This is a genomic window from Lentzea sokolovensis (assembly GCF_033949975.1).
Taxonomy (GTDB): Bacteria; Actinomycetota; Actinomycetes; order Mycobacteriales; family Pseudonocardiaceae; genus Lentzea; species Lentzea sokolovensis.
Genome location: NZ_JAXAVU010000013.1, coordinates 344,315 through 459,136, shown reverse-complemented (window position 1 = coordinate 459,136; position 114,822 = coordinate 344,315). Strand labels below are relative to the sequence as shown.

General features: G+C 68.2%; 110 protein-coding genes and 6 tRNA genes (2 of these 116 only partly in view). 50 read left to right on the top strand and 66 right to left on the bottom strand.

Annotated features, from left to right (window positions below):
* Positions 1 to 858, bottom strand: partial view of a glutamine synthetase family protein gene (locus tag SK854_RS33355; protein WP_319979102.1) — the 5' portion only. 483 nt of this gene lie to the left of the window's left edge; the window shows 858 of its 1,341 coding nt (coding positions 1-858); it begins with the start codon at positions 856 to 858; its stop codon lies off the left edge, out of view.
* 111 nt (positions 859 to 969) lie between these two features.
* On the opposite strand from SK854_RS33355, the gene eat reads away from it, so the two are divergent.
* From eat to SK854_RS33330, 5 genes are all read left to right on the top strand, one after another.
* Positions 970 to 2,394, top strand: coding sequence for an ethanolamine permease (gene eat, locus SK854_RS33350; RefSeq protein WP_319979101.1), 1,425 nt, complete (start codon positions 970 to 972; stop codon positions 2,392 to 2,394).
* Between the two features lie 218 nt (positions 2,395 to 2,612).
* Positions 2,613 to 3,488 carry an IniB N-terminal domain-containing protein gene (locus SK854_RS33345; RefSeq protein ID WP_319979100.1) on the top strand — a complete coding sequence of 292 codons (876 nt, stop codon included), beginning with the start codon at positions 2,613 to 2,615 and terminating at the stop codon, positions 3,486 to 3,488.
* A gap of 13 nt (positions 3,489 to 3,501) precedes the next feature.
* The gene (locus tag SK854_RS33340; protein WP_319979099.1) at positions 3,502 to 4,395 is read left to right on the top strand and encodes an NAD-dependent epimerase/dehydratase family protein; all 894 of its coding nucleotides are present in this window, start codon (positions 3,502 to 3,504) and stop codon (positions 4,393 to 4,395) included.
* On the top strand, positions 4,388 to 5,251 hold the full coding sequence (locus SK854_RS33335; RefSeq protein WP_319979098.1) for a 3-hydroxybutyryl-CoA dehydrogenase: 864 nt from the start codon (positions 4,388 to 4,390) through the stop codon (positions 5,249 to 5,251). Before SK854_RS33340 ends, SK854_RS33335 begins: the two co-directional genes overlap by 8 nt.
* Positions 5,251 to 5,619, top strand: coding sequence for a hypothetical protein (locus SK854_RS33330; RefSeq protein WP_319979097.1), 369 nt, complete (start codon positions 5,251 to 5,253; stop codon positions 5,617 to 5,619). The genes SK854_RS33335 and SK854_RS33330 overlap by 1 nt, the downstream gene beginning before the upstream one ends.
* On the opposite strand, the gene SK854_RS33325 is transcribed toward SK854_RS33330, so the two are convergent.
* The 8 genes from SK854_RS33325 to SK854_RS33290 form a co-directional block, all read right to left on the bottom strand.
* Entirely contained in the window at positions 5,616 to 6,197 is a 582-nt protein-coding gene (locus tag SK854_RS33325) for a GTP-binding protein (protein ID WP_319979096.1), read from the bottom strand. The two genes, SK854_RS33330 and SK854_RS33325, sit on opposite strands and share 4 nt — an antisense overlap.
* Positions 6,178 to 6,543 carry a DUF742 domain-containing protein gene (locus SK854_RS33320; RefSeq protein WP_319979095.1) on the bottom strand — a complete coding sequence of 122 codons (366 nt, stop codon included), beginning with the start codon at positions 6,541 to 6,543 and terminating at the stop codon, positions 6,178 to 6,180. The genes SK854_RS33325 and SK854_RS33320 overlap by 20 nt, the downstream gene beginning before the upstream one ends.
* Complete coding sequence (locus SK854_RS33315) at positions 6,543 to 6,977, bottom strand: roadblock/LC7 domain-containing protein (protein ID WP_093601109.1); 435 nt, start codon at positions 6,975 to 6,977, stop codon at positions 6,543 to 6,545. Before SK854_RS33315 ends, SK854_RS33320 begins: the two co-directional genes overlap by 1 nt.
* Entirely contained in the window at positions 6,974 to 9,343 is a 2,370-nt protein-coding gene (locus SK854_RS33310) for a sensor histidine kinase (protein WP_319979094.1), read from the bottom strand. The genes SK854_RS33315 and SK854_RS33310 overlap by 4 nt, the downstream gene beginning before the upstream one ends.
* A 222-nt stretch (positions 9,344 to 9,565) precedes the next feature.
* Positions 9,566 to 10,465 (bottom strand): NHL repeat-containing protein, encoded by a 900-nt coding sequence (locus SK854_RS33305; RefSeq protein ID WP_319979093.1) that lies wholly within the window; start codon positions 10,463 to 10,465, stop codon positions 9,566 to 9,568.
* An 84-nt stretch (positions 10,466 to 10,549) separates the two neighbouring features.
* Positions 10,550 to 11,392 (bottom strand): helix-turn-helix domain-containing protein, encoded by an 843-nt coding sequence (locus tag SK854_RS33300; protein WP_319979092.1) that lies wholly within the window; start codon positions 11,390 to 11,392, stop codon positions 10,550 to 10,552.
* A gap of 119 nt (positions 11,393 to 11,511) precedes the next feature.
* The gene (locus tag SK854_RS33295) at positions 11,512 to 12,249 is read right to left on the bottom strand and encodes an ATP-binding protein (RefSeq protein WP_319979091.1); all 738 of its coding nucleotides are present in this window, start codon (positions 12,247 to 12,249) and stop codon (positions 11,512 to 11,514) included.
* Positions 12,250 to 12,300: 51 nt separating this feature from the next.
* Positions 12,301 to 12,624, bottom strand: coding sequence for a hypothetical protein (locus tag SK854_RS33290; protein WP_319979090.1), 324 nt, complete (start codon positions 12,622 to 12,624; stop codon positions 12,301 to 12,303).
* A 171-nt stretch (positions 12,625 to 12,795) separates the two neighbouring features.
* Here SK854_RS33290 and SK854_RS33285 point away from each other — a divergent pair, with 171 nt between their 5' ends.
* Entirely contained in the window at positions 12,796 to 13,335 is a 540-nt protein-coding gene (locus SK854_RS33285; protein ID WP_319979089.1) for a hypothetical protein, read from the top strand.
* A 45-nt stretch (positions 13,336 to 13,380) separates the two neighbouring features.
* Here the strand turns inward: SK854_RS33285 and SK854_RS33280 are convergent, their stop codons facing one another.
* Positions 13,381 to 13,587, bottom strand: coding sequence for a hypothetical protein (locus SK854_RS33280; protein ID WP_319979088.1), 207 nt, complete (start codon positions 13,585 to 13,587; stop codon positions 13,381 to 13,383).
* Positions 13,588 to 13,644: 57 nt separating this feature from the next.
* Positions 13,645 to 15,084, bottom strand: coding sequence for a PucR family transcriptional regulator (locus tag SK854_RS33275; protein WP_319979087.1), 1,440 nt, complete (start codon positions 15,082 to 15,084; stop codon positions 13,645 to 13,647).
* Between the two features lie 127 nt (positions 15,085 to 15,211).
* On the opposite strand from SK854_RS33275, the gene uraH reads away from it, so the two are divergent.
* The 9 genes from uraH to SK854_RS33230 all read left to right on the top strand — a co-directional run bounded on the left by uraH (position 15,212) and on the right by SK854_RS33230 (position 23,779).
* Positions 15,212 to 15,526, top strand: coding sequence for a hydroxyisourate hydrolase (gene uraH, locus SK854_RS33270; protein WP_319979086.1), 315 nt, complete (start codon positions 15,212 to 15,214; stop codon positions 15,524 to 15,526).
* A gap of 2 nt (positions 15,527 to 15,528) precedes the next feature.
* Positions 15,529 to 16,389 (top strand): FAD binding domain-containing protein, encoded by an 861-nt coding sequence (locus SK854_RS33265; RefSeq protein WP_319979085.1) that lies wholly within the window; start codon positions 15,529 to 15,531, stop codon positions 16,387 to 16,389.
* Positions 16,380 to 16,841 (top strand): (2Fe-2S)-binding protein, encoded by a 462-nt coding sequence (locus tag SK854_RS33260; protein WP_093601091.1) that lies wholly within the window; start codon positions 16,380 to 16,382, stop codon positions 16,839 to 16,841. The genes SK854_RS33265 and SK854_RS33260 overlap by 10 nt, the downstream gene beginning before the upstream one ends.
* On the top strand, positions 16,838 to 18,190 hold the full coding sequence (locus SK854_RS33255; protein WP_319979084.1) for an 8-oxoguanine deaminase: 1,353 nt from the start codon (positions 16,838 to 16,840) through the stop codon (positions 18,188 to 18,190). The genes SK854_RS33260 and SK854_RS33255 overlap by 4 nt, the downstream gene beginning before the upstream one ends.
* Positions 18,187 to 20,373 carry a molybdopterin cofactor-binding domain-containing protein gene (locus SK854_RS33250; protein ID WP_319979083.1) on the top strand — a complete coding sequence of 729 codons (2,187 nt, stop codon included), beginning with the start codon at positions 18,187 to 18,189 and terminating at the stop codon, positions 20,371 to 20,373. Before SK854_RS33255 ends, SK854_RS33250 begins: the two co-directional genes overlap by 4 nt.
* A 19-nt stretch (positions 20,374 to 20,392) precedes the next feature.
* Positions 20,393 to 20,854, top strand: a complete 462-nt coding sequence (locus tag SK854_RS33245; protein ID WP_319979082.1) for a nucleoside deaminase — start codon at positions 20,393 to 20,395, stop codon at positions 20,852 to 20,854.
* 160 nt (positions 20,855 to 21,014) lie between these two features.
* On the top strand, positions 21,015 to 22,421 hold the full coding sequence (locus SK854_RS33240) for an NCS2 family permease (protein WP_319979081.1): 1,407 nt from the start codon (positions 21,015 to 21,017) through the stop codon (positions 22,419 to 22,421).
* A 61-nt stretch (positions 22,422 to 22,482) separates the two neighbouring features.
* Positions 22,483 to 23,565: an XdhC family protein gene (locus tag SK854_RS33235; RefSeq protein ID WP_319979080.1), complete on the top strand. Its 1,083-nt coding sequence runs from the start codon at positions 22,483 to 22,485 to the stop codon at positions 23,563 to 23,565.
* Positions 23,450 to 23,779 carry an allophanate hydrolase-related protein gene (locus tag SK854_RS33230; RefSeq protein WP_406601867.1) on the top strand — a complete coding sequence of 110 codons (330 nt, stop codon included), beginning with the start codon at positions 23,450 to 23,452 and terminating at the stop codon, positions 23,777 to 23,779. The genes SK854_RS33235 and SK854_RS33230 overlap by 116 nt, the downstream gene beginning before the upstream one ends.
* Before the next feature lie 90 nt (positions 23,780 to 23,869).
* Here SK854_RS33230 and SK854_RS33225 read toward each other — a convergent pair whose 3' ends face one another.
* The 6 genes from SK854_RS33225 to SK854_RS33200 form a co-directional block, all read right to left on the bottom strand.
* The gene (locus SK854_RS33225) at positions 23,870 to 24,532 is read right to left on the bottom strand and encodes a hypothetical protein (RefSeq protein WP_319979078.1); all 663 of its coding nucleotides are present in this window, start codon (positions 24,530 to 24,532) and stop codon (positions 23,870 to 23,872) included.
* Positions 24,529 to 25,155, bottom strand: a complete 627-nt coding sequence (locus tag SK854_RS33220; RefSeq protein WP_319979077.1) for a response regulator transcription factor — start codon at positions 25,153 to 25,155, stop codon at positions 24,529 to 24,531. Before SK854_RS33220 ends, SK854_RS33225 begins: the two co-directional genes overlap by 4 nt.
* Positions 25,152 to 26,303, bottom strand: a complete 1,152-nt coding sequence (locus SK854_RS33215) for a sensor histidine kinase (protein ID WP_319979258.1) — start codon at positions 26,301 to 26,303, stop codon at positions 25,152 to 25,154. Before SK854_RS33215 ends, SK854_RS33220 begins: the two co-directional genes overlap by 4 nt.
* A gap of 9 nt (positions 26,304 to 26,312) precedes the next feature.
* Positions 26,313 to 27,038 carry an ABC transporter permease gene (locus SK854_RS33210; protein WP_319979076.1) on the bottom strand — a complete coding sequence of 242 codons (726 nt, stop codon included), beginning with the start codon at positions 27,036 to 27,038 and terminating at the stop codon, positions 26,313 to 26,315.
* Positions 27,022 to 27,915 carry an ABC transporter ATP-binding protein gene (locus tag SK854_RS33205; protein ID WP_319979075.1) on the bottom strand — a complete coding sequence of 298 codons (894 nt, stop codon included), beginning with the start codon at positions 27,913 to 27,915 and terminating at the stop codon, positions 27,022 to 27,024. Before SK854_RS33205 ends, SK854_RS33210 begins: the two co-directional genes overlap by 17 nt.
* Before the next feature lie 78 nt (positions 27,916 to 27,993).
* A complete protein-coding gene (locus SK854_RS33200; protein ID WP_319979074.1) occupies positions 27,994 to 28,902 on the bottom strand; it encodes a LysR family transcriptional regulator in 909 nt (302 codons plus the stop codon).
* A gap of 71 nt (positions 28,903 to 28,973) precedes the next feature.
* On the opposite strand from SK854_RS33200, the gene SK854_RS33195 reads away from it, so the two are divergent.
* Together SK854_RS33195 and SK854_RS33190 are read left to right on the top strand one after the other, a co-directional pair.
* Positions 28,974 to 29,882, top strand: a complete 909-nt coding sequence (locus SK854_RS33195; protein WP_319979073.1) for an SDR family NAD(P)-dependent oxidoreductase — start codon at positions 28,974 to 28,976, stop codon at positions 29,880 to 29,882.
* A gap of 3 nt (positions 29,883 to 29,885) precedes the next feature.
* Positions 29,886 to 30,710, top strand: a complete 825-nt coding sequence (locus SK854_RS33190) for an SDR family NAD(P)-dependent oxidoreductase (protein ID WP_319979072.1) — start codon at positions 29,886 to 29,888, stop codon at positions 30,708 to 30,710.
* Here the strand turns inward: SK854_RS33190 and SK854_RS33185 are convergent.
* Positions 30,703 to 31,293 carry a TetR/AcrR family transcriptional regulator gene (locus SK854_RS33185; RefSeq protein ID WP_319979071.1) on the bottom strand — a complete coding sequence of 197 codons (591 nt, stop codon included), beginning with the start codon at positions 31,291 to 31,293 and terminating at the stop codon, positions 30,703 to 30,705. The two genes, SK854_RS33190 and SK854_RS33185, sit on opposite strands and share 8 nt — an antisense overlap.
* Before the next feature lie 79 nt (positions 31,294 to 31,372).
* On the opposite strand from SK854_RS33185, the gene SK854_RS33180 reads away from it, so the two are divergent.
* Positions 31,373 to 31,702, top strand: coding sequence for an antibiotic biosynthesis monooxygenase family protein (locus SK854_RS33180; protein ID WP_319979070.1), 330 nt, complete (start codon positions 31,373 to 31,375; stop codon positions 31,700 to 31,702).
* Positions 31,703 to 31,705: 3 nt separating this feature from the next.
* Here the strand turns inward: SK854_RS33180 and SK854_RS33175 are convergent, their stop codons facing one another.
* Positions 31,706 to 32,308 (bottom strand): DUF305 domain-containing protein, encoded by a 603-nt coding sequence (locus tag SK854_RS33175; protein ID WP_319979069.1) that lies wholly within the window; start codon positions 32,306 to 32,308, stop codon positions 31,706 to 31,708.
* Positions 32,309 to 32,598: 290 nt separating this feature from the next.
* On the opposite strand from SK854_RS33175, the gene SK854_RS33170 reads away from it, so the two are divergent.
* Positions 32,599 to 34,002, top strand: a complete 1,404-nt coding sequence (locus SK854_RS33170; RefSeq protein WP_406601858.1) for an LVIVD repeat-containing protein — start codon at positions 32,599 to 32,601, stop codon at positions 34,000 to 34,002.
* Between the two features lie 16 nt (positions 34,003 to 34,018).
* On the opposite strand, the gene SK854_RS33165 is transcribed toward SK854_RS33170, so the two are convergent.
* The 8 genes from SK854_RS33165 to SK854_RS33130 form a co-directional block, all read right to left on the bottom strand.
* On the bottom strand, positions 34,019 to 35,179 hold the full coding sequence (locus SK854_RS33165) for an MFS transporter (RefSeq protein ID WP_319979068.1): 1,161 nt from the start codon (positions 35,177 to 35,179) through the stop codon (positions 34,019 to 34,021).
* Entirely contained in the window at positions 35,180 to 35,575 is a 396-nt protein-coding gene (locus SK854_RS33160; protein WP_319979067.1) for a VOC family protein, read from the bottom strand. It lies immediately after the preceding gene.
* A 54-nt stretch (positions 35,576 to 35,629) separates the two neighbouring features.
* Positions 35,630 to 36,760 (bottom strand): low temperature requirement protein A, encoded by a 1,131-nt coding sequence (locus SK854_RS33155; protein ID WP_319979066.1) that lies wholly within the window; start codon positions 36,758 to 36,760, stop codon positions 35,630 to 35,632.
* Complete coding sequence (locus tag SK854_RS33150) at positions 36,757 to 37,788, bottom strand: ABC transporter ATP-binding protein (RefSeq protein WP_319979065.1); 1,032 nt, start codon at positions 37,786 to 37,788, stop codon at positions 36,757 to 36,759. The genes SK854_RS33155 and SK854_RS33150 overlap by 4 nt, the downstream gene beginning before the upstream one ends.
* Before the next feature lie 4 nt (positions 37,789 to 37,792).
* Complete coding sequence (locus SK854_RS33145) at positions 37,793 to 38,575, bottom strand: ABC transporter permease (protein WP_319979064.1); 783 nt, start codon at positions 38,573 to 38,575, stop codon at positions 37,793 to 37,795.
* Positions 38,563 to 39,402 carry an ABC transporter permease gene (locus SK854_RS33140; RefSeq protein WP_319979063.1) on the bottom strand — a complete coding sequence of 280 codons (840 nt, stop codon included), beginning with the start codon at positions 39,400 to 39,402 and terminating at the stop codon, positions 38,563 to 38,565. Before SK854_RS33140 ends, SK854_RS33145 begins: the two co-directional genes overlap by 13 nt.
* Before the next feature lie 77 nt (positions 39,403 to 39,479).
* Entirely contained in the window at positions 39,480 to 40,601 is a 1,122-nt protein-coding gene (locus SK854_RS33135; protein ID WP_245822217.1) for an ABC transporter substrate-binding protein, read from the bottom strand.
* A gap of 68 nt (positions 40,602 to 40,669) precedes the next feature.
* Positions 40,670 to 41,179, bottom strand: coding sequence for an HAD domain-containing protein (locus tag SK854_RS33130; RefSeq protein WP_319979062.1), 510 nt, complete (start codon positions 41,177 to 41,179; stop codon positions 40,670 to 40,672).
* Between the two features lie 67 nt (positions 41,180 to 41,246).
* On the opposite strand from SK854_RS33130, the gene SK854_RS33125 reads away from it, so the two are divergent.
* Positions 41,247 to 41,648 carry a PPOX class F420-dependent oxidoreductase gene (locus tag SK854_RS33125; protein ID WP_319979061.1) on the top strand — a complete coding sequence of 134 codons (402 nt, stop codon included), beginning with the start codon at positions 41,247 to 41,249 and terminating at the stop codon, positions 41,646 to 41,648.
* On the opposite strand, the gene SK854_RS33120 is transcribed toward SK854_RS33125, so the two are convergent.
* Positions 41,643 to 42,572, bottom strand: a complete 930-nt coding sequence (locus SK854_RS33120) for a hypothetical protein (RefSeq protein ID WP_319979060.1) — start codon at positions 42,570 to 42,572, stop codon at positions 41,643 to 41,645. The genes SK854_RS33125 and SK854_RS33120 overlap by 6 nt on opposite strands.
* Before the next feature lie 89 nt (positions 42,573 to 42,661).
* Entirely contained in the window at positions 42,662 to 43,234 is a 573-nt protein-coding gene (locus SK854_RS33115) for a vWA domain-containing protein (protein ID WP_319979059.1), read from the bottom strand.
* 131 nt (positions 43,235 to 43,365) lie between these two features.
* Here SK854_RS33115 and SK854_RS33110 point away from each other — a divergent pair, with 131 nt between their 5' ends.
* On the top strand, positions 43,366 to 46,245 hold the full coding sequence (locus SK854_RS33110; protein ID WP_319979058.1) for an AfsR/SARP family transcriptional regulator: 2,880 nt from the start codon (positions 43,366 to 43,368) through the stop codon (positions 46,243 to 46,245).
* Here SK854_RS33110 and SK854_RS33105 read toward each other — a convergent pair.
* Together SK854_RS33105 and SK854_RS33100 are read right to left on the bottom strand one after the other, a co-directional pair.
* Entirely contained in the window at positions 46,236 to 47,435 is a 1,200-nt protein-coding gene (locus SK854_RS33105; RefSeq protein ID WP_319979057.1) for a helix-turn-helix domain-containing protein, read from the bottom strand. The genes SK854_RS33110 and SK854_RS33105 overlap by 10 nt on opposite strands.
* Positions 47,436 to 47,537: 102 nt before the next feature.
* Positions 47,538 to 47,717, bottom strand: coding sequence for a hypothetical protein (locus tag SK854_RS33100; protein ID WP_319979056.1), 180 nt, complete (start codon positions 47,715 to 47,717; stop codon positions 47,538 to 47,540).
* Between the two features lie 217 nt (positions 47,718 to 47,934).
* Here SK854_RS33100 and SK854_RS33095 point away from each other — a divergent pair, with 217 nt between their 5' ends.
* Entirely contained in the window at positions 47,935 to 48,561 is a 627-nt protein-coding gene (locus SK854_RS33095) for a hypothetical protein (RefSeq protein ID WP_319979055.1), read from the top strand.
* Between the two features lie 42 nt (positions 48,562 to 48,603).
* On the opposite strand, the gene SK854_RS33090 is transcribed toward SK854_RS33095, so the two are convergent.
* From SK854_RS33090 to SK854_RS33045, 10 genes are all read right to left on the bottom strand, one after another.
* Positions 48,604 to 51,741 carry an ATP-binding protein gene (locus tag SK854_RS33090; RefSeq protein ID WP_319979054.1) on the bottom strand — a complete coding sequence of 1,046 codons (3,138 nt, stop codon included), beginning with the start codon at positions 51,739 to 51,741 and terminating at the stop codon, positions 48,604 to 48,606.
* Positions 51,738 to 52,337 (bottom strand): hypothetical protein, encoded by a 600-nt coding sequence (locus tag SK854_RS33085; protein ID WP_319979053.1) that lies wholly within the window; start codon positions 52,335 to 52,337, stop codon positions 51,738 to 51,740. The genes SK854_RS33090 and SK854_RS33085 overlap by 4 nt, the downstream gene beginning before the upstream one ends.
* An 11-nt stretch (positions 52,338 to 52,348) precedes the next feature.
* Entirely contained in the window at positions 52,349 to 53,965 is a 1,617-nt protein-coding gene (locus SK854_RS33080; RefSeq protein WP_319979052.1) for a tyrosine-protein kinase family protein, read from the bottom strand.
* A gap of 2 nt (positions 53,966 to 53,967) precedes the next feature.
* Positions 53,968 to 54,555, bottom strand: coding sequence for a TIR domain-containing protein (locus tag SK854_RS33075; protein WP_319979051.1), 588 nt, complete (start codon positions 54,553 to 54,555; stop codon positions 53,968 to 53,970).
* Between the two features lie 160 nt (positions 54,556 to 54,715).
* Positions 54,716 to 54,787: transfer RNA gene (locus SK854_RS33070), tRNA-Val, on the bottom strand.
* 1 nt (position 54,788) lies between these two features.
* A tRNA-Gly gene (locus SK854_RS33065) sits at positions 54,789 to 54,861 on the bottom strand.
* 172 nt (positions 54,862 to 55,033) lie between these two features.
* Positions 55,034 to 55,105 (bottom strand) — tRNA-Val (locus SK854_RS33060).
* Position 55,106: 1 nt separating this feature from the next.
* Positions 55,107 to 55,178 (bottom strand) — tRNA-Cys (locus SK854_RS33055).
* 40 nt (positions 55,179 to 55,218) lie between these two features.
* Positions 55,219 to 55,291 (bottom strand) — tRNA-Gly (locus tag SK854_RS33050).
* A 107-nt stretch (positions 55,292 to 55,398) separates the two neighbouring features.
* Positions 55,399 to 55,824: an SsgA family sporulation/cell division regulator gene (locus SK854_RS33045; RefSeq protein WP_030477975.1), complete on the bottom strand. Its 426-nt coding sequence runs from the start codon at positions 55,822 to 55,824 to the stop codon at positions 55,399 to 55,401.
* A gap of 256 nt (positions 55,825 to 56,080) precedes the next feature.
* On the opposite strand from SK854_RS33045, the gene SK854_RS33040 reads away from it, so the two are divergent.
* The 5 genes from SK854_RS33040 (at position 56,081) to SK854_RS33020 (ending at position 58,433) form a co-directional block, all read left to right on the top strand.
* A complete protein-coding gene (locus tag SK854_RS33040; RefSeq protein WP_319979050.1) occupies positions 56,081 to 56,701 on the top strand; it encodes an RNA polymerase sigma factor in 621 nt (206 codons plus the stop codon).
* Positions 56,698 to 57,480 (top strand): anti-sigma factor, encoded by a 783-nt coding sequence (locus SK854_RS33035; protein ID WP_319979049.1) that lies wholly within the window; start codon positions 56,698 to 56,700, stop codon positions 57,478 to 57,480. The genes SK854_RS33040 and SK854_RS33035 overlap by 4 nt, the downstream gene beginning before the upstream one ends.
* 22 nt (positions 57,481 to 57,502) lie before the next feature.
* The gene (locus tag SK854_RS33030) at positions 57,503 to 57,925 is read left to right on the top strand and encodes a TIGR02611 family protein (protein WP_093601025.1); all 423 of its coding nucleotides are present in this window, start codon (positions 57,503 to 57,505) and stop codon (positions 57,923 to 57,925) included.
* Between the two features lie 56 nt (positions 57,926 to 57,981).
* A tRNA-Val gene (locus SK854_RS33025) sits at positions 57,982 to 58,053 on the top strand.
* Positions 58,054 to 58,271: 218 nt separating this feature from the next.
* The gene (locus SK854_RS33020; RefSeq protein ID WP_319979048.1) at positions 58,272 to 58,433 is read left to right on the top strand and encodes a hypothetical protein; all 162 of its coding nucleotides are present in this window, start codon (positions 58,272 to 58,274) and stop codon (positions 58,431 to 58,433) included.
* A gap of 4 nt (positions 58,434 to 58,437) precedes the next feature.
* Here SK854_RS33020 and SK854_RS33015 read toward each other — a convergent pair whose 3' ends face one another.
* The 3 genes from SK854_RS33015 to SK854_RS33005 all read right to left on the bottom strand — a co-directional run bounded on the left by SK854_RS33015 (position 58,438) and on the right by SK854_RS33005 (position 59,692).
* Positions 58,438 to 58,839 (bottom strand): MmcQ/YjbR family DNA-binding protein, encoded by a 402-nt coding sequence (locus tag SK854_RS33015; protein ID WP_319979047.1) that lies wholly within the window; start codon positions 58,837 to 58,839, stop codon positions 58,438 to 58,440.
* 11 nt (positions 58,840 to 58,850) lie between these two features.
* Positions 58,851 to 58,958, bottom strand: coding sequence for an SDR family oxidoreductase (locus SK854_RS33010; protein ID WP_319979046.1), 108 nt, complete (start codon positions 58,956 to 58,958; stop codon positions 58,851 to 58,853).
* 392 nt (positions 58,959 to 59,350) lie between these two features.
* Positions 59,351 to 59,692, bottom strand: coding sequence for a hypothetical protein (locus tag SK854_RS33005; protein WP_319979045.1), 342 nt, complete (start codon positions 59,690 to 59,692; stop codon positions 59,351 to 59,353).
* Here SK854_RS33005 and SK854_RS48300 point away from each other — a divergent pair.
* The 3 genes from SK854_RS48300 to SK854_RS32995 all read left to right on the top strand — a co-directional run bounded on the left by SK854_RS48300 (position 59,641) and on the right by SK854_RS32995 (position 62,118).
* A complete protein-coding gene (locus tag SK854_RS48300) occupies positions 59,641 to 59,997 on the top strand; it encodes a transposase (RefSeq protein WP_406601857.1) in 357 nt (118 codons plus the stop codon). The genes SK854_RS33005 and SK854_RS48300 overlap by 52 nt on opposite strands.
* A gap of 328 nt (positions 59,998 to 60,325) precedes the next feature.
* Entirely contained in the window at positions 60,326 to 61,462 is a 1,137-nt protein-coding gene (locus SK854_RS33000; RefSeq protein ID WP_319979044.1) for a sensor histidine kinase, read from the top strand.
* Entirely contained in the window at positions 61,459 to 62,118 is a 660-nt protein-coding gene (locus tag SK854_RS32995; protein ID WP_319979043.1) for a response regulator transcription factor, read from the top strand. Before SK854_RS33000 ends, SK854_RS32995 begins: the two co-directional genes overlap by 4 nt.
* On the opposite strand, the gene mpaB is transcribed toward SK854_RS32995, so the two are convergent.
* Entirely contained in the window at positions 62,076 to 63,095 is a 1,020-nt protein-coding gene (mpaB, locus tag SK854_RS32990; protein WP_319979042.1) for a daptide biosynthesis RiPP recognition protein, read from the bottom strand. The genes SK854_RS32995 and mpaB overlap by 43 nt on opposite strands.
* Positions 63,096 to 63,347: 252 nt before the next feature.
* On the opposite strand from mpaB, the gene SK854_RS32985 reads away from it, so the two are divergent.
* From SK854_RS32985 to SK854_RS32920, 14 genes are all read left to right on the top strand, one after another.
* Positions 63,348 to 63,512: a hypothetical protein gene (locus SK854_RS32985; RefSeq protein WP_319979041.1), complete on the top strand. Its 165-nt coding sequence runs from the start codon at positions 63,348 to 63,350 to the stop codon at positions 63,510 to 63,512.
* A 41-nt stretch (positions 63,513 to 63,553) separates the two neighbouring features.
* A complete protein-coding gene (locus SK854_RS32980) occupies positions 63,554 to 63,736 on the top strand; it encodes a hypothetical protein (protein WP_319979040.1) in 183 nt (60 codons plus the stop codon).
* An 83-nt stretch (positions 63,737 to 63,819) separates the two neighbouring features.
* The gene (locus SK854_RS32975) at positions 63,820 to 64,020 is read left to right on the top strand and encodes a hypothetical protein (protein WP_319979039.1); all 201 of its coding nucleotides are present in this window, start codon (positions 63,820 to 63,822) and stop codon (positions 64,018 to 64,020) included.
* A gap of 19 nt (positions 64,021 to 64,039) precedes the next feature.
* Positions 64,040 to 65,104, top strand: a complete 1,065-nt coding sequence (gene lxmK / locus SK854_RS32970) for a class V lanthionine synthetase subunit LxmK (RefSeq protein WP_319979038.1) — start codon at positions 64,040 to 64,042, stop codon at positions 65,102 to 65,104.
* Positions 65,098 to 66,000 carry a T3SS effector HopA1 family protein gene (locus SK854_RS32965; protein WP_319979037.1) on the top strand — a complete coding sequence of 301 codons (903 nt, stop codon included), beginning with the start codon at positions 65,098 to 65,100 and terminating at the stop codon, positions 65,998 to 66,000. The genes lxmK and SK854_RS32965 overlap by 7 nt, the downstream gene beginning before the upstream one ends.
* The gene (locus SK854_RS32960) at positions 65,997 to 66,941 is read left to right on the top strand and encodes an LLM class flavin-dependent oxidoreductase (RefSeq protein ID WP_319979036.1); all 945 of its coding nucleotides are present in this window, start codon (positions 65,997 to 65,999) and stop codon (positions 66,939 to 66,941) included. Before SK854_RS32965 ends, SK854_RS32960 begins: the two co-directional genes overlap by 4 nt.
* Before the next feature lie 109 nt (positions 66,942 to 67,050).
* The gene (mpaM, locus tag SK854_RS32955) at positions 67,051 to 67,812 is read left to right on the top strand and encodes a daptide-type RiPP biosynthesis methyltransferase (protein WP_319979035.1); all 762 of its coding nucleotides are present in this window, start codon (positions 67,051 to 67,053) and stop codon (positions 67,810 to 67,812) included.
* The gene (mpaD, locus tag SK854_RS32950) at positions 67,805 to 69,025 is read left to right on the top strand and encodes a daptide-type RiPP biosynthesis aminotransferase (RefSeq protein ID WP_319979034.1); all 1,221 of its coding nucleotides are present in this window, start codon (positions 67,805 to 67,807) and stop codon (positions 69,023 to 69,025) included. The genes mpaM and mpaD overlap by 8 nt, the downstream gene beginning before the upstream one ends.
* Entirely contained in the window at positions 69,022 to 70,110 is a 1,089-nt protein-coding gene (gene mpaC / locus SK854_RS32945; protein ID WP_319979033.1) for a daptide-type RiPP biosynthesis dehydogenase, read from the top strand. Before mpaD ends, mpaC begins: the two co-directional genes overlap by 4 nt.
* Positions 70,098 to 71,321, top strand: a complete 1,224-nt coding sequence (locus tag SK854_RS32940; RefSeq protein ID WP_319979032.1) for a YcaO-like family protein — start codon at positions 70,098 to 70,100, stop codon at positions 71,319 to 71,321. Before mpaC ends, SK854_RS32940 begins: the two co-directional genes overlap by 13 nt.
* A gap of 7 nt (positions 71,322 to 71,328) precedes the next feature.
* Complete coding sequence (gene mpaP, locus SK854_RS32935) at positions 71,329 to 72,933, top strand: daptide biosynthesis intramembrane metalloprotease (protein ID WP_319979031.1); 1,605 nt, start codon at positions 71,329 to 71,331, stop codon at positions 72,931 to 72,933.
* Complete coding sequence (locus SK854_RS32930; RefSeq protein ID WP_319979030.1) at positions 72,934 to 73,653, top strand: ABC transporter ATP-binding protein; 720 nt, start codon at positions 72,934 to 72,936, stop codon at positions 73,651 to 73,653.
* Positions 73,646 to 74,341 carry a hypothetical protein gene (locus SK854_RS32925; RefSeq protein WP_319979029.1) on the top strand — a complete coding sequence of 232 codons (696 nt, stop codon included), beginning with the start codon at positions 73,646 to 73,648 and terminating at the stop codon, positions 74,339 to 74,341. Before SK854_RS32930 ends, SK854_RS32925 begins: the two co-directional genes overlap by 8 nt.
* The gene (locus SK854_RS32920; protein ID WP_319979028.1) at positions 74,338 to 74,955 is read left to right on the top strand and encodes a hypothetical protein; all 618 of its coding nucleotides are present in this window, start codon (positions 74,338 to 74,340) and stop codon (positions 74,953 to 74,955) included. Before SK854_RS32925 ends, SK854_RS32920 begins: the two co-directional genes overlap by 4 nt.
* A gap of 572 nt (positions 74,956 to 75,527) precedes the next feature.
* Here SK854_RS32920 and SK854_RS32915 read toward each other — a convergent pair.
* The 10 genes from SK854_RS32915 to SK854_RS32870 form a co-directional block, all read right to left on the bottom strand.
* Positions 75,528 to 76,661, bottom strand: a complete 1,134-nt coding sequence (locus SK854_RS32915) for a M29 family metallopeptidase (protein ID WP_319979027.1) — start codon at positions 76,659 to 76,661, stop codon at positions 75,528 to 75,530.
* Positions 76,662 to 76,787: 126 nt separating this feature from the next.
* The gene (locus SK854_RS32910; protein ID WP_319979026.1) at positions 76,788 to 76,994 is read right to left on the bottom strand and encodes a hypothetical protein; all 207 of its coding nucleotides are present in this window, start codon (positions 76,992 to 76,994) and stop codon (positions 76,788 to 76,790) included.
* Between the two features lie 115 nt (positions 76,995 to 77,109).
* The gene (locus SK854_RS32905; protein WP_319979025.1) at positions 77,110 to 77,997 is read right to left on the bottom strand and encodes an aKG-HExxH-type peptide beta-hydroxylase; all 888 of its coding nucleotides are present in this window, start codon (positions 77,995 to 77,997) and stop codon (positions 77,110 to 77,112) included.
* A gap of 347 nt (positions 77,998 to 78,344) precedes the next feature.
* Positions 78,345 to 79,574: an MFS transporter gene (locus SK854_RS32900; protein WP_319979024.1), complete on the bottom strand. Its 1,230-nt coding sequence runs from the start codon at positions 79,572 to 79,574 to the stop codon at positions 78,345 to 78,347.
* On the bottom strand, positions 79,571 to 80,104 hold the full coding sequence (locus SK854_RS32895) for an ArsR/SmtB family transcription factor (RefSeq protein WP_319979023.1): 534 nt from the start codon (positions 80,102 to 80,104) through the stop codon (positions 79,571 to 79,573). The genes SK854_RS32900 and SK854_RS32895 overlap by 4 nt, the downstream gene beginning before the upstream one ends.
* 82 nt (positions 80,105 to 80,186) lie before the next feature.
* Entirely contained in the window at positions 80,187 to 81,083 is an 897-nt protein-coding gene (locus SK854_RS32890) for a ParB N-terminal domain-containing protein (protein WP_319979022.1), read from the bottom strand.
* A gap of 435 nt (positions 81,084 to 81,518) precedes the next feature.
* A complete protein-coding gene (locus tag SK854_RS32885; protein WP_319979021.1) occupies positions 81,519 to 82,559 on the bottom strand; it encodes a GNAT family N-acetyltransferase in 1,041 nt (346 codons plus the stop codon).
* Positions 82,522 to 83,445: a hypothetical protein gene (locus SK854_RS32880; RefSeq protein ID WP_319979020.1), complete on the bottom strand. Its 924-nt coding sequence runs from the start codon at positions 83,443 to 83,445 to the stop codon at positions 82,522 to 82,524. Before SK854_RS32880 ends, SK854_RS32885 begins: the two co-directional genes overlap by 38 nt.
* Complete coding sequence (locus SK854_RS32875) at positions 83,442 to 83,987, bottom strand: hypothetical protein (RefSeq protein ID WP_319979019.1); 546 nt, start codon at positions 83,985 to 83,987, stop codon at positions 83,442 to 83,444. The genes SK854_RS32880 and SK854_RS32875 overlap by 4 nt, the downstream gene beginning before the upstream one ends.
* On the bottom strand, positions 83,984 to 84,178 hold the full coding sequence (locus tag SK854_RS32870; protein ID WP_319979018.1) for a hypothetical protein: 195 nt from the start codon (positions 84,176 to 84,178) through the stop codon (positions 83,984 to 83,986). Before SK854_RS32870 ends, SK854_RS32875 begins: the two co-directional genes overlap by 4 nt.
* 139 nt (positions 84,179 to 84,317) lie before the next feature.
* Here SK854_RS32870 and SK854_RS32865 point away from each other — a divergent pair, with 139 nt between their 5' ends.
* On the top strand, positions 84,318 to 87,422 hold the full coding sequence (locus SK854_RS32865) for an AfsR/SARP family transcriptional regulator (protein ID WP_319979017.1): 3,105 nt from the start codon (positions 84,318 to 84,320) through the stop codon (positions 87,420 to 87,422).
* Positions 87,423 to 87,607: 185 nt separating this feature from the next.
* Here the strand turns inward: SK854_RS32865 and SK854_RS32860 are convergent, their stop codons facing one another.
* Entirely contained in the window at positions 87,608 to 90,622 is a 3,015-nt protein-coding gene (locus tag SK854_RS32860) for an AfsR/SARP family transcriptional regulator (protein WP_319979016.1), read from the bottom strand.
* 78 nt (positions 90,623 to 90,700) lie between these two features.
* Positions 90,701 to 91,333: a M15 family metallopeptidase gene (locus SK854_RS32855; RefSeq protein ID WP_319979256.1), complete on the bottom strand. Its 633-nt coding sequence runs from the start codon at positions 91,331 to 91,333 to the stop codon at positions 90,701 to 90,703.
* 273 nt (positions 91,334 to 91,606) lie between these two features.
* Between SK854_RS32855 and SK854_RS32850 the strand changes: the two genes are divergently transcribed.
* Entirely contained in the window at positions 91,607 to 93,019 is a 1,413-nt protein-coding gene (locus SK854_RS32850) for an FG-GAP-like repeat-containing protein (RefSeq protein ID WP_319979015.1), read from the top strand.
* A 53-nt stretch (positions 93,020 to 93,072) separates the two neighbouring features.
* Here the strand turns inward: SK854_RS32850 and SK854_RS32845 are convergent, their stop codons facing one another.
* The 4 genes from SK854_RS32845 to SK854_RS32830 form a co-directional block, all read right to left on the bottom strand.
* Complete coding sequence (locus tag SK854_RS32845) at positions 93,073 to 94,350, bottom strand: MFS transporter (RefSeq protein ID WP_319979014.1); 1,278 nt, start codon at positions 94,348 to 94,350, stop codon at positions 93,073 to 93,075.
* Complete coding sequence (locus SK854_RS32840; RefSeq protein ID WP_319979013.1) at positions 94,347 to 95,561, bottom strand: cytochrome P450; 1,215 nt, start codon at positions 95,559 to 95,561, stop codon at positions 94,347 to 94,349. The genes SK854_RS32845 and SK854_RS32840 overlap by 4 nt, the downstream gene beginning before the upstream one ends.
* Positions 95,497 to 96,528 carry a hypothetical protein gene (locus SK854_RS32835; protein ID WP_319979012.1) on the bottom strand — a complete coding sequence of 344 codons (1,032 nt, stop codon included), beginning with the start codon at positions 96,526 to 96,528 and terminating at the stop codon, positions 95,497 to 95,499. The genes SK854_RS32840 and SK854_RS32835 overlap by 65 nt, the downstream gene beginning before the upstream one ends.
* A gap of 95 nt (positions 96,529 to 96,623) precedes the next feature.
* On the bottom strand, positions 96,624 to 97,589 hold the full coding sequence (locus SK854_RS32830) for an aKG-HExxH-type peptide beta-hydroxylase (RefSeq protein WP_319979011.1): 966 nt from the start codon (positions 97,587 to 97,589) through the stop codon (positions 96,624 to 96,626).
* A gap of 472 nt (positions 97,590 to 98,061) precedes the next feature.
* Between SK854_RS32830 and SK854_RS32825 the strand changes: the two genes are divergently transcribed.
* On the top strand, positions 98,062 to 99,216 hold the full coding sequence (locus SK854_RS32825; protein WP_319979010.1) for a M29 family metallopeptidase: 1,155 nt from the start codon (positions 98,062 to 98,064) through the stop codon (positions 99,214 to 99,216).
* Positions 99,217 to 99,221: 5 nt separating this feature from the next.
* Here SK854_RS32825 and SK854_RS32820 read toward each other — a convergent pair whose 3' ends face one another.
* Positions 99,222 to 100,187 carry a hypothetical protein gene (locus tag SK854_RS32820; RefSeq protein WP_406601856.1) on the bottom strand — a complete coding sequence of 322 codons (966 nt, stop codon included), beginning with the start codon at positions 100,185 to 100,187 and terminating at the stop codon, positions 99,222 to 99,224.
* Between the two features lie 312 nt (positions 100,188 to 100,499).
* Between SK854_RS32820 and SK854_RS32815 the strand changes: the two genes are divergently transcribed.
* The 3 genes from SK854_RS32815 (at position 100,500) to SK854_RS32805 (ending at position 103,036) form a co-directional block, all read left to right on the top strand.
* Complete coding sequence (locus tag SK854_RS32815; RefSeq protein WP_319979009.1) at positions 100,500 to 100,715, top strand: hypothetical protein; 216 nt, start codon at positions 100,500 to 100,502, stop codon at positions 100,713 to 100,715.
* A 679-nt stretch (positions 100,716 to 101,394) separates the two neighbouring features.
* On the top strand, positions 101,395 to 101,532 hold the full coding sequence (locus SK854_RS32810; protein ID WP_319979008.1) for a hypothetical protein: 138 nt from the start codon (positions 101,395 to 101,397) through the stop codon (positions 101,530 to 101,532).
* A 568-nt stretch (positions 101,533 to 102,100) separates the two neighbouring features.
* On the top strand, positions 102,101 to 103,036 hold the full coding sequence (locus tag SK854_RS32805) for a hypothetical protein (RefSeq protein WP_319979007.1): 936 nt from the start codon (positions 102,101 to 102,103) through the stop codon (positions 103,034 to 103,036).
* Between the two features lie 636 nt (positions 103,037 to 103,672).
* Here SK854_RS32805 and SK854_RS32800 read toward each other — a convergent pair.
* From SK854_RS32800 to SK854_RS32785, 4 genes are all read right to left on the bottom strand, one after another.
* On the bottom strand, positions 103,673 to 104,533 hold the full coding sequence (locus SK854_RS32800) for a ferredoxin reductase domain-containing protein (RefSeq protein WP_319979006.1): 861 nt from the start codon (positions 104,531 to 104,533) through the stop codon (positions 103,673 to 103,675).
* The gene (locus tag SK854_RS32795) at positions 104,530 to 107,823 is read right to left on the bottom strand and encodes a hypothetical protein (RefSeq protein ID WP_319979005.1); all 3,294 of its coding nucleotides are present in this window, start codon (positions 107,821 to 107,823) and stop codon (positions 104,530 to 104,532) included. Before SK854_RS32795 ends, SK854_RS32800 begins: the two co-directional genes overlap by 4 nt.
* Before the next feature lie 516 nt (positions 107,824 to 108,339).
* Positions 108,340 to 113,961 carry an RHS repeat-associated core domain-containing protein gene (locus SK854_RS32790; protein ID WP_319979004.1) on the bottom strand — a complete coding sequence of 1,874 codons (5,622 nt, stop codon included), beginning with the start codon at positions 113,959 to 113,961 and terminating at the stop codon, positions 108,340 to 108,342.
* Between the two features lie 23 nt (positions 113,962 to 113,984).
* A protein-coding gene (locus tag SK854_RS32785) for a LamG domain-containing protein (RefSeq protein WP_319979003.1) crosses the window boundary here: on the bottom strand, positions 113,985 to 114,822 show its 3' portion. The gene runs 5,750 nt beyond the window's last position; only the last 838 of its 6,588 coding nucleotides appear in the window; the start codon falls outside the window, past its right edge; the stop codon is at positions 113,985 to 113,987.

The following is a 114,822-nucleotide window of genomic DNA, read 5'->3' as shown; positions in this document are numbered from 1 at the left end:
GAGGAAGTGCTTCATCAGCTGCGACATGCCGTGGCCCTCGGCGAAGACCGGCTCGCCTTCCTTGGAGCGCAAGGAAAGGTGAATGTGGCAGGAGTTGCCCTCGCGTTCGTTGTACTTCGCCATGAACGTGAGCGCTTTGCCCTGCTGTGCCGCGATCTCCTTGGAGCCGTTCTTGTAGATGGCGTGCTGGTCGCACGTGCGCAGCGCCGTCGTGTACTTGAACGCGATCTCGTGCTGACCGGGGTTACACTCGCCCTTGGCCGACTCGACGGTCAGGCCGGCGCCCGTCATGCCGTTGCGGATGGCGCGCAGCAACGGTTCCACGCGCGCGGTGCCGAGCAACGAGTAGTCGACGTTGTACTGGTTCGACGGGGTGAGGTTGCGGTAGCCGGCGTTCCACGCCTGCTCGTAGCTGTCGTCGAAGAGGATGAACTCCAGCTCGGTGCCGACGTAGCAGTCCAGCCCGAGCGCCGCGAGCCGGTCGAGCTGCTTGCGCAGGACCTGGCGCGGCGAGGCGACGACCGGGTCGCCGTTCTCCCAGACGACGTCGCACATGACGAGCGCGGTGCCCTCCTGCCACGGCACGCGGCGCAGCGTCTCCATGTCCGGCTTCATCACGAAGTCGCCGTACCCGCGCTCCCAGCTCGACATCTCGAAGCCGCTGACCGGGTTCATCTCGACGTCGACGGCGAGCAGGTAGTTGCAGCCCTCCGCGGAGTGCCCGAGAACGTCGTCGAGGAAGTACTGCGCAGCGCACCGCTTGCCCTGCAGGCGGCCCTGCATGTCCACGATCGCGACCAGGACGGTGTCGATCTCACCGGCGTCCACGGCCTCGCGCAACTCCTCGACGGTCAGCATCTCCGCGTTCCTCCAAAGGTATGTCTGCGAGCCATTGGCGGCACCATCTTGACACCGCTGGGTGCTGAGCGCCACCCTCAACCACCGCTTAAAGGACTATTAGGAGTCCATATGGCCAAGCACGTCGAGTACGAGAAGGTGAGCAGCGACTACCTGGAGCACCGGCAGCTGAAAAGAGGCGCGGCAGGGTGGGTCCTGCTGGCCGGGCTGGGTGTCTCGTACGTGATCTCCGGCGACTTCGCCGGGTGGAACTTCGGCCTCGCCCAGGGCGGCTGGGGCGGGATGCTGGTCGCCACGATCCTGATGGCGACGATGTACACGTGCATGGTGTTCGGTCTGGCCGAACTGGCATCGGCGCTCCCCGTGGCGGGCGCCGGTTACGGTTTCGCGAGGCGCGCGCTCGGCCCGTTGGGCGGGTACGCCACAGGTATCGCCATTCTCATCGAGTACGCCATCGCTCCCGCGGCGATCTCGGTGTTCATCGGCGACTACATCAAGGCACTCGGTCTCCTGGACGCCACGTGGCCGGTGTACCTCGCCTGCTACGTGATCTTCGTCGGTATTCACCTGTACGGCGTCGGCGAGGCGCTGCGGGTGATGTTCGTGATCACCGGGGTCGCGGTCGTGGCGCTGGTCGCGTTCGTGGCGGGCATGATCCCGAAGTTCGACTCCGCGAAGCTGTTCGACATCGGCGACGGCTCGTTCCTGCCGATGGGCGTGACCGGGGCGTGGGGCGCGATCGTGTTCGCGATCTGGTTCTTCCTCGCGGTCGAGGGCGTGCCGCTGGCCGCCGAGGAAGCACGGGATCCCAAGCGGGACATGCCTCGCGGCATCATCGGCGCGATGGTCGTCCTGCTGGTGTTCGCGGCGGCGATCCTGCTCGTGGCTCCCGGTGGCGCGGGCTCGAAGGTGCTGGAGGCGTCCGGAAACCCGTTGCCCGAGGCGGTTCGCGCGGCCTACGGCGGCGACACGTTCCTGGCGCAGCTGGTGAACTACGTCGGCCTGGCGGGTCTGGTCGCGTCGTTCTTCTCGATCATCTACGCCTACTCGCGGCAGCTGTTCGCGTTGTCCCGCGCGGGATATCTGCCGCGCTGGATGTCGAAGACCGGCAAGCGCAAGACGCCCTACCTGGCCTTGATCGTGCCCGGCACCATCGGGTTCGTTCTCGCGACCGTGATGAAGAGCGTCGACCCCGTGACCGGCGGGGCGCGGCTCATCAACATCGCGGTGTTCGGTGCGGCTCTGTCGTACGTGCTGATGATGGTGTCGCACATCGTCCTGCGTAAGACGGCGCCGGACCTGCCTCGCCCGTACCGGACTCCTGGCGGTGTGGTGACCACGGGCGTGGCGCTGGTTCTGGCCGTGGCGGCGGTCATCGCGACGTTCTTCGTCGACGAGATCGCTGCCGCTGTGACGGCGGGCATCGTGCTGGTCGCAGTTGGGTACTACTGGTTCTACAGCCGGCACCACCTGGTCGCGAACGCTCCCGAGGAGGAGTTCGCGGCGATCGCCAAGGCGGAGGCCGAACTCGACTGAGCGAGCACCGAGCGGCGGCACGGGCCTCGTCGGCCGTGCCGCCGCTCGGCGTCTCCGGGCCCCTAACGAGGTGCGGCATCCCCCTAATGGGTGACCTTCGGCCCCTAAGGAGTTCGACCGTCCGAAGTATGGGGATCACACCCGATGTCCGGGGGATCTTGATCTCAATACGGTTCCTGGCGACATCCCCGAACCGCCGTAGGAGCTCCACTCCCATGATGCAGCAGGACATTCAGCCGGCCACCCCGCAGCAGCCCGTTCAGCCCGCCGCGCCCGAGGCGACCGCCGCGGCCACCCCGGTGGCCATGCCGCAGGAGGCCCAGCCGGCCACGCTGCAGGAGTTCGCCCTGAACCTCCTGAACGACCCGGCGGCCCTGTCTGCGTTCGACCTCGACCCCGAGGGCGTCCTCAGCTCCTGCGGTCTGAGCGACATCACCCCCGGTGACGTCCAGGAGATCCTCCCGCTGGTGCTCGACGCCGCCTCGATCGCGGACGTCGACGGCCTCTCGTCCTACAACGCCCTCACCGGCCTCGCGAACCTCGACGCCGCCAACGGCCTCGCCGGCGACCTGTCCGGTCACTGCGACGTGTCGAGCACCCTCGACGGCGTCACCGGCGTCGTCCCCGGCCTCGGCGACGTGGCCGGTCTGGGCGGCGTGGGCGGTCTGGGCGGCGTGGGCGGCCTGGGCGGCGTGGGCGGCCTGGGCGGCGTCACGGACCTCGGCAACGTCACCGACCTGTCCGGTGTCACGGGTCTCGCCGGCACGGGCGACGTGCTCGGCACGGTGACCGGGGTGACCGGTGTGGCGGACGTCGACGGCGTGCTCGGCACCGTCACCGGCGTGACCGACGTCGTGTCCGTCGACGGCGTGCCCGGCGTGCTCGGCGCCGTCACCACCGACGTCACGGCCGTCACCGACGTGGTCCACGAGGTCGTCCCGGACGTCGCGCCGGTCAGCGGTGTGCACGACACCGTCCACGGCGTCGTCGACGGCACCGTCGGCAACGTGCTCGGCGGCGACGTGCTCGGCGGCGTCACCGACCTCGACCTGCTCGACGGCGTCGGCGGCCTGACCGAAGGCCTCGGTCTCTGATCTGATTGCTCGGGTGAGCAGACGAGCGTTGATCCTCGGCGGCACGGGCCTCATCGGCCGTGCCGCCGCTCGGCGTTTGAGGCAGGCGGGCTGGACCGTCGACGCCCCCGGCCGCGAGGTCGACCGCGGCGATCCCGAAGCCCTGGCCGCCGCGATGAGCGACGGCGCCGACCTCCTCGTGGACACCCTCTGCTACTCAGCCGCCGACGCCCGCACGCTGGTGCCGTTGGCGCGCAAGGCCGTCTCGACCGTGATGATCTCGGCCAAGGCCGTGTACGTGGACTCTCACGGACGCCACGCGAACTCCTCAGAGCCACCGCGCTTCGACGCCCCGGTGACCGAGGACCAGCCGACGCTCGCGCCACTCGACTCGGACCCGTTCACCCGCGAGGGATATGGGCCGAACAAGGTCGCGGCGGAACGGACGTTGCTCGACAGCGGCCTGCCGGTCACCGTCCTGCGACCGTCCAAAGTGCACGGTCCCGGCAACAAACGTCCGCTGGAGCAGTACTTCGTCGAACGGGTCCTCGCGGGCAACAAGGTCGTCGTGCTGGCGTCCCGCGGCGAGGGCGTCGACCACCCGACCGCCGCCGCGAACCTGGCCGCGCTGATCGAGACCGCCGCCCTGCACCCCGGCGCGCGCGTGTTGAACGCCGCCGACCCGGACGCACCCAACGGCCTGGAGATCTCCCGGATCATCGCGCGCTCGCTCGGGCACGAGTGGCACGAGATCCTGCTGGACCACGACCAGGCCGGCCTGCACCCGTGGCACCGCGGCTTCGTCCTGGACACGTCCGCCGCTCTCGCACTCGGCTACCGGCCGGTCGGCGACTACGCGTTCACCGTCCAGGAGACGCTCCGCGACCTCGTTTCGAGCAGGTCGTGGCAGGATCGGTCGCGTGAGTGACATTCAACGTGTGGGAGTCGTCGGTTCCGGCCTCATGGGCTCCGGAATCGCCGAGGTGAGTGCCCGTGCCGGCCTCGACGTCATCGTCGCCGAGGTCAACGCGGGTGCGGCCGAGGCAGCGCAGGGGCGGATCGCCACCTCGCTGGCCAGGGGCGTCAAGTCGGGCAAGCTCAGCGAGGAGGACCGCGACGCCGCTCTGGGGCGCATCCGGTTCACCACGGACATGGGCGAGTTCGCCGACCGGCAGTTCGTGGTCGAGGCGGTCGCCGAGAACGAGCAGATCAAGACGGACGTCTTCACCACGCTCGACAAGGTCGTGAAGGACGAGGACGCCATCTTCGCGTCCAACACGTCGTCCATCCCGATCATGAAGCTGGGCATGGCCACCGGCCGTCCCGAGCAGGTCATCGGCGTGCACTTCTTCAACCCGGTGCCGGTGCTCAAGCTCGTGGAGATCGTGCCGTCGCTGCTGACCGGCGCCACCACCCAGGTCCGCGCCGAGGCGTTCGTGCGCGCCACGCTGGGCAAGGAGGTCATCCGCTCGCAGGACCGCGCCGGTTTCGTGGTCAACGCGCTGCTGATCCCCTACCTGCTCTCCTCGATCCGCATGCTGGAGTCCGGCTTCGCCTCGGCCGACGACATCGACAACGGCATGGTGCTCGGCTGCGCGCACCCGATGGGTCCGCTGCGCCTCACCGACCTGATCGGCCTCGACACCACGAAGGCCATCGCCGAGTCGATGTACGACGAGTTCAAGGAGCCGCTGTACTCGCCGCCGCCGCTGCTGCTGCGCATGGTGGACGCGGGCCTGCTGGGCAAGAAGTCCGGGCGCGGTTTCCACAACTACGCGAAGTAGTGCCGGAGAGCTGGGCCGTTGACGGCGATCACCTCGCACCCGACGAGGTGGTCGCCGCTTTGCGCGCGAGGATCAGCGCCGGGCACCGCGAAACCTGGCTGACCAGCGAGTCCGGCCGGATGCTCGCCTTCGTGACCAACACCGAGCGCGCCATGGTGATGCTGCTCGACGGAGAAGGCGACCCCGGCGAGCACGCCGCAGCCCCGGAAGCCACCGGCTCCAGCGACGGCTTCGTGCTCTCCAACGGCCAGAACGACGAGTACCCGGACACGGACACCGTGCCGATCGGCGAGGCGCTGAGGATCGTCGAGCACGTCGTCCGCGAGGGTTCCTGGCCCGCGGACGCGCACCACGTGAGCGATCGCTAGACCGCGGCCAGCCGGTTCATCGAGTGCTGGATCAGCCCGACGAGCACGGCCTTCGAGGACTCCCGGTCGCGCGCGTCGCACAACAGCACTGGAATCGCCTCGTCCAGGTCCAGGGCGTGCCGGACCTCGTCCACCGTGTACATCTGCGACCCGTCGAAGCAGTTCACGGCGACGATGAACGGGATGTCCCGGTGCTCGAAGAAGTCGATCGAGGGGAACGACGAGTCGAGTCGCCGCGTGTCCACCAGGACCACGGCGCCGATGGCACCGGTCGCCAGCTCGTCCCACATGAACCAGAACCTGTTCTGGCCCGGCGTGCCGAACAGGTAGAGCACCACCTTGGTGTTGATGGTGATGCGGCCGAAGTCGAGGGCGACGGTGGTGGTGTCCTTGCCCTCGATGCCCGCGAGGTCGTCGACGTGCACGCCGGCCTCGGTGAGCAGTTCCTCGGTCCGAAGCGGCGGGATCTCGGACACCGACGCGACCATGGTGGTCTTGCCGGTGCCGAACCCGCCCGCGATGACGATCTTGACCGCGGTCGGCACGATCAACTGGCCATCAGATCCCACGAACACCATCCAGTACGGCCTGCAGGAGATCCCTGTCGGGAATCTTGGGGGTGGAGTTCTGCACGAGCACGTCGCCACGCTCGATGAGGTCCGACAGCAGGACCTTCACCACGACGAGCGGCACGTCGAGGTAGGCGGCGACCTCGGCGACCGAGAGCGGGCGTGCGCACAGTGCCATGATCTCGCGATGTTCGACCATCAGCGACGTCTGGTCGGACGCAAACGCGGAGGCTCGGACCTGCGTGACGAGATGAAGATCAGGCGCGTTCGGCCGGGTGCGGCCGCGCACCATCGCGTAGGGCCGCACCAACGGTCCCGCGGCCTCGTCGTACCACCAGTCGTCGCGCCCGGTCATCAGCGCGACTCACGCGCCGAGGGCACAGTCGCCGTCTCCTGGCGCGGAGCCGACGACAGGTACGTACCCACCCTCTTGACCAGCATGTTCATCTCGTAGGCGATCATGCCCATGTCCGCGTCCTCCTCGCCGAGCACGGCCAGGCAGGCGCCGTGACCGGCGGCCGTCACGAAAAGATACGCGTGTTCCATCTCCACGATCGTCTGCCGGACGGCGCCACCTCCGAAGTGCCGGCCGGTGCCGCGGGCGAGCGACTGGAACGCCGACGCCATCGCGGACAGGTGTTCCGAGTCGTCGCGGGACAGCCCGGCCGAGCGGCCGAGCAGGAGTCCGTCCGCCGACAGCACGACCGCGTGGCGGGCGCCGACCACTCGCTGGATCAGGTCCTCCAGCAACCAGTTCAGTTCGCCGTGCTGGCTTGCGTTGTCCTTCATGACGAGGGGGCTCCTTCTGATCTCCAGTCGTCGGTCAGCCGGGCGTCACGGGTGCCGCGCTGGAACGCGGCCAGTCCGTCACGGGACCGCTCGGCCAGCCTTTCGCCGGTCACCGGCTCGGCGGGTGGCGGCTCCTCCGAGGACTGCATGAGCTGCGGCGCGAGGTTCTGCCGCTTCTTCCTGCGGGGAAGGGGTGCCTTCCCGTCCTGGGCCGGAGGTGCCGCGGGGGTCGGTTCCTCCACCGATGCTTCTGCTGCGGACACGGCCGCGGGGGCAACTGGGCTCATATCAGGTTCTACGAGCGCCCTCAGCCCCGCGTTCAGTGCCTTCTGCACTTCGGGATTCACCTTCACGGGAAAGCTCGGGTGGTCCGCGCCGTGGCCGTGGTACGTGTCGTGGAACGACTGCACCGGCATCTGCGTGGTCTCGGTGATGTCGCCGGCGGCGTTGTGCGGGGCGACGATGTTCGGCGGCAGCACGCACAACGCGACCGTGCCGCCGTAGGGCGAGTCGCGCAACTCCACCTTGATGCCGCGCCGGGCGGCGAGCCGGGCGACGACGAACAGGCCCAGCCGGGACTCGCCGCGGAACGCCATCGTCTCGAAGTCGGGCGGGTTGGAGAGCTTCGCGTTGGCCTGCAGGCGTTCCTCCTGCGTCATGCCCAGGCCGTGATCCTCGATCTCGATCACGATGCCGTGCGGCACGGCGTTGGAGTGGACGATCACCTCGGAGCGCGGCGAGGAGAACGCCGTCGCGTTGTCGACGAGTTCGGCGAGCAGGTGGATGGTGTCGGCGACGGCCACGCCCACCAGCGCGCGGTCCGGCACCGGGTTGACCCTGACCCGGACGTACTGCTCGGTCTCGGCGACCGCGGACCGCAGGACGTCGCTGAGCCGCACCGGCTTGCGCCACTGCCTGCCCGGCTGCTCCCCGGCGAGGATGATCAGGTTCTCCGCGTTGCGGCGGGCGCGGGTGGCCAGGTGGTCGAGCTGGAACAACGAGTCGAGCCGCTCGGGGTGCTCCTCCTCGCGCTCCAGCTTGTCGAGGATCTTGATCTGCCGGTGCACCAGGCCCTGGTTGCGGTGTGCGATGTCGAGGAAGACCCGGTTCACGCCCTCGCGTGCCTGCGTCTCCTTCACCGCCGCCGCGACCGCCGTGTACTGGGCGGCGTTGAACGCGTCCGCGACCTGGCCGATCTCGTCGTTGCCGTAGTCGAGCGGCGGCATGTCGCGGTGGACGTCCACCTGCTCACCGCCGCGCAGGCGCGCCACGATGTGCGGCAGCCGTTCCTGCGCGAGCCGCAGCGTGTCCTCCCGCAGCGACGCCAGCCGGGTGACCAGGGCGCGCGACACGAGCCGGTTCGAGATGCGCAACGCCAGCACGATGCCGACGACGACCGCGAGCAACGCGATGAGGCTGCCGATGAGCACCGCGGCGACCCGGCTGTTGGCCTTGTCGAGGCCGAGGTCGGCGGCGTCGCGGGCCTGCGTGACGGCGAGCCCGACGAGGTTGTCGTGCACCGGCGCGGCCGCCCCGCGCCACTGCTCGTCGGTCACCGTCGCGTCGGAGTTGATGATCCGGCCTTCGAGATCGAGCAGCGACCGGTACTCGGTGCTGCCGCGCAGCGCGTCGTACAGCGAGCGCGGCTGCTCCAGCGCGAACGGGATCGTGGCGTCGAGACCCGAGTGGTACGCGCCGACCAGCCGGGCGAACTCGACGCGTTCGGCCGCAGTGAACCGGCCGTTGAGCAGCCCCCGCGAGCCGATCGTGGCACCGCGCGACAGCCAGTCCGCGGCCTGGAAGATCGTGACCGCCTGGACGTTCGCCTGGCTCGCCTCCGAGTCGGGCACGAGACGCGCCTGCCGGGCGAGCAGCGCGACGCCCGAGTCGAGCAGGCTGTTGTAGTAGTCGTAGACGGCCTGCGGGTTCGCCGACCCCGAGTCGATCCGTGTGCGCTGCTGCGGCAGCTCGTTCAGCACGGAGTCGAGGGCGTTGATCCGGTCGACGGTGTCCTGGGGCGCGCTGCTGGAGAGTTCCGCGAACGCGTCCTTCATCTTGCGCACGGCTTCGTCGGTGACGCCCTGCTGACGTTTCAACCCCGCCTTGTCGACGCCCCCGACGCCGCTGAGGACCTCCAGGGTCAGCTGGCGTTCCTTCTGCAGACCGGCGAGCGCCTCGACGGACGGGATCGTCGCGCCCTTGACCCCGGTGGCGACCGACCGCATGTAGAAACCGTCAAAAAGGGTGTACGAGGAGAAAACGGCCCACATGACCAGCAGGACCACGCTGGGAACGACCACTACACCGGCCAGCCGCGACCGAATGGTCCGGTAGTTGGTCGGTGTGTAACCGCTCTTCTCGTTCACAGCGCTCTCACGGTCTCCTGTGTCCCACGGCTAGCGCTGCGGGTAACCCAACTAACTCCTTCGGCTGCATTTAGGTTACGGGGAGAGATCATCGTTACCCAATGACAGCGATCACACGCAGTACGCGGTCGCAGGCTACCCAGTCGAGTGACTGGAGCAACACCCAGTACGGGGGTTCTTGCCTTGTGAGAACCCCCGTACGGGCTAGTTCTGTCGCTCGTTCTACGGGCGCTCCACCGCGATGACGTTGTAAGTCGTCTCGGGCGTCGGAGGCGTGCTGAACCGGGCATTCGGCAGGTAGAGGCGCTTGCCGAACGCGGCGACCGTCGTGGGAACGTCGAACCGCGCGTCCGTGCGTTCCGCCGCGAGCGTCGCGCCATCACGACTGAGCGTGTAGCGCGCGACTTTGTTCAGCCTGTTTTGCACCACGTACAACTGCCGTCCCTCACGCAACAGACCGTCACCATTGGTGAGTGTTTGACCGCTCAAATTGATCTCGGTCGATTTGCCGCTCCGGGGATCGATCCGGAAGAGCTTTCCGGTGTTGCTCTGCACGACGATCAAGCCGCCGTCGAGCCCCGTGACGATGCCGTTGAGGTTCGTCGCGCCGGGGGTGACGACGAGGTCGCCGGTCAGCGCGAGCGTCCGGTGCGGCTTCAGGCTCAGCGGCACCTCGTAGAGCACCGCTTTGCGCGAGTCGGTGAACCACGCCGACCTGTCGGTCAGCACGACGTCGTTGACGAACGTGTCCGCGGTGGCGAACTGGAACTTCGCCAGCAACGCACCCGTGCGCGTGTCGTAGACCCGTGCGTCGCCGCCCGTGCCACCCGAGACCCACAGCCGTTTGCGGTTGTCGACCTTCAAGCCGAGCGACGGCGTGCCGGGCCCCTTCGCGAGCACCTTGCCAGTGCCGGTGCGCAGGTCCGCCGCGTAGATCGACCCGTCGGCCCGCGACCCGAAGTAGGCCGTGGTGCCGCTGATGGCGATGCCTTCGGGTTGCCATCCGTTGGGCAGGGAGAACTCGGTTGGGAAGTGCCTGGAACCGTCCGCGGTGGCCGGCGCCGCGGCGGTGAGCGTGACGCCCAGGACCGCCGCCAGCAGGACACCGAATCTGCGGTACATGCCGCCTCCTTGTCGGATTGGGTGCGTCCCTGATCCTTCTCCTGCTGACGGCCGAACAGGAGTTTTCTCAGGAATCCGACATCTCTACAGGTCAGCGGCGGCCTCGGCGATGAGCTCCAGCGACTCGCCGGTCCCCAGCGCCGTCTCCCGCAGGCTCGCGAACCGCAGCGCGCACTGCTCGGTCAGCCCCGGCTCCTCGACGTACTCGCCCTTGATGAACGTCTCCAGGTACGCCACGTCGTTGTGCTGCCGGTGCGGGAACCCCAGCAACGTGAACGGCGACCCCATCGCCGGATACGCCCCCGCGCCCCTCGGCACCACCTGCACGGTCACCGCCTCGTGCTCGCTGACCTCCATCAGGTGCAGCAGCTGCGCCTTCATCACCCGCGGCCCGCCGATCACCTGCCGCAGCACCGCCTCCGGGAACACCGCCTGCACCGCCAGCGGATCCTTGTCGGTCAGTCGCGTCGCCCACGCCTCCCGCACCATCGCGAGCCGCGCCGTCCGCACCGGATCGTCGTCCTGCAGAACGGCGTTCGTGTAACCGGGAAGCTGGAACACCGCCGGAACGAGATCCGTCGTGAACGCGCGCAACAACGTCGCCTCGAACACCAGATTCGCGAAGTCCGCCGCCGGATCGAAGTTCAGGCCGTCGCCTCCGGCGCGCGCACGGGCCCGTTCCGCGTACTGCGCCCGCAACACCACGGCCTGCCATTCCGGAGTCGGCACTTTGTAGACGTAACCGAGCGCCATGACGTCCACGGGCGCCGAGGGCTGCACCGCGTTCTCCATCATGGACAGCTTGGCGCTGCTGAAACCCACGCGCTGGCCGGCCTCCGTGAGGCTCAGCTCGCGCTCGTCGCGCCACCCGGCCAGCTGCCGCCCGATGGCGCGTTCGAGCGTCGTGGCCCGGAAATCCTTCGGCATGACGCGAAGGATATGACCAATTCGGATTCCCGAAAGGGACGGGTCGCTGTGGACAACCCTTTACTGCCAACGATCTTCGTTAGACGGAATGCTTTGCGTTAAACGGCCGTGCGCCCTATTTACGATTGATAGCGCTTTGCGCGCGCATGAGCACGCACGAGATCATGGAAGCGGAACGCGTAGTCCCCGACCTCGGTCAGCAACGACTTCTCGACCAGGTCGTCCAGCGCGTCCTCGACGTCGCAGTCGGCCTCGCCCGCGATCGCTGCCGCCACCGGCACCCCGAACGCGTCCGGCTCCCACGCGCACAGCCGGTAGAGCCGCGCCTGCCGTTCCGGAAGCTCCACATAGGACCGATCGAGCAACGGCCCGAGCCGCCCGTCGTCGGCGAGCGGCTCGACACCGATCTCCTGCGCCTGCGGCAGGTTCAGCGTCGAACGGCTCGTGACGAGCACCGTGCCCGAAGCGGGCAGCAGCGGCGTCACCTGCTCGGCGGAGTCCGCGTTGTCCAGCAACAGGGTGAACTGCCGCAGTGTGACGAGACTGCGGAAGACCGAAGGCTCGTCGCCGGATTCGACGTCCAGCCCGAACGCCCGCAGCACCTGACTCAGGTCGTGCGCGGCCAGGTCGACGTAGAGCTGGTCGCCGGATCCCCGCTCCCGCAACCACTTCAGCGCCAGCGCGGTCTTCCCCACCCCGCTCGCGCCGTGCAGCACCGTCACCCCGGCCCTGATGCCCGCCAGCTCCGCGTCCCTGCCGACGAAGTGCCGCGGTGGCGCCGGCGGCCGGAACCGCGGCGGTACGTCGTTCCTGCCCCTGATGACCCCTGTGGCTCTGACAGCCAGTACGTCACTCATCAACCCGTACCTCCCCGACACGTTGAAGTTACGGGCTTTCCTCGTCTTACATCAGACGGCCATAGAGTGATCGCACGTGAGCGCGGCCCCGGTCTTCGACGTCGAAGAACGAACCTGCCGCCCGTTTATGATGATCTTGCAGGTGAGCTCCCCGTGCACGCCCTCCAGCCGGATGACGACCCTCCCCTTGCGCTTGCCCATGCGCTCGAACGGCAGGTCGGGGTTGCGCAGGGTCCGTTCCTCCTCACCAGGAAAGGTGTAGGTGAGCCGGTCGGTCGTGCCCGTCCCCTCGACCACGACGCGGATGTTGGGCACTGCCGCACAACCGGCGCTTCCGGCCAGCAGCAGGCCCACGAGTAAGGCAGCGGTCTTCATGCCCCGAACGGTAGGAAGCCCATGCGTGCTCCGGCATCAGCCTGAAGGCTCAAGAAGCATCAGCCATCAGAGTGACAACCGTGTAGGAGAAATGTAGAGCCGGTCGAGACGCTCGTGCGGCCACGATCCCGGAAGCCGTGGGGTCGCCGGCACTCGAGGGAGGAATCGGAAATGAGCGTTCACTGGAAGCGCCGCGCGGCCGGTCTCGCCGCTGCCGCGCTCGGCGTGGTGGCACTGCTGGGGGCGGCCGGTCCGGCCGGAGCGGCGCCCGCCGCCGACACGACGGGGATCCAGATCGAGGCGGTCAGCAGCGACACGCCGGTCATGGTGTCGGACCTGACCGACATCGACGCCTCCGCCGTCTACTACTGCGCGGTCCGGGACAACACCTTCGGCTGTCAGTCGGGCTCGCCGGGCGACGGACTCGTGGTCGCCAGGCTCTACCACAACCCGAACTTCGGTGGCTCGGAAGTGGTGGTCTTCAACCCGGCCTACCAGGTCGGCTGCTCTTCGAGCACGACCGACAACGAGGGCGGAGCACCGCTCGGCGGCGCGGGCAACAACCTGATCAGCTCGGTGCGCACGTACAACTCGTGCGACGTCAAGCTGTTCGACGGGACCGGCGGGACCGGCACTGCCTCCGCGTGGCTGGACAACGCCGGGACCTTGGGAGCGTGGGACAACCGCGCAGGCTCCTTCAGGATCTCCTGATCGGACCGTGGGACGGCGTCTGCCCGGACGCCGTCCCACGGCACGTCACAGCGACAACCCCTGATGCCTCAGGCATTCCTCGACCCGCAACCGCTCGATCTCGCGGTCCATCCCTTCTGGCAACAAGTGCAACCGGTGCTCGACGCCCAACGCGGTGCAGGCCTGGACGAGCAGCGCGTCATAGGCCTGCCGAGCGCCGATCTTCTTGATCGCGGACGCACCGGGCTCGAAGGAGGCCCGCACCCGGCGCACGCGACGAAGGTCGGCCGCGATTCGTTCTATCGGCCGATGTTCGGGCACCCGCCCAAGCTACCCCGACTGCAACGCCAGGAAGAGGTCCACGCGCGCCTCGAACTCCGCCAGGTCGGCGCCGAGCAGGTCCTCCACGCGCCCCACCCGATACCGCAACGTGTTCACGTGGACGTGCAACTTGCCCGCCGCCGCCGTCCACGAACCAGAACAGTCGAGGAACACCTTCAACGTGCCCACGAGATCCGACCCGTGCTCGGCGTCGTAGTCCAGCACCGGGCCGAGGAGCCGCCGGCGCAACGACGCGCGCAACTCCTCCGGCACGCCCGCGAGCAGCAGTTGGTGCAGTGCGATCTCCTCACCCGCCACCACACACGTGCGACCGCCACGGCGCTCTCCCAGCCGACGCGCGTGCGTGGCTTCCTCTGCCGCACCGCGCAGTCCGCGAGAGGTGACCGGTGAGCTGATGCCGACGAGCACGCGGGACGAGCCGAGGCCCGGTTCCATCACGCGCATCGCCTCGCGGACGTCGTCGGGCACCGAGTCGCCGGCCTTCGCCACCGCGTAGACCGTGTCGCCGACCGGTGTCACGAGGGCCTGGGGCAGCGCTTCCTCCAGCACCGCCGCCGCGAGTTCCGTTCGCTGGTCGGAGGTGACCGCGCTGATCACCCGCAGCTGGGCGCTCTCCAGGCCGGCGGCCGCCAGCCGTGACTCCAGGTCGGCCGATCCGCTCAGCACGGCGGACACCAGCGGTGCGGCCGTGCGGTTCTCGATCTGGCGGCCCTGGGCCTCGCGCAGTCGTTCCAGCCCCACCAGCGACGCGAGTTCGGCGGCGGCCTCGGGTTGCACCGAGCCGCCCACGACGAGGATCCAGCTGGTGAGCCGGTTGCCGCCGCGTTCGGAGACGGGGACCAGGGTGACGCCCCTGACCGTCTTCGGGAGGCGGTCGGCCTGCAGGAACTCCTTCACCAGCGCGACCCGTTCGCGCAGTTCGCCGCCCGCGACGACGCGGCCGGTCGTGGACAGCACCCAGCACGAGGCGCCGAGTTCGTGGCTGCCCGCCAGCAGCAGCGCGGGCAGGCCGGAGCCCTCCGCGACGACGTTCAGCAGGCGGCGGTGGCGGGAGAGGCCGACCAGTTCCATCGAGACGCGTTCGGTGATGGTCGCGAACGAGAGGTCGACCGGCACCTCCAGCAGCGGCACGTGGTGGCGGAGGCAGGCGTCGACCAGGTCGTCGGGCAGGGCGCGGTTCTCGGTCTCGGACGCGGCCAGGCCGGCGACGCGGGCCGAGGCGAGGGAGCGGACGAACGTCTCGGAGTCCTGCGGGCCGTGGTGCCAGAGCAGGCCGGACAGCACGAGCTCCCCGCCGGACAGGTACCGGCTGGGGTCGGGCAGCTCCGTTCCGTACACGCGGGTGACGGTGCGGTCGAGCTGGTCTTCACCGGTGTGCAGGCTCAGGCGCAGTTCCGGCATCTGCAGCAACGTCCGCAGGAGCAACATGAGAGGTCACTTTCGTCCATTCGTGTTTGTAGGAAAGCACAAATTCGTTACGTGTAGGAACCTCCTGATTCATGCGTCTCGCCGTAGAGGTGTGTACCTCTAGGTCTGTGTACTGGCTCACAACCAGATGGGAGGGCGAGTGACGATCTCCACGCATGTGCTGGACGCGGCGCGAGGCAGGCCGTTCGCCGGAATCGCCGTGTCGCTGCAGCGCCGCGACGGGACCGAGGTGGCCAACGCCGAGACGAACACCGATGGCCGGATCACCGGATGGGGTGACGGTCTGGAGGCCGGGGTCTACCGGCTGGTGTTCGACACCGCGCAGGCGGCGCCGTTCTTCCCCGAGGTCGTGCTCACCTTCGACTACTCCGATCCGGCGCAGCACTACCACGTGCCGTTGCTGCTGTCGCCGTTCGCCTACTCCACCTACCGAGGTAGCTGACGATGGACTTCCTTCGACCGGAAACGCTTGCGGAGGCGTTGGAGCTCAAGGCGGAACGCCCTGACGCCGTGCCGATCGCCGGTGGCACGGACGTCATGGTGGAGCTGAACTACGACCACCGCAGGCCCTCCGCGCTCCTGGACCTGACCCGGATTCCCGAGCTCCAGCAGTGGTCCGACGGGCTGCGGGTCGGCGCCGGCGTGCCGTACGTGCGGATCATCGACGAACTGGGCGCGCAGCTGCCGGGCCTGGCCATGGCCGCACGAACGGTCGGGTCGCCGCAGATCCGCAACCGCGGCACGGTCGGCGGCAACCTCGGCGCGGCCTCCCCCGCCGGGGACACGCACCCGGTGCTGCTGGCGTCCGACGCGGTCATCGAGGTGGCCTCCGTGCGCGGCACGCGGATGATCCCGGCCGCCGAGTTCTACCTGGGGGTCAAGCGGAACGCGCTGGAGCAGGACGAACTGATCGTGGCGGTTCACCTGTCGCCTGCCAAGGGGCCACAACAGTTCTCGAAGGTCGGCACGCGCAACGCCATGGTGATCGCGGTGTGCTCGTTCGGGATCTCGTTGTTCCCGGAGGAGAACCGGGTGGGCGCAGCGGTCGGGTCCGCCGCCCCGACACCGCGCCGGGCCGGTGAGGCCGAGCAGTTCCTGGCCTCGACGCTGGACTTCAGGAACCCCCAGCCGTTGCTGGACTCGGTGAAGCGCGAGTTCGGGGAACTGGTGTCCCGAGCCGCGTCGCCGATCGACGACGTGCGCGGGTCGGCGGCCTATCGCAAGCACGCCTTGGCAGTGATGGCTCGCCGGACCCTGGGATGGGCCTGGCAGGAACTTCTTGATGGGGAGCGGGCATGCGCGTGAACGTGACGGTCAACGGCGAGCAGCGCCAGGCCGACGACGTGTGGGAAGGCGAGTCGCTGTTGTTCATGCTGCGTGAGCGACTCGGGCTGCCCGGCTCGAAGAACGCCTGCGAGCAGGGCGAATGCGGTTCGTGCACGGTGTACCTGGACAAGGTGCCGGTGTGCGCGTGCCTGGTCGCGGCCGGGCAGGCGCAGGACCGTGAGGTGACGACGGTCGAGGGGCTCGCGGACGGGGACGTGCTGGACCCCGTGCAGGAGGCGTTCGTCGAGGCGGGCGCGGTGCAGTGCGGGTTCTGCACACCGGGTCTCGTGGTGCAGGCGCACGACCTGCTGGACCGCGTGCCGAACCCGTCGGATCCGGAGATCCGCGAGGCGCTGGCCGGAAACCTGTGCCGCTGCACGGGGTACGAGAAGATCCTGGACGCCGTGCGACTGGCGGCGTCGCGCCGATGATCGTCCTCGACCGCTGCGCGGTGTCCACTGTGGACGAGGCCGGGACCGAGCACCTGTCCGGGCACGTCGTGATCGACGGCGGGCGCGTCAGGTCCGTCGGTTCGGGTGCGGCGCCCCGGCCCTCCGAGTCGCACACCTACGTCGACGCGTCGTCGTGCCTGGTGACGCCCGGGTTGATCAACACGCACCACCACCTCTACCAGTGGGCGACGCGCGGGCTCGCCACCGACGCCACCCTGTTCGAGTGGCTGACCACGCTGTATCCGGTGTGGCGCGGACTCGACGACACCGTGACGCACGCAGCGGCGTCCGCCGGTCTGGCGCGGCTGGCGTTGACGGGTTGCACGCTGGCCGCCGACCACCACTACGTCTTTCCGTCCGGTGGCGGCGACGTCTTCGACGCGCTGGTGTCGGCGGGGCGGCGCATCGGGATCCGCCTGGAGGCGATCCGCGGCTCGATGGACCGCGGTCAGTCGCACGGCGGGCTGCCGCCGGACAACCTGGTCGAGGAGACCGAGGCCGCGCTGATCGCGACCGAGCGGGCGATCGGCGACTACCACTCCACCGCGGACGACGCGCTGGTGCGGGTGGCCGTCGGGCCGTGCTCGCCGTTCTCGGTGTCGCGCGAGCTCATGACCGGTGCCGCGGATCTGGCTCGCCGCAACGACGTCCGGCTGCACACGCACCTCGCCGAGACGATGGACGAGGAAGAGCAGTGCCTGGCGGAGAACGGCTGCACGCCGACCGAGTACGCCGAGCAGCTCGGCTGGCTAGGGCCGGACGTGTGGCTCGCGCACACCGTGCACCTGAACTCCGGCGCGGTGAAGCGGCTGGGGGCGACCCGGACCGGGTCCGCGCACTGCCCGACGTCCAACGGGCGGCTGGGCACCGGGATCGCGCCGGTCCGCGACCTGCTGGACGCAGGCGCGCCGGTCGGTCTCGGCGTCGACGGCGCCGCGTCCAACGAGGACGGTGGACTGGTCGTCGAGCTGCGGTCGGCGCTCTACCAGGCGCGGCAGCGCGGCGGTCCGGGCGCGATGGACGCCCGCAAGGCGTTGTGGATGGGCACGATGGGCGGCGCTCAGGTGCTGGGCCGCGCGGACTCGCTGGGTTCGATCGAGCCGGGCAAGGTCGCGGACCTCGCCGTGTGGGATCTGTCCGGAATGGACTACGCGGGGATCGCGGACCCGGTGGCGGCACTGGTGCTCGGCACTCCCCCGCCGTTGAAACTGTTGATCGTCGGCGGTGAGGTCGTGGTGCGGGACGGTGTCCTGCTCACGGCGTCGACCGACGAGCTGGCGCGTGACCTCTCCGCTGCCAGCGCCAAGCTCCAGGAGGCAGCGCGATGACCCTCACTCCGGCCGAACTCACCTCCGCGGTCTCGGGTGGCATCGGGACGTCGCCGCAGCGCCCGGACGGCAACCTGAAGGTGCGCGGCGAGTTCGCCTACGCGTCCGACCTGTGGCACGAGGACATGATCTGGGGCTCGACGCTGCGTTCGCCGCACCCGTATGCCCGCATCACGTCGGTGGACATCACCGAGGCGTTGAAGGTGCCGGGTGTGTACGCGGTGCTGACGCACTCGGACGTACCCGGCCGCAACCTGTACGGGTTGGAGCACAAGGACCAGCCGGTGCTGGCCGTGGACGTCGTGCGCTACCAGGGCGAGCCGATCGCGCTGGTCGGCGCCGACCACCCGGAGACCGCGCTGCGGGCGATGAAGAAGATCGTCGTGACCTACGACGTGCTGGAACCCGTCGTGGACATGGAGACCGCCGCCGAGGACACCCCGTTGCACCCCGGCGGGAACCTGGTGCGGCACGTGCCGATCCGGCGCGGCTCGCAGGACATCACCGCCGACGTGGTGGTGACCGGGCGGTACGAGGTCGGGATGCAGGACCAGGCGTTCCTCGGGCCGGAGTCCGGGCTCGCGGTGCCGGCGACGGACGGTTCGGTCGACCTGTACATCGCGACGCAGTGGCTGCACGTCGACCGCGACCAGATCGCCGCCGCTCTGGGCCTGCCGCAGGAACAGGTGCGGCTGACGCTGTCCGGCGTCGGCGGTGCGTTCGGTGGCCGTGAGGACCTGTCGATGCAGGTGCACGCGTGTCTGCTGGCCCTGCACACCGGCAAGCCCGTGAAGATGGTCTACAACCGCGAAGAGTCGTTCTACGGGCACGTGCACCGGCACCCGGCCGTGCTGTACTACGAGCACGGCGCGGACCACACCGGCAAGCTCGTCTACATCCGCACTCGCATGTACCTGGACGGCGGCGCGTACGCCTCCTCCACCCCCGCTGTCGTAGCTAACGCGGCGACGCTGGGCGTCGGGCCGTACGAGGTCGACAACGTCACGATCGACGCCTACGGCCTCTACACGAACAACCCACCGTGCGGTGCGATGCGCGGATTCGGTGCCGTGCAGGCAGGTTTCGCCTATGAGTCCCAAATGGACAAACTGGCCGAGGCGCTGGGCATGTCACCCGTGGACGTCCGGATCCGGAACGCGATGACCGAGGGTTCGGTGATGCCGACGGGCCAGGTGGTCGACTCGCCCGCGCCCGTCGCGCAGCTGCTGAAGCTGGTGCAGGACAAGCCGCTGCCCGCGGGGAGTTTGACGGACATCCGCGAACTGCCTGGCGGTGTCTCGAACACCACGCACGGCGAGGGCGTCATCCGTGGCGTCGGCTACGCGGTCGGCATCAAGAACATCTGCTTCTCCGAGGGCTACGACGACTACTCGACCGCGCGCGTCCGGGTGTCGATGGTCAACGGCTCGCTGGCCGCCGCCGTGCACACCGCGGCCTGCGAGGTCGGCCAGGGCCTGGTGACGATCATGCAGCAGATCGTGCGGACCGAGCTCGGCATCGAGCTCGTCACCGTGCTGCCGATGGACACCACGATCGGCAACGGCGGCTCGACCTCGGCCTCGCGCCAGACGTACGTCACCGGCGGCGCGGTGAAGGCCGCCTGTGCTCTGGTCCGGTCGCGTTTGGACGGGCGCACGGACATCGGCGACGAGGTGATCGACGAGACCACCGAGTGGCGTCACCGCGCGACCGAGGCCCTCGATCCCGTTACCGGGCAAGGCAACGCGCACGTCCAGTACGGCTTCGCCGCGCACCGCGCCGTGGTCGACGTGGACGTCGATCTCGGCCTGGTGCGCGTCGTCTCGCTGGACTGCGCGCAGGACGTCGGCAAGGCGCTCAACCCGCAGGCCGTGGTCGGCCAGATCCAGGGCGGCTCCGCCCAGGGCCTCGGCCTCGCGGTGATGGAGGAGATCCAGACCTCCGGCGGCAAGGTGCGCAACCCGTCCTTCACCGACTACCTCATCCCCACCGTGCTCGACATGCCGCCGATGAGCATCGACGTGCTCGAGCTCGCCGATCCCCACGCCCCCTACGGGATTCGTGGCGTCGGCGAACCGCCCACCATCTCGTCGACCCCGGCGATCGTGGCGGCGATCCGCGCGGCGACCGGCCTGGCGCTCACCCGCGTCCCGGTCCGCCCGGAACACCTCACCGGTACTTAGAATCCCTGGAGTTTCTGCTGTGAACGCACATCTGCTCGCCACCATCGACCTGGCCACCCGCAACGTGGCCTCCGGCGGGGGCCCGTTCGGCGCGATGATCGTCCGCGACGGCGAGGTGATCGCCACCGGCGTGAACCAGGTGACGCCGAACCTCGACCCGACCGCGCACGCCGAGGTGGTCGCGATCCGCGCGGCCTGCCAGGTGCTCGGTGACTTCCGCCTGACCGGCTGCACGCTGATCTCCTCGTGCGAGCCGTGCCCCTTGTGCTTGTCCGCCGCGCTCTGGGCGCGCGTGGACAAGGTCGTGTACGCCGCCGACCGCGATGACGCGGCGGCGGCCGGGTTCGACGACCGGGAGTTCTACGAACTCTTCAGCAAGTCCCGTTCCGAATGGGACCTGCCCGTGCACCAGATCTCCACAGGCGAGGACAACGCCCCGTTTACCGCGTGGACGTCTCTCGCAACTCGAATCGATTACTAGGGCTGTGTTTGTTCACGAGCAACCAGTCCATGAGCGGCGTGCCCCCGGAGGAGCGCTGGCCGCGCAATAGAGGGCCACAAGCCTGATCGCTGACCGGAGCTGTCTCAATCGCGTTCCGGCGTTGGAACGCGCCCACCGGCATGGGAAAGGCCGTCCATCAATGACCCAGTTACGGAGCCGACCGACGACTTCGTCGCTCGACCAGTTCTTCCGCATCACCGAACGCGGCAGCACGTTCGGACGTGAAGTGCGCGGCGGTATCACGACGTTCGTCGCGATGTCGTACATCGTGCTGCTGAACCCGTTGATCCTCGGCGCGTCCGCGGACATCACCGGCGCCAAGCTCACCATCGCCGAGATCACCACCGCGACCGCGCTGGCGGCCGGTGTGATGACCGTCCTCATGGGACTCGTCGGCAACGCGCCGCTGGCGATCGCCGCCGGTCTCGGCGTGAACGGCGTGGTCGCCTTCCAGATGGCGCCGGCGATGACCTGGGCGCAGGCCTTCGGTCTGGTGGTGCTGGAAGGCATCTGCATCGTGATCATGGCCGCCTCCGGTTTCCGCGAGCGGATCATCAACGCGATCCCGGAGCCGTTGAAGATCGCGATCACCGTGGGCATCGGGCTCTACATCGCTTTGGTGGGACTGGTCTCCGCCGGTTTCGTGACCCGCACGCCGGACGCCGCGCACTCGACGGTGCCGGTGCGGATGGGAGTCGACGGCCACCTGAGCGGCTGGCCGATCGCGATCTTCTGCCTGGGTCTGCTGCTGATGATCGTGCTGCTGGCGCGCAGTGTGCCCGGTGCCGTGCTGATCAGCATCGTGGTGGCCACGGTCGTCGCCATCGTCGTGAACTCCGTGTTCCACGTGCAGGGCTGGGGACTCGTGTCGCCCACGCTGCCGGACTCGGTGGTCAGCTCGCCGGACTTCGGGTTGTTCGGGCGGGTCGACCTGTTCGGCGGCTTCGTGTCCGCCGGTGTGATCGCGGCGACGATCTTCCTGTTCACGCTGGTGCTGTCCGGATTCTTCGACGCCATGGGCACGATCACCTCGGTCTCCGACGAGGCGGGTCTCACCAAGGACGGCAAGGTCGAGGGCATGGGCAGGATCCTCATGGTCGACGGCGCCGGCGCGATCGCCGGTGGCGTCACGGGGTCCGCCCCGAACACCGTGTTCCTGGAGTCGGCCGCGGGCGTTGGCGAAGGCGCCCGAACCGGCCTGGCCTCGGTGGTGACCGGCGGACTGTTCCTGGTGGCACTGCTCTTCACACCGCTGGCGACGGTCGTGCCCGCGCAGGCGGCGGCTCCGGCACTGGTGGTGATCGGCGGCCTGATGATGACCCAGATCCGCCGAATCCCCTGGCAGGAAACGGACTACACGATCCCGGTCTTCCTGACCATCGCCATCATCCCGTTCACCTACTCCATCACCAACGGCATCGGCGCGGGCCTCGTGTCCTACGTCGTGCTGCGCATCTGCAAGGGCCGCTGGCCCGGCTGGCTGATGACCGGCCTGGCGCTGATGTTCGCCGTGTACTTCGGCGTGGATCTGATCAGCGGCAAGTGACGTTCCCAGGCTCGGCCGGGCGGCCACCCGGCCGAGCCCTTCTCCTGACCTGGAGGGCTCGATGCGTGATCTGGCGCCGACTTTGCTGTCGTGGGACCGGTTCGCGGTCGCCTCGGTGGTGGCCGTGCGCGGCAGTGCGCCCCGCCCGGTCGGCGCCGCGATGGCCGTCGGCCCTGCCGGCGAGGTGATCGGCAGCGTGTCCGGCGGCTGCGTGGAGGCCGAGGTCCACGACCTGGCGTGCCAGGTGCTGGAGACCTCCGAGCCGGCTTTCGCCACGTTCGGCTACTCCGACGACACGGCGTTCGCGGTCGGCCTCACCTGCGGCGGATCGCTGGACGTGCTGGTGCAGCGCGACAATCCTTCGTTGCGCGCGGCACTTCAGGCTTCGGTCGACGGACACCCCGTGTCGGTGCGGTTCGAGGCCGAGGGGCGGACGTTCACCGAGTCGTGGATGCCACCACCGCGCCTGCTGGTGTTCGGCGCCATCGACCACGCAGCCGCCGTGGCCGAGATAGGGCGTTTCCTCGGCTATTACGTGACCGTGTGCGACGCACGACCCGTGTTCGCCACTCCCGCACGTTTCCCCGCGGCGCACTCAGTCGTCGTCGACTGGCCGCACCGCTACCTCGCGTCCACCCACACCGACGACTCCACCGCCGTCGTGGTGCTGACCCACGACCCGAAGTTCGACATCCCGGTGCTCGCGGAGGCGCTGTCCAGACCGCTGGCGTTCGTCGGCGCGCTGGGCTCCCGCCGCACGCACGCGGAACGGCTGGAGAAGCTGCGGGAAGCGGGAGTCGGAGAGGCGTCGCTGACGCGGCTCCGTTCCCCCGTCGGCCTCGACCTCGGCGGCCGCAGCCCGGCGGAGACCGCGGTGTCGATCGCGGCCGAACTCGTCGCCGTGCGGCACGGCGGCACCGGACTGCCGTTGACGACGCTGTCCACCCCCATCCACCGAACCCTGGAGAGTCATGGCACTGATCTTCCTCAACGGCGGCGGCATGCGGGGCGGCCCACTGCACTCGCAACTGCAGGGCACGCCGATGGTGTGCCAGGCGCGCAGTGCGGCCAAATACCGCTACTTCTCGGTGCGGGGGAAGTTCCCCGCGATGCACGAGTCGGGCTCGGCCTCGGTGGTGGGTGAGCTCTACGACCTGCCGCTGAAGATCCTGCGCGACCACCTCGTCCCGGCCGAACCCGCCGAACTGGAGATCGGCGTCATCGAACTGGAGGACGGCAGCGCGGCCCTGGCGACCGTGCTGCGTGACGCCATGGTCGATCCACTGCTCCAAACGGGTGACATCCAGGACATCTCGTATCTCGGCGACTGGCGGGAGTTCCTTCATCGCGAGGGGTGAGGGAGTGGCACGGGGGGTGCCACTGGGCAAGGGGGAGTTGCCGCACGCGGCGGGACCAACCGAAGTGGTCCCGCCGCGGGGGATCTCTCCTCAGCCTCCGTTGAGCGCCGCGCTCACCTTCGCGAGCTGCTCCGGGTCGAACGAGGACTGGTTGTGCGGACAGCGGTCGCTGTAGGCGCCGTCGCAGATCCAGACGCCGTCCCGCTCGCGCCAGGTCGCCGGTCCCCACTGACCTTGTCCGGCCAGCATCAGCTCGGCGACCGTCTCCGGCTCCTCGATCCAGGTCAGCTCAGCCAACGCCTCAGCGACGCGGGTGGTCGCGTCCGGTGGCACGTCCGCGTCACCGAGCATCGGGAGAAGCAGCAGCAACGTCCGCGAGTCGGCGGCCACCGCGTCCAGTTCCCGCCACGACAGACCCGGTCCCCTGAAGCAGCCTTCGTCGCTGACCAGTCGAAGCGCCTCGTGCGACGCCGGGTCGTGCAGGAGGTAGTCGATGCCCATGTCGTCCTTGAAGTTGCGGTAGACGACGTGGATCACGCATCCGTTTCCCACGGGGACGGTGAAGACCGGCCAGCGGCTCGTCGACATCAGTTCATCGATCAGTTCCTGAGCCGCGTCCCAGTCCGGTCCGAAGGCCAGTTCCTGCGCCTTCTCGTCGTGCAGCAACGAACTCAGGTGACACGACCAGAACAGCGGCTGCTCCAGGTACTCGTCGGCCTGCGCCAGCGGATCAGACTCATAGCCGGGTATCAACGCCCACTCCCCTTCAACAGCCCGCGTTCGTACGCCACCGCCACCGCCGCCGCCCGGTCTGACACACCCAGCTTGGCGTAGACGTGCAGCAGGTGGGTCTTCACCGTCGCCTCGCTGATGAACAGCGCCGCCGCCACCGCCCGGTTCGTGGATCCCTTGGCCACCAACGCCAGCACGTCGAGCTCCCGCGTGGAAAGCGGTTCCAGCGCGGGCTCCCGCACCTGCCCGAGCAGCCTCGTCGCCACCGCCGGGGACAGCACGGCCTCGCCCGCGTGTGCGGCACGGATCGCGCGTTGCAGTTCGTCGCGCGGGGTGTCCTTCAGCAGGTAGCCGGTGGCGCCCGCCTTGATGGCCGGCAGGACGTCGCGGTCCGTGTCGTAGGTGGTGAGCACCAGGACGCGGCACGGGTGGGTGCGCAGGCGTTCGATCGCGGACAGGCCGTCGGAGCCCGGCATGCGCAGGTCCATCAGGACGACGTCCGGCGACATGGCCGTCACCACGGCGACCGCCTCGTCTCCCGAGGCGGCCTCGCCCACCACCTCGAAGTCCGGTGCGGCGGACAGCATTCCGCGCAGCCCGTCGCGGACGACCGGGTGGTCGTCCACGATGACCAGCCGGATCACGCCGGCACCCGTGCCGAGATCGCCGTTCCCGCGCCCGGTTCGGACTCCACGAACAGCGCGCCGGACAGGCGGTGCACGCGGTGGCGCATCGCGGGCAGGCCGAAGCCGTCCGACGGGCGCGCGAGGTCGAAGCCGACGCCGTCGTCGCGCACGTCCAAGGTCACCACGTCCTCCATGTACGACAGGGTCAGGCCCACGCGGGACGCCGAGGCGTGCTTCGCCACGTTCGCCAGGGCTTCCTGGGCGGTGCGCAGCAAGGCGACCTCCACCTCCGGGTGCATTTCGCGCACGGCTCCGGTCAGCGTCACCGAGACCGGTACGCCGTTGTGCTTCGACCAGCCCGACGCGACGTCGTCCAAAGCTTCGTGCAGGGCCGCCGAGTCCAGGGCGGGTGGTTGCAGGGCGTGCACCGAGCGACGGGCCTCGGCCAGGTTCGAGCGCGCGAGCTCGGCGGCGACCGCCACGCGGCGTTCCCAGTCGGACCCGGTCGCCGCGGACAGCTGCGTGATGATGCCCGCCAGGCCCTGGGCCAGGGTGTCGTGGATCTCGCCCGCCATGCGGTGGCGTTCGTCCTGCACGCCTGCCTCGTGCGCCTGCACCAGCAACTGGGCGTGGAGGCCCTCGTTCTCCTCCAGGAGTTCCTTGCGCAGCCGGGCCTGTTCGGTCGTCACGTGGCCGACGTACGTGAAGGTGCACGCCAGCACCACGAAGACGACCAGCAGCAACCAGAACGCCGCCTGGGCGTCGACGGGATAGCCGCCGAACAACGACAGCGCCGCCAGGACCGCCGTCAGCGCCACCACGATGAACATCCAGCGACCGCGCAAAACCTCGCTCGCGTAGACGTACAGCGCGTAGGACACCACGCCGAACCAGTGCTCCTGCATGCCCAGCACCGCGTAGAACACGACCATGCCACCGATGAACACGGCCATGAGCCTCGGACGGTTGCGCCATCCGGGATGCAGCGTGAACCACCACGCCATCCACGCGAAGCAGCACGCCACCACGCCGTAGGTGAACCAGCGCTGCGCGACCGGCTGCTGACTGAAGACCGAGTACAGCACCGTCGTCACGGTCAGCACGAAGTACGGGATCACGTGGGCGATCGCGACGAGCCTGCGCTCCCACCTGTCCAACGCGGCCATGTCCACGAGCTACTCCCAGCGAAACGTTCTGGCCGCGACCGTACCTGCCACGAGGCTCACCAGCCCCATGATCGCGAGATGCCTCCAATCCGGCGCGGTACCGAGCCACGCCTGCTGCAACGCCTCCACACCGGGAGGCGTGTACGACCCGATCGCCTGGATCACCGAGGGCAGCATGAACCGCGGCAGGTACACGCCGCCGAAGAACATCAGCAGCATGAACACCACCGTCGCCCAGCCACCGGCCGACCGCGCGTTCGGGGCCAGAGCGGCGATCACCAGGCCCAGTGCGAACGTGCCCGTGCCTCCCAGCACCACGGCACACGCCAGGCCGAGTGGATGGTGAGGCAGGTCGACGCCGAAAACGACGTACCCCACGAGCATAAGCAGGAGCACCGACAAGATCACCGCGGCGAAGTTGACCACCATCTGGCCGACCAGCAGCCGCGCCGGGTGCATGGGCGTGGTGGACAGCCGCCGCAGCACACCCTTCTCGCGATACGTGGCCACGACCGCGGGCAATCGTTGCAGGCCGATGAACACCAACGTGAACACGACGAGCGCCGACATGTAGCTGTCGATGAACCGCTGACCGCCGAAGTTCGCGTCCGGTGTGCGCAGCGCCGGAATCGCGCCCAGCACGAGCAGCAACAGGCTGGGGAACAGGATCGCGAACAACGAGTTCAGCCGATCGCGCAGGAACAACCGCGTCTCGATCTCAATGATCTTCAACATGACGACCCCCGGTCAGTTCGACGTAGGCGTCGTCCAGCGAGACCTGGTCGACGCGGAGCTGGCGTGCCACGATCTGCCGCCGTGCCAGCAGGGAGGTCACCGCGTGCAGCAGGTTCTCCGACCCGCTGACCACGAGCTGCTCCCCCACCGACGACACGGAGGTCACTTCCGGCAGCGCCTCCAGCGACGACACGTCCACGGCGGCGGACGGCACGAACCGCACGCGAGTGGCACCGTCCACACGCGACACCAGCGCGGAGGGCGTGTCCAGCGCGACGATCCGCCCGTCGCGGAACACCGCGACCCGGTCGCAGAGCCGTTCGGCCTCCTCCATGAAGTGCGTGACCAGCAGGATCGTCACGCCGGCCGCCCGCACCTCCTCGATCACCGACCACGTGTCCCGCCGCGCCTGCGGATCGAGCCCCGTCGTCAGCTCGTCGAGGATCGCCACCCGAGGCGAGCCGATCAACGCCAGCGCGATCGACAGCCGCTGCTTCAACCCGCCCGACAGCCGCCCGAACTCCACCCCCAGGTGCTCGGTCAGCCCCAGCCGCTCGGACCAGTCCGCCGGCGACGGGTAGAACGACGAGAACAGCGACAACGCCTCGCTGACCCGCATCCGCTCCGGCAGCTCCGAGTCCTGCAGCTGCACCCCGATCGACGCGCGAACGTCCGCGGGCCGCTGCCCCAGCACCGCCACGTTCCCCCGGTCCGGCGTCCGCAGCCCGGCCACGCACTCGACCGTCGTCGTCTTGCCCGCCCCGTTCGGGCCCAGCACGCCGAAGATCTCCCCCTCGGCCACCTCGAACGAGACGGAGTCCACCGCCACGCGGGGCCCGTACCTCTTCCCGAGGTCGCTCACTTCGATGATTGCCATGCCACCAGCGTCGGAGAACGGCGCTCGAAGATCATCGAACGACGAGCGCGACCTGGATCAACCGATCGGTTGATGCCGTCAGTCAGTCTCGAGAACGGTGGCACGCAGAGCAGCGGCCAGGCGCGCCACCGGCTCCGGCAACGGTCCGGGCAACCGCGCGAGCAGCACACGGCGTTGCTCGGCAGGCCCACCCCGCACCGGCAGAATCCGCACCCCGGCGGGAACGACCTCGCTCAGTGACGTGGGAATCGTCGTGATGCCGAGCCCCGCCGCGACCAGCTGCAGCTTGGCCAGCCAGTCCCGCGCGGTGTGCGCGACGACGGGCCGTTCGTCCAGCCCGGGCCACACCCCCATCACCCACGGATCGCCGGGCCCCGCGATCCAGCGCTGGCCTCGCAGGTCTTCGACATCGACGAAGTCGTTGCGCGCCAGCGGATGCATGGACGGAACGGCCACGCGCAGGCTGCGTTCGACGAGGGTGTCGGTCTCCAGCGCGGGAATCTCGTCGTCCGGCGCGCGGAACGGCGGCGCCGACGAGATCAAGGCGATGTCCACCGTGCCCGCGCGCAGCGCGCGCACCAACGCCGGTGTGCTCCCCTCACGCGTGACGACGGTGATCGACGGATGCGTGCGCCCCAACGCCGTCAGCGCCTGAGGGAGCAGCCACGCCCCGGCTGTCGCGAACCAGCCGAGCCTGACGGTGCTCACGTCCTCAGGCAGTCCCGCGAGCTCTCGCGCACCCGCATCGACCTGATCGACCACCACGGCCGCGCGCCGCAACACGAGCCGTCCAGCCGCGGTGAGCCGCACGCCGTCATGCCGCCGCTCCAGCAACGGGACACCGGCCGACCGTTCCAAAGCGGCGATCTGCCGGGACACGGCGGACTGCGTGTACCCCAGAGCCGCAGCCGCCGCGGTCAGCGAGCCGCGCTCGGCCACCTCGCGGAACACCCGCAGCGCCACCAGTGAGGCATCAGCCAGAGACATGACGTTTACGCATACCCCTCTTGACACAATCTCGCTACCCGCATGGCTGAATCGAGCCTAGCGTCGAAGACGTGATCACAACAGAGTTCGGGTTCAGCAGTACCGCCGCCGAGGTCGCCGAGAGCGTCGACCTGACGGGGAAGCGCGTGATCGTGACCGGCGCGTCCTCCGGCATCGGCGTCGAGACCGCGCGAGCGCTGGCCGGCAGAGGTGCCGAGGTCACCCTCGCCGTCCGCAACACCGACGCGGGTGAGAAGACCGCTCAGGACATCGGCGGCGACGTCCGCGTCGCGAAGCTGGACCTGACCGATCTCGCCTCCGTCGACGCGTTCGTCCGCGCCTGGGACGGCCCGCTGCACGTCCTGGTGGCCAACGCCGGCGTGATGGCCGTCCCCGAGCGGTACACCGGCCAGGGCTGGGAATGGCAGTTCGCCACCAACCACCTGGGCCACTTCGCGCTGGCCACCGGCCTGCGCCCGGCGCTCAAAGCCGCCGGCGACGCGCGCATCGTCGTCGTCAGCTCCACTGGCCACATGCTCTCGCCGGTCGTTTTCGACGACGTCAACTACGCGTTCCGCACCTACGACGCGTGGACCGCCTACGGCCAGAGCAAGACCGCCAACGTCCTGTTCGCGGTCGAGGCGACCCGGCGCTGGGCCGGGGACGGCATCACCGCGAACGCCCTCATGCCCGGCGCCATCTTCACGAACCTGTCGGCCCACCTCGGCATCAAGGAGAGCGACGTCGACCTCAACACGATCAAGACGCCGGAGCAGGGCGCGGCGACGTCGGTCCTGCTGGCCACGTCACCACTGCTGAACGGCATCGGGGGCCGCTACTTCGACGACTGCAACGAGGCTCAGACCGTCGACGGCCGCGGCGAGGCCCCGCCCCTGCACGGCGTCGCCCGCTACGCCCTCGACCCGGACAACGCCGACCGGCTGTGGACGTACTCCGAAACCCTCCTCGCGAAGGCCTGAGACATGACGACCGCACTGATCACCGGTGCCACCCAGGGCCTCGGCCTGGCGCTGGCCGAGGGGCTCGCCCACCGCCTGGAGCCCACCGACACCGTCTACCTCACCGGCAGGGACATCGAGAAGATCACCTCCGCCGTCCAGTCCATGCCAGGCGATGGCGCGAAGGTCCGCGGTGAACTCCTGGACGTCGCGGACCCCGGTTCCGCCGCGAAGCTCGCCGCCCAGATCCACGACAGGCACGGCGGAATCGACGTCGTCTTCGGCAACGCCGTCATGCGCGTCGGCCCCGACGACGACCCGCGCGAGATCATCGACAATTACACCGAGGTCAACAACTTCGGCACCACCAGGCTCCTGAAGGCGTTCGCACCGCTGCTCAACGACAACGGCCGGCTGATCGTGGTCGCCAGCTCGCTCGGCACCCTGCACCACCTCGCACCGGTGCTGCACAGGCACTTCACGAGACCGTCCTCTTTGGACGAGCTGGACGCGCAGGTCGCCCGCTGGCGCGACGCGGTGAAGGACGGCCGGGCGCGCTCCGGAGCGTGGCCGGGATTCGTGAACATCCCGTCGAAGATCGGCCAGGTCGCCGCCGTCCGCGTCCTCGCGCAGGAACGCCGCGAAACCGACCTCGCCCGAGGCGTCCTGATCGCGGCGGCGTGCCCGGGAATGATCAACACGCCGACATCGGCGCTGTGGTGGGACGTCAGCACCGCGCCCACGCCGGCCCAGGCCGCGACGGCGTTGCTGGATCTCGCCCTCGGCCCGCTCAAGGCGGAGCACTACGGCGAACTCGTCCGCCACGGCGAGGTCGTGCCGTTCAGCTGATGGGCTTGTCCAGCCCGTGCACCACCTGGTCGAGCAGCGTCCGGATGACGGCCTCGTTGTGCTCGTTGCGGCCCGGCGTGATCATCCGTGACGTCGCCTCGACCATCGCGTGCACGAGCATCGCCCGCAGCGCCGCGCGCTCCACCCCCGCCGTCCTGAAGACACCGACCAGCGGCGCCAGCAACCGTTCGTGCTCGGCCCTGATCTGCTCGCGCGACGAGTCCGGCAACGTGTGCGCGGACAGGGCCACCACCGCCCCGTGGCTGCCGTCGGTGATGATCGCGAGCTCGGTGCGCAGGTACGCCTCGATCTTCTCCGGCACGGACGAGGCGTTGTTGACCGCGTCCTCCAGCTTGTCCGCCCACTCCGGCAGCGCGTCCGTCACGATCGCGGCGACCAGTTCCTCACGCGAGCGGAAGTACTCGTAGAGGCTCGGCCGCGACAGCCCGACGCGTCTGGCGAGCGACGCGAGCGTCAGCGCCTCCGCTCCCTCGGTCGCCACGATGTCCCGCCCGGCGTCCAGCAGGGCGCGCAACCGGTTGGCGCGATGCTCCGCGACGGTGTCTGCGCTGATCCTCGGCACATCGGGATCGTATCGCGCTTGATTTCCCGACGGGGAGTTGGAATAGTTCCCGACAGAGCGTCGGAATCAAGGAGGGCCCATGTTCATCGCGACGAACCGGCTGTTCGTGCCCGCCGAGCGGGCAGAGGAGTTCGAAGCCCACTTCCGCGACAACATGCGCACGTTCCTGCCCGGCGTCCCCGGTCTGCTGCGCAGCACGCTGCTCAAGCCGACGAAGGACGACCAGCCGTACGTGTCGGTCAACGAGTTCGAGTCCGAGGACGACTTCCGCGCCTGGGTCAAGTCCGACTCGTTCCGCGAGGCCCACAAGCGCAATCGCGGCATCGCCCGGCACGTCACGGGCAACGCCGTCGAGACCTTCCAGCACGCCGAGGACATGGTCCTGCCGCGGCAGCGCACCGAACAGTAGGGCCTACAGCTCCGTCAGGAGCTTCTTCATCCTCTTGATCTCGTCGTCCTGGGTGGCGACCACGTCGTCCGCCATCTCCTCGACCTGAACGTTGGTCCCGGAACCGCGCACGTCGGTCGCCATCTTGATCGCACCCTCGTGGTGCTTGATCATCAGCTCCAGGAACATCCGGTCGAAGTCCTTGCCGCGCGCGGCACCCAGTGCGTTCAACTGGTCCTGCGTCGCCATGCCCGGCATCGACGAGTGATCACCGTGCGTGCCGATGGCGTTGAACGTCCGCTGCCACTGCTTCATCGCGCCGATCTCCGGCTCCTGGCTGAACCGGATGCGGTCGGCCAGGCCCTTCACGGTCTCGTTCTCCGCGCGATCGGGGGCGAAGCGCGTCATCGCGAGCGCCTGCTCGTGGTGCGCGATCATCATCGCCACGTACTCGCGGTCGGCGTCGTTCGGCGGCGCCTCGACCCTGCCCGTCACGTCCGAGGGCGCGACGGTGGGCGCGGAGCCGCCGGGAGTGTCCGGTGCGATGACCGGTGCGGCGGCGGGCTCGGACGTGCAGCCGGCGAGCAGCGCGGCCGCCGCGACGAAGACCAGGACCCCAGAACGCATGCTTCGGACAATACAGTCCGCCACCCCGTGATCCAGGCCGCGCGACGTGGCATACAGCCGGTGACGCCGCGAAACCGGACAATTACTCCATGACGTAAGTCTGACATTTCAACTGTGGACAAAGAGTGCAGAACCCTCCGAAAGACGCTGGCCTTTAGCAAGGCGAAAGGGTGATACTCCCCCTCACCAACCCGTACCGAGGGGGTACAGCTGTGACTTCACGCGAAACGGCCCGGCGGCGCAGAACGCCTTTCGCGATTCTGGGGGCCCTCACGCTGACGCTGTCAACGTTGACGGCTCCCGCGCTCGCAGAGCCCGATCTTCCCGCCGACGGCAAGGGGCTGAGCGAGGCCCAGCTCGAGTCCCGGGCGGAAGGATCCAACGCCCTCCCCGGCGTCGACGAGATCAGCCGCAGCCGCAACATGGTCCCGGTCGCCCACCTGGACAAGCAGGCTCCGCTCAGCTCGACGCAGACCGACATCGCGTTCCAGGACAACTACGCGTTCGTCGGCAACTACGACGGTTTCGTCATCTACGACGTCCGCAACCCGAAGAAGCCGACGATCAAGAGCCAGGTCCTGTGCCCCGGCTCGCAGAACGACATCTCGGTCTACGGGAACCTGCTGTTCCTGTCGACGGACTCCTCGCGCAGCGACAACTCCTGCAACAGCGTGTCCCAGCCCGCGACGATCAAGGAGTCGTGGGAGGGCATCAAGGTCTTCGACATCAGCGACAAGAGCGCACCCCGCTACGTCGCCGCCGTCGAGACCGCCTGCGGTTCGCACACCCACACGATGGTGCCGAGCAAGAACAAGAAGGACGTGTACCTCTACGTCTCTTCCTACTCGCCCAACGCCACGTTCCCGGACTGCCAGCCGCCGCACGACAAGATCTCGATCGTCAAGGTCCCGGTGAAGAACCCGGCCTCCGCCTCGCTGCTCAAGGCGCCGGTCCTGTTCCCGGACGGCGGCAACGCCGGCACCCCCGGCACCATCGAGACCGGCTACACCTCGGCCACCTCCGGCTGCCACGACATCACCGTCTACCCGCAGCTCGACCTCGCGGCCGGCGCGTGCATGGGTGACGGCGTCCTCTGGGACATCTCCGACAGGGAGAACCTGGTGGAGATCAACCGCGTCCAGGACGACAAGCACTTCGCGTTCTGGCACTCGGCGACCTTCAACAACAGCGGCACCAAGGTCGTCTTCACCGACGAGCTCGGTGGCGGCGGCGCGGCGACGTGCAACGAGAAGATCGGCCCGAACCGCGGCGCCAACGGCATCTACGACATCGTGGGCAAGGGCAAGAACCGCAAGCTGGTCTTCAAGTCCTACTACAAGATCCCGCGCATGCAGGGCGACACGGAGAACTGCGTCGCGCACAACGGTTCGCTGATCCCGGTGCCCGGCAAGGACATCATGGTGCAGTCCTGGTACCAGGGCGGCATCTCGGTGTGGGACTTCACGAACTCGGCCAAGCCGCGTGAGATCGGCTTCTTCGAGCGCGGCCCGATGCCGAACGGCGCGGGCGGCGGTACGTGGTCCACGTACTGGTACAACGGCTACATCTACTCCTCGGAGATGGGCCGCGGCTTCGACGTCATCGACATGCGCGACCCGCGCACGTTCGTGGCGAAGCTGTTCCGCACGGACGAGCTGAACGTGCAGACCCAGGGGAACTTCTACCGCGGGTAGACGCTTCCCTCTCAGATCAGCGCGGCTGCCGGCGTTCGGCAGCCGCGCTGACTGCTGTCAGGACCAGGGTCACCGCCACACCACCGAAAACGGCCCAGACCGGCGAGCCGACGTCCATCGCCCACGCGGCGACGACCGCGGTGAGCCCGTAGCCCGCGCCGGTCACCGCGTACATCATCGAGAACCCCGCAGCGTGCGCGCCGACCGGAAGCCGTTCGCGCAACGCGAGACTGCGCGTCACCAGCACACCGGACTGGAACAGCCCGGCCGCGAGCAACGCGCCCGTGATGCCCGGCAGGTTCGGGAACAACGCCAGCGCGCCGACGCACGTCGCGGTGACGACGAGCAGCACCAAACCCTGTGTGCGCAACGATCCCGGCCACGGCCGCAGCCCGTACAGCACCGCGCCGAGCGCGCTGCACGCCGCGAAACCCATGAGCAGCGGTCCGATCCAGCCGATCCCGATCCCCCGGTGCTCCAGCAACGCGGGCAGCACGAGTTCCGCGACCGCCAGCTGTGCCAGCGCCGCCGCACTCACGAGGTAGATCGGCCAGGCCGACGCCACGACACGAGGTTTCGCCGTGCCGGAACGGGACGTCACGTGCCCGCGCGGCAGGATGAACACCAGCCAGGCCGCCACGACGACCAGCGACACCGACACCACGACGGGCGCGCGGTGGTCGACGCTCAGCGCCAGCACGGTGACCAGCGCGGGCGCCACCGCCCACACCACCTGCGTGATCATGGCGTCGAAGCCCATCGCCTTGGGCACCAACGAGTCCGGCACCAGCCCGAGCAGCATCGCCCGCAGTCCGCCCGGTGTCGTCGACGGCCCGGCGCCCGCGACGAACGCCGCGATCGCCAGCACCGTCACGTTCTGCGTCAGCGCCAGCGTCGTGAACGCGCCCGCGCCGACGACCAGCCCGATCGACAGCTGCCCGCGCATCCGCGACGGGTCGAGGAAGAGCCCGAGCAGCGCGGCGCCGAGGATCTCGCCGAGCACGTAGACGGCGACCAGTGACGCGGCCAGCACGTACCCGCCGGGCAGTCCCCTGGTCAGGAACACCATCATCAGCGGCGTCATGGACATCGGTAACTTCGCGGCGACCGTCACGACGGCGCACGCCAGCACGTCCCGGTTCGCGAGGTCGCGGTACCCGGCAGCGGAGATCGTCATCTATTCGCCCAGCTCCTGGAACAACGTCAGCTGCAACCCGGCAGGCGCGGCCAGCCGGGCGTTGAGCGAGTTCCACGGCGTGCGCGTCGGTTCCGCGATCACCTCGGCACCGGCGGCTTCCAGCGCACGGGTGGCCGCGGCGGAGTCGTCGACCTCGAAGGCCACCCGGACGTGCCCGGCGACGCGCTTGCCGACCTCGACCTGGTCGATGTACTCGGCGTGCGGCGGATCGGTGATCTCCAGCGTGGCCCTGCCGGCCTCCAGGATCGTGACCCGCCCGCCGTCGGACGTGAACGCCGCCCGTTGCTCGAGGCCGAGCACGTCGCGGTAGAAACGCAGGGCCTCTTCGTAGTCGTCAGCGGTGACGACCAGGCGGAGTTCACGGACACCGGTCATGGCGACGATCATCGCACCACCGGTGTCAGAAGGACGAGAAGACGCGAAAGTGCCTCACACCGCCACGTGCTGATCGGCCGACTGCACCAGCCGGCTCGCGATGCAGAGGACCAGCACGATCCCCGCCGTCACGTGGATCGGTGCCGGTCCGAACGTCGCCGCCAGCACCGCGAGCGAGCCCAGCGGCAGCAGGTACTTGCGGATCCCCGACTGGTCGTGACAGTCCTGCACGTACCAGACGCACAGGAAGAACACGGCCAGCGGCACCGTCGTGAACGCGGCGACCGTCGTGCCCGGCGCGTGCGAGAGGTGCAGGTCGTAGTCGACGCTGGCGGCGAGGCCGGCACCGAGGGCGGCGATGGAGCCGAGGATGAAGAAGTGCGCGTAGCCCCACAGGAACGCCTTCTTCAGGTTGTGCAGGTGGGACGGCGCCTCGAAGTAGATCCACCACACCGAGAACACGATGATCAGCGAGGCCACGGCGAGCGAGATGAGGTTGACGCCGCTGTCGAAGCCCTTCTGGAACGCGAGCGTGGCGGCCAGGATCGACTCGCCGAGCACGATCAGCGTGAACAGGCCGTGCCTCTCCGCGATGTGGTGCGGGTGCCAGGTCGTGGCGGCCGTCCGCTCTGCCCAGGCAGGGATCAGCAGCTCGGCGAGCATGCCGAGCACCCAGAGCCCGACCGCGAGGCCCGGCGGCACGAAGAGCCACAGCACCCACAGCACCTGCATGACCGCGATGCCGCCCGCGTACCGGTACGCGCACGCCTTGTGCGCCGGGTTGTCCCGCGCGGCACGCAGCCAGTGCGCGACCATCGCGAGCCGGATGACGATGTAGCCGCCGACGACGATCCGGTAGTCCTGGTGCTCGAAGACGGCGGGAATACCCGCCGCCACCACGAGCACGCCGGCGATCTGGACCATCGTGATGATCCGGTAGAGCGTGTCGTCGTTGTCGAACGCGCTGGCGAACCAGGTGAAGTTCAGCCACGGCAGCCACAGCGCGAAGAACGCCATGCAGAACGCCAGCACACCTGCACCGACGTGGTTCTCCGACACCGCGTGGTGCAACGAGGCGGCGGCCTGGGCGACCGCCACCACGAAGCTGAGGTCGAACAGCAGCTCCAACGGCGTCGCGACCCGGTGGGTCTCCGCCGTGTCGCGAGCGAGGAGCTTCTTGATCATCCCGGCACCACCATGATTCGTGATTCGCTGAGGTCGAGCGCGACCCGCGTGCCGGGCTGGTAGGCGGAGGCGGTGTTGGAGGGCTGGTCGATGCGCAGCACCTGCTCCCCCACCCTGACCGAGATCCGCGTGACCGGCCCGAGGAACGACTGGGTCAGCACGTCGCCCACGATCTTGCCATTGGAGTCGCCGTCGTGCGCGGAGACGCCGATGTCCTCGGGACGCACGATGACGCGAACGTCGCTTCCGGACGGCTGGTCGTGCGACGCGGCCACCGTGACACCGTTCACCACGACGGTCTGGCCCTCCGCCTTGGCCTCGACGCTGTTCGTCACGCCGACGAACTGCGCCACGAACGCCGTCGCGGGCTCCCGGTAGACGACCGACGGGGTGTCGAGCTGCTCCAGCCTGCCGTGCGACATGACGCCCACGCGGTCGGAGACGGCAAGCGCCTCCTCCTGGTCGTGCGTGACGAACAGCGTCGTCATGCCGAGCTCCGTCTGGATGCGACGGATCTCGTCCCGCAGGTTCACGCGGACCTTGGCGTCCAACGCGGACAGCGGCTCGTCCAGCAGCAGCACGCGCGGCTGGATCGCGAGGGCGCGTGCCAGCGCGATGCGCTGCTGCTGACCACCCGACATCTGGTGCGGGTAACGGCCGCCGAGGTGTGCGAGGCCGACCAGTTCCAGCAGCTCGGAGGTCCGCTTCGTGTCACCCTTGCGCAGCTTCAGGCCGAACGCGACGTTCTGCGCCGCGGTCATGTTCGGGAAGAGGCTGTAGGCCTGGAAGACCATGCCCATGTCCCGCTTGTTGGCCGGCACGCGAGTGATGTCCTTGCCGCCCACCGTGACCGTGCCGGAGTCGGACGTCTCGAAGCCCGCGACGATGCGCAGCGCCGTCGTCTTGCCGCAGCCCGACGGGCCGAGCAACGAGACGAGCTCGCCCTCGGCCAGTTCCAGGTCCAGACCGTCCAGAGCGATGTTGCCGCCAAAGGACTTGCGCAGTCCCGTGAGTTCCAGATGACCCATGTGCTTACTCCTCGACCACGGTCTGACGGCGCCGCTGGCCGACGTAGGAAAGTGCGAACAGGAGGACGAACGCGAAGATCAGGCACAGCAACGACACCGCGATGGACACACCCGCGTTGCGCTTGCCGAGCAGGTTGACCTGCACCTGCAGCGTGTCGAAGTTGAGCAGCGACGCGATGGTGAACTCGCCGAGCACCAAGGCCACCGAAAGCAGCGACGCACCGATCAGTGCGACGCGGATGTTCGGCACGACGATCTTCCACAGCACCGTGAACCACGACGCGCCGAGGCTGCGCGCGGCCTCGGCCAGCGTCTTCAGGTCGATCGCGGCGAGACCGGCGTCGACCGCGCGGTAGGCGAACGGCAGCACCAGGATCGTGTACGCGAACGTCAGCGTCAGCGGTGAGTCGCCGAGGAAGAAGTTCACCCACGCGTAGAGCGGCGCCATGCCGACCACCAGCACGATCGCGGGGATCGCCAGCGGCAGCAGGCACAGGAACTCGACGAGCCGCTGCAACTGGGGAAGCCTGAGGCGGATCCACGCCATCGTCGGCACGAGCAGCACCAGCATCAGCACCGCCGAGGTCACCGACAGCAGCAGCGAGTTGACGAGAGCCTCCATCAGGCCCTCGTCGTCGACGATGGACGTCCACGAGTCCAGGCTGCGGCTGCCGCCCTTGCCCCGCGTGGAGAACTCCGCCATCGCGATCAGCGGCAGGATGAAGTAGACGCCGAGGATCAGCAGGATGATCGTGCGCAGGACGCGCTGCTTGACTAGCGAACCCACTTGGCCACCCTCTTCTGCAGCAGCACGTTCACGCCCATCGCGATGCTGACCACGATCACCATGCCGAGGCCCAGCGCCTTGCCCAGGTTCTCCTGGCCGAGCACGACCTCGCCGGTGAGGAAACCGCGGATCTGCAACGGCACGATCGGGCTGCCCTGCGAGACCAGCGCGGCGGCCGTGGCGTAGGCGCTGAAGGCGTTGGCGAACAACAGGAGCAGCGCGCCGAGGAACGGCGGCGTCAGGATCGGGCCGCCGACGTGCCGCCAGTACGTCCAGCTCGTGCCGCCGAGGCTCGCGTTCGCCTCACGCCACTGCGGGCGCAGGCCGTCCAGCGCGGGCAGGAACACGATGACCATCAACGGGATCTGGAAGAACGTGTAGACGAGCGTCAGGCCGGGCAGGTCGAACAGCCACGCGCTGCCGGCGAACAGGTCGATGCCAACGTTGTCACGCAGGAACTTCGTGACGAGACCTTCGAAGCCGACCGTCGCGAGGAACGCGAACGCCAGTGGCACGCCACCGAACTGGGCGAGCACACCGCTGCCCGCGACGACGATCCGGCGCAGCATCCCGTCGGGGTTGCCGACCGCGATCGCCCACGTGAGCAGCGCGCCGAAGATCGCACCGATGACCGCGGTGAGCGCGGACAGCTCGATGCTGCGCACGAAGGCGTCGAAGACGACACCCGTGAAGAGGGTCGTGAGGTTGCCGAACGTGAACGCGCCGTTGGAGTCCTGGAAGGCGCCGAACAGCACGAGCACCGTGGGGTAGACGAGGAAGGTGCCGACGAACGCCAGGAACGGCACCGCGACGAGCCAGGCGGCCACAGATGGCCGACCGGCGGCCCCACCCTTGCTGGGGGTAGGACCGCCGGGCTTTGCCGCCGCTACGGGAGCGACTGAGGTCATCCGATGGCCTGCGCCCAGGTCGCGGTGAGAACGGCCTTGGCCTTGTCGGCCTGCGCCTGCGTCTGGAACACCTGCTTGCCCTCGGTCTTCGGCAGCTTGTCCTTCGCCGCCTTGTCCGCCTTGTCGCCCATCTTGTCCAGGCGCACCGGGCGGGACATGCCCTTCAGGTACAGGTTCTGGCCCTCGTCGGAGTAGAGGAACTCCTGCCACAGGCGCGCGGCCGCGGGGTGCGGCGCGTCCTTGCTGACGGCCTGGTTGTAGTAGGCGCCGATCTGCGCGTCGGCCGGGACGACGACCTTCCAGTCGAGCTTGCCCTTGAGCTTCTCGGTCTGGGCGGCGTTGGTGTAGTCCCAGTCGATGACGACGGGCGTCTGACCGGACTCGATGGTCGCGGGCGACGGGTCGACCGGCTGGAAGTTGCCGGCGGCCTTGAGCTGCTTGAAGAACTCGACACCGGGGGCGATGTCGTCGGCGGAACCGCCGTTGCCCAGCGCCGCCATCATGACGCCGGAGAACGCGGCACCGGCCTGCGTCGGGTCGCCGTTGAGCGCGACCTTGCCCTTGTACTCGGGCTTGAGCAGGTCCTTCACGCTCGTCGGCGCCGGCACCTTCGCGGCGTCGTAACCGATCGACATGAAGCCGCCGTAGTCGCCGTAGTACGCGCCGTCCGCGTCCTTGAGCTCCGCGGCGATGTCGTCCCACGTGCTGACCTTGTAGGGGGCGAACAGGTCCTTGTTGGCCAGCGCCACGTTGAGCCCGAGGTCGAACACGTCCGGCGCGCGGTCGTTGCCCTTGAGCTGCTTGGCGGCGTTGATCTCCTCCTGGCTGGACGCGTCCGGCTGCGCGGAGTCGACCTTGATGCCGTACTTGGCCTCGAAGGCCTTGATGATCTCGCCGTAGTTCGCCCAGTCCGGGGGCAGCGCGATGACGTTGAGCTTGCCCTCCTTCTTGGCGGCCTCGACCAGCTTGTCCATGCCGCCGAGCTCACTCGCCGACTTCGCGGTTCCGGCGGCACCAGCCGGCGTCTCCTTGGCGGGCGGGGCGCCACAGGCGGCCACCGCCAGCACCAACGCGCCGACGCCAATCAACTTCGTCGTGACGTTCCCTCGCTTCAGCACCAGCGGAGGATTGGCTCGGGATGCTTTCGTTGTCAAGCCAGCCGCGCCGGTTGAGACCTTCTCGACTCCTACCGTGAATTCTCGGCGTCCCGGGGGTTGCCGCCGAATGCTTCGCGGGCTTCACTCAGGTGTTGTGCCGAGATCCCGGTACCGGGATCGACGTGGATGAGCGCGGTGGTCAGGTGCCGTCGCTTGTGGACGAACTCCTCGCGGCGCGCGGAGTGGAGCCCGAAGTCGTCGTCGAACCAGACGAGGGGCCGTTCCCACGCGTAGCGCGCCACCGCCGGGTACTTCCAGCCGGTCGCGTCGTGGAACTCGACGACCTTGAGCGGCGGAAGGCCCAGACGCGGTCCGATCTCGGTGTTCGCCCGATGCAGCCACGTCGTGGCCCACGCGAGTTCGGCGCCGGTGTCCTCCGCCAGCCGTCTCAGTTGGTGGCCGTGGTCCGGGTCGAGCCAGACGCGGAGCCTGCGGCGCCAGCCCGCCTTGATCTCGAACAATCGGTAGTTGTCCGGCTTGGGGTTGGCGGCCCACGGGTGGAGCGGGCCGTCGACGTCGAGCAGGATCAGCGGTCTCACCCCGTCCAGCATGCCCGGCTTGGCCGCCCGGTGGTCGAAAACGCGCGCGCCTGTTCGTATAGAGGGCATGTTCACCGACGAAGAGATCGCTTACCTGCGCGAACAGCCCCTGGCCCGCCTCGCCACGATCAACGAGGACGGCTGGCCCGACGTGGTGCCGCTGGCGTTCGAGTACGACGGCACGCACCTCTGGGTCGGCGGTGCGGGCGACCAGGTCAGGAACACCCGCAAGTTCCGCAACATCACCGCCGGTCGCCGCAAGGTCTCACTCGTGGTCGACGACCTGGTCTCGTTCACCCCGTTCGTCGCGCGGGCGATCCGCGTCTACGGCACCGCCGACGACCCGGAGGCCCGCACCGGCATCGTCGGCCCCGGCGTCTACTGCCGGATCACGCCTACCAGGGTCTGGGCGTGGAACATGGCGGGCGAACCGGCGGGCGAGACCTGGTACGAGCCCCGCCGGTCATGAGGCCCGGCGCGCCGAGCAGACCGCCGCGCTGCCCCACCGGGCGCCGTAGAGCAGCCCGGGCAGCAGCCGACGGAACCGCAGGTGGATCTCCCCCGCCCGGTCCACGGACTGCGCCGTCCCGGTCGGCTCGGCCTCGGACCGCAGCACCCCGTCGAACGCCCGCACCAGCCTCTTGCGGTCGTGCTCGAACCGCACGCGCAGGTCGAACACGTCGCACGGCCGTTCGGGCACATGCAGCACGCACGGACGCATGGCGTCGCGGTGGGACAGCCGGTAGCGGATCGCGAAGTCGTGGATCTCGCCGCGCCCCAGTGGTTCGGCCGGGACGAGCCGGAAACCAGGCCGTTCCAGGTTGCCCCGGTCCTGCAACGTGCCTCCGTACAGGAGCTGCGCCTCCACGTCCCGCCGGTGCACGGGGAACGCGGCGGCGAAGTCGAACGAGGTCACCCCGTCCTCGTTCACGACGACCTGGTAGCGCTCCAGCACCTCCGGCCGTTCCTGGTCCAGCATCACCGCCACGGCCAGCTCCGCGGTGTGCCAGCCGCCCACGTCACGACGCATGGTCGTCGCGGCGAGCTCCGCCAGCTGCTCCACGGCGTCGTCGACGCGCCGGCGCACGGTGCGGGCGTCGCGGTCGATCGTGGCGGCCAGCCAGCTGACGCGCTCCTGGTAGAGCGGGTGCCGGACGTCCGAGACGAGGCCGAACGCCACCCGTGCCGCGAGATGCAGGTCCTCCGGGAGCTGCTCGACCAGCTCGGTCAGCCGGGTGACCAGCTTCTGCTTGGCCGCGACCGCCCCGTCGGCGCCGGTGATCCCGCACGCCGCGGCCAGCGCCGGACCGATCTTGTCCCCGATCCGTCCCGCGTGCACCCCGCGTCCCTTGCGGAGGGTCTTCAGCTCCTGCACCAGGCTCGTCGTCGTCATCCCCGGTTCTCCTCACCTTGCGTGCTCACGTGCGGCGGAGGCAGGTTGCGTCGACCATGTGGACGAGAAGTGGACACGCCGTGGATCGGTCAGACGTGGTCCGGCCGCAGCACCGTCCGCGCCACCGACGAGGCCAGCGCGATGCCCAGCCGCACACCGTCGCCGCCTAGGAAGACCCGCGAGCGGCCGATGCGGCCGAGCGCGGACTGGTCGACGGCCCCGAGCCCGAACGCGATCATCTCCGGGCACGACGTCGTGGCGCTGAGCCGTTCCAGCGCGGCGGGCCAGGCGGGATCCGTGGCCCTGCCGTCCGAGACGAAGAACAGCATCGGGCGGCGCACCCGCATCCGCTGCGCCTTCAAGCTCTCCACGTCGCGCTCGATGACGGTGCGCACGAGGGTGAACGCGGATCCGAAGTCAGAACCCGATTCCTGGCGCGGTCGAATAACTTCGACCGGGTCGAGGGCGGGGGCCAGAGGGTGCACGACCAGCGGTCGTTCCGCGAAAACGACCACGCAGAGCCGAATCTGGGTACCGCGGCGGCGATCCGCGTGCACCACACCGCGGAACTCCCGCATGCCGGCGTTCACCTCGTCGATGTGGGCGGCCATCGAGAAGGACACATCGCACGCCACGTAACAAGGCAACACCTCACGGTCCATGCCGTGCACCGTTACCGGATCGCGTTGATCAAACGTGGACAAAAAGCTGATTCGGTGACACGCAGACGGGACTCTGCGCGACATTCCACCCAGACGGAAGCTTCAGACCGGGAGGCGGCGTGGAATTTCGAATGCTGGGTCCACTGGAGGCGTGGCACGACCACACCGCCATACCGTTGGGGGACCAGCAACAACGCTTCATCCTGGTCGTACTCCTGTTGCACGCGAACAAACCGCTGTCACCCGAACGGATCACCGAGATCGTGTGGCCCGACAACCCGGAACGCCGCACTCTCGTGCGCGGCTACATCAACAAGCTGCGCAAGACGTTCGACGGAACCGACGCGGAGATCGAGCGAACGGCCACCGGGTACGTGCTGCGCGTCAACGAGGACCGGATCGACACGGTCCGCTTCGACCGGCTGCGCGAGGAGGCGGCGCTCGCCCAGCAGGACAACGACCAGCGCCGGGCCATCGACCTGCTGCGCGAGGCGGTGACGTTGTGGCGCGGGCGATTCCTCGAGGACATCGACGTCGACAGGGTCGGCGGCGCCGAGGTGTTCCCGCCGACCGAGAGCTACCACGACGCGCTCGGCGACCTGGCCGAGCTGGAACTCGTCACGGGCGACCACCGGTCGGCGAGGGACCGGATGCGCCGCGCCACCCGCACCTCCCCCGACCACCAGAAGTACGCCGAGCTCCTCATGCGGGCGTTGATCGCCGGCGGCGACGGCGCGGGTGCGATCCGGGTCTTCGACACCGCGTCCGCCGCGCTCGCCGAGTCCGGCATCGAGCCCGGAACCGTGCTGCGCAACCTCGCGGAACGCGCCCGGCGCGGTGAACCGGCCAGCACGCTGCCGTCCCGCCCCGGCGCGTTCACCGGCCGCTCCGGCGAGCTGGACAAGATCGCCGCGGCTGCCGCGGGGTCGGACGAACGACGAGCCGTGTGGATCAGCGGGCCGCCCGGCGTAGGGAAGTCCGGCCTGGCCGTCGAAGCCGCGCACCGCCTGCGCGACCGGTTCCCGGACGGCCAGCTCCTGGTGCGCCTCAACGGTTTCACGCCGAACGTGGCGCCGATGTCCGTCTCGGACGCGCTGGACCAGCTGCTCACCGATCTGGGCGTGCCCGCGGAGCAGATCCCCGACACGGTGGGCCGCAAGGCGACGATCTACCAGTCGCGGCTCTACGGGACGAAAACGCTGGTGGTGCTGGACAACGCGGCGTCACCCGAGCAGATCCGGCCGTTGCTGCCCGAGACGCGCGACTGCTTCGCCGTCGTCACGAGCAGGAAGATGGGCGAGCCGGACATCAGCGAGCACGTGCGGCTGGCTCCGATGCCGGCCGGAGACGCGTCCGCGCTGTTCCAGAGGCTGACGAACGGCTCGTCGCGCGTGCGCGGCAGGTCCGCGGATGTCGCTGGGCTCGTGAAGCGCTGCGGCTACATGCCCGTGTCGATCACCATCGCGGCCGCGTTGCTGCGCAAGCACGACAGGTGGTCGCTCGACTACCTGATCGGCCAGCTCGACGACACCGGGGCGTGGCGGGAGGACGGCGCCGCGATCCACGCCTCCTACCGGCAACTCGACGCCGACCAGCAGCAGGTCTTCCGCCTCTTCGGACACCTGCCGGGGCCCGACGTGGACATCGTCGGCGCGGCGGCGCTCATCGGCAGCGACATCGCCGCCACTCGCAAGCTGCTCCACGACCTGCACGAGGTCTGCCTGCTGGAGGAGGTCGCGCCGGAGCGTTACCAGATGCTGGACTCCATCAAGGAGTTCGCCGCTCTCGAACTTCCGTCGGCGGAGGCGTTGGAGCGCCTGCTCGACTTCTACCTCGTGACGCTCGCGGACGCCGTGAACGTCGCGTACCCGTTCGACCGCGCCGCCCTGCCCTCCGTCGAACGGGAAAGCCCGCAGAGCCTTCGGTTCGCGCGCGAGGACGAGGCGATGGCGTGGATCATCGCCGAGCGCGACAACCTGATGGCCGCGATCAAGCAGGCGGACTCGGACCGCGCGTGGCTGCTCGCCTCGTTGATCTGGCGGCACTTCAACACCGCGAACCGGATCGACGACTGGATCGACGCCGTCAGTTCCGTGCGACCGGACGACGACTACGGCCGGGCGCACGTGCTGTATCGCCTGTCCATCGCCAATGACCGGCGCGGCCGGCACACCGAGGCGGTCGGCCTCGCCGAGCAGGCGCTGGCGTGCTGGACCCGGCTGGGCGACGTGCCCGGTGAGGCCGCGGCGTTGTGCGCGATCGCCGTCTCGGAGATGCAACTGGGCCGGCACGACGAGGCGGCGAGGCATTTCGAGGCCGCGCTGCCGAAGTACGAGCAGTGCGGGGACGCGCGCGGCCAGGGGCACGCGTTGAGCTCACTCGGCTACCTCAACGAGCAGCACGGCAGGTACGACGTCGCGGTGGCACAGCAGGAAGCCGCCGTGCGGTTCCTGCGGGAGAGCGGCCACCAGCAGGGACTCGCCCACGTGCTGAACAACCTGGGTGCGAACCAGCAGCACCTGGGGATGCTCGACGAGGCGATCCTCCATCACCTGGAGGCACACGAGATCGCGGTCGAGCTCGACGACCTCTGCGTGGCGGCCTACGCGTTGACCAACATCGCCGACGCCCACCGCCTCGCGGGCAGGTTCCCCGAAGCGTTGCACCACCACGACCTCGCGACCAGGGCCGCCACCGGGCTGGTCGACGCGGAACTGCAGGGAAGTCTCCTGCGCGACCGGGCCGCCACGGAGAAGGACCGCGGCCGGCCGGGCGCGGCGCTGCGGCTCTACCAGGAGTTGCTGGACGTGGCCGCAGGTACCGGCAACCGCACGCAGGAGTCGTACGGCCAGATCGGCGCGGCAAGAACGTTGCACGCCATGAGCCGGCACGCGGAAGCCGTGGCGCACTGGGACGCGGCCGAGGCCGTGTACCGCGAGCTCGACCAGCCGGAGGCCGAGGAGGTGCGGCGGGAACGGGCAGGGCTGACGTGCGCGTGCGGTCAGCGGTGAACGAACAGCCGTTTCAGGTCGGGGTAGACCTCGCGCACGGCACCGTGGTTGTGCCACCGGCCAAGGGTTCTGGCCAACTGCCTCAGGTCCGTCCGCACCGTCGCGGAGTCCACGTGCGCCGCGTCGTCCAGGACGAGGGTGAGCGTGCGGCAGCTCTCGTCGACCTCGCCCGACAACGCGAGAGCGAGCGAACGCCGGGCGCCGAACCTCGCCAGGCTGCGCCGGGACGTGGCCGGCACCAGCGCGAGCTGCCGGTCCAGCACGACCGCGGCCTCGGCGTTCAGCCCGAGATCGGACAACGCCCAGCCCCTGGCCAGTTCGAGCGGGTCGGGGGCGGTCGACCCGAGCACGGGGTACGGGCTGTCCGGCGACGCGGCCTCCAGCTGGTTCGCGGCACGGTCGAACGCGCGTTCCGCGGCACTCCGGTCGCCCGCGAGCGCGTGGCCCTGCGCCTCACGCCGGGCGGCCAGGGCGAGGACGCGTGAGCCGGCCCTGCCGATCCACTGGGCCTGCTGGGCGAGGTTGATCGTGGCGGACGCGTCCTGGCGGTAGAGCGCGAGACCCGCCTCCCGCACGAACGCGTAGCTCGCGATGTCCGGATCCCCTGCCGCACGGGAGAGTTCGGAGGCGTGCCTGGTCCACCACAGCGCGCCCTCGTCGTCCCCCGCCTCCTGGCACATCCAGCCGGTGTACTCGGCGATGCGCGCCGCGAGCAGGAGGAGCCGGGTGCCCACCGGTCCGGCGTTCTCGCGCGCCAGGCCGTGCACCGTGTGCTGCAGGGCCTGCAGCGGTTCGAGCAGCACCTGCGGACTGGTGCGCAGCCCGAGGCCCCTCATCTGTTCGAACGAGGTGCGCATCCCGGCGATCACCTGCTCGTCCAGCACCGGCCGCCGCCCGCCGCCCGTGAGCGCGCCGACGCCGAGCATCGTTCCGGCCACCAGCACCTGACGCCGGCCGAGACCCCTGACGTCGCGCGGGGACGGCCCGTGGACGGCGGCCTCGACCAGCCGGCCACCGACGTCCAGCACGCCGTCGCACAGCCGCGCCAATGTCGGGGTCGGCGGTTTGAGGTCGTTCTCGATCTTGCTGAGATAACCCTTGCTGTAATGGATCAGCTTGGCCAGCTGTCCCATCGACAGTCCCGCCGCGACGCGGTGCGCCCGCAGCAACTCACCAAAAGTTTCGGACACGATTGCCTCCCGCTCCGGCGTCTTCCGAGTACATCATCCCGACCGTTGTGCCGCAATCGCCCCGGCCGTTTCGAGAAATGGCCGGGGCGCATTCGCGTCAGATCATCCGTGCCACGGGTTGCCGTGGCCGTCCTGGTTCTCCGTGGTGGTGGTCGCGGTGGGAGGCGGCGGCGGGTTGTCGTCCGCGTTGGCCGCGACACCACCGGAAACGGAAGCGGCGACGGCGAGCGCGGTCACGAGGGTGGCGACACCCACGCCGAAAGTGGACACGATTTTGGACATGGCGAATCCTCCGAAGGGAGTCGGAATTGATTTCCGGATTTCGCCCGCTTCTTGCGGGCTCCCTTCGAGCATTCGTCTTCGAAAAGGCTGAAAACAGGTGTTTCCCGTTGCCCACCGAGGTGGTCAACACGTCCACTCCTCATCCACTTCTGGTCAACACCCGCCGTGGATGCTGCGCGCACCCGGCCGCCGGCCGGTCGTCATCAGGGAGGTTCGAGTGACCGAATCCGCGACTTGCGACATCGCCGTGTCGTTCGCCGAGGAACAGCGCGCCGTGGTCGACGAAGTGGTCGAGGCGTGCCGTCAGCGCGGCCTGACCGTGCTGGAGAGCAACGACCTGCCGCAGGCAGAGGTGCGTTTCCTCGTGCCGTTCGTGTCCACTGTGGACGAGATCGTGAACGACCGCGAGCACGTGCTACCGGTGCTGACCGGCGAGCCGCCCACGTCGTCGAACGTGACGTACCTGCGGGCGGACGAGCATCTCGTCAACACCCTCGTCGCCCGCATCGAGGCCGCCGAGACCGCGGGCCACGACCGCGTTCCCGTCGCCGACCTGGTCGCGGCGCTCAAACAGCCGGAGGCCCCCGCGCAGAACAGCGCCCTGCGCACCCTCGCCGAGCAGTTCGCCGCCGCGCCCCCCGCACTCGCCAAGCGCGGTCTCGCCGGCACGGTGCACCTGGGCGGCACGACGGTCGCGGTGCGCGTGGAACGGGCGAACGACGCCGTGTACGCACTCGAAGTGCGCGGCGACGACATCGTGAACTTCGTCGTGCTGGGCGAGTCCCCGGAGCTGTTCTCCACGCTGTGGCAACGAATCGAGGAGATGCTGACCGCGACCGCGTGACGCGAAAAGGGCGGTGCCCCGTCACGGGGACACCGCCCTTTTTCATTGCCTGGCTCGTTCGATCACTTCTTCCAGCCGCAACGGACTGGGCGGGTGATGACTCAGGCACAGCGGAGCCAGCATCCGCCGGAACCCGAACGTGTCCCCGGTGACGTAGAACTGCCCGCGTTCCAACCGCGAGATGTCCGCGATGGAACTTCCCTTGGCCCGCGCCATCTCCGTGGCCGCGGCGATCTGCGCAGGACTGTTCAGCCGCCCGAAGAACTGCGTGGTCGCGTTTCCGGTGACCTGGTTGTGCACGCCCTTGGGCGCCTGTGTCGCCAGCAACAACCCGAGCCCGTACTTGCGAGCCTGCGACGCCAGCAGAATCGTCGTCTGCGTACTGGCCGTGGCCTGCCCGGAAGGCGCGATCGTCTGCGCCTCGTCCATGACCATCAGCCCACCGAGCGGCCGATCCACAGCCGGGTTCCGCTTGATCCAGGCGAACACCTCCAGCTGCAACTGGCTGATGAACCCCTGCCGCTGCTCGTCGGACGGCAGCCCGACGAAGCTGATCACTGAGATCCGCGCCTTCTTGCCCTGCGAGGGCTCGAACAACGCCCCGGGATCCGTGGCCTCTCCGGTCCCCGCGAGCAGCGGATCGTTGACCATCGCGGCCCTGAGCGTCTCCGCCAGATCAGCCGCCGTGGCCGTGGCCGAGTACAACTTGCTGACCCCGTCCGGCAACTCCGCCAGCAGGTCCACAAGCCCGTTCAGGTCCCGCCGGTCGCTGCGCGCGTAGTGTTTCAACGCCTCCTTGAGCACAGCCCGCCCACGAACGGCGAACTTCGTCTCGTTGGCAATCCGCGCATGAGGCACCAACCGAGCCACAGCAGCCTCGACAGCCGCCCCGAACTCGTCCTCATCCCCGCGCACCAAAGCAAAATCAGGCAAGGGATGAAAACTCAGCGGCCGCCCAGCAGCCCGCCCAGGCGTCCACACCACGACCTCAGTGCCGGCGAAATACTCGGCGGCCAGAGCCTCATCGCCCGCCCGCCATTCCCCCGGAGCCTCGGGCCAGGCGTCCCCGAGCCGTGCCAGGTCGTTGTTGGGATCCAGCACGATCGCCGAAACCCCTTGCAGCGCACACTCTTCGACGATCCGGCGCAGCAGCACCGTCTTCCCGCTGCCGGACCCGGCGAACACGATGGCGTGCTTGCGCAACGACTCCAGCTCGATCCGGATCTCCCCGTCCATCCCGAGCACGATCTCGCCGGAGGACTGCGGCCTGGACCGCGGCTGGGGCGTCTGCTGGGGCATCGGTCGGGGCGTCGCCTGCTCGGGCTGCGGCGGAGGGCGGGTCTCCTGGTGCCCGCTCCTCGTCCCGCTCCGCGCCGGATCCGGCAGGATCTTCCGCAGGAACGTGTTGCTGCTGGCCGGTTTCCGCGCCACCAGCCACGCGAGCAACTGGTGCGACTGCGACGACCACATCTCCTTGAGCGCGATGAAGGTGCGCAGGTCGTCGTCGGACACGTCGACGCTCTTCCCGCCGCGCTGCACGAACTCCGCGACCTCGCCCTTCGTCTTCGCCCCGGTCCAGCCGGTGGAACCCTTGCGGATCAGGACGAGGTGCCTGCCGCGCCCGTCCTCGGCCGCCGCACGCGCGTTGCGGAACTTGCGCAGCACCTTGTTCCCGTGACTGCTGGCGATGAGCCGGAAGACCCAGCGCTCCTCGACATCCCGTTCCTCGTCCACCGTGTGCCGCAGGCTCGCGTGCAGGCTCTTGTCCTCGGCCTGGGGTTCGGGGTGCCACGCCAGATCGTCGTTGCCGATCTCGGTGACCCACGACCTCAGCCCTGCCAGCAGCAACGCCGGCATCACGTCGTCCTCGTTCTGCGACCTGACGTCAGCGGCGGCGAGCGCGGCCTTCTCCCGCAACCGCGCGAACTTGGCGTCGAGTTCGGCGAGGTAGTCCGGTACGGGCCCTGCCTTCGGCGTGAACGGCACCGCCGGCGCGGGCGCCTCCTGCTGTTCCGGCTCCTGGAACGAGCGGAGTTCCCGGATCTCACCGTGCAGGCAGGCCTCCGCATGGGAATGCAGCCGCTTGAGCAGCGTGCGCGGAGTCTCCTCCTTCCAGTCGTCGCCGAACGCCTCCGCTGCCACCGGCCAGGTCGAGTGAGGAGGCGTGATCCCCTGGCTCTGATAGATCACGGCGAGCCACTTCTCCACGAGCGTTCTGGCGATCGAGGGATCAGTGACCGAACCCAGGATCGGTGTCAGCGTGAACCGGTCGCCGACCGTGTCGCTGGCGGCCTGGCGCAGCTTGATCCACGTGGTGGGCAGGCACGCGACGATCGTCAGCGTTCGCCGGGTGATCTCGCGCAGTTGCATCAATCCGTCCGAAATGAGCGCGAGCTCGCTCGCTTCCTCAGGGCTGAGGTCGTCCTCGATGAGGTCTTGGGCCTTGTTGATCACGGTGTCCAGCTGGTCGATCGCGATCACACAGGGCCCCGTCATGGCGAGGACGCGCGAGAGGTCCCGCACCACGTACCGCGCTGCCTTCGCCTTGGTCACCAAGCCCCATCGGCGGTACTCACCCGCATCGTCGTCCAGACCTTCGAGATAGCTCTGGCCGATCAGCGAATGCGGAGACGCGTACAACACCAGTGCGCGGATCACAGCGCTGCAGTCGGTCGCGATCCGGGCGTCCACCTTGCGCAGGCCGTTGACGAGGGCGTCCAGGTGCTCGGGCTTCAGCGGTGCCTCGTTCACGATCGCCTTGGTGACCTCCTCGGACACATCAGCGCCACGGCACAACTCCCGCAACAGCACGATGAGCTGAAGCTGACCGGCGTCATCGGTCCTGAGCAGTTCGCTGCGCATGGCTTCGGCGACGTCGTCCCAGAACATCGCCGCCGAGCTGACCTCGATCAGGAAGAAATAGCCACCGGTCTCCTGCACCATGCTGCGCACCGTGCCGAGCAGATGGGTCTTCCCGACCCCCTTGCGCCCCTGCAGGATCAGGCCGATGGGGTTGGAACCGGCGCTGTCCCTCGCATCCGCGATCGCCGTCCGAATGCGGTGCTCGGCTCTCGTGTGCAGACCGTCGACGTGGGACGGCGAAGTGCGCCAGACGTCGTCCGGGGTCTCGGCGGAGTTGAACCGCAACGCGGCCAACGCTTCCCGCAGCTGTGCGGTCACGACTCCTCCATCGCCACGAGGTGCAGATCCTCGCTGCCGACCCGCAGTGCGGCGGCGTGGTCGTCGGCGGTGAGCACCTTGGTGTTGGACTCGGGCGCCAGGTGGACGGTCCCGGTCTTCATCATCTTCACCAGCGTCTCGTCGACCTCGCCCTTGTCCGCGCCGTTGAGCCGGGGCCGGATGCGGGCGAGCCTGATCCAGTCCTGGGGCTCGACGGCCAGTTCCTCGTAGACGGACCGGATCAACGACTCCAGGTCCCGGGACCGGATCACCTCGATGAGCGTCCCGTGCGCCTCGTGGTGGAGGATGAACTTCTTCAGCAGCCCGAACGTGACGCGTGCGTGCGAAGTCGATCTCGGAGGCAACTCCCCCTTGACGAGGTCCTGCAGGCACCAGGCGATGCCTTCGTTCGTGACCTCGTGAACCATCGGCTTCACGGTTTCGTCCGTCCGGATGAAACCAGCCTTGTTCAACTTCTCGCGACCGGGCTTCGTGAGCTTGACCTGGTCGCCCAGCTCCGTGTTGAGCACCGGCCGGTTCTCCAGCATCAGCACCGTCAGCGCCGCACGTTCGGGGGCGCCAAACTTCTCCGGCATCATGCCGCCTCTCAGTCGGTGAACGCGTTGAGTCGTCGATCGATCCGGGCGAGCAGTTGCTCCACCGCGGTTCGCAGTTCGGGTGGCATCGGGGCCTGGGCGCTGTTGCCGCGCGTCTTGCTGGTGAGCGCGAGCGCAGCCGAGAGGTCGAGCAGCAGCTCCATGTCATCGCTGTCGAGCGCCGCCGTCATGCCGTGGACGGTTTCCTGGACGAGCACGAACCGCCCGATGTGGGGCATCTCGTCGGGAAGACCGCGCAACGCGGTCGCGGCCGTCACCAGCGCCTCGTGGTTCGGTTCGTGGTCGGGAGTCCCCTGGATGAGGGCGTGGAGCTGCCGCGCGACCAGTTCCGGACGCGGGCCGAGCTCCAGGTGCCGCAGGTTGCGCAGGAAGCCCGGCAACTCGTCTCGATCCGTGTTCTTCGTCAGCACGCAGAACAACTGCCGCTGATCGCCTTCGGGACCGATGGTGTGCCGCAGGAAGCGCTCCGCCTCGGTGATCTGCCACCGGCTCGCCTCTCCGTCCACCAGGAGGCACAGGTGCTCCGCCGGCTCACCGGTCTTCTCGAGGATCTCCGGGTCGCCGGACACCGAACGCTCGGCACGCAGCCCGAGCGCGTTCAGTTCGGTGATGAGGTCCTCGGTGGCCTTCAACAACGTCCGGGGGCTGGACACCAGCAGGTCGAGGTCGAAGTCCCGATGGTGGTTGCGCGCGGCCGCGACGTAAGCGTCTCGGTTGTCCTCCAGCACGTCGGTGCGGTCGAACCCCTGCGCGATCACCGCGGCGATGGTCTCCAGCGCGTACGAGATCTGGTCGGGGGACGGGACGGGTTCCTCCAGCACCGGCAGCTGCTCGCCGAAACTCCAGTAGGAGACGTACGGGACCGTCAGATGCCGCAGCATCAGGTCTTCTGGGACGCTCTTGACGAGCCAGTTCTCGAACAGCGGGGCGACCACCTCGGCGCACTTGCGCTGCCACTTGTCCGCGCGTTCGTACTCGACCCGGTTGTCCAGTCGGGACAGCACGGGGAGCACGGTGTGCCGGGGCCGGTCGTAGGGCATCCGGTCTCTCGCGTCATCGGCGCGCCGGGTGATGTCCACGACCTCGTCGAGGTTCTGGTCGTTGGCGGTGAACACGACGACCAGGCGGTCCGGCAGATGAGCCGTGCAGATGCCCGCGATGTCGGAGATGCCGGTCCTGCTGTCGATCAGAACGAAGTCGTGGTCGGCGGTCCAACGGTCACGGCACACCTCGAGAAAGCGCGCGAACCCCTTCTCGTACAGCTGCGCCCAGTCGATCGCCTGCATCCGCTGCATGTAGAAGCGGTCCATCTTCCCCGCGGCCAGCAACTCGAGCGTGCCGCCGCCTTCCACGGCAACGGTCAGCGCGTGGGCAGCGGGTTCGTTCGCACCCGCGAGGAAATCGTGCGCGAGATCGATCACGCCGCCTTTCGGTGCTCCCCGCAGCACCGGCGCGAAGTAGTGGTGCAGGCCAGGAGCTTCCAGGTCCCAGTCGATCGTGAGAACCCGATAACCCCAGCGCGCGAGCAACACCGCGATGTTGGCCATGGTGAAACTGCGACCGACGCCGCCCTTGTACGAGTAGAAGGTGATGACGGTCCCGGCCATGGTCAGAACCTCGGTATCTGGGGCGGCTGAATGAGCGGGGGTTCCGGCGGATCGACGTCAGGCCAGTCCGACTGCCAGGGCGGCGCCTGTTTGGCGAGCCGGACGAGATCAGCCGCGAGATCGTTCACCCGCGTGTGGAATCGAAGATATTTCCGGCTCTGCTGATAAACGGGATCCGGGTGTGCGACATCCTTGAAATCCACCCATGACCTCTCCTTTTCCTCCACCGGAAAGTTCTCGGAGTCGGAGTAGAGGATCGGGTAGATCAACCCCTGGGAGACCTCGAGGCTTGCGACACCGAGCATGTCCTCCCTGGCCCGCATGCTCTTCTGCTCGGCCATGCACCAGCGGGACTCGTAGTACTGCGGCGTGAGGAGCTGGACCATGATCTTGCTGTGGCGCAGGGCGTCCTGCAGGTTCGACGGCCAGTGCACGCCGCGCTCCATCGTGCGGTCGACGTACACCGACGGAGTCGGCGCGTACTGGTCAGCAAGACATTCCTTGAGCTTGCCCAGGAAGTGGTTGATCAACCACTTCTGCACTGTGCCGTATCGGCAGTAACTGATGAAGAAATCGTACTTGTAGGACACAGCGCACAACGGTAGGTGCGCAACCCACGACGATAAAAGACAAAAAAGTGGGCATTTTCGGCTGTCCCAGCCGCAATTGGACAAAAACTGGATACCGGGCAGCACGCCCCGGACAGCAAGAAGCCCCCGATCATGGAGATCGGGGGCTTCTGCCGAAGAGTGGACGATACAGGGATTGAACCTGTGACCCCTACCGTGTCAAGGTAGTGCTCTCCCGCTGAGCTAATCGTCCGAGCGGATGACGAGACTCGAACTCGCGACCCTCACCTTGGCAAGGTGATGCGCTACCAACTGCGCTACATCCGCGTGCCCCGCCGGTTTCCCGTGGTGCGAGAGGAACTTTATCCGACGCTCCCCCGAAGTTCCAAATCGGCTGATCTTGCGCCTGCCGAGGTGTGCGGAGCCGGCTGCGGGAAAGGTGCGTGAACGACAGCGGGGCCAGGTGCGCTGTGCACCTGGCCCCGCTGATGATCCAAAGTGGACGATACAGGGATTGAACCTGTGACCCCTACCGTGTCAAGGTAGTGCTCTCCCGCTGAGCTAATCGTCCGAGGCGGAGACGGGAATCGAACCCGTGTACAGGGCTTTGCAGGCCCTTGCCTAAGCCACTCGGCCACTCCGCCAGGAGCATGGATCCACAGTGAAGCCACCGGGGAACCACAGAGCGGATGACGAGACTCGAACTCGCGACCCTCACCTTGGCAAGGTGATGCGCTACCAACTGCGCTACATCCGCGTTCATCACTGACTTCATGATGTTGAAACAAAGCTTATACGAGGGGTTCAAGCGGGTTTCACCGGGGGGTCCCGCATCGCCATCGCGGGCCCCCTACCTCGGATTATTCAGCTGAGGTCGTTCGAGATGAGGTGCGTGAGCGCCTCGTCGACGTTGACCCAGAGGTGCTCGTTGCCCGGCACGACGACGTCGTAGGTCCGGTCGAGGAAATCGGCGAGTTCCTGGGCGGACGCCTCGAACATGGCGTGCCCGGAAGGCGAGCTCAGCTCGATCACGACGACCTCGGGGTCGTCGGCGGCGGGGCGGATCCGGACGTCACCGTCACCGGCGTCGGCGATGAGACCGTCGGCGAGCAAGTCGCGGGCGTAAACCCACTCGACCCAACCGGCGCGGCCGGTGCGGAACGCGGCGACGACCGCGTACGGGTCCTTTGTGTCGTATCGCAGCTCCACTTGAACCGGGACCGCAGGGGTCCTCGGTGCCAGCAGGTCGAAGACCGCTGTCGAGCGGAGCGTCACGTGATCGTTGCGCATCGTCGTTACCCTCTTCTCCCTTCCCGGTCAATGAAACGACCGAGCACCTTAGTTGTGACGTGCATGTGGCGAGGAACGCTCGCTAATCGGGCCCAGATCACCCCATCGGGTCAGCTTGACTCCGCAACGCGACCGTATGCACGCGCTCCGTGTCCTCCTCGCTCGTTAGCCGACGTTCAGCGACTCCCATCTTGCTGGGTCTAACCTGAACCCGGTACCGGCTGTTGCGCGAATGTTGGACGTGAGGACATCTCTGGTGGCTGACTCGCCCGGCCCAACCGTCGCGTCGAGCGACGGCCGGCCGACCGATTTCGAGCTCGTGCAAAGACTCGCACAGGGCGATCGGCCGGCGTTCGGTGAGCTGTACGACAGGTACGGCACACCAGCATATTCGCTGGCCAGGCGCATCTGCGTGGACCCGGAACTGGCCGAGGACGTCGTCCAGGAAGCCTTCCTCGCGCTCTGGCGGAATCCCGCCAGGTTCGACCCCGCCCGCGGAAGTTTCGGCACCTGGTTGATGACTCTGGTTCACCACCGCGCGGTGGACGCCGTACGTAAAGAGAACACTCAGCGTCGTCGGACTGTTCCCCTCACCGACGATGTCTCCCCTCCTGCCGAGGGCTCCGACCACGCAGCGTTGGTCAGCGTGGTGAGCGCCGAGGTCAGAGCGGCCCTGCACACGTTGCCGGAAGAACAGCGCCAGGTAATAGCGCTCGCCTATCTGGGCGGCTACACGCAGTGCGAAGTGGCAAAGCTGACAGGCGTACCCCTGGGCACTGTGAAATCGCGCACGTTCGCGGCGATCAGACGCCTGAGAGGCACGTTGGGGAACTTGTGGGCCGGAGAGACCGGCGAGACGACAGGAGTTCACCGGTGAACGGCGACCTGTGCGCTCAAGAGGAGCTCGCCGTCGGCTGGGCGATGCACTCCCTGGAGCCAGACGAGGAAGCACTGGTCCGCGACCACCTGCCGACCTGCACCACGTGCCAGCGCACCGTGCAGGCGACGCAGGAGGTGCTGGCGGGCATCGGCGGCGCGGTCCGCCAGGAACAACCACCACCCCGCCTCCGCGCGAGGCTGATGGAACAGATCGAGCACATCCCCCAGGAAGTGCCCGAACAACACATCCCACGCCACGCGGCCCCGATTCCGCTACGCCCGCAACACCGCCGCCGCACCGGCCGCGTGCTGCTGGCCGCCGCGGCAGCGTTGGCCGTACTGGCAGGCGGCGGCTACCTGGGCGTGCGCGTGAACCAACTCTCGAACGAGGTCACGGCCGCACAGACACGCACCGACGAGCTGAACAAGGCCCTCTCCCTGGCCGCGGATCCGACCACGAACAGGGCGGTCCTGCGCACGACCTCAGGCGACGAAGTGGCCATCGTCCTCTCGAACCCGACCTCGGGCGCCGTGATGCCGATGAACCTCAAACCGAACGACACGGGTCACGTTTACGTAGTTTGGGGTGCGAGCACGAAAGCGCCGGTACCGTTGGCGGTGTTCGACGTGCGCGCAGGCTCCACAGACCCGCAACTGCTGGCCTGGTCCGCCGACGCGCACAAGCACACGACCTTCGCGGTGTCGCTCGAACCAGGCCGCCAGGCCCCGCCGAAACCCTCGGAGGTGCTGGCAGGTGGTCAGGTTGCACCCGCCTGAATCCCAACAGGATGATCGACACATGACGAAGCCGGAAGTGAAGCCCGACGAGCACAAGGGCTGGCGCCACTGGTTCCACCGGAACCCGGCGCTGAACCTGGCGTACCGAATCGGCGTGGGCGTGATCGGCGGCCTGGTCCTGATCGCGGGCATCATCATGATCCCGTACCCCGGCCCGGGCTGGCTCGTCGTCTTCGCGGGCCTCGCCATCCTCGCCACGGAGTTCGAGTGGGCAGGCCGAGTCCTGAAGTTCGCGAAGCGCTACTACGACCGCTGGGTCGCCTGGCTCAAGCGCCAGCCATCCTGGGTCCGCGGCCTGGTGATGGCGGGCGTCTGCGCCATCGTCCTCGTCACCTGCTACTTCCTCAACGTGTTCGCACTGGTGGGAGGCTGGTTCGGCCTGGAGTGGACCTGGTTGCAGAGCCCGATTTTTGGTTCTCGTTGATGATGTTGTAGGCTATGGCCACACCGCGAGAGCGGGGCAACACCACAACAGAACACGGGCGTTTAGCTCAGCGGGAGAGCGCTTCGTTCACACCGAAGAGGTCACTGGTTCGATCCCAGTATCGCCCATACGACCCGAAAGCCTCTGACCTGCACAGGTCGGGGGCTTTCGGGTTTCTCGGGCCCTCGCAGACCCTGCGGGGTGCCAAAACTAGGCTCAGCGTTCTGACCTGCGCCTTGGGTCGCCGCGGGTTCGTACTCGTTGATCAAGCCGCCGAGTACTCGCCGACGACGAACGGGCCTACAGCCTGACCATTCCCTGGACGTCCGACAGATCCAAGGAATACGTGGCGTTCAATTCGCTCGCCTTCGCGATGTCCGCCCTGCTGACCAGGAACCACCCGCGCAAGCAACCGTCCGCCGCCGCCGTGAACCAGGCATTCGCCGAGATCACCGCCGATCGTCACGAGCGGATGTGGACCGCCGTCCTCAGCATCCGCGAGCCCTGACCGCTCAACCGAGCAGCTTCACGAGCTTCGCCGGCGCCAGCACGCGGTAGCTCTCGGTCAGCAACTCCCGCACCTCGTCCCAGTCCACGTCCGGCAGCACCTTCAGCCCGACCACGTCCTTGCCCCACGCCGCCCGGAAGAAGGGCTCCCCGGCTCCGGCCAGGGCGTCGAGCTCCTCGGGCTGGGCGCGGAACGTCATGATCACTGTTGGTTCGGTGAGTTCGGCGGCCCGGCTGTACGCCCCTGTCTCACCGGGATGCGCTGTGAAGACGTGCACGAAGCTGCGGTTGCGGATGCTCCACCGCATGCCCACCCACGCCGCTTGCTCGGTGGCCTCCGGCAGCGCGGCGCAGATGGCCCGCACCTCGTCCAGCACCCGGTCCGGCACGTCCGCACGATCGTTCACGGCGCACAACGCTACGCGCCCGCTCCCCCGTCCACGAGCACGATCGCTCCGTTCACCATCGATGCCCTGTCGCTGAGCAGCCAGGCCGTCACCTCGGCCACCTCGCGCGGTTCGGCCATCCTGCCGAGCAGGCTTGAGGCGTTGTAGTGCGCGATCGTGCCGGGGAGTCGCGGCCTCCCACTGGTCGATCATCGCCGTCGCGGTGCCGCCGGGAATGATGCCGTTGACCCTGATGCCCTCCTTCGCCCAATCAACGACGGCGCTCTCGGTGAGGCTGTTGAGATCGCGCCTCGTGGCTGTGCGTGCCGAAAACTGCATCCACACAGATCAAGCCACATGGTGATACTCATGGATGACTCCGCCGAGACGGTCCTGTCGATCTATGGCGAGGCGTTCGATCTCGTCGGGTACGTGAGGCTGGGGCTGGGTCGCATGGGTGCTGCCGCGGCGAGTGATCGGTGAGTTCGGTGTTCGTTGTAGTGCCGCTCGTACTCGCGCAGCGTGTGGTCGATCAACACGCCCACGGACGAAGCGCCCCACGACCGGGCAGCCGCGAGAACACCACCGACAGAGTGGACACGGCGAACATGCGCAGCAAACGTTCAGTGCAGTAAGGCAGTTCAGCCGGATCCGTGGACACTGTGGACGGTGCGGAGGCCTCATCCCACGGAACGTTCGCGCCGCGGGCAAGATGCACGACCCGCCACAGCAGCGCGGCGACGCCGAGAAACACCGTGACGTCGGCAGCGACCGTGCGGGCGGGACGGGTCGGGTGGGTGAGGAGGTCTTCACCGACGAGCTGTGGGCTCGGCTGGAACCGTTGATCCCGGTGCGCCCGAGGCGTTTCCGCCATCCGGGTCGCAAGCGTGCCGACACCGGGCCGCGTTGGAAGGCATCCTGTACGCGGTGCGCACCCGCATCGGATGGAACCGGCTGCCCATCGCCCTGTCAGGTGCCTCGGGCACAACCTGCTGGCGGTGGTTGACCGAGTGGCACGAGGCCCGTCTGGCAACAACTGCTCGCCGAACTGCGCGCCGCCGGGTTGCTGGACCTCTCCGTCCGCCCTGGTCGACGCCGCCATCTCCGCGCCCTCAAAGGGGGGACCACACCGGGCCGTGCCCGGTCGACCGGCGCACGCCGGCTCCACGCATCACCTGATCACCGACGCCACTGGCATTCCCAGGCGTCACGCTCACCGGCGGGCACCGCAACGACAATCGAAGAACGGCTCCATTCTCTGATTTCCTCTGCACGGGCTGAAGCTTCGGTGAACGCCGCTCCGCTGTCGCAGCAGGGGTCGAGCACCAGGCCTGTAGGCGGACCCTGTTCGCTGTCCGACTCGTGCCGGGTGACACGAGTCGGACAGAACGAACAAGAGACGGCCACCACACGAAAGTCCACTGTGGTGAGAGCGACAGCAGCGAATGCGGAGTACCACCGACATTCGGCGGGCACTGGGACAATCCCGCTGGAATACTCACTCGGTGTGACCGTCAAACGTGCGCTGGCTGTCGACTCGGTGATCGTGGTCGCGCTGCTCGCGCTGCACCTTCTTGTGGTGCGTGAGCTCAGCGACGGGTCTACCGGATGGCTGCCGGCCTGGGGCGCGGTGGCGGTGGGTGTCGCCGGGATCGTGCCGTTGCTGGGGCGTCGGCGGTGGACGCGGACGGTTTTCCTCGTCGTGCTGGTGGCCGCGTTGACGCTCGTGCTGGGCGGTTACCCGAGCGGCGGTGTGGGGTTGGGACTCCAGGTCGCCCTGTACACGATCGCGGCGAACTCGACACCGATCCACACCGCGGTGGCCGCCGTGCTGACGTCGGTGGCCGCCGTGACGAGCTACGTCGCCAATCCCGACTTCCACCCCGTGGTGGCGCTGCTGGACGTGGTGCTCCTGAGCGGATCGATCGGACTGGGCACGGTGACGCGCCGCAACCGGCAGCGGGCGCTTCAGCTGCGTGAGGTCGTGAGCCAGCTCGAACAAGCGCGCGAGCAGCTCAAGGAGGAAACCGCGCTCCTGGAGCGAAATCGGATCGCCCGCGAGCTGCATGACATCGTGACGCACAGCCTGGGGGTGATCTCGGTGCAGGCCGGTGTCGCACGGGCCATGCCGGACGACGTGGTGCAGGCTCGCACGGCGCTGCGGGTCATCGAGACGACGAGCAAGGACGCGTTGTCCGAGATGCGACACCTGCTCGGCGCGTTGCGCACGCCGGAGGGACTGGACGCCGAGCTGCGGCCGCAGCCGACGCTCGGCCAGCTCGACGACCTCTTCCAGACGATGCGCGATGTCGGGATGTCGCTCACCGTGCACACCGAAGGTGCGCCGTATCCCCTCACCGCCGGGCGTGAGCTGACCGTCTACCGGATCATCCAGGAGGCGCTCACAAACGTCTTGAAGCACGCCGCCAACGCCGAAGTACAGGTGCGCCTGCGCTATCTGGACGACCACATGAGTGTCGAGGTGCTCAACGATGGCGTGCAGCCACTGGGTGGCGAGCACGGCCACGGACTCGTAGGTATGCGGGAGCGCGCTGTCGTATGTGGAGGGACGCTCAACGCGGGGCCCGTCCCGGGAGGCAGGTTCCGGATGGTCGCGACTCTGCCGAGGGAGCTGGTGGCGTGACCATCAAGGTGGTGGTCGCGGACGACCAGGCCATGGTGCGCGCCGGGTTCGCGGCGTTCCTGCGCGCACAGCCGGACATCGAGGTCGTCGCCGAAGCCGCGGACGGTGTGTCCGCCGTCGCCGCCGCCACCGAACACCGGCCGGACGTCGTGCTGATGGACATCCGCATGCCGGAGGCCGACGGCATCGAGGCGACCCGGCGGATCACCGAGACGTTCGGCAGCGAGGTGGCGGTGCTCATCCTCACGACTTTCGACCTCGACGAGTACGTCTACTCGGCGCTGCGGGCGGGCGCTTCCGGGTTCCTGCTCAAGGACACCGACCCGGAAGACCTGGTCGCGGCCGTGAGGGTGATCGCGGCCGGCGAGGCGTTGCTCGCGCCGACCGTGACCAAGCGGCTGATCCGCGAGTTCACCTCCGCTCCGGTGCGCACGGTGCTGCTCGCCGAGCTCACCAAACGCGAGAACGAGATCATGGTCCTGGTCGCTCGCGGCCTCGCCAACAACGAGATCGCGGACAAGCTGTTCCTGTCCGCGACCACGGTGAAGACGCATGTCAACCGGGTGATGGCCAAGCTCGGCCTGAACTCGCGCGCCCAGGTGGTCGCCGCCGCCTACGAAGCGGGGCTCGTGATCCCGGCGCGCACCGCCGACTGAACGGGGGTGCCCTCGAACGCGGCCACCACCTCCCGCACGGCGGCCTCCGCCACGAGGGGTTCCAGTCCCATGTGGATGGACGCCAGCTCGATCGCGTGCTCGGTGCCGGTCGAGACCAGCAGGAGTTCGACGATCCTGGCCGCGTCCCCGCCCACCTGGAACACGCGGTCCTGCGTGGTGTCGCAGACGAGCTGCTCGTCGTCGCTCCAGACCAGGATCGGCGCGTCGACGTCCTCTACGAGGTCCGCGGGCAACGCCGAGGTGAACCGGCCTCCGAACCCGGACACCTTCAGCCCTGTCCGTCCCTCGGCACGCAGACCTCGCAGAACGGCGAGCACTCGCAGGTAGCGGGACAACCACGGGCGAGCAGCACGTGCCTCCTCGATGGCGTTCGCGTCCACCACGGCGTTCAGGCACACGTCTCCGCCGGCATCGGGTGGCGAGAAGTCCACATCGGACTCGATCGAGCCCAGCACCTCGCCGCCGGGCGCGGTCCGCACCTCACCGGACGCCGACACGTGCAGACGGTTCGCACCGACACAGGGATGTGTCGTGCCCAAGGCGCACTGGTCGGCGAGGAACACGCCGGGGGTGGTCAGCTGTTCGACGAACACCCCTTTGCTCCTGGCCAGATCAGCGTCCTGCAGGAAGGCCTGGTAGTCCTGTTCACCCCCGACCCGCACGACGGTCGGGCCTGCCACGGCGAGGAACGGCGTCGCCAGGTAGTCCTGGGTGTGCACGAACAGGTCATCCCCCACCAGGAACTCGTCCCCCGGCTCGACCAGCCCTCCTTCGTACCGGATGGCCGTCTCCCCGGCGCCGGGGCTGAACACGAGCCCGCCGGCTCCACCCAGCTCCACGGCCTTGTCCTCGTGCACGGCGGATTCCACCAGCACCACCCTGCCGAAGCCACCTGTCACCGTCGTGCCGCTGACCAGCTGCACCACCGCGGTGAACGCGGCGCGAGCGTCCGTCATCCGAATCCCCCAGAACACGCGAAACTCCCCGAAAACTGCTTTCGACGTTACCTGTGACCTCCGCTCCCCCACGTCCTACCAACGCCGTAATGCCGAAGTACAACCAGCGCAGTATTGCGTTCGGCCGCGGCCGGGTGTCAGGGTTCATCTCGCTTGGGGGAAGCGTGATTCGGCGAGGCGTGCTCAGAGCCGCCCGCCGGCACTGAAGTCGCCTCCATTTTCGGCGCACACCTTCGGGGGGAGGTGAAAACGATGAACGACATCACTCTGGACCTTTCGGTCACCGAGCTCGAGGACATGGTCGGCATGAGCGGCTGCTCACAGGCCGGCATGGACCCGAAGGCGTGTGACGCCTCTCTCGGCGGAGCGGTGAGCCTGGCCATCGCCTTCTCGGCGATCGCTGTCGCCGTCACCTGAACCGGTGAACTTCGAGTTGACCTGCGACAACGTGAATGGGGGTGAACGTGAAGGAAGCCAAGGTTCTCGACCTCTCGGTCTCCGAGATGGCTCTGCGGGGCCCGGACCTGAGCTACGTCGAGCTCGAGGTCGCGGCGACGCCGGACGTCGGTGATTTCCTCGCCGGTGTGGGTGCCGGCGCGGGTGTCAGCGCGCTCGTCATCGGCGCGATGACGATCACGTAGAAGGTCGCAGCCGGGTGCTTGTGTGCGGAGACACAACATGAAACCAATCCAGGCACCCGGCAGTTCTGCACTATGCTGCCACCATGGCGAACAACAATTCCGAGACGAACAACGGCGCACTCGTTGCGTTCCTGGTCGTCGCGATCGCTTTGATTCCGGTTTCCTCCGCCGTGTCGGCGCAGTGGCTGCGAATCACCCTCCTCGTGGTGGCGATTCTGGGTATTTTCACCGTCTCGTTCTTCCTGCTCCGCAACGTGAAGCGTCGCCAGGCGAACGGGGACTGACTCCGGAGGAGCCTTCCTCATGCCGGGTGTGACCGAGTCCAGCCGGATAGACACCGCTCTGCACGCACTCGGTCTCGGTGGCCTGATCTGGTCCGCCGCCACCACGATGAGCGGGCGGAACAACAACTGGCTCGGTGACACCGCGTGCGGTAGACGCGTGTTCGTCAAACAGCTCGTGGGTACGGAAGCCGAGATCACCAACGGATTCCGGCGCACGGAGGCGTTCTACCGCACTCCACGCCCGGCACCGCTGCGCACCACGACGCTGATCGGGCTGGACGAACGCGTCGGGGTGCAGGTCTTCGACGGGCTGCCCGAGGCACGCAGCGGCCTGGAGGTCATGGCCGCCAAGGACTTCGGCCACGCGCTCGCGGCCGAGGCCGGAGCCGCGCTCGGAGCGCTTCACTCAGCCGGGTCGATGCGCCTCGCCGAGCTGGAACCGTCGCTTCCACCACTGCCGCAGGAGAACCCCCTGCTCGGGCTCACCGAGGAGTTGTTCTACGACTCCAGCCTCGGCCAGCTCGAAGCCTGGCGGCTGGTGCAGCAGGACAGCGTGATCACAGACGCGCTGGGCCGACTCGAGGACCGTACCGGGAACGCGGTGAGGGTTCCCGTCCACGGCGATCTCCGGCTCGACCAGTTCCTGGTGTCGAGGGATCGGCTGTACCTCACCGACTGGGAGATGTACCAGCTCGCCGATCCCGCCCGCGACGTCGGCGGGTTCGTCGGCGAATGGCTTTACCACGCCATTGTCGACCTGTTGAGAGAACGCACGCGAGCCGCCGGCCGGCTTCTTCCGCCACCGACGGTCGTACTGGCACCTGATCGGCCGCCCTGGAGGGAGGCACGTCCCGGCGTCGCCGCGTTCTGGCGTGCCTACCGCGCGGTCCAGCCGGATCTCTCTACCGACATCGCCGCCCGCGCACCGTCGTACGTGGCCTGGCACCTGCTCGAGCGGATGCTCATCGACGCTCAGCCTCGAACCAGCCTGGACGGCACCGCTCTCACGTTGTTCCGCATGGCGCGCACGATTCTGCTGCGCCACAGCGACTTCACCTCCATCCTCGGGCTTGAGCCGTGCTAGCCGCCCGACTGACCGACGCGCTCCCCCAGGTCCGCACCGGGGCGAGAACAGCGACCGTGAACGGCGTCGAGCTCGAGGCGGACACCCGGCCGCACCTCACCGCGCGGCTCACCGAATGGCTTTACGCGCACCTGCACGCGGGGCTGGCCGACCGGAACGTCGCACTGGCGTTGGCGAAGCGCGACCGGTGGCTGGAGCAGGCGCTCTCCGAGGCGGTCCCTCATTCCGCGGCACCGGTTCGCGCTGTGCTGCGTTCGGCCGGAGAGTCCCTGCTCGTCGAGTGGGACGGCGTGCTGGTGCGCCTTCCGACTTCGGCCGCGGTGCGGATCCCCGCGGTGGGTGAGCCGATCGACCTGCTCGTGCCACCTGCCCGACCGGCTCTGTCACCGGGCTTCCTGTTCGTCAGCGGTTCCCGGACCGTCGATCTGTCCGAAGCCGCACTGCGCGTGTACGTCCACGTGTCCGATGAGGACAGTGCGGTCGCCGTCTGGCGTACCGTGCTGCAGGCCTTGGAGTCCCATGCCATCGCCTATCAGGCGAAGGTGCTGTCCAGGGCACGGCAGTACCCGCGACGCGACGCGATCGTGGTGTACCTGCCGTCGGCGGACGCCGCTCCCGTGGTCGCCGACGCGGTCCGCGATCTGCCCGGAGTCCTCGACGAGACATCGGTCCTCGCCGAACGCCTCGCGCGCGGCGTCGCCACGGCGTGGGAGCCGTCAGACGCACGGCCCGGCAGGGCACGGCAGAGCTTCGGACAGCACCGTTGTGCCGTGCTCGCACAGGCTCTGCTGGACGCCGCGGACCGGAACGAACGCAGTGAACCCGCCATCGTGCGGGCGTTTCTGGACGCGGGCATCGATCCTGCCAACCCCGCGCGGAACGTCGGCCGGCCATGACCTTCTCCGTGCACATGCCGTTCACGCCGGTGCGCGCCGACCAGGTGCTGCCGGTCGGCGAGCTGGTGAGCCGCGCCGACGACTGCCGCCTCTGGCTCGGCCAGTCCCTGTCCCTCGAACCGCATCAGCTGTTCGCCTACCTCGCGGGCCGCGGCATCCAGGTACCGGTCGGCACCAGCGTCACGTTGATGCCGTTGCGCCATCCACTCGAAGCCGCTTCGCAGGCCCGCTCGCTCGCCCAGCTGACCGGCCATCCGGTGGAGGCGGGCTACGGCCCTGGTTCGGCTGACTTCCAACGCGCGCTGCTCGGGGCGACCTATCGCAGCCCGCTGACCGCGACGCGCGAGTACCTGACAGCTGTCCGGTCTTTTGTGGACGGTGCTTCCACCGCGCTGCCGCCGATCGACCACCCGCGGGTGCGGCTGGGTCTGGGAGTGCTGCGTCCCGCCATGGCCCGGCTCGCCGGGGAGATCGCCGACGTCGCGATCACCTGGCTGTGCCCGCCGAGCTATGTGAAGGACGTGCTGGTGCCGGAGATCCGGGCCGCCGCTCGCGCCGCGAACCGGGCTGTGCCGCAGGTCGTGTCCGTGGTGCACCTGGCCCAGCGCAAACCGCGCCGTGATCCGGCAAGGCTCGCACTGGCTGTCAGCAGAGCCCATCTGCAGTCGCCGCACTACGTCGACATGCTCGGCAAAGCCGGTGTTCAAGTGCGTCCGGACGATCCCGAATCGGGAGCGCGGGCCTTGGTCGACCACGGCGTCTTCCTGCACGGCGACATCGCGGAACTGGTCAGCGGACTGGATTCCTACCGCGAAGCCGGAGTGGACGAGATCGTGCTGAATCTCAGTGGCGTCGGATTCGAGCGCGGTGCCCAGGTCGCGGTGCGTGAGCTGGAGTTGTTGCTGCTCTCGCTGGGATCCGTGCGACACGACTTTCGTTGAGGACCTACAACCAGCGCAGTAGCTGAAGTCGGCCCGCAGGCGGTATTGAGCCTGCGCGTCAACGATTCGAGAATGGGTGCGGGGGTTCCGCACGTCCTGGGGGAAGATCTTGAGCGGGAACACGATTCCCGGCACAGCCGGGCTGCTGGCCGCGTTGTACGGCCTGCAGGAAAAACCTTTGTACGGCAGGGAAGGCGCATCGGCCTACGACGCGATCGCCCGGCACGACCCGAGTGAGATCCGGGACGTGCTGCGGCTCGCCCGCGGGCCGGTGCTGGAGCTGGCGTGCGGGTCCGGCAGGCTGACCCTGCCGCTGGCCGCGCGAGGTCACGACGTCGTCGCACTCGACAACTCGCCCGCGCTGCTCGATCTGCTCGCCGACCGGCTGCCCGCGGACCACGCGGTCACCCTGGTCGAAGGCGACATGACAGCGTTCGATCTGGGGCGATCGTTCGAGGTCGTCCTACTGGGCACGTCGTCCGTGTGTCTGCTCGACGAGGACCGGCGAACCGAGCTCTTCGCGTGTGTACGCAGGCATCTCGCTCCAGGGGGTCACTTCTACCTCAGCGTCCTGGACTTCGCCGGCACCCTTCTCGCCCGCACGGCCGAACGGTCCACAGTGGTCGTTCACGAGCAGTCCGTGATCACACTGCTGCAGCACTTCGATCCGCGTCGCGGCGTCCGGACGACCGCTCTGCTCCGGGACTCGGTGGACGGCCGCGCGCTCTACACGAGTGAGGTGCGGCTGGTCAGCTCCGGCCGGCTCACCGACGAACTCGCCGCGGCGGGATTCGCGGTCGTCGAGCAGCGTCGCGGCCAGGATGGTGAACAGGTGCAGGTGCAACTGGTCTGCAGGAGTTCCGATGACTAGCCGCCACCCCGTGTGGGAGTCGTTGATCCCGCCGAGCCGGTACGGCCTGCCCGACCGGCACGCGGTCGCGGCGGAGGGCACGCGCATCCGGTTCGCCGACGGCAGCTGGGCGTTGTGCGCCACGAGCGGCCTGTGGAACTGCAACCTCGGCTACGGCAACAAGAACATCGCCGAAGCGGTCGCGGAGGCGCTGACGAACGCCTCGTACCTGACGTTGTTCCGCGGCGGGCACCACCTCGCCGTGCGGGCAGCCGAGGCGCTGCTCGACGTGTGCGGGTCGAGCTTCGGCCGGGTGTTGTACTCCACGTCCGGCGGCGCCGCGAACGACGCGATGATGAAGCTGGTCCGCCACTTCCACGCGGTGCGCGGAGATGATCGCCGCCGCGTCGTCGTGGGATTGACAGGCAGCTATCACGGCTTGACCTACGGCAGCTTCAGCCTCACCGGGGAGAACCTCGGCCAGCAGGTCTACGGCGTCGACCAGCGTGCGGTCCGCCACGTCGGTTTCTCCGACGAGGCGGAGCTCACCTCCTTGCTCGCAAGGGAAGGCCATCGTGTCGCTGCCGTGGTGCTCGAACCCGTGCTCGGTTCGGGCGCGCATCCAGTGCCGGAGAGTTTCATCGCGGCGGTGGCAAGGCTCCGCGAGGAGCACGGCTTTCTTCTGGTCGCCGACGAGGTCGCCACGGGGTTCGGCCGCACCGGCCGGTACTTCGCCTCTTCGAGCTGGCCGGTCGCCCCGGACGTGCTGATCACGTCCAAAGGGCTGACGAACGGCACCTGTGCGGCGTCGGCGGTCGTCGTGTCGCACGAGATCTGCGAGGTCTTCGAACGCGCGGACGCAGTGCTGGTGCACGGCGAAACCCAGGCGGGCACACCCGGCAGCTGCGCCGCGATCCTGGCCACCATCGAGCAGATGCACGAGCTCGACGCGGTGGCGACGGCGGCGCGCAACAGCGTGAAGCTGGACGCGCTGTTGGACCGGGTCTCCGCACATCCGCTCGTGAACGGACATCGTGGCAGCGGCTGCTTCCGCGCGATCACGCTGCAGTCCGGCGTTTCCGCACAGGTGACAGAAGCCGCGCGAAAGGCCGGCGTGATCGTCCAGCCCGGACCCGACTGCGTCCAACTGGTCCCCGCGCTGACCTACGGCGACGACGAGCTGGCCGAACTGGAATCGGCTCTGCTGACCGCGCTCGACGAGGTGGCGCGATGATGCTGCGGCGCGCCTGCCCCACCACGGTGCACGCGGGTGCACGGGCATGGCGTTCGGTGAACCTGGGCCGCCGGCCGCTGATCGTCACGGACGCCGGGCTTTCGTTCTCCTTCGACGTACCCACCATCCGGCTCGACACCACCAGCACCGATCTTGGCACCGTGCGCGCGTTGTCGTCGCAGATCGCCGATCACGCGCCGGACGTCCTGGTCGGTGTCGGCGGTGGCGCCGTGCTCGACGTCGTGAAGCTTGCCGGCGTCCCCGATTTCGCCGACGTGCTGGAGGCACGCGGGCAGCGCGCGGGCGTGGTCGGCCTGCCGAACATCTCACCCGCCTTCCGGCGCGTGTTCGTGCCGACCACGATCGGCACCGGCGCGGAGGTCAGCCCGGTCGCCTGCGTGCGAATCGGCGTGCACCGGAGGCTCGCCATCGGCAACGCGCTCGCGCCGGAATCCGCAGTGCTCGATCCGGCGTTCACCGAAACCCTTCCGCCAGTGCTGTTGCGCGAAGGAGTGCTGGAGGCGTTGTTGCGAGTCGTCGGCCCGTTCGTCGGCAGCCCGCGGATCGGTGGGCTACCCGACGCGGAAGCCGAGATGCTCGTGCGTCAGCTGGTCGCCGTCGGTGAAAGACTGGCATCTGGCGATGTCGGACCCGACGTCCGCCTCACCGCGGCCACTCTCAGCGCGGCAACGCACACCGGCTGGGCCCTCGTCGGCAGGGACACCTACGGCGCCAAGCACTGGTACCTCGCCAACGAGCTGTCCACTGTGCTCGGTGTGCGCAAGATGATCGCGACCGCCGCGGTGGTACCCGCGGTGTGGACCCGGATCATGGCCGGCGACCGCCGCTACGGCGATGCCGGACGGCTGGTGGAGGCGTGGAGCTGGATCTCCGACGGCACGCCGGTGTCCGGACTGCACTCCCTGCTGCGCAGATGGGATCTCGCGCCCTCGCTCGTCTCCACGGCGGACCAGCGCGCCGAAGCGTCCCGAAGGGCGGAGCGCTCCTGGGGCGGCCGGCTGCCGATGCTCGCCGATCTGACCGCCGCCGACGTCGAGGAGGTGTACGCGTCGTGTTCGACCTGATCAAGACCCTCGATCCCACCAACGGTCTCGCCAGGGGATGGCACATGCGGCCACCGTCGGCGGAGAGTCCGATGTGGAGTGTCGCGGTCGACGTCGGAGGGCTCGAGGCTCGGGGAGCCGAGCTCGGCGACTACCCGCTCCACCTGGTCGGCGCCTACGGCACCAGCCGTGCCGACACCCTCGCCAGAGCCGCGGGTGAAGCCGTCGAGCGGTTCTCCCTGTTCCCTCGTGATCAAGGCCCGCGCACGGTCACGGCAACGGCGGCGTCGCTCGGCTCGGCCGCGCTGGACTTCGCGGCGGCGGGCCTCGGTGACCCGGTCACCGCGGATGCCGAGTTGCGGTGGTACGAGGGGACGTGGCTGCACTCCGGTGCGCCGGTGTGGGTTCCGGCCGGGCTGGTGGACTACCCCGCCGACACCCCGTGGTTCGACCCGTCGCCGTCCGGTGCGGCGTCGGGGCCGGACTTCGAGTTCGCGGTGCGGGGTGCGTTGCTGGAGCTGATCGAACGCGATGCCGTGGGGGTCGCGTGGGCGGCTGACGCGTTCTCGGCGGAGATCGACGTCGAGGCCGAGATCGCGCTGGCGCCTCCTTCGCCCGAGTGGCGCCGACTCACCACCTTGTACCGCAAGGCGTGCGCCTCAGGCCTTCGGCCACGTCTCGTGCGGCTCCCGGTTCTCCCTGGCCTGCACTGCGTGCTCGCGGCCGTGGCCGGGCCGGATCTGGCGGCGTGCGGCGCCAAGGCCCACGAGGAGTGGGAGCGCGCCCTGCTGATCGCGTTGCAGGAGGCGCTGCAGGTACACGAGATGCTGACCGTCCTGCGCGGCCAGTGGGGCCACACTGAGCCGTCCGGCGTGGTGCGGGACGACATCGATCGCGCCCGGCTCTGGCTGACTTCCCGCGCGGTCGCCGAACTCGACCGGCGCCTGCGAGATCTGCCGCTCGCGCCACCTGGGCCCACGAATTCGCCGCGGCACTCCGCCGCAGAACTGGTGGCGGCGGTGCGGGCGGACGGCGGCGAACCGCTCGTCGTCGACCTCACGCCACGCCTGCCGGCGCCACACCAGGCGATGGGCTGGCGGGCGGTCAAGGTGGTGGTGCCCGGATACCAGCCTCTGCGGATGGACGAACGGCACGAGTTCGGCTGGCGGCGCGACCGCATCGAGGCCGCGGGCACCGGCCCCGTCCCGAGTTTCCCGCATCCGTTGATCTGAGGTGACCATGACCGTTGCAGCACCGCGTCGCGCGCCGTGGATCACGGTGCACGAGCCCATGGCTGACGGCGCGCACTGGATCGTCGAACGACCGGACGCGAGCCCGTTGCGGGTGAGCGCCGACATCGGTGCTCTTCTGTCCACTCTGGATGGAAGAGATGCCGCAGCCGTGGCCCGGCGGCTCGGCGTTCCCTGGACCGCCGAACTCGTCACCCACGCGGTCGAGCGACTCGACGGGCTCGGTCTGATCGACGGACCGAACGCGGCCGCGCCCAAGCCCGAGCGCCGATTCGTGGTGGTGTCGCCGACGACGTGGCAGCTGCGCGTCGTCAAGGCCGACCGCCTGCTGGCCCCGATCCGGCCGTTGCTGGTCCGGCTCTCCGGCAACGCCGTGCTGTTCACCGCCCTCGCGCTGCTGGCCGGCGGCCTGATCGCGTTGGCGTGCCAGGGATCCGCGCTCGGGCAGGCTCTGGGCTCACCGCTGCCGCTCTCGACGTTCGCGCTGATCTGGGCCGGGCTGGCCGCCACCACCGTCATTCACGAGTTCGGCCACGGCGCCACCCTGACGCACTTCCACGGCCGGCCCGGCTGGTTCGGCGTGATGCTCTTCTACCTGACGCCGGCGTGCTTCTGCGAGGTCACCGACGGCTGGCGGTTGGCGAAGCCGTCCCAGCGAGTGAGCGTGGCGATGGCCGGGGTCGTCACCCAGGCGGCGGTCGCCGGGTGCGCCGCGATGGTCGCGTTGGCCGTGCCGGGCGGTGACGGCAAGAGCACTCTGCTCGGGTTCTCGGTCGTCTGCTACCTCAGTGCGTCGGTGAACCTGATCCCGTTCGTCAAGCTCGACGGCTACCTGGCGTTGATGGCGTACGTCGACATCCCACACCTGCGTGACCGTTCCACGGCAGAAGCTCGCGCCTGGTTGCTGTGGCGGCTGTTCGGCGTTCAGCACGTCCGTTCGCTTCCTGCTTGGACAGTGCCGTTCGGTCTGGCGTGCATCGGATTTCCCGTGCTGGTGCTCGGCATCGCGGCTGGTCGCTGGAGCCATGTCCTGCTGGGCATGGGCCTCATCGGTGGCGTGCTGGTGCTGGTGCTCTTCGGATACCTCGGCTACCTGCTGGTCCACGGGGCGTGGTCGTTGCTGCGCAACGCACACCGAGCCGGGGTCGGCACCGCACGCCTGGTGCTCACTGCCTTCGTGGCCCTCTCGGCATGCGGCGCGCTGCTGACGTTCCTCAAGGTGGACAACGACATTCGCGCCGGTTACACGCACGACTCATCAGGCGTTCATCTCGTAGTGCCACCGGGAACCGAGGTGACCGCAGGCTCCCACGTCGAGCTGGAACGCGGTGGACTCATGTTCAGCACGAGCCTGGGCAGTGCTCGCATCGGCACCGGACGCGCCGAACGCACCACCGTCCCGTTCAGCGCGCTGACCCCGTTCCGCACCGGTGTCACCACCGAGGGCTCGACCCTGCCGCTGATCGACGTCACCGGCCGGCTCGATCCCACCGGAGCGGCTCGTGTTCAGGGCGCCCCGATGCCGGCCGGTACCTGGCTGGCGCACAACTACCTGTTGCCCGTCTGGCACCAGATCTTCGGACAGGAGGACTAGATGACCCCCGTGATCGAATTCGACGGGTTCACGAAGCACTACGGCGATCTCGTCGCGGTGGAGGACCTCACCTTCTCCGTGCGACCGGGACGAGTGGTCGGCCTGCTCGGGCCGAACGGCGCCGGCAAGAGCACGTCGTTGCGCGGTCTGCTGGGCCTGCTCCGGCCCAGCGAGGGCCAGGCGACGGTGTTCGGCGTTCCGTACGGACAACTCGACAGGCCCGCGCAGGCCGTGGGCGTGCACATGGACGGCCTCGGCTTCGAGACGGGCATCACCGGCAGGCGCCACCTGGAGATCTGCGCCGTCGCGGCAGGAGTCCCCCGCAGCCGCGTCGACGGAGTTCTCGCCGAGGTAGGTCTGGCCGACGCCGCGCGCAGGCGGCTCGGCAAGTACTCGACCGGCATGAAACAACGCCTCGGGCTGGCCACCGCGCTGATCGGCGACCCCGACCTGCTCGTCCTGGACGAACCGGCCAACGGACTCGACCCCGAGGGAATCCGCTGGCTGCGTCAGTTCGTGCGATCGTTCGCGGAGAACGGCGGAACCGTCCTGCTCTCCAGCCACCAGCTGGCGGAACTGGCCCAGACGGTCGACGAAGTGATCGTCATCAACCGCCGCACGCTGTTCGCCGGACCGCTCGAGGCGCTGACCGCGGACGGCCGAAGCCTGGAAGACAGCTACTTCGACCTCGTCGCCGGAGAGGAGCCCGTCCGTGCGTGACGCCATTCGAGCCGAACTCCTCAAAGCCCGCAGCGGTTTCTGGTTGCTGGCCGTGCTCGCCTACGCCGTACTGCTGCCGTTGGCGGTCTGGCGGTTCTCCGGCCTGGACATGACCGACACGCGCATGATGCTGGGCTGCTTGGCCGCCTGCCCGGTCGCCGCCACGTTCCTGGGCGGATACCTGGTCACCCGCGACTACTACTACCGTTCTCTCGAACGAGCCGTCCTACTGCACCGCAAGGTCTTCCTCTACGCGGCGAAGCTCGTCGCCGGAGCGCTCAGCGGCCTGGTGACCGGCCTGGTGGGCGCCTTCGGCTGGTGCCTCGTGACGTGGCTGGTGCTGCACGACGACTTCGACACCGGCCCCGCCACCTGGCTGACGCTCGCGGGCTGTCTGGCCGCGTGCACGCTGGCCGGTGTCTTCGGCGCCGCCATCGGCTGGATCCTGCGCGACTACTACTTCGCCGCGGGAGTCTCCTTCCTGCTCCCCTTCGCCATCGAGCTCCCGTTGCTCTTCCTGCGCCCGTCGATCGCACGGTTCCTGCCCAACGACGCCTTCGCCGGCCTGATGCGAACCCCGCTGCCCAGCCTGTTCCCCGTGTGGCTCAGCGCCCTGATCGCCCTGCTGTGGGTTGCCGCCGCGGCGTTCGCGGGCCTGCGTCTCTTCGAGCGCCGGGAGATCCTGTGACCGCACTGCGCGCCGAACTGATGCGGCTGCGGTCGGATCTGCCCCTGCTCGGTTTCATCGTCCTCACGGTCCTCGCATCGATCGCGTTGCTGGCGCAGCACGCGTCGAAGGACGCCCTCCTGATCCAGGTCAGCCTGCTCGCCGGCCTGTACGGCACCATCAGGCACGTTCTCGCGCACCGCAACGGCGTGGTGACCCGCGCCGTCCTGCTGGGCCACCGCGTCCCCGTGCTGCTGTCCTCCGCAGCCGTCACGGCTCTGGGCGGCACACTGATCGGCGTTGGTGCCACCGCCGTACTCCTGACCCGCACACCCGACATGCTCCTCGCGGTTCCCCTCGGCGCTTCGGGCGCGATGTGGGGCCTGTTCGTGGGTGTCATCGTGCGCAACTACTTCCTGGCGCCGACGGTGTTGTTCGCCGTCCACATCGGGTCAGCACTCGTCCTGGAGTCGTGGCCGGCCGTCGGACAACTTCTTCCTTTCGGCGCGTCCCTGTCGATGGTGACGGCCCAGCCCGGTTTGCTGCCCGCGCACCTCGGCGTGTTGTTGTATCTGACATGGCTCGTCCTCGCCGGAACGCTCGCATGGACGGTGACCACTTCGCGTGACTCCTGAGGTCCGCCGGTGATCGCGCGCCCTCAGGAAGAGGTCCGTTCCGGGGTCCTACGTGCTCACGACTCGCCCATCCCGGCCAAGCCAGGCGTCTACACGTGGTGCTTCGAAATCATTCACCGTCTTTCCCGAAAACGCGACGAGCAGCGGGACCCAATTGGCGCCTGACCAGTAGGAATCCCGAAAATGCACCAACGCCAAGGGGTGCTCGCACCGCAGTGCGACGGCCTGCACCAGCTACAGCGTGGTCGTGATCAAACCCAGTTGGCGCACCTCAGCAAGTACAGCGGCGAGGTACAGCAACCACCCCGGCGGCTTGTGATCCACGGAGATCCCTGTGCGCCCTCTGAACTCGGCAAAGACCGGAGTGAACCTACCTGCCGAGAGTTCACTTGTTCGATCCCGGCATCGCCCACAGTGTATTTACGCAAGCAGACGGCCTGTCGATGATCTCATCGGCAGGCCGTCTGCTTTGCATCAGGCGCATGGGTTCTTGAGTTCAGCCGGCATCCGATTGATCACAGCGCCCAGCCGCGCTCCGCTACCGGGTTCGCCGCGATCCGCCCGCGAAGGCGTCACGCCAGTTTGAGGCGTGGTGCGCAGCCCCTGGTGCAGCAGTCGCCGGTGATGTCCTGGTCACGAATTAGAACGGGGTGCTCGATACCCGGGATGGGGACGAAGTTCGACATCCTGATCGTCTCGCCCGCGCTGGGGAAGTGGATGTCGGCGTCGTTGGTGATGACGTCCAGGTGGATCTCGGCGACGTACGGGACGATGGTCTCGGGCTGGTTGTGCTGGCCGAACCCGAGGTGCAGGCTGGGGAAGCGTTCGTTCATGTGGGAGTTGTCGGCCACGAACTCCTGCGTGGCGTTGTTGGTGCCGAAGCCGAGCTCGCCGATGTTGCGGCCGTTCTCCCTGTTGAAGCATCCCTCGACCAGCCTGGTGATCTCCGGGTTGGAGCACTCGTAGTCGCCGGCGACTGAGTCCTTGATCCTGATCGTCAGGGGGTTGTGCTCGAGTCGCATGTCCATCCTGGTCGCGACGTTGGCGTTCAGCGCCCCGTCGGCGACCAGGACGCCGTTCACGTTCGCCGGGTAGGAGGCGATCTCTCCGGCGGGCAGGATGGTGAAGGCTCCTGGGCGCCACGCTCCGCGGTTGCTGATCCAGTCGAACTTGTCGTGGTCCAGCTCGATGTCGAGGTCGGTGCCCTGGGGAGTCGTCACCCGGATCCGCGACTCCTGCTTGATCTTGCTCAGCAGCGTGGCGTTGCGCAGGGCCAGCTCGCGTGGCGTCTTGTTGAACGCCGTGGTGAACAGTTCGTCGGATGCGCTGATGATGCGCATGATCTTGAGCTGGTTCTTGGGGTAAAGGGTGAGCAGTTCGGCGAACACGTCGTAGTGGGACATGGAGTCCCGTTCCATCGTGAAGATGATGAGCTTGCCGGTGAGCTCGTGAGGAGGTGTGAGGAGCGCGTGCAGTTTGTCGCGCACCTCGGGGTCGATGAACGGGCGCATGGCGAACGCCTTGGCCTGCATGCCCCGCAGCGTCAGCGCCACCTGGATGTGCGCGGCATAGGCACGCGTGTCGGGGCTGTAGGCGATCAGACAGACGTCGTCTGTTTTGACGGCCGCGTAGTCGTCGAGAAGCTTGGTGACTCCTTCGAGGATCTGATGCTCGAGGGACGGTGAGGTGGCCGTGCTGGCAGTCATGGTTCTGCTCCAGGTCAGTGGAAGTGGATCTGCCGGAAGGCGCGGCCGAACCGGGGCCCGGCCGCACCTCCTTCAGTGCCGGTGCCCTGCTCGGACGACGTGCCCGAGTCGCAGGACACCCCTGGGTCACGCCTGGGGGATGTCTTCTTCCCTGACGTTCTGGCCGTACGCGATGTACCAGGCGATCGGCGCGGACTCCAGGTCCCGGTCGATCACCGTGGGAACGTGCACGTCGGCCGGCTCCTCCGCGGCCAGCATCCGCATGGTGTCAGCGAGCAGTTCCTTGTGCTTCTCGTCATCGATGCGGACATCGGCGACCATCTGCGGTGACATGTGATACTCCTTTGTTCTCCCGGCAGCAGGACGCAGCCGGGATGTTGTGCATCCATTTGCGCGAGCACGCTCATAAACGAACCGATTGCATCCACGCGAACATGAATGCGATCAATCACGCGTAGGCGCGCGCCGACAGGTTGGAGAACAACTTCTCCCCTGCCGGAGTCCACTGTGCCGATTCACCGAGCACGTCGAGCGTGTGACGAAGGTTGTCCCGATGCATGACAAACCGCTCTTCTTGCTCTGGCGACCCGAAACCGCGGTCCGTCAGCCGCGACAGGCCCTCGGACATCCGGTAGAGCGAGAAAGCGGCGTGCAGGGTTCCGGAGACGGGACGAGGGTCTGGACGCAACGGGTGCACCACCAGCTCGTCGCCGTTTTCGACGTACTTCGTGAAAGCGGACATGAGGTGATGAACGGTGTGACCGGTCTCGTGGAGGAGGAACTCCACGGCTGCCTCGTCCGAATTCAGCGTTCTCGTGGAGACAAGAACGGCGCCGAAGTAGTCGAACATGCACCCCGAGTTGTACGCGTGGCTGACCACCGGAACGATGCTGCGGACCAACAGGTCGACTTCGACCGCAGCTCCGGGCCACGCGGCCGCCAGGATCGACTGGGCGCGCCGCACGGTCCGCAGGCACTCGTCCGCCTGAGCACGACCGGCAGAAGAGATCGTGCCGGTCTTGTCGACAGCACCGATGTCCTGGTTCATGGAGGCGATCAGCGAGGAGACCCACCGCGGTCCGTCGCCGGTGGTCACGGCGGTCAGCTCGGTCGCCGGACCTCGGTTGCGGGCCAGCATCTCTCGCAGCCGCGCCGGAAGGTCGGCGATCTCGGCGGGATGCCGCTCGGCCACCGCTGCGTAGAAGTGCAGCTCCGGGCCCAGCCACAGCACGGCGTCCATCATGTGCCCGTCGTCCGTGGCTGCCAGGACCGACTGCAACTTCCGCACACGCGATCGCATGAACGACTTGGCGAGACCAGCCGTTTCAGCGGGCATCGGGTCAGCCGTCGAAAGACAATCCTGAAAACGCTGGCCATCCACCAATACCCCCAAGACGGTTCGAGAGAGCCTCGCCCACCAGCGGTCGCATTCCTGAAAAGACCATCCCGGCACGCACTGAAAGAAAATCGCCCGTGGAGTGCTCTCTGCTGACGGGACATGAGCCTACGAATTCAGATCGGGCAGTTCAAGCGATGAGGAAGTTGACCTGAACGGGCAAGTACGAAGTGTTCAGGGGTTGAAAGCAGTCAGAAACAGTGCCCCAACGCACAACGGCCGGCACGAGCCTGCGCCTGCAGGTCTCGAACCGGCCGTGTGGAGACGAGAAATCAGAAACGGGCGTACTAGAGCGTGCGCTTGGCGACCTTGACCGCAATCGGCAGGAAGGCCAGTGCCAGCACGACCACAGCGACGATGAACGCGCCGCGCGGACCGAGCAGCTCACCCAGCAGCCCGCCGGCCGCGACGCCCAGCAACGCCGCGATCTGCAACGCGTTTCCCGCCAATGCCATGACTCGTGCGATGGTTCCCCCTTCCGCTCCGGCCTGCAGTTGTCCAAAGACGTTCGCGAGGGCGACAGTCCCGCCCAGCGCGCCCGCGAACTCGAAGTTGATCGTGGCGAGGACGCCTGTGATCCCCGGCTCGGCAACGGTCAGCGGCACGAGTGCCCACACGGTGGCCACGAGCCCGAAAAGCCCGGTCCACCGCCCGAGCCGTTGAGACAACCAGCCCGTCGTGAAGCCCCCGATGACGCCGCCGATCGCGCCCACAGCCAGGAGCAGCCCGATGGCGAACGGCGACAGGCCGAGGGTGCGCACGCAGAAGATGATGAAGACGGTCTCCGAGATGCCGCCCGCAGCGGCGAGCGCCACGAGAACCCACAGGCCGGGACGGCCTGCCAGCGTGGCAGCCAGCCCCGCGACATCCCGAACCGAGAAGGACCGGCGTCGTTGGACGCTGTCGGGACGTGGTTGGTCCGGCACACGGATGCGGCTGAAGAGCACCGCCGAAACCAGAAACGAGATCGAGTCGGCGATGATGGCCAGAGCGGGCGCGAAAGCCGAAGCCAGCACACCGCCCAGCCCCTGCCCGATGACGTCGGTGGCGCTCCGCGTGCCGTTGAGCTTGCCGTTGGCGCTGACGAGGTCGTCGGCGGGAACGATCTGAACGATCACCGCCGGGGAGAACGCGCCGTGGAACACCCCCACGACCGCCCGTGCCGCGGAGACCAGAACCAGCAACGGGAAGGTCAGCCACCCGGCCAACCACAACGCGGGTATGCAGGCGGTCAGCAGGCACCTCAGGACGTCAGCGACGACGAGGACCTGCACGCGGGACGTCACGGAGTCCGCCCACATCCCGGTGACCACCTGCAGCAACAGCGGCGGCACCATCCCGACCCCCGCCAGCACGGCGACCTCGGCGGGCGAGGCACCGAGCGTGATCACCGCGAGAAGCGGCGTCACCACCACGGAGATCGCAGTTCCGGTGGCCGATGTCGTGACAGCGGACCAGTACAGCCAGAAGTTCTTCGTCAGACCTCGATAGGAGCCGACCTGGCCCACCGCGGTCACGACGCGCCCATCGGGAACATCGAAACCGTCACCGCGACCCGATCGGTCCCTGGGGTGCGAGGCTTGCGCGCAGCGGCGTGCAATCGCACCGCGACCTCTCCCACGACGTTCACGCATTCCTTCCAAGTCTCCGACGGCACCCACAGCTCGGCATCGACGTCCAGCACAGGTCCCGCGACACGAAGGGCGTTGCGGCGCACCAACTCGTCGACCAGGGCTCGGACGAACACCTCGCGGGCCTCGGTCGACGACTTGGCCACCTCGGCTTCAGGCGAGGACGACCGCTCCCGCCGGGACGCCACTTCGCGGTAACGACGGGCACGGCCGCCCCGGACCTTGACCTCCTCAGCGACCTCCACCAGCCCCGCTCGCTCCAGCAGACGCAGGTGGTAGCTGGCGTTCGCCTGGGAGATACCCAGCTCTCGGGCGGCTTCGGCGCTGCTCATCGGTGCGCCTGTGAGCAGCGACAGCAAACGCAGCCGCAACGGGTGCGCCACCGCCCGCAGTTCACTGATCCGTTCATCGGTCACCGAAGCAGGGTGCCCGACCGGTCAGCCAACTGTCAAAGACTTCTTTTGGGGTTGAGGCCGGCGCCCGCCGGAAGCAGTCCGATCACGCTGACCGCATCTCGGTGTCGGACTCCCGTCCCAGCCGGTCCGCGAAGGTCCGCCACACGCCCGCGCGCTCGTGCGCCAACCGCACGACGGTGGCGCGCTGGTGCGGTGGAACGGACCTGACCAGGTCGTCCAGTTGCTTCACGTCCATCGAGGAGCAGTCCAGAAGCCGGATCAGGACTCGGCCGAGCTCTGTGAAGCGCAGAGAGGGATCCCGCTTCAAGCTGGTCATGAGACCCACCGCGCCGGCGGCGTTCTCGTGCGGCACGTCCGGAGCTCCGGCGGCGGCAACAACCGGTTGCCGCCGGATGTCGGGTGTCTCGCCACGAGCCAGTCGTGCACGCACATCCCCGACCGTGGCAGGCGAAACCCCTGCTGCTCTGGCGATGTCACGCAGAGAGGCGGCCGGGTTTTCGGTGAGCAACTCGCCAGCCCGACGCCTGCCCTCTCCGCCATCGCTGGGCCGAATCCGGCCGTCCTTGCCAACCCTGGTGTTCGACTGCTCGGACTGAACGGTTGAACACCGGCGGATCGATCCGACCGTGGCCGCCGCAAGTCCGGCGATACTCGCGATACGGCGGTCCGACCACTCGGGATGCGACTCGATGATGCGTTGTGCCGCCGCTCGTCGGTCGGCACGAGACAGCGGCAGGCCGTGTGCTCGGTTCAGTTCAACCGCCAACACGAACAGATCAACGTCCAGACCATCGTGAAACCGCACAGCGATGGTGTCGTCACCACGCATCCGTGCAGCTTCTAGTCTGTGCATGCCATCAATCACCCGCATCGAGGAGCGGTGCACGACGATGGGTGGCAGCAGCACGCCCACGCCCGCGAGCAGCCGCGCATGTTCGATCTTCTCCCCCGAGAGCCGCGGTGAGTCCGCAGGGAGCAACAGTTCGATTGGAACTTGTTCTGGAGCTGCTTCCCCCGAACGAAGACCAGCACCTTTCAGCGCGCTGGGGCGTTCACCCTCGTCTGGGCCAACAACAAACCGGTCAACGCTCATCGTCCCCCCAAGGCCCGCATTCGACCGCAATCAGCACTGCACACCGACGGTCAAGGGACTGGAGTTCGACTCGGTCCTGATCGTCGACCCGACCACCATCCCACCAGCGGCCCGCGCGGTCACAACGGCCTGTACGTCGAGATGACCAGAGCCACCCATCTGGTGGGGTTCCTGCACCTCGGCCCGCCACCACCGGAACTGGCGATGATCCGGTGGTGGCTGACGAGGGCGAGGCGAGAAGAACCTCTGGTGCCCGCACCCCCAGCGCGGGCACCTGGTGAACAGGCTGCCGTCCCGCGCTACGCGAACGGAACTCGTCGGCTACTCGATCTCCTGAACTGCGACTTCAACACCACGATCACGCAAATCGGAGATCTTCGCGTTGACCCCGACGGAGACGCCGGTCGTCCGGTAGCCGAGCAGATGGTTGATCCTGATCATGTGCTCGTTGTCGCTGCCGGTCCCGGTGTGCACGCGGTCGATCTCCGGTCGTTGTTCCCGCAGCCACCGCAGCATCCGGGCCTTGACGTACAGCCCGAGCCCATGGCCGCGCTCGGAGGGGACCACCACGGTGTCCCGCTGAACGCCCCAGGTGGGCAACGTCGGGTAGAAGTCCAGCAGGGTCAGCGCGGCGACCTCGCCCGTCAGTTCGTTCACCGCGAGCACACCGCGACGGTCGATGCCGCTCTCGCGCAGTTCCGCCTCCGCCTCCCGGACCCGGTCAACCGTCCACACCGGAAACGGCACACCGGACGTGCCGATCGGCGCGTCGCGCATGGCGGTGAGAGCGCGGGCGAACGAGTCCACCAGCTCATCCGGCACCACGCCGGACCAGTCCACCACTCGGTACCCGGCGGGGACGGGCACGTCCCAGGTCGCCGGATCCACGTCCGCCGGGTGCAACCACTGGACCACCATCGACTTGGCGGTGCGCAGGCCGACGGCGGTCGCCCAGCGGTGCCCGGGACCGTCCTCTGCCAGATCCCAGCCCTCGACGACCGTCCTGCCGCGCGCCTCCAGCAGCGGTAGCAGCAGATGCAGGACGGTGGTGCCGACGCCCGCGCGCCGCCGGTCGGGGGCGACCGTGATGCTCGTCAGCGCGACCTGGTCGCTCTCGCCTTCCAACAGGTACACCTGGGCCGTCGCCACCAGCTCGCCGTCCAGGCGCGCACCCCAGAATTCGCGCGGACCACGTCCCGCGTCGGGCAGCCGCAGGTCGTCGATCCATTCGTCGAAGGGGAGTGTCCGCCGATCGGGCTTCTCGTCTTTCCGCACGGCGATCGCGAACTCGTACCAGGCAAGCAGATCGCCCTGCTCCGACTGATCAGGATCGAACGCTTCGAGCTCGATGTTCGAGTTCACTACCGGTCCCTTCGTTGTGCACGACCTGACGCCACGGCGCGCACACCACGAGAAGCACGCTGATCATCACCAAGCCGAAGACGGGCAGGCTCATCAAGAACATGATTCCGGCGTGCAGGCCCACGCCGGCCACCAGGGCACACCGCCTCGCCCGCAGCCCGCACCAGACAAGCACGGCGATCGCCAGTTGCACGGCGATCACCGACCAGCTCGCGGCCGCGACGATCCAGTAGGACCGCAGCGGGAGTTCGAGGAGGTTCAACACCGGACGAGGGAACCCGGCGACGTGGTGATGCGCGATCGCCAGCATCGCACTTCCCTGCCTCCACAAGGGATCGGTCAGCTTCGACACGACGCCGATGACGTAGATCACCGAGAGTTGCAGGCGAAGAGTGATCCCCGCGGCGAACGACGCGCCGCGCCACTGCGCGGGCAGCGGCGAGCGGGGACGCCCCCACTGCCACGTCCGGTCGTCGCCGAGGCACACCGGAATCAGCAACAGCGTTGCGATCTGCAGGGCGCGGTCTCCTCCGTTCGCCATGGGCATCGCGGCGGTCATGCAGAACGTCACGTACCAATGGGGAACGCAGGTCAGTCTCGGCCGGTATCCCGACAACACGACGAGCAACACCGAGATCGAGACGATCCGGATCACGAGCAGACCGTGGTTGGTCTCCTGCGCGAGACACCACATCGAGAGCGAGCTCAGCCCATTGCAGCGCATGCCATCCGGCTGGGCGAAGAGCACACCGTCCGAGTTGAAGGCGAGGGTGGCCAACTGGGCGAGGGCGAGCAGACTCCGACCGACGGCGAGTGCCGGTCCTCTCGGCTCGGTCACGTCGGCGGCACTCACCCACCGCCGGCGCAGTTCGGCGAACCACCTCATGGCACACATTCGAACTCCACGACGGCGATCCGATGGACTCGTCTTGGTGGCGCAGGCAGCTTCCCCGCCGGCGGTACGTCCGTCCACTCCGCGGCAAGAGCGACCCTGCCGCACAACTGGAGACCGGCCATCTGGTTCTTCATCCGGTGTGCGACGTCCGGGTCCAGATCGAGACCGCAGTCGACAGCGTTCTCCCGGACACAGGTCTGCCAGTACGCCTCCGGCACGCGTTCGGCCAACTTCCTCGCCTGGAGGTTGCCGATCTCAGCCGTGCGACTGAGGCCTCCGTTGCCCTGCATTTCCCACGACGACAACGGCAGGCCCGGCCCGGCGAGCCGATAGGGCACGACAGACGGACGGTCGAGCCCGGTGAAGAACTCCCACCGCTGCGGCCAGATGGTGGCGAAGCCGCCCAGCCCGGGAACCCCGAGCTGGGCGAGCAATCCGAACGTGAAACCTGCCGCCAGCACGATCGCCGCGAACGCGAGTCCTCGCGCGGTGCCCGCGGATTCGACGTCGCGCGGGCGACTGAGGGCGGTCACTTGGCAGGAACGTTGTCCTTCGTCGGCCGGCCGAGGCTCGAGTCACCGGGCGGATCCTGCGTGAACACGGTGTTGTGGTCCGCGGTGACCGCGGGTGCACCCGATTCCTCTGCGGACGCGAGGCCCGTCGCCCAGATCGCGGCGAACACTGCCGCTCCGGCGACCCCACCGGCGATCAGTTTCTTGCTCATCCGGTCCCCCCGAGATTGTTCGGCAACTCTCTGTACGAGCCCAGCACCAATGCCGGAGTCGGCGCAATGCTCGCCCGTTCCGCTACTCAAACGCTACTCGTACCTTACTCAAGGTCATCGCGATCAGTATGCTCAACTGGTGAATGCGGAGTTTCGTCTGCTGGGCCCACTCGAAGTCGTGCTGTCCGGCAATCCGGTCAAAATCGACGGCGCGCGCCAGCGGAAGCTCCTCACGATCCTGCTGCTCAACGCGAACCGGGTCGTACCGGTCGACCAGCTCGTCGCAGAGTTGTGGCACGAACCGCCGCAGACGGTGCGCCAGCAGATCCACAACGCCATCGGCAGTCTGCGCCGCAAGCTCAAGGACGCCGCCGACGACGTGCGCGTGACCCGGACCGACATCGGCTATCGCCTGGAAGTGGCCGAGGAAGCCATCGACCTGCACGCCTTTCAGAGTCGCACGCGTGCGGCGTACGAGGCCGAGTCACGCGGCGATCTGGCAGGAGCGATCGAGCTGCTCCGGTGCGCACTGGCAGAGTGGCGCGGCACGGCGTTGAGCGGCCTGGACGGCGTGCTGATCGACACGACGGCGGCGAGTCTGAACGAGAGCAGACTCACCGCCCTCGAACAGCTGCTCGTCTGGCGCCTGCGGTCCGGCGAGTCCAGTTCTCTCATCAGCGAGCTCACCCAACTCGTCGGCCAACATCCGCTGCGAGAGTCCCTGCGCGGCAGCCTCATGCGGGCGCTGTACATGAGCGGCAGACAGGCCGACGCGCTCACCGTGTACGAGGAGTGCAGGCGGGTGCTGGCCGACGAACTCGGCATCGATCCCGGTGACGCGCTGCGCGAGCTGCACCTGTCCATCCTGAACGGCTCGGTCACGACGCCGGCGCGGCCTCCAGCGAGCACTGTTCCCTTGAGATCGGACGCGCAGCATCCGTCGAAGTCGTATCTTCCTTACGACACCAGCGACTTCTCCGGCCGGTCAGCCGAACTCGCCCAGCTGCTGATCGAAGTCGGCCGCGAGCAGCCGACCACACTCGTGATCTCCGCGATCGACGGAATGGGTGGTGTCGGCAAGACCACCCTCGCAGTCCACCTCGCTCACCAGATCAGCAAGTCCTATCCGGACGGTCAGTACTTCGTCGACCTGCACGGGTTCACCACCGGCGTCGAGCCCATCACCGCCGAGCAGGCCCTCGACCAGTTGCTGCGCGACATCGGTGTCCCGCCCGAGCTGGTCCCGTCCGGCATCGAGAACCGCAGTGCCCTGTGGCGCTCCCGGCTCGCCGGGACGCGCAGCCTGCTGCTGATCGACAACGCGGTCGACGCGGCCCATGTTCGCCCGCTGCTACCTGGCCAGGCGGGAGTGCTCGTCCTCGTGACGAGCAGGCGCCGGCTCTCCGCACTCGACGGCGCGACGCCGATGTCGCTCAACGTCCTGACGCCGCAGGAAGCGGTCGACATGCTCACCAAGGTGGTGGGCGAGCAGCGGACGGCACGCGAGCCGGACGCCGTCGAGGAGATCGTGCGGCTCTGCGGCTACCTGCCGCTGGCGATCCGCATCGCGGCAGCGCGCTTGCGCGACAGGAGCAGCTGGACGGCCACCGATCTCGTCACCCGCCTGCGGGACCACAAGCAGCGGGTGCGCTTCCTGCAGGTCGAGGACCGCAACGTGATGTCGGTGCTGAAGCTCTCCTATCAGTACCTCTCACCCTCGCAGCGCAAGGTGTTCAGGCTCCTGAGCCTGCATCCGGGCACCCATTTCGACACGTACTCGGCCGCGGCGCTGGCCGACATCGAACCAGAGCAGGCGGAGGCGTGCCTGGACGCGCTGTTCGAAGCCAATCTGGTGAAGCAGAACTCGTCCGACCAGTTCCACTTCCACGACCTGGTGCGTGACTGCGCCTTCCAGTTGGTCACCGAGACCGACGACGAGGACGAGCAACGCGCCGCAATTCAACGCCTGCTCGACTACTACCTGTCCGCTATCGAAACGTGGTCCCTCGCGCTCTCGGCGGGTACCGCCCGCACAAGAGTCCACAGCCTCCAGCCGACGCGGCGGGCTGATTCCCCTGCCGAAGCCGCCGCCGTGCTGAACCAGGAATTCCCGAACCTCGACGCGACCGTGCGCTACGCGGCGCAGAACGGCTGGCACAGCCATACGTGGCAACTCGTGTCCGCCCTGGAGACGTACCTGCGGGCCATCAACTACGGCGGCAGGTCGCATGAGCTCTACACGCTCGCCGCCGAAGCTGCCGACAAGGAAGGTGATGTCCTCCGCCAGTCGATCTGCTGGCAGGGTCTCGCCGCCGTGTGCCGGGAACACGGCAGAAAGGAGGAGGCGGTCCGCCACCTCCGGCGCGCCATCGAGCTTTCCGATCAGCTCGGCGACCGCCGCAAGAGGTGCTCGCTGCTCGTCGAACTGGGCTTCATGCGGGTCGACCTGGACCTCCTCGAGGAGGGCGAACAGGACTTCCTCGCCGCGCAGGCCCTCATCGCCGACGACACCGACGACCTGAACCACGGGGTGATCCTCAACAACCTCGGCGTGGTGTACCGCGACCTCGGCAGGTACGACGAGTCCCTGAACCACTTCACCGAGGCCCTGGCCAGAACCCCTCCTGACAATCAGGAAACCGTGCTGCTGGCCACGTGGAACATCGCGACCGTGCACCACGCGAAGCGCGACCACGAATCAGCCGTGCGGATGTTGGACGAAATGCTGTCCGAGTGCAGAACTCGCGGCTACGGCCCGGGCGAGGCGCTCGCACGCCTGGGCCTGTGCGCCGTTCACCGTGCTCTCGGCAACTTCGACAAGTCCCTGGACCACGGCCGTCTCGCCCTGACCTCGGGCCGCCGGCTGAAGATGCACCGAGTCGAATGCGAAGTGCTCAACGCCCTCGGCGAAACTGCCTTGGCCGCCCAGGACATCGACCACGCCGAGAAGGTTTTCGCACAGGCCGAGGAAACCGCGGCCAACTACTCCTTCGCCCGCTACCGCGCCCGCGCCCTGGAAGGCTTCGCCCACGTGGCCCACGCCCGCGGCCACGTGGACGAGGCCGAGCAGCGCTGGCGTGAAGCGGTCGACCTGTACCCCAAAGGCATGATCGAAGTCGGTTACGCACGCCGACACCTGGAAACGCTGGACGACGAGCACGCCACCTGCTTCCGCTGTGAGCCACCCCAGCAGAATTCACCGCCACCCGCTCCCCGCCGCGACCAAGCCCCAGCCGGACAGTGATGATGCTGGGCGACTTCCTGGCGCGGTCAGGCGCAGCTGTCCGAAGCCGGCGGACCACCCGACTCCCGCAGCGATCACGCCGTCGCGGTTGATCAACAGACGCAGGCGTGCCCGGACGAGGTGCCGGCCGTCAGCGCAGCGCGGTGGCCTCCGCGCTCAGGCCGTGCCGCGCAGGACGCCGACGGCTACACCGGTAGCTCGGCGTGCTCCGTGTACTCCCGTGCCCCTCGCGCGCGGAACACCGACCGGGCGTGCGTGAACGCCGCGTCCGCTGCCTCCTCGTCACCCCGGATCCTGTGCAGCAGTGCGAGGTCGTGCTCGGTGCGGGCCCGCCACAGTGGTGTTTCCATGGCGTCCCAGATCGACATCGCCGCGTCCAGGTAGTCCTGCGCGAGGTCCAGCCGTCCCTCAGCCAGGTGCAGCTGGCCGAGGACGCGCAGGGTGATGGCCTGGCCCCAGCGGTCGTCCTTGGCGCGGACGGTGGCGAGCGCCGCTTCGAGCCGGGGCAGCGCCTCCGCGCTGTTTCCCATGCGCATCTGCGCCTTGGCGTGTGCCCGCACGGCATAGGAGTGCATGAGGTCGTCGCCGAGTTCGGCGAAGATCGTGGCGGCGTCGGCGCACACCGCCATGGACGTCTCGTAGGCGCCGCGCGCCCGGTGGTAGAGACCCATGCTGCGCAACGACAATGCGATCCCTCGTCTGCTGCCGGCCCGCCGGTACGCCTCCAGTGACTGCTCCAGGTCCGCCCGCGCCTCGTCGTACTCGCCCAGTTCCAGGTGGACCGAACCCCTGATCCGCAGCACGTGCCCGATGCCGACCTGGTCGTCGAGCGCCTGGGACAGGGTGGCCGCCTGGCTCAGGAAGTGCACCGCCTCGGTCAGGTGTCCGGGTTCGCGGCACGCGAGGCCCATCCCGGTGAGTGAGGCGGCCTGGCCGCGCACGTCGTGCAGCTCGCGGTAGCGGCCCAGCGCCTCGCCGAAGAGTTGGCGGGCCTCGGCGAAGCGGTCCTGGAAGAACCGCAGGCGCGCGAGTTCGGCCAGCACGTCCGCGGCGAGGCCGGGGTCGCCGACGTGCTGGACCGACGTCATCGCGACGCCGATGATCCGGTCGCGGAGGTCGTAGCAGTTGGTCACCTGCTCGATCGCGGTGTGGGCCGAGACGAAGTCGCACACGTGCCGGTGCAGGCCGGTGGCAGCGCCGCGTTCCACCGCCACCGCGAACGCCGGTTCCTCGCCCAGCAGCCAGGCGTCGAGGTCGCCGGACAGGCGTTCGGCCATGGCGGTGACGCCGTCGGGTTCGCGGTGCCCGCCGGCCGGGCGCCAGGTGGACTCGGCCGGTGGGCTGTTCGCGGCAGTGCGGCTCAGCAGGGCGATCCAGCCGTCCAGGACTCGGGCGATCGACGCGGTCAGCTCGACGGGCTCGTCGGTCTCGGCTCGTTCGCGGGCGTAGAGCCGCACCAGGTCGTGCAGCCGGTAGCGCAGGACTCCCGCCGCGTCGGCACCGGACAACGTGGCCAGCTGCGCGTCGACGAGCACCTCCAGGACCTTCTCCGCGTCCGCCTCGGACGTGTCGAGCAGCCAGCTCACCACCCAGGTGGAGAAGTCGGGCAGGCCGAGGTGTCCCATCCGGCCCAGTGCCGCGCGCGCCCGGTCGTCGAGCGCCCGGTAGCTCAACGCGATGCTGCTGCGCACGGCCAGGTCGCCCGCGGAGAGTTCGTTGAGGCGGCGGCGTTCGTCGGTCAGGCGGTCGGCGAGGACGCGCAACGGCAGCTGCCGCCGCGAGGCCAGGCGGGCACCGGCGATCCGCAACGCGAGCGGCAGGCGTCCGCACGCGTCGACGATCCGGTGCGCCGAGTCCACGTCCTCCGCCAGCCTCGCCTCGCCGACGATCCGCGCGAGCATGTCGTACGCCTCGCCGGGAGTCACGAGGTCCAGTTCGGTGAACAGCGCTCCGGCCAGTCCCGCGAGGCGGTCGCGCGACGAGATGAGCACGGCACAGCAGGCGGCGCCCGGCAGCAGGGGCCGCACCTGTTCCTCGGACGCGGCGTCGTCGAGCACGACGAGCACCCGGCGCCCGGCGAGCAACGTCCGGTAGAGCTCCTGGCGTTCCTGCGCCGACTCGGGCAGCTGACCGGGGTCCATCCCGAGCGCGGTCAGGAATCGTCCCAGGACCTCGCCCGCGGTCGCGGGCAGGTCGCTCGTGCCGCGGAGTTCGGCGTAGAGCTGGCCGTCGGGGAACGACTCCGCCGCCTCGTGCGCGGCGCGGACGGTCAGCGCGGACTTCCCGCACCCGCCTGGCCCGGCCACGATCTGCACGGCCGGTGCCTGCAGGCGCAGCGCGGCGGCGACCTCCGCGAGTTCCCGCACCCGGCCGGTGAAGTCGGCGAGCGTCGCCGGCAACTGCGCGGGCGCCGTCGCCGGCGCGGTCAGGGCGACCGGTGCCGCGTTCACCGGAGCCAGTTCCAGGGTGCCGCGCAGGATCGCGGAGTGGATCGCGCCGAGCTCGGAGCCGGGTTCCACGCCGAGCTCGTCGACGAGGGCGTCCCGGCCCTCCCGGTAGCAGGCGAGCGCGTCGGCCTGCCGTCCCAGCCGGTACAGCGTCACCATCAGCTGCCCGCGCAGCCGTTCGTTCACCGGCTGCCGGGCCACCGCGACGGTCAGCTCGGCGAGGTGGTCGAACCGGCCGAGGCCCAGCTCGGCCGCGAAGCGTTCCTCCGCAACGGTCACCAGCAGTTCGTCGAGCCGCCGCGCCTCACCGCTCAGGAGCGTGTCCCGCAGGCCGGACAAGGCGGGCCCACGCGACAACGCGACCGCCTCCGCCAGCAGCCGCGCCACCTGGTCGTGTCCGCGAACCTGGCTCTGCTGCCGGGCTTTGGCGAGCAGGACGGCGAGCTCGTCGGCGTCCACGCGGGCGTCGTCGAGGCGGACCAGGTAGCCCTGCGACCTGGAAACGATGACGTCGGGCGCGCCGAGGTCGCTGAAAGCCTTGCGCAGCTTGGAAACGTAGGTCTGGATGAGCGACCGGGCGCTGACGGGCGGTTCCTCACCCCACAGCAGCTCGACGAGACGGCTCGCCGGCACCACCCGACCGCGTTCCAGCACCAGCGCGGCCAGCAGCACCTGCGGCTTGAGACCTCCGAGCGGTACGGCTCTGCCGCCCACCAGGGCTTCGACCGGACCGAGTAGTCGGAACTCCAGCAAATCGTGACCTCCCCAGCGTCACCGGTGCTAGTAGATCACACCCGCCGGGGGGTCGTGGTTCCGGAAAATGCGGATATATCAGGGAAGAATGGGACCGTAGAGGGCTCGGGCGGATCCTGTCAGGTACGCCCAGTACCGATCGCCGTAGGACCAGTGCCACCACGCGCTCGGGTAGTTGACCAGTCCGGCGCCGCGCAACGCCTGCGCGAGAACGGCGCGGTGGCGGCGCGCTGTGGCGTTCACCGTCGGATCGTCGGTGTGGGACCGTTCCGTCGCGGTGTCGTTGACCGCGGTGCCCAGGTCGAGCTCGATCTCGTCCACCGTGCACAGGCTCAGGTCCACCGCGGCCCCGGCGACGTGCGGCGCCACCTCCGGAGGAGAGCTGCGCATGCTCGCCATCTGTCGCAGCACCGACTCGCCGGCCTGTGGTGAGCGCGCACGGGACTCCGCGACGGCCGACTCGAACGACGCGACCTGCAACGCCTGCGGCCGGTACCCCTCGACGATCAGCAACTTCAGCTCCGGTGGCAGCAAGGTCTGCGCGGTGACCAGCCGGTCCACCACACCGAGCCGCAACTGGGCGTACAGCCCCTCCTCGTCGGCAAGCCGGCTGTCGAGCCGAAGAGCGGCGACAGTGCGCAGGTCGACCAGGGGCTCGCCGCGCTCGCGCACCGGGACCGCCGCCACAGCGGGATCCGACAGCCACACCATCTCCAACGATTCTCCTCCTGGTTCACCGTTCCGACCACGCGGTCGCACGACGGTGCACGCGCGTACTGGAATTTTTCTTTAACGCCACGTACGTCCGTCCGGACGCGGCCGGCGCGTCCGGTGGCGCGCTTCGGGTCGCACAACGCCATGTGCACGCGTTCTGTGCTGCGGTTAAAGGTTTCGTGGACCGTCTTGAAACCCCTCCTGGCGAATGTTGGGTCCATCACCGGCCGGACACCGACCGGATCCCGCACCAGAGCCGAGGAGAACCCCGTGTTCCGCTCAGGAATCAGCCGAGCCAGCACAGAGACCAGGTCCGTCCGCACCGGCATGCGCAAGACCACCCGCACCGTGCTGTCCGCGGCGCTGGCCGTTCTGGCCGGCACCCTCCTGATGGCACCGCCCGCACACGCCGCCCCGTCGAGAGACCGCATCGTCGAGATCGCCACCGAGGAGCTCGGCGGCTCAGCCTGTTCGCCCGGCTACAACAACAGCTGCGGCATGGCGTGGTGCGCGGAGTTCGCCCGCTGGGTGTGGAAGAAGGGTGGCGTCTCGGACCTCAAGGGCCTCGACGGCTGGGCGCAGTCGTTCAAGACCTACGGCAAGAACAACGGGACGTACCACTCACGGTCCAGTGGGTACAAGCCACAACCCGGCGACGCCATCGTGTTCGACTGGGACCACAGCTCGGGCGACGACCACCCGATCGACCACGTGGCGATCGTGACGAGCTCCTCCAGCACCAGGGTCAACACCATCGGTGGCAACCAGGGCAGCCCGAGCCGGGTCCGGCGGTCGAGCTACCAGCGCTCGAACGGCGACATCGACGGCTACATCTCCCCCGTGGGCGTCGGCGACGGCGGTGGCGGCGGCGAGAAGCCGGACGTCAACCACAGCATCACCGGCGACTCGTTCACGGACCTGGTGGGACGCAAGCCGGACGGCACCATCTGGATGTACGCCAACAACATCATCCGTGACGACGGCCGCCCCTACCACCAGGGCAAGGAGATCGGCCACGGCTGGAACGGCTTCGACGTCGTCCTGACCGCGGACGTGACCGGCGACGGCTACACGGACCTGGTGGCGCGCAAGCCCGCCGACGGCTCGATGTGGCTGTACGCCAACGACGGCAAGGAAGACGGCATGCCCTACGGCTCAGGCCGCGAAATCGGCTTCGGCTGGAACATGTTCGACACCATCGTCGGCGCCGACCTGACCGGTGACGGCTTCGCCGAGCTCGTCGCCCGCAAGCCCGACGGTTCGTTGTGGATGTACGCCAACAACATCGTCCGCGACAACGGCCGCCCCTACCACCAGGGCCAGGAACTCGGCTTCGGCTGGAACATGTTCGACACGCTGACCGCGGCCGACGTGACCGGTGACGGCTTCGCGGAGATGGTGGGACGCAAGCCCGACGGCACTTTGTGGATGTACGCCAACAACATCATCCGCGACAACGGCCGGCCCTACCACCAGGGCCAGGAGATCGGCAGCGGCTGGAACGTGTTCGACACGATCGTCGGCGCGAACGTGACCGGTGACGGCTTCTCCGACCTCGTCGCCCGCAAGCCCGACGGTTCGTTGTGGATGTACGCCAACAACATCGTCCGCGACAACGGCCGGCCCTACAGCCAGGGCGAGGAACTCGGCTTCGGCTGGAACATGTTCAACATCATCATGTGACGCGATTCTCCGAAGGCGCGCCCGGCGGTTGCCGGGCGCGCCTCGGCGTGCGCTCAGAGGTTCCGGTACGGCCTGCTGAAGAATCCGACTGAGAAGGCCGCGGACACGCCCATTCCGGCGACGATGATCACGACCTCCGGGTCGGCCGTGCCCAGTGCGGTGCCGGCGAGCAACGCGGAGGCGGGGTAGGCGAGACCGGCACAGGTGGCCAGCAGGCTCATGACTCTCCCCAGCGCTCGGGCAGGCACTGTCTGTTGGAGCATCGTCATGTAGAAGACGTTCACCGTGGCTTGCAAGGACGCGGCGGTGAACATCGCCGCGGTTGCCATCACCAGCGAGCTGCCCACCGGGACACCCGTCAGAGCGAGTCCCTCGGCGATGCCCAGGCAGAGTGCGATCAGCCCGCGACGACGTAGGCGAAGGAGCGCCGGGCCCAGCAGTGCTCCGACGACCGAGCCGGCGCCGAGGCCGGTCATCATGACCCCGAACCCGAAGGCTCCCCGGCCCAGCGAATCCTGGGCGAAGATCGGCAGCGCGACCTCGATCAGGCCGACGGCGGCGAGGTTGAACACGAGCGTGGTCAGCAGGGTCATGCTCACCAGGGGAGAGCCGGCGGCATACCGCAGCACTGATCGCCAAGTCCGCAGCCGGTCGCTGTCGTCGGCGTGCTGCGCCACCGTCTCATCGGCTGTTTCGACCGCCGGCCTGGACGGTCGGATCGCCATCAGGGTCAGGCTGGACACCAGGAAGGTGATCGCGTCGATCAGCAGTCCCACGCCGCTCTTGAGCGACGCGACGAGCATTCCGCCCAGCGCCGGCCCGGCGATCCTCGACGTGCTCTGCATGATCTGAATCAGGGAGTTGCCCGCGGCGAGCGACTCGGGACGCACGATCTGCGGTAGTACGGCGAACGAGGCGGGCATGAAAATCCCGCCGAGCACGCCGAACGGAACGGCGACGGCGATCATGGCCCAAAGGGGAATGTGACCGTTGGCGGCGAGCACGGCGAAACCGAGCACGACGAGGGCACGGAGTGCGTCTGCGGCGAGCATCACCGGCCGGGCGCCCAGGCGGTCGGCGAGCGCTCCGCCGATCGGGAGCACGGCCAGCCTGGCCGTTCCGTAGCAGGCCAGCACCACGCCGAGGTTCGCCGGACCGCCACCCTGGTTGAGCATGACGAACGGCAGCGTGACGAGATAGATGCCGTCGCCGATCTGGGAGAGCAGCTGGCCGATGAGGTACAGCGCGAAGCGTCGTTCCCGCAGCGGAGCCAGCAAGCGGACGGCAGGCTCTCCGGAGGTCACGCCCGCGCCCGCGACACGGCGTGTCACCAGGTGACGGGCAACGTGTGGATGCCGTAGAGGAGCGCTCCGTCCTTGAAGGACAGTTCCTCGACGGGGGCGGCGAGCCGGAGGCCGGGAATCCGGGCGAACAGGGTGTTGAACACGATCTCGATCTCGACACGGGCCAGGTTCTGGGCGACGCACCGGTGGATGCCGTGGCCGAAGGCCAGCTGCTGCCCCGCGTCGCGGTCGAAGTCGAGTTTCTCCGGACGGGCGAAGACGCTGTCGTCCCAGTTGGCCGCCGCGGTGGACACGACGACGGCGTCGCCCTTCTTCACCACCATGTCGCCGACCGCGATGTCGGCCAGCGCCACCCGCAGCCCACTCGGGTCGGTGATGCTGGTGTGGCGCAGGATCTCCTCCACGGCGCCCGGTGTGCGGGACGGGTCGGCCCGGATCGCGGCGAGCTGCTCGGGGTTCTCGAGCAACAGCACGGTGCCGAGCGACATCACGTTGGCCGTGGTCTCGTGCCCGGCGCTCAGGAGCGACACGCACAACGCGGCGATGTCCTCCAGTCCCAGGACGCGCTTCTCCTGGTTCTTGGCGATGACCCGGCCGATCAGGTGGTCGCCCGGCACGGCACCCGGTTCCTCGGCCTCCTTCGCCTTCTCCTCCACCAGATCGCTGAGGTAGCCCCGAAGCGTGGCGTCCGCCTCGTCGCGTTCGTTCGAGGTGGCGGTCCGGCTGGCCATCACCTTGCTGGTCGAGTGGAAGAGTTCGCGATCGTGGTAGGGGACGCCGATGACCTCACAGATGACCTGCGAGGCGACCGGGCGACAGAGAGCTTCCACCAGGTCGGCCGGCCTGTCGCCGTTCAGCATGGTCGTGATGTGCTCGTCGACGATCTTCTGCACGCGCGGCCGCAGTGTCTGCGCGCGTTTGTGGGTGAACTCGGGGATCACCATCCGGGTCAGCACCGTGTGCTCCGGCGGGTCCAGGCTCATGAGGGACGCGTTGACGTCCTCCCTCAGTTTTCGGGACAGCGGGAGGTAGAAAGGGAAATTGGGGTGCAGCCGGTTCGTGGTGACGTTCGGGTTGGCGAGGAATCCGCGCACGTGCTCGTAGCGCGTGATCAACCAGGCAGTCCGCCCGCTGGGCAGAGTGATCTTCGCGAGAGGTGCGCCCGCACGCAGCTCAACGTACTGGTCCGACGGACGCATCGGGCAGGACCGGGGCATCGGGTACACCAGTGGTTCCATCTCGAAACTCTCCCTTCGAACGTGGCATGAACGCCTTCTCGGCCGCTGTGAGGGCCCGTGCGCACCCTTCGACGGTGTCGTCGACGACAACGCTGTAGGCGTAACGGAGTGATCGAGTTCCGCCACCCGGCCCGGTCGATCGCCGATCGGGCGCGGGGAACGCCTCTGCCACGTCCACGGACGACGGCAGCCGGGTCTCGTCCGCGTGGACCAGGCCGGGAGCGGTGTCCGCTTGTGCGGTGAGGAATCGGACGGCGGCAACGCGGCGGGCGCGCACGGGGATCGGGTCGGGACGAATTCCGCGGGCGACCTGCACCAGGACACGGCCGGGGTTGACGCCGGCGGCGATCGACGCGGCATAGGGCACGAGGTCACCGCTCAGTCCCCAGTGGACACTGACGACCTTCGGACCGCGTGCAGTGCGTCGTACTCGTGTGTGGGTGACGCCGTATCGCACGCCGACCGCCCGCTGGGCAGCTACTGCCAAGGCGGTCATCTCCTCGTCGGCGAACGTCGAATCCACGACATGTCCCGAACCTGTCAACTCGGGGAAGACGGCGTCGATCTGCCGGCTGACGAACAGGGGGAACGGTTCACCGTCGACGCAGGCGATGTCGAAGGTCAGGTCCAAGGTGAGGTCATCGGCACGTCGCTCGGCTTCGGCGACACAAGGGACGCCGGCCGCGGCCAACGCGTCGCGTACCACGTCCGGCTTTTGGCTTCGGCCAACAACTTCTGCCCCGGTGGTCGGCAGTCCGAGCGCCGCGGCGGCGTGGGCACTCGGCACGGACCTGGCTTCGTCCGAACACAACACGCCGTCGACCGTCACCCTGTCGGCAAGGCGCGTGGCCGCTTCGACCACCGCCGCCGAATCGTGGGTGTCCACCACCGTGCAGCCGGCGATGTAGAGCTTCTCCCAGGTCGGCTCGGCATCCCGCAACAGCCACACCCGTGCGTGTTCGGCCATCAGGCTCAGCAGATACTCGTGATACACCCGATGGCCGCTGCCGACAACGATCAACAATGGTGATCGGCCTGTCATGGTCACCCTTTCTGGACCGGTCACGCCGCCCGCAACGAGTCCTCACACGCGCGAAGGTCCTTGAAGTAGTCGATGCCCTGAGTCGTCCACTCGGCTTCCCTGCCGAGGACGTCCAGGCTCTGCGACAAGTTCTTCAGCGCCTGCTCCCGTCGCTCGTGCGCCTCGTCGGGAGCGTCGGCGTCCACCGTCCAGCGGTGCAGGCCGGTGGCCATCCTGGCCAGGACGTGCGCCGAGTGCAGGACGCCGAAAATCGGCCTCGGGTCCGGTCGCAGCGGATGCGAGGCAAGCGCCGAGCCGTTGAGCACGAACGGCCCGAACGAGTTCCGCAGATACAGGGCGTGATGGCCGGTCTCGTGCAGCAGCATCTCGAACGCGGCGGCCACACTGCCCAGCGATTGCGGCGCGGCGTAGATGACGCCGTACGTCTGCTCGACCGTCGCCGATCGGAACACTGTCCCGTCGACGTACGCGATCGACTGCACCAGAGTCCGGAACTCCTGCGCGGCGGCCGGCCACACGTGGGCGAGCACATCGACAGCCTGGTCGACGTGTGGCTGGGAACTCTCGGCCAATTGCCGGGACAGCGTCAACGACTGGGCGGCGTCGACCATCTGGATGTCGTGTTCGAGGTATCGAACGCTTTCCTCGAGCCAGGGCACGCCATCACGCTCGGGCAGGTGCTCCAGCGGTGGCCGGGGCGGCCCGCCGGCCACGGTGTACATCGCGCCGTTGGCATCGGCGGCGTGCAGGGCGTCGGCGTCGATCGGGCCGGTCGTGACCATTCGGACGACGCTCGGGTGCAGCCACGTGAGTTGTCGCCAGCCATCGGGTCCGGCCGGCGGTGTGCCCTGCTCGGCGAGGCTCGACCAGAGGCGCCGGCCCAGCCGTCGGTGGTACACGGTCGCCAGGGCATCGGTCGCGCCCGGGCTCATCTCGAACGAGGTGAGCTGATTTCGCAGATATTCCTCGGCTGAAGATGTCGTCATACTGCGCTCCCAGGTCACTTCGAGCGGCTGTGCCGATATTTGGCGTCGCCTGGCGACTCTACAGGCGCAGCAATAAATCGCCATTGCTGACGGTGGCCGGTTCATGCCGTGCCGATCAATGGCAGGAACTGACCACTCGCGACGGGCGAACGGCGTGCAGAAGCATGGGGCAGGCCGGCAGGTTGTCGGTATGGTCTCGAAGGAAGGTTCAAGCTATGCCTGACACTCAGGAGCTGCAGACCCTACTCACCGCCATGGCCGAGTCCGAGCCCGAGCCCGGCAGGGCCGAGCAGACCGAGTTCGGAACCATCGCCTGGTATCTGGCCACGCAGTAAGCGATATCGCCGACCCGCCGGGGTAATGGCCGCGGCGGGTTGACAAAAGAATGGTGGCTCCGCCGGCGCCATGCCAGCGGAGCCACCACAACCCGACCAGGAAATCGTTCACTTCGGGCGCTATTCAAGGAGCAACAATGACTGCGCAGATGGCCGACGAGCGGGTCTTCGAGGGTGTCGGCTCGCTGTTGGACGACTACGTGGTGATCCGCGACCAGGACAAGTTCGTGATCACCTACACGCCCGACAGCCGCGAGCCCGCGGCCTGGGTCGCGCTCGGACTCAAGCACCGCGGTTTCAACCCGGACATCATTCCGATGCGTCCGCTGGAGGACAGCAGCTTCGCCGAGCGGATCGGCAAGGTGCTGCCGGATCCGGCCAGGCTGCCGGGCCGGCTGGTCATCATCACCCTCGAGCGGGACACGATGTCGCACTTCGACGTGCTCGCGCCGCTGCTGAGCCGTTACGGCCAGGACAAGATCATGATCCTGCGGATCATCAGCGCGTCCGCCGACTTCTTCACCAAGGCGCTCAACGTCAGTCCGATGGAGTTGTCGTCGCTCAACGGCACGTTGCTGCACCGCTTGGAGAACGCCAAGCGAGTCCGCGTGACCACCGAGGGTGGCACGGACATCACGGTCGACCTCGACAGCGAGAAGTACCAGTGGATCAGCAACCGGGGAGTGTGGCGTCCCGGCGGCTTCACGATCCTGCCCGCCGGGGAGATCGCCACCTACCCCGCAGGCGTCGAGGGCGTCCTCGTCGCCGACGGCGCCTACAACGCCAACATCATCAGCGACCTGAACGCGAAACTGGCCGACAACCCGGCCAGGGTGGAGATCGAGGCCGGCAAGGCCCGTTCGGTCAGCTGCGCCCGCCCGGAACTGCAGGAGATGTTCCAGCTCTGCCTGGACAGCCCGAACGGTCGCAACGTCGGCGAGTTCGGCCTCGGCACGAACCACGGTGTCGGCGAGTTCATCACCACGAACTCGCACATCAACGAGCGCAGCTGCGGTCTTCACCTCGGGTTCGGCGCGCACAACCAGAGCTTCAGCCGGGTCGAGTACATGGCGTGGGCCCACCTGGACCTGATCACCATCGGCGGTCTGATGTGGATCGACGACGAGGTGGATCCCATTGACCTGAACAAGGTCCAGCCGCTCGACGTGCCGCACCCGGCGGACGCACTGGACGAGGACATCACCGGCGACTGTTGCGGCATGGGATACCGCCAGCTCAAGGGACTCTCCGAAGACCCGTCCTGCCAGGTTCCCGGAGTCCAGGGACCCTGACACCGCTAGTCCAGGTCATCGATGTCGACCCATCCTCGTGCCACGGCCCGTGCGCCCGCCTGGAACCGGCTCCGTGCGTCCAAGCGCGCGAGCAACTCCGACGCGACGCGGCGGGCCGTGCGCACCGAGACGCCCAACCGACGCGCGATCATCTCGTCGGTGCACCCCTTGCCCAGCAGCTTGAGCGCCTCCCTGCCCTGGCCGGTCAGGCCGTCCGCATCACGTGGCCGGGGCAGTCCGAGCGGTGCCGAGGTCCGCCACACCGACTCGAACAGGGTGTACAGCGCACTGGCGACGCCGCCGATCGAGACGACAACCGCCGATTCGTCATCGTCGTCGGTGTTGACCTGCACCAGGGCGATTCGCCGATCGACGATGAACATCCGCAGTGGCAACGACGGCGCGGTGCGGACCTCGCTGCCGAGCTCGGAGAGCCGATGGGCGTACTCGATCGCGGACGGATGGTTGCGGATGCTGTCGAGGTAGATCGTCCGCAGGCGCACACCCCGGTCGATGGCGCCGGAATCCAGGAACTGATCGACCGGCAGGCTCTCCTCGAACTCCGCGCCGCCCGGCATGAACGAGCACGCCTCCCATTCACAGGAAGCCGCTGTCTCGCGAAGCCGTCGCCGGATCGCTGCCGGTCCGATCAAGTGCTCGACGCCGGGTTCAGCCGATTTGGTACGGGATTCAGAATGTTGTGAGAGCACCCAGGCGAGCGCGAGTTTGCTCTCTTCGATTTTCTGTTGCCGGCGCGCGATCTCGGCCTGCTGCCGGGCGATCAACGCCGCCATACCGACCTCGGGGTCGACCAGCCGCGGCTGATGCCGATTGTTGCCACCGGCCTGCAGCAGCGCCATTCTCGTCAATTCGTCCAACGCGTCACACACTTCGCGTTCCGTGAGATCGAGATGGTCGGCGAGATGGTGACAGTCTCCGCCCGTGCAATCCAGCAACGCCAGATACACCAACTCGGAAGTCTCACTCAGCCCAAGCGCCTCTAACATAGAGTCATCCCCCCAGGACGAAATTCTCTAGGAGAATTACACTATTGTGATGTCCGAGCGGTTGTCAACCGCTCACGCGCGGGTGAGTGTTGAGCTGTCCGTCGTCTATCCGTGACTCGTCATGATTGAGGACGAGAAGGACCTTTCCGGCGCAGAGCGTGGCAGAACCACGGTTGCATGCGCCAGTTGCATGCGTCAGTTGCACAAGCGTGGTGCCGCACTTGAGAGAGCGTGGTTGTGCCGCTATGTGTTCGTGTTCTGACTTAAAGTGGCCACATGAACGGTCCCGAGCACTACGCAGCTGCCGAGCGGCTCCTCGATTCGGCCACGGCCGCCGACGTGGAGGCAGGTGAGTCTGGACAGGTCTCGAACCTGGCCGCCGCGCAGGTTCACGCGACCCTGGCCTTGGCTGCCGCAACGGCACTCACGTGGTCGTCCAAGGACTTGAAGGCCTGGCAGGCGGTAGCAGGCGTGTCGTCGAAGGACGGATGACGAGAAAGGCCGAGGCAGCTGGGACCTACCGGCCTGGGGACGAGTGAGCCGCGTGAAATCCGCAGCCGCCTGGATGGACGCTGCTCTACCCGACCTGATCCGGCGGCACGGCGTGCCCGGTGCGCAGTTGGCCGTGCTGGTCGACGGGGAGAGCGACTGAGTGGCGGCGGGCGTGCTCAACGTGGCGACCGGTGTGCCTGCTTCGGTGGGCGGACGTGTGGACAGCGTTCGTTGCTCCGGGTGGCGCCGGAGGCCGGTGTCGCGGTCGCGCTGCTGACCAACGGCAGCGACATCTACGCGATGCGCGAAGAGGTGTTCGGTCACCTGCTGGCAGCCCGCGCTCCCGGTGCCTCCCAGCGAACTGGTCCGGCTCGGTGCGAACGCCGCCGATGGCCGGCCGCGCCACCTGCAACAGGGGCAGACCCGCTCCACCGCCTGCTGACAGAACAACCCACGATTCGGCCGTTGCGGCTCCTCGCCGCAACGGCCGTTCTGTCGTCGTCGGCCCGTCACCCGAATGAGTTGAACTTCGATCCGGAGGCAATTGGCCACTTTCTGACAACGAACCCCCGCCCCGTCGCTCGCCGACATGGGCACACTCTGCGGCGACGACGTCGATCCGTTGCCGCGCAACAGACTCCGCCGCTAACGCGGTGCCATCGACGGCTACATCTCCCCCGTGGGCGTCGGCGACGGCGGTGGCGGCGGCGAGAAGCCGGACGTCAACCACAGCATCACCGGCGACTCGTTCACGGACCTGGTGGGACGCAAGCCGGACGGCACCATCTGGATGTACGCCAACAACATCATCATGTGACTCGGTTCTCCGAAGGCGCGTCCGGCGGTTGCCGGGCGCGCCTCGGCGTGTGTCGTGCTCAGCACGGGTTCGCCTGCCGACGGAGGGCAAAGGGCACACCGCACGCGTGCCCCTCACCTCGCTCAGTCGTCCGTGTCCGCAGCGCGTCGGTGCCTCCGCCAGTCCACAGCGGCGTCCACCAAGAACCCTCCGGGCAAGGTCCCGCCGAGGACCATCGGCCACAGCGCCTGACCGCTGCAGACGAACTCCTCCGTTCAAGTGAATGCGACACCGAGATGCACGATGACCACTACGGTGTCCTATTCCTGTTGAAGGCGGAAACTGGTCCGACAGGCGGCATCCAGAAGGCAGGGCACTGAGCCGTACGGTCGCACCGGCCTCGGTTCACCTGCGAACAGCAGGATCAGACGGTCGATGTTACGCAAACCAGGCGAGTTGCCGGCACAGTTCACCGCACCGGACCAACACGGCAGTGACCGTTCGCGTGAACCTGATCGTGCTTGCGAGGGCGGGACTTACGCTCCTCATCAGAGCGGGTCGATCCCCGCAGGGGGTCAGCATGCGGTCCGTGATGTTCGGCTCGAACTCAGCCCGAGCCGTGCGACGTCGCCCTGCCGTCAAGCCGTCATCGATGATCGCGTCTCTTACCGAGCTACTGCACGATCACATCTTCTACACCGGCGTGGTCGGCCTCATCGAGAGCATCCTGGGCGTCTTGGCCTTCGGCGGCGTTCTCAGCGTGGTGTTCGGTTCCCCGACCGTCAAGGCCGCGGCTGTCATCGCCGTGGTCCTCGGAGTCCTCGGCCTCTTCATCTTGCTGGTGGCCAACCGCACCGAGTGGAGGCGGCGGTCAGACCGGGACCGCCGCCTCATCCGGCATTACTGCGACGAACTCAAGGAGCGTTACCAACACGCCTGGACGATCACGAACTGGACCTGTGTCACCACCATCGCGCCCAACGGGGACGCGCATCTGGTGATCACATGCGCAGCGGTCGTCGAGTGCGACCTGCTCGACTTCTTCAGCATCTGGGACGGCCCGAACTGGGACGGCTGGCCAGAGCGCTTCCGGCGCAGGGTCCGGATCAGAGTGCGGAGACACTCGGAACATCCGAACGGCGGCACACGTCCTGACGTGACACCGACGTGGATGGCGCGCAACCGCGTCCAAATCCTCGTCCACCTCGGTCAGCCCGCCCGACGTGGCGAGACCATCGGACTGGTGGCCGAAATCGACTGGCCGGCGCGGTGCCTCCCGTTCGCGCGAGGAGAGAGCTGCGAAGAGTTCGTGCAGAAGTTCCCGATACTCGTCCACCTCGCACGAAACACCATCGTCTTGCCCAAGGGCTACGACGCGTGCTTCGAAACCATCGGCCTCGTCAAAGGCGTGGACGACTTCACGCTGACCAGCGAGCCGAACACCAACGGGCAGATCGAAACAACCTTGGTCACACGCAACATCGAAGGCGGGCGACGCGTTGGTCTACGACTCGATCTGAGGTGACAGGACCAACCTCATCAGCGGCGGCACCTCAGCCGTCAGCACGCGGAGCAGACAGACCTATTTCGTCCCGCCGCCCCCGCCGTCACTGCCCTGCTCGCCTCCGATGTGGACATACGACACCGCACACTCTCCTTAAGTCTACTGTGGACTATTGCTTCCGCAAAGGCGACTCGGAGTGTTGCGCTGCAACGCATCGCTTCGAGCTTCCCGCCTCAGCCAAGCGGGCCCGCGACACGGGACGGCTTGAGCGGAAGCGAACAACGACCGACATGATCGTCGACGCGGGAAAGATTAATGCACCCTTCAGCGCCCCATGATCCGGGGGGAGGGACCAACTGCGATCGACGCTCGTCTCACCTCCGCACGCGCGTTCCCCAGCACCGCTTTCCACACCCGCAGACTCGGAGAGGGCCGGCGTAGCGGAGCAGCAGGGCGTGACGCCGACGTTGAGCTATAGGAAAAACGTCACCCCTCGTCGCACGAGCGCGTAACGGGATCGGACAGATTCCCGATCCTCCGAAAGCAGCTCTGTCGGGCAGCACATTCCACAGTGGACCCCGTCTGCCGACGGGAGGCGGAACCTTCCGGACCACCTCGCGCAAGAGCGAGCACCGCCGACTCGCCTCACAGCCGATCTCAGAAACGTTCGCCGGGCTCAGCCGTGAGGGCGTCCGGCGGCGCGCCGACCGACCTCAGCTCGTCGCCGAGCTTCTTGCACTTCAGGTAGTTGCTCACCAGGTGGAAGTCGAAGGCGTGCACGACATCGTGCTCGTCCCCGTCCACGTCGTCGAACCTGCGGGAGATGCCCCCGGCCGGCAACGCGACAAGATCTCCGGGATCAGCGAGGTTGATCCACCGCGCAACGCCCGGCGGTTTGGCTCCGCGTTCATCGAGCGGCGCGGGGTCCAGCCGATGGAACACGGCGTGAGGAAGCGCCAACGGCGAGCCCAGGGTCACGAAAAGATCGACAGGCACCTCCGGACACGCCCAGAGCGCTTCGTAGGCCACGACCGAACCCAGCGAGTGTCCAATCACGACAGAAGGACGACGAGCGGTCAGGCTCCGGACGACACGAGCTCGGGCGTGCTCTCGCATCGCGGGTTCCCTGAGATAGGCGGCCACCTCACGGAAGAACGTGGCGACGAACAGCTCGAGCAGCCGCGCAGAGAGTTTGCGCTGCTCCGCGATCCAGGCGAGGGCCTGCCGAATCGGCCAGGTCCCCCAGCCTTGGCCGGTGCCTGGGGGAAGGCCGAGTTCGTTCAGCCAGAGGCGTACCAGTTGCTCGGCTTGGTCCGGCAACGTGCTGAGGTCGTCCGAACCTTGCCGCCCTTGCGCCCGCAGGACGTCCGCGTAGTAAGCGATCTCGACCGCGCGGAGTCCCAGTTCGTGCCGGGCGAGGCGTGCGCTCCACACCGTTGAGAGAGAACGGGCGGCCTGCTCCGGAGTCTCTCCAGGCCGGTAGTTGCCGACGCCGTGAACACCGACGATCGTCGTCACGCGACGTCTCCCTCGAACCAGTCGAACACGATGAGATCCTTCCCGGAGGCCACGATGAGGCCTCCATCCGGCGCGATCGCGAGCGCGTGCACTTCCTTGGGCATGACGTAGGTGTTCCGGCAGGAAGCGGTCAGCAGATCCCAGACCCGGATGGTCCTGTCGAAGCTGCCGCTGATCGCGACCGGCCGTCCTGCGATCTCGGTGCAGACGAGCGAGGAGATCAGACGAGTGTGTCCCGACATCGGCGTGCCGACGGTCTCGCCGGTGACCATGTCGCTCATGAGCACCCTGTCGTCGTCGCCCCCGGTCACCGCGACCTGACGGCCTCTGACCTGATGGCAAGCCACCGCGTACACCCGGTCGCAATGAGCACGAGCCGGCGGGCAGATCAACGAGCCGTTCTTCATGCTCCACACCCGGACGGCGTGATCGTTGCCGACCGTGACCGCGATCGGGCGTCGCTTGGCGTCGGTCGCGCAGGCGATGGCCCGGCCCCATCGGTGGCTGGGAGAGACCTTGCCGTGCTGCTTGCGAGTACGCAGGTTCCAAAGCCGAACCGCGTCATCGGCGCACACCGCCGCGATCGGCTGCTTGCCCAGCCGGACGCAGGCGATGGCGTTGATCCAACCGCTGCGCGCGGGAATCTCGCCGAGAGCCTCGCCCGTGGCGAGGTCGTGGATGCGCAGCACGCCGTCGGCTCCGCCCGTGACCGCGGCCGGCCCGACGTCGAGATCGATGGTCGCGACGGCTGACACGTGGCCCGCCTGAGCGGCCGGCCAGGAGCTCACAGGCGCACCGGAAACGAGGTGCCGCAGCTCGACTGAGCCGTCGCTGCCGCTTGAGAGCACCACAGGTTCTCCATCGCGCTCGGCGCACGCCAAGGCGGTGATCCAGCGCCCGTCCGGAAGGCCTGAGGACCTGAACCACCGCGGCTGCCAGCCCTCGGTCACGCCCACGCGAGCGAAGCGCCGGCCCAGCTCGTGGCTGACCAGCCGCGCGGCTTCAAGTCCGAGCACCCACCGTCGCATGTCGTGGTCGATCTGGTCCGGCTGCCAGCGAGAATCTGTCGCCGCCTCGTAGACCTTCGCGATCTCCACAGCGTCAAGGGTGCTCGCGTGGTGCAGTTCTGGGCGCAGCGCGGCCGGGGTGGCATGCACCAGGAACTCGAGGTTGGTGAGCAGCTCGTCCACGCAACCGGCGTCGATCGCGTGGTGCACGGCGTGCCTCATGACGTAGGGAGGCGCAGCGGTCCAGCGCTTCCACCTGCCACCTCGGACCGCTTCGAGCAGTACGTCGAGGATCCACACAGCGGTTGCGGTCGGCGATGCGGCCGCGGACTCCACGACGGGATGCAGTCTGAGGTAGTCGGCGAGACTCTGGTGCACCAACCGGTAGAGCGTCGTCCCGTCCCGCTCCACCGTGGTGCGCAGGTAGAAACGTCCAGCGTGCAGCAGCTCGCGCACGTCCTCCTCTTGCCGACCGGAGGACTCCTCGAGCAGGAGTTCCAACACCTCGATCGGCATGCCGTCGCCCTTCGCGTGCGCCAGCACGGCCAAGGTCGCGCGGAGCCGCGTCCGGTCTGGCCTGGCGCCGAGTTCGAGTTCGAGAACTCCGGGAAGGCTCCGCGGCACGACCTCTCCGAGGCGTCTCGCGGACTCTTTGGTCGTGGCCGCCGCACGGCTGTCCAGATACTCCGCGAACAAGCCAGCCACGAGGAAGGCGCCCCACTCCGCGGGCAGCTTGCTCTCCGGGACCAGCTGGCCGGCGATGGTCCGAGCCAACTGCTCCCGGACAGCCCGCTGGCCGGCCAGGGCGTAGTTCTCAAGATCGGCGAGCTTCGTCGCAACGTATTCCTTGACGTCCTTTCGGAACTCGGACGCACCGACCTTGTCCAGGTCGAGAAGTTCGCGAGAAGCCGCGGCCATGTTCCGGAGCAAGGCGAACTCGTCCCACGGCCGCAGGCCGACGAGCAGGCGGCAGACCGGTCCACCGTCCAGTTGTTCAGCGGTCGCAAGCGGAATCAGCAGATCGGTGACGACCCGAACGGGATCGAGTGCCTCGTCCACGGCGTCGACGACGATCACCGGAGTGACCGGCAGCTCCGACAGTTCTCGGATCAGCCTTCGCGAAGACCAGCCCGCGAACGGTTCGACGAGCCCGAATTGGCGGCCCAGCGATGCGACGATCTCGTCGCACGTTCGCTGCCGAGCGTGCACGGCGCCCAGATAGTGGTTGCGCGACGGCTGGGCCGCGGCTTCGAGCCGTCCTCTGATGTGCGGCACCGCGTCGGCCAGCACAGGATGCGCCGCGCACACGAGCATCCCGAGCAACGCGGACTTCCCGACCCCGGGACTGCCGGTCACGACGCGAAGCCCGGATGTCGGTGCGCCACCGTCCATCCACAGCGTGAGCTCCCTCAACTGGCGACGCCTGCCGGTGAAGTGGGTACCCACGCGACTGAGGAAGTGCTCGGGGTCGAACACGTCGTCGAGCTCGTCCAGGAACCCGCGCAACGGTGCCTCGATCGCCTGCCGTGCACGACGTTGCGGGTTGTCGGCGTACAGCGGATTCGGGAAGAACGGCAACTCCGGGACCGGCTGCGCGGGATCGATCGGAGTCGCGTGCACGCGCTGCGGGAACCCGGGCATCACCTCCACCTGCTCGGCGATCCGCCTGGCGACCGTCTGGAAGGAGACGAAGGGCCGGCTGGGATCCGTGCCCAGGCCGTCCACCGCGAGCTGGCTCAGCACCGTGGCGACCGAGCGGCTGAACCGCCCGTCGAACGCGTCCTCGTCCGGGCCCGCGCTCGCGATCACCCAGGCCTTCGCGTTGTTGCCCGCTTTCGCCGCGAGCCACGGAAGACGTGCGGCACGACCTGATCGGCACAGGTCCAGCATGAACAACACGGGAGTCCCTCCCCGTGCCTGGGCCGTGGACACCCACTCACTGACGTTCGTGCCGAGACCAGTACGGCCGCACGCGGGAATGACGTCCAACCGGCTGTCGTCGTCTTCGTCGATGTCGCCGTGGGACACAACATGAACGAACAGGCACTCGTTGTCGTCATCGAGATCTTTGGTGATCGCGCTGACGAGCTTGGGACGGTCGGGGTTGCGCAGAGTCGTGATCTCGTAGTCAAGACGCTCCAGCGCGGCCTCGACTGCCGATGTGACCTCGTCCGCGAAGTCGAGCCGGGGCCACAACCCCTGTCCGAGCCCTGGTTCCTCCCCCTCCGGCACCAAGGTCGCGAAATCACCCACACCGATGAGCAGCGCTCTGCTCCGTCCCACCCGCCCCTACCTCCTTATCGTCCCGGGGTCTTGTGAGCGAAGCGTGGTCGTTGCGGGAACAGATTGCTGACCCGATCCCTTATCACATGGAAACGGAACACGTCAGTCCTGCATAACGTCACCTAGGCGGCGACCCGGTATCCACCGAGTGTATTTCACTCGACTGGGTAATGCCGCTACGGCCCTATGAATCGGCGAGTCGTTACCCCAGAGATGCCCATCAGCACTGGGGATCGCGGATCTTCCGTCCAATTAGTTGACATTTTGTGGACACGCCGACACTCCCTCATTGCCACCTCAGGCCCGACAAAGCACCGCACGATCAATAAGCACGAATTCCACGAAAAATGGAATCATCACGGCGTTCGCGCGCCGGGGAGATCCTCGCCCCTGACCGCAGCACGGCATCAAGACTGATCGCTCGCGGAGCTGGTGAGCAGGGCGCGCAGCGGGTCGCCGAGCGCGCCAAAGGTTCGGGGGACCACCAGAAGGTGATCCCCCGAACAGCCGCTCGACTCAGAAGTAGGCCCGGCCACCTCCTGCCGGGTGCCAGAAGCCGTCGCTGGTCTGGTACTTGCCGTCCTTCGGCATGCTGCGCGCGCCGCCGACCTCGTTACCGCGGCGGTCGTAGTACTTCGTCCCGCGGTGCTTGGCCTTGTGCGGCCCGAGGTTGACCGGCGGCCGCTTCTTCGCCATGCCCTGACAGCCCGCCCCGAAGATGTTCTTGCACCTGCCGGACTCCGCCCGGACGGAGTCCACCGTCGAGCACTTGGCCGGACCGGCTGAGTCGGTCTGACAGCCCCAGTCCGTCGGCGGCTTGTACGGCGGCAGCGGTTTGGCAGGTGCCGGCCCCATCTTCGTCCAGCCGAGCTGAGCCCTGAGCCTCGCCCTTTCCACGTCCGGCAGCTTCGCCAGCCGCTCCTTCTCCTCCTGCCGGTCGGCGATCGCCGCCGCGGTGGCACCGCTGCTGACGCCCAGGCTGTCGTTGATGAAGCCGACCGTGTTCTTCACGTCCACCGACGCCGCGGCCCTGACGCCCTTGGTGGCCAGTTTGAACGCCTGCCCGAGGCCGCCACCGATCAACCCGAGCGCACCGAGGCCTGCCTGGGTCGTGTCGCCCTTGCCCACCGCCTCGGCGGTGTCCCACGCACCCAGCGCGGTGCTCGCGACGAACAGCGCGACGCCCACGCCTGTGCCGATGCCGGGCACCATCGAGATGATGCCTATGCCCACCGCGAGCCAGGACTTGTTCTCCTTGAGGAAGTCGAACGCCTCGCCGAGCTTGTCCCCGAGGGTGTCGAAGAGCTCCCCCCAGAACAGGCCGCTCGGGTCGGACTTGGTGAGCGGGCTGTTGTTCGCGTAGGTGTAGCCGTGCATCTGCTGCGGGTCTTCCGGATCCATGATCGGGTCGACCGAGACGAACCGGCCCAGCGCCGGGTCGTAGGCACGGGCGCCGAGCTGCACCAGCCCGGTCGACGCGTCGTTCGTACCGCCGACGAACCCCTTTTCACCGGGGAACGCACCGGCCGCGCCGCGCGGGCCGCCGAAGGGCAGCTGCCTGCGCCGCTCCACCGCCAGGTCACCGCTGCGCACGGAGATCTGCGCCGTGGCCTGGTGGTCGTTCGCGAGCCAGGTCAGCCCGCCCGCGACCCGGACCGCCACCACGGCCGCACCGTGCTGGTAGAAGCGGGTGGCCGTCAGCTTGCCGGTCGCCCGGTCCAGGCGCAGTTCCTGGCCGTCGAGGTACAGCGTGACGCCGGTCGGGTCACGGCGGATCAGCCGGTCACCACCTGCGTCGTGCACGTACTCGGTGACCTTGTCGCCCTCGGTCACCCTGGCGATCCGGCCTTCGGCGTCCCAGTCGAACTTCTGGCCGTCGCGCACCGTCATGTTGCCGGTGGCGTCGTAGGAGAACGTCTGCGTCGTCGTGGCGGACGGGGACTTCGTCTCCACCGAACGCAGCTGGTGTGAGCCGCCTGGTGCGGGCAGCGTCGCGGTGCGCACGGTGTCGCCCGCTGCCGCGTGCTGGGTCTCGGTGAGCCGGTTGCCCGCCTTGTCGTAGACGTAGGAGTGCCAGTACGGCGCGGGGCCGGACAGGCTAGCGGTGCCCGGATCCGCCGCACACCCGTTGCCCGGTGTCCACGCCTCGGTGATTCGCTGGAGGTGATCCATCCGGAAGCACTGCGCGTCGTCTCCGTCCACAACGGACTTGACGTTGCCGGACGGGTCGTAGGTGTAGGTGGCGTCGCTCTGCTTCGGGTTCGGCACCTCGGCATCGACGATGGTGCGTTCGAGCCTGCGGGTGTTCGTGTCGTAGTAGCGCGACAGCCACACGCGCTTGCCGGTGGTGCCCAGTTGTGTGCGAGCGAGTTCGCCGTAGCGGGTGTATTCGGTGCTCGACACCAGTTCCTCGGTGTTCCCGTTCATACCCGCGTACGTCCTGGTCGGCTTGCCCAGATCGTCGTACTCGTGGGTGACGGGTTCGGCTGCCAGATCGCCGATCGCCGGGAACGTGGTGCCCGACACGCTGCCGTCCACGTTGAAGCGCGCGTTCGTGGTGTAGGTGCCGGCCAGTGTCTGCTCCGTCGCCGGAATGGTGACGGTACGGCCAAGCGGCTTGTACAACGCGTTGTAGCCGAGGATCTGCGTCTTGTAGGCGTTGCCGTTGACGTACCGCACCTCAGTGGCCGGCTGCCCCTTTCCGAACGAAGCGGTGTCGTAGGACCACTCCGACAACGTCGTGGCGCCGCTGGCGAGCTTGGTCTTGCGCCCCAGATCGTCGTAGGACGACGTCAGGGTCACGTTCCTGGCGTCCGTCGTGGACACCAACCGGCCGGCGTCGTCGTAGACCGCCGCACTCGGGCCGCGGTCCGGGTGCTCCTCCGACACCTTGCGTCCGCGCAGGTCGTAGCCGAACCGCCAGGTGCTGCCCGCCGGATCGACCACCGAGGCGAGCTGACCAGAGGCCGTGTACGTGTACTTCGTGCTGTCGTAGGAACCGGTCACGGCACCGTGGTGCTGGCGCAGCTCCACCTTCTGCCCGCGCGCATCCACGACCGTCGTCATGGCGGTACCGCCCTGGGGCGGCGTCACGTGCGTGCGGTCACCGCCAAACGCCGTTGTGGTGCGCCACTTCTCCGCGGCTCCGGCCTTGGTGATCGTGGCGATCTGACGACCGGCGCCGTCGAACTCGTGCACCGTGTGCATCGGCAGGTCGGTGTCCGCGGCGAGCCACAACTTGTCGTCGACCGCGCCGTCGTTGAAGTACGGCATGGTCGTCTTGTACGTGCGTCCCTGCGAGTCGTAACGGGTGTCCATGACCAGCCTGCCGCCGCCGGGTGCCGGTGACTGCACCTGACGCAACCGCAGCAGACCGTCGTAGAGCTCGTTACCACTGGTGTACCTGCCGTTAGGGCCGATGGTCGTGCTGGTCACGACCGTGGGCGCGTCCTTGCGGTAGGCGTAGGAGAAGTACGCGTTGCCGCGCACGCCGTCCGCCTTCGCCCGGTTGGGCAGCCAGACCTCGGTCTTGCGGCCCAGCGCGTCGTAGGTCGTCTCCGTCTTGCGGCCGTTGGCGTCCACGACCGTCGTCGGCTGCCCGAAGAACGGCTCGTAGGACGTAGTCGTCTGGTGGCCCAGCGGGTTCGTGGAGACCACCTCCTTCGCCGGCCCGGTCGCCGGGACGTACCGGGTCGTCGTCGTGCGGCCGAGTGGGTCGGACGCACTGGTCTGACGGCCGTACGCGTCGTGTGCCGCGGTCCCGCCCGGCGCGTACACCGGTCCGGTCGCCGGCCGTTCCTTCAGCACCTCGGTCCTGGTCACGTCGCCCGCGACCGGAACTTCACCGAAACCCTTGCCGTCGAACGCGTTCCGCGTGTCGCCGATCGCGTCGCGCGGGAACACCGGGGTCGCGGTGCACGCCACCGCGACCGTTTCGGTGCGGGCTACCGCGACCAGCAGCCAACGGTCGGTGTTGCGCCCATAGGTGATGCGCACACACCGGTCGTCGGAATCTTTGGAGACGTCACCGAGGTCGTTCGTCGAGACCGGCAGACCCCGATCGTCGTAGGTCGTCTCGACGCGCGTAACTCGCGTGCCCGCCTCGATCGCCGTGTGCACGGCCTCCGTGCCGGGACGCACGATGTACGCCTGATAGCTGCCACGGGAGGCGGTCGGGCCTCGGACGACCGGCGTGGAGATCGTCTTCTCCACCACCGCGGCACCGTTGCGCACCTGGGACTCGAATTCCAGTCCCCGCAACCACTTCTCGTCCGTGCGCTCGGTCCCCTCCGAGTCGACGACCTTGACCGCGCGGGTGCCTGCCGGCTGCTTGTCACCGTGCATGCCGCGGTGGAAGCGTTTCTCGGTGAGCGTCACCGGGCCGCTCGGATCACCGGTCTTGCCCTGCCGGATCTCGACCTTCCCGAACCCGCGGAACTCGTTCCAGGTGCGGTTCGCGTCCTTGGTGAACTCGGAGTCGTCGTACGCCCAGGCCGCGCCGTCGAGATACGCGTAGCCGGTGACGTGCTCGGGACTCGACGAGATGCGGTCGGACTGCACGACCTCCCGCACGACGTACTTGTGGAAGTAGTCGGTGCGTTCGGAGAAGTCCTTCTTCGCCCACTTCGCCGGGTAGCAGCGCAGCGTGTTCGACTCGGGATTCGCCGGCATCGACGAACCGGCCGCGCAGTTCGGCGGCTCGTAGTTGATCGACGTGACGCCACCGCTCTCCGACACGATGCCGGTGACGCGATAACGGATCAGCGGCCCGACACCGTCGGAGGAGTTGACCCGGTTGGGCATCTTGGTGCCCTCGAAGGTCACCTGCGGCAACGGGGCGGGTGCGCCCGCGAGACCGGTGTGCGTGATGCCCTTGAGCCACAACGCGGCCTTCTCACCGTCACCCGGCGCCGGGTACGCCTGTTCCAGCGTCCACCGGTCGGCGTCGCTGAACGACGAGCCGTTCCACACCTTCGTGGTGACGGAGTCCAGCCGCTTGGTGGTCCAGAACGTCGGCGCGTGCTTGTCCTTGCACGTGGTGGTGTCACACTTGGCGTCCCACGGCACGTCCGGCCAGTTGTCCTTCTTCTCCGGCTTGCAGTCGCTACCGGGCACGCACCGGTCGGCCGCGGTGAACTCCACCCGGCCAGTGGCCTGCGGCTGGCCGTCGCGCAGCCCGTAGTCCACCGACTTCAGCGTGCCGCCGCGCACGTAGGACACCGCGGCATCCTTGTTGTTGGCGCCGTAGGAGTTCGTCTCGGGCGTGTAGTTGTAGAGGATCTCGTTGCCGTGCCGGTCGATCACCTTGTCCAGGTTCCACCGCCACACCTGCGTGCACATCGACGCACCGAACGAGTCACCGTGACAGGGCTCCCCCGTGTCATCCCCGAACACCGGCACCGTCCACGCGGAGCCCGCCTCCGGCCGCGACCCGAACAGGTACTGGGTCCCGTCCGGCATCGTGATCCGCCAGTGCTCACCGTCGTTGTCGCCGTTGGCGGCACCTGTGAGCCGCTCGATCCGGGAGCCGTTGTCGCTCTCCGCACGCCACTGCCCGGTGGCGTCGTCGCGGATCAGCTGGCCGCCACCGCGCTGGAAGGCCGCGACGGCGTTGTCACTGCGCCAGCACAGGTCACCCGACTCCTTCGGTGGCGTCGTACCACCGGCCTTGTCGTCCGCGCAGCCGCCGTAACGCCGTTCCACGAACCCCGCGGACAGCTCCCAGCCGTCGCCCGCCCACGAGGCCTGGTTGTTCGTCGCGCTCGTTCGTCCGTCCACACTGGACGACGAGTAGGCCAGGGCCAGCTCGGGATCGTGACCGCCGGGTGAAGGCGGCACGCGCAACGGGTAGGTCCAGCCGAAGTCACCGGTGTGTGCGGAGACGTCCCAGTTCGCGGACGGCGACAACGGTGTGGCGGCCGGGTCGCCGCCGCCTTCCGGGGCAGTGCCTCCCGGTTGGTCACCGGACAGCGCGCCGGTGCTGGCCTGGTCCGGCGCCCGTGAGCCCATCCGCTGCTCGCTCACCGGCGTCGACGAGGTGCCGGGCAGCGGCACCGACGGTCCCGCTGCCAGTGCCGTGGTGGCGAATGAGGTGGTCAGCACCGACGACGTCAGGACAACGGTCAGTGTTCTTGCCAACAGCCGTCTCATGTTCCCCCTGTTCATTCGAACACCGCCGTCACACCGGGTGCCGCGGTGAGCGCGTAGCCGAGACGCTCGGCCGGGTGGCCCTCGCAGTTCTCGGCGTTCGAGACCATGCCGTCGCCGTCGCCGCCGGGCAGCGTGCAGCGGTACAGCGCACGGCTCTCCAGTCCTTCCGGGGCCTCCGTCCAGATCGACCCGAGCGTGCTCAGCACCGTCTTGCCCTCGCACGCCGCGTCGGTGGAGACGAACTGGTCGTAGGAGCCGTTGCGGCAGCTGTACAACGGCCGAGTGCCCGGTTGTGCGGTCAGCGCCAGCAGGCCGTGGCGTCCTTCCGCGACGTAGCCGGGCGCGGGGCCGTCGGTGAGGCTGGCGTGCTCGTAGTACCAGAGCAGGTACCGCCCGAAGTCGGCGTAGGCGACCGAGTGGCCGAGCACGCCGTCGACGGTGCTGCCGCCGCAGGTGGAGTCGCGCGAGTCGAACCTGTCCGTCCCCGCACGGCACCGGTAGAGCGGAATCGTCGGGATGTTCGCCGGCTGCCGGGTGTAGACCAGGCCGACGTCGCCGATCTTCGTGGCGCCTTCGCACGCCGCGTCGAGCGAGGTGAAGGTGTCCGCTCCTGAACGGCACGCGTAGGCCGTGCTCGTGTTCGGGCCTTCCACCGCGGGCAGGCCGAGCGCGCGTTCCAGGTGGTAGCCCTCGACCACCGCGGAGGTGTTGCCCGTGAACCGGTCACCGGAGGCGTTGACGAAGCGGCCGAGGCGGCCCTGCCCCGAGGCCGCCCAACGCCCGCGCTCGGCAACGGCCTGGTCCGCCGGCACACCGGCGCCATAACGCACCTCGTCCACTGCGCCTGTG

Bases quoted from the DNA above. Each gene is read 5' to 3' on its own strand.
- uraH (WP_319979086.1), top strand. From the start codon at position 15,212: ATGGGAGGGCGAGTGACGATCTCCACGCATGTGCTGGACGCGGCGCGA.
- SK854_RS33080 (WP_319979052.1), bottom strand. From the start codon at position 53,965: ATGGCCGGGACCGTCATCACCTTCTACTCGTACAAGGGCGGCGTCGGT.
- SK854_RS33180 (WP_319979070.1), top strand. From the start codon at position 31,373: ATGTTCATCGCGACGAACCGGCTGTTCGTGCCCGCCGAGCGGGCAGAG.
- SK854_RS33165 (WP_319979068.1), bottom strand. From the start codon at position 35,179: ATGACGATCTCCGCTGCCGGGTACCGCGACCTCGCGAACCGGGACGTG.
- SK854_RS32905 (WP_319979025.1), bottom strand. From the start codon at position 77,997: ATGCCCGCTGAAACGGCTGGTCTCGCCAAGTCGTTCATGCGATCGCGT.
- SK854_RS33295 (WP_319979091.1), bottom strand. From the start codon at position 12,249: ATGAGTGACGTACTGGCTGTCAGAGCCACAGGGGTCATCAGGGGCAGG.
- SK854_RS33120 (WP_319979060.1), bottom strand. From the start codon at position 42,572: ATGACGACGACGAGCCTGGTGCAGGAGCTGAAGACCCTCCGCAAGGGA.
- SK854_RS32915 (WP_319979027.1), bottom strand. From the start codon at position 76,661: ATGACTGCCAGCACGGCCACCTCACCGTCCCTCGAGCATCAGATCCTC.
- SK854_RS33285 (WP_319979089.1), top strand. From the start codon at position 12,796: ATGAGCGTTCACTGGAAGCGCCGCGCGGCCGGTCTCGCCGCTGCCGCG.
- SK854_RS33160 (WP_319979067.1), bottom strand. From the start codon at position 35,575: ATGACCGGTGTCCGTGAACTCCGCCTGGTCGTCACCGCTGACGACTAC.
- SK854_RS33005 (WP_319979045.1), bottom strand. From the start codon at position 59,692: ATGGCGGAAACGCCTCGGGCGCACCGGGATCAACGGTTCCAGCCGAGC.
- SK854_RS33125 (WP_319979061.1), top strand. From the start codon at position 41,247: ATGTTCACCGACGAAGAGATCGCTTACCTGCGCGAACAGCCCCTGGCC.
- SK854_RS32910 (WP_319979026.1), bottom strand. From the start codon at position 76,994: ATGTCACCGCAGATGGTCGCCGATGTCCGCATCGATGACGAGAAGCAC.
- SK854_RS33345 (WP_319979100.1), top strand. From the start codon at position 2,613: ATGCAGCAGGACATTCAGCCGGCCACCCCGCAGCAGCCCGTTCAGCCC.
- SK854_RS33085 (WP_319979053.1), bottom strand. From the start codon at position 52,337: ATGCCGGAGAAGTTTGGCGCCCCCGAACGTGCGGCGCTGACGGTGCTG.
- SK854_RS32815 (WP_319979009.1), top strand. From the start codon at position 100,500: ATGAACGGTCCCGAGCACTACGCAGCTGCCGAGCGGCTCCTCGATTCG.
- SK854_RS33110 (WP_319979058.1), top strand. From the start codon at position 43,366: ATGCTGGGTCCACTGGAGGCGTGGCACGACCACACCGCCATACCGTTG.
- SK854_RS32975 (WP_319979039.1), top strand. From the start codon at position 63,820: ATGGCGAACAACAATTCCGAGACGAACAACGGCGCACTCGTTGCGTTC.
- SK854_RS33150 (WP_319979065.1), bottom strand. From the start codon at position 37,788: ATGGGTCATCTGGAACTCACGGGACTGCGCAAGTCCTTTGGCGGCAAC.
- SK854_RS33175 (WP_319979069.1), bottom strand. From the start codon at position 32,308: ATGCGTTCTGGGGTCCTGGTCTTCGTCGCGGCGGCCGCGCTGCTCGCC.
- SK854_RS32835 (WP_319979012.1), bottom strand. From the start codon at position 96,528: ATGGCCGAACACGCACGGGTGTGGCTGTTGCGGGATGCCGAGCCGACC.
- mpaD (WP_319979034.1), top strand. From the start codon at position 67,805: ATGACTAGCCGCCACCCCGTGTGGGAGTCGTTGATCCCGCCGAGCCGG.
- SK854_RS33240 (WP_319979081.1), top strand. From the start codon at position 21,015: ATGACCCAGTTACGGAGCCGACCGACGACTTCGTCGCTCGACCAGTTC.
- SK854_RS33205 (WP_319979075.1), bottom strand. From the start codon at position 27,915: ATGGCAATCATCGAAGTGAGCGACCTCGGGAAGAGGTACGGGCCCCGC.
- SK854_RS32840 (WP_319979013.1), bottom strand. From the start codon at position 95,561: ATGGAACCACTGGTGTACCCGATGCCCCGGTCCTGCCCGATGCGTCCG.
- SK854_RS32930 (WP_319979030.1), top strand. From the start codon at position 72,934: ATGACCCCCGTGATCGAATTCGACGGGTTCACGAAGCACTACGGCGAT.
- SK854_RS32825 (WP_319979010.1), top strand. From the start codon at position 98,062: ATGACTGCGCAGATGGCCGACGAGCGGGTCTTCGAGGGTGTCGGCTCG.
- lxmK (WP_319979038.1), top strand. From the start codon at position 64,040: ATGCCGGGTGTGACCGAGTCCAGCCGGATAGACACCGCTCTGCACGCA.
- SK854_RS33260 (WP_093601091.1), top strand. From the start codon at position 16,380: ATGCGCGTGAACGTGACGGTCAACGGCGAGCAGCGCCAGGCCGACGAC.
- SK854_RS33045 (WP_030477975.1), bottom strand. From the start codon at position 55,824: ATGCGCAACGATCACGTGACGCTCCGCTCGACAGCGGTCTTCGACCTG.
- SK854_RS33100 (WP_319979056.1), bottom strand. From the start codon at position 47,717: ATGTCCAAAATCGTGTCCACTTTCGGCGTGGGTGTCGCCACCCTCGTG.
- SK854_RS33305 (WP_319979093.1), bottom strand. From the start codon at position 10,465: ATGTACCGCAGATTCGGTGTCCTGCTGGCGGCGGTCCTGGGCGTCACG.
- SK854_RS33320 (WP_319979095.1), bottom strand. From the start codon at position 6,543: ATGACCGGGCGCGACGACTGGTGGTACGACGAGGCCGCGGGACCGTTG.
- SK854_RS33300 (WP_319979092.1), bottom strand. From the start codon at position 11,392: ATGCCGAAGGATTTCCGGGCCACGACGCTCGAACGCGCCATCGGGCGG.
- SK854_RS32830 (WP_319979011.1), bottom strand. From the start codon at position 97,589: ATGACGACATCTTCAGCCGAGGAATATCTGCGAAATCAGCTCACCTCG.
- SK854_RS33265 (WP_319979085.1), top strand. From the start codon at position 15,529: ATGGACTTCCTTCGACCGGAAACGCTTGCGGAGGCGTTGGAGCTCAAG.
- SK854_RS33030 (WP_093601025.1), top strand. From the start codon at position 57,503: ATGACGAAGCCGGAAGTGAAGCCCGACGAGCACAAGGGCTGGCGCCAC.
- SK854_RS33010 (WP_319979046.1), bottom strand. From the start codon at position 58,958: ATGGCCGAACCGCGCGAGGTGGCCGAGGTGACGGCCTGGCTGCTCAGC.
- SK854_RS32960 (WP_319979036.1), top strand. From the start codon at position 65,997: ATGACCTTCTCCGTGCACATGCCGTTCACGCCGGTGCGCGCCGACCAG.
- SK854_RS32855 (WP_319979256.1), bottom strand. From the start codon at position 91,333: ATGGTGTGGCTGTCGGATCCCGCTGTGGCGGCGGTCCCGGTGCGCGAG.
- SK854_RS33315 (WP_093601109.1), bottom strand. From the start codon at position 6,977: ATGAAGGACAACGCAAGCCAGCACGGCGAACTGAACTGGTTGCTGGAG.
- SK854_RS33235 (WP_319979080.1), top strand. From the start codon at position 22,483: ATGCGTGATCTGGCGCCGACTTTGCTGTCGTGGGACCGGTTCGCGGTC.
- SK854_RS33115 (WP_319979059.1), bottom strand. From the start codon at position 43,234: ATGGACCGTGAGGTGTTGCCTTGTTACGTGGCGTGCGATGTGTCCTTC.
- SK854_RS33250 (WP_319979083.1), top strand. From the start codon at position 18,187: ATGACCCTCACTCCGGCCGAACTCACCTCCGCGGTCTCGGGTGGCATC.
- SK854_RS33200 (WP_319979074.1), bottom strand. From the start codon at position 28,902: ATGTCTCTGGCTGATGCCTCACTGGTGGCGCTGCGGGTGTTCCGCGAG.
- SK854_RS32880 (WP_319979020.1), bottom strand. From the start codon at position 83,445: ATGAGGTGGTTCGCCGAACTGCGCCGGCGGTGGGTGAGTGCCGCCGAC.
- SK854_RS33255 (WP_319979084.1), top strand. From the start codon at position 16,838: ATGATCGTCCTCGACCGCTGCGCGGTGTCCACTGTGGACGAGGCCGGG.
- mpaC (WP_319979033.1), top strand. From the start codon at position 69,022: ATGATGCTGCGGCGCGCCTGCCCCACCACGGTGCACGCGGGTGCACGG.
- SK854_RS33190 (WP_319979072.1), top strand. From the start codon at position 29,886: ATGACGACCGCACTGATCACCGGTGCCACCCAGGGCCTCGGCCTGGCG.
- SK854_RS32985 (WP_319979041.1), top strand. From the start codon at position 63,348: ATGAACGACATCACTCTGGACCTTTCGGTCACCGAGCTCGAGGACATG.
- SK854_RS33215 (WP_319979258.1), bottom strand. From the start codon at position 26,303: ATGGCCGCGTTGGACAGGTGGGAGCGCAGGCTCGTCGCGATCGCCCAC.
- SK854_RS32870 (WP_319979018.1), bottom strand. From the start codon at position 84,178: ATGAGCAAGAAACTGATCGCCGGTGGGGTCGCCGGAGCGGCAGTGTTC.
- SK854_RS33210 (WP_319979076.1), bottom strand. From the start codon at position 27,038: ATGTTGAAGATCATTGAGATCGAGACGCGGTTGTTCCTGCGCGATCGG.
- mpaB (WP_319979042.1), bottom strand. From the start codon at position 63,095: ATGACGGACGCTCGCGCCGCGTTCACCGCGGTGGTGCAGCTGGTCAGC.
- SK854_RS33290 (WP_319979090.1), bottom strand. From the start codon at position 12,624: ATGAAGACCGCTGCCTTACTCGTGGGCCTGCTGCTGGCCGGAAGCGCC.
- mpaP (WP_319979031.1), top strand. From the start codon at position 71,329: ATGACCGTTGCAGCACCGCGTCGCGCGCCGTGGATCACGGTGCACGAG.
- SK854_RS33155 (WP_319979066.1), bottom strand. From the start codon at position 36,760: ATGATCAAGAAGCTCCTCGCTCGCGACACGGCGGAGACCCACCGGGTC.
- SK854_RS33325 (WP_319979096.1), bottom strand. From the start codon at position 6,197: ATGGTGTTCGTGGGATCTGATGGCCAGTTGATCGTGCCGACCGCGGTC.
- eat (WP_319979101.1), top strand. From the start codon at position 970: ATGGCCAAGCACGTCGAGTACGAGAAGGTGAGCAGCGACTACCTGGAG.
- SK854_RS33275 (WP_319979087.1), bottom strand. From the start codon at position 15,084: ATGTTGCTCCTGCGGACGTTGCTGCAGATGCCGGAACTGCGCCTGAGC.